The organism is Bradyrhizobium sp. SZCCHNR1043 (assembly GCF_032489675.1).
Taxonomy (GTDB): Bacteria; Pseudomonadota; Alphaproteobacteria; order Rhizobiales; family Xanthobacteraceae; genus Bradyrhizobium.
In genome coordinates this window covers 230687-337522 of record NZ_JAUEYN010000009.1, presented here as the reverse complement: position 1 = coordinate 337522, position 106836 = coordinate 230687, and the positions used below count along the sequence as shown (strand labels likewise).

Below are 106836 nucleotides of genomic sequence, written 5' to 3'. Positions count from 1 at the left end.
CTCCGACACCCAGCGCAATGCGATCCGCTCCTACCTGAAACAGGTTCGCGAGCTCCCGGACAAGGCGGCCGATCCCGTCGAGCGCCATCTATTCGAAGAACTCGATGTCGTCTGGGGCCAAGTACGATGATCAACAGCGAAACACTCTGCGCCCCTGGCGCGCAGTCATCTGCGTGAACCCATGGCCGCACTGTCGCACTTCCTCAATCTCGATCTCGTCCTGAAGTCGAAGTCCGACTTCTCGCCGCTGATCGCGCATCTGCATCAGAACGCGCATGTCCTGCATCATGAGGAGCATGAGCAGGAGTTTCTGCTGGTGCTGGAGATCAACGATACAGGATCCCCGCATCCGACCACATCCACCGAGCAATTCCTTACGCTGATCGAATCGCTGCCCCAGACCCCGAGGGAGCTGTGGGACAGCTGCACGTCGCGCACGTTCTCCTATGGCTTCGAAGGCGGCCGCGACTTCCCCGCGCTCGACACCACCATCCCCGCCGACCTGCTGCTGCGGATCGCAACGCTCGGCGCGGCTATCGGCATCACCGTGTATCCTTTTCGCAACCCACCCGGTCCCGAGCGCAAGGACGAACCAGATGCGCTCCCCTGACGGTCCCGCCGCCGCGGGCTGAGCCGCCACATTCGGCGCCGCCGCCTCCACGGGCCGAGCCGCCTGCACCTCCGCCGGCGCGTCCTGCGCCACCTGTTGCGGCTCCGCCGGTGCATACGCCGCCGCCTCCAGCGCCTCCGCCGGGGCCGCCGCGTGAGCCAGCACGTCCTGCGACTCCGCCTGCGCCCCCGCCGACGGCTGCTCCCGCGCGTCCAACGCCGCCCACGCCGCCCGTAGCCACGCCCGCCCCGCCACCTCCGCCGAGTCCGGCACCGAACCTGCGGCCGGGAACGCCGCCGTCAGCCGTGACACCCCCGCCTTCGTCGCCAGCGGCCTGGAACGCCGCCGCCCCCGGCTGGCGCGACGCCGCCCCATTCGCCGCCGGCCGCAAGCCCGTCGCCGCAGCCTTCCGCCGCGCCGACTCCCGCTCCGGGTGGACCGGCGCCGGGAGGCCGGCCGGGCGCTGGTGGCCCGCCGCCTGGCTCCCCGCAAGGCGGGCCCCCGCCGCGGGGTGCTCCCACCGCGCCGGCCGGGACGGTCGCGCCTGCTCCGGGAACCCCGCCGGCGCCACCCGCGCCTGCGGCCACCCAGACGCCGTCGCAGCAAGGAACGCCGTCCGGCAGCCCGACGCCCGGCGGACGTCCGGGGACGCCTCCAGGCGCTCCGGGTGCGCCGCCTCCAGCGGCAGGTCCCGGTGCTGCTGGACCGGGGCCGGGACCCGCCGGCGCGCCGCAGGCCGGTCCGGGCGCTGTGCCGCCCGCCGGACCCCCGGCCATGTCCAATCGGCCGCCGCCGCAGGTCACTGCGCCCATCCCGGCGCCGCCACCGCCGACGGCACAGCAGCTCACGCCGATCGCGCCGGGCGCGCCGATGGCTGGGCCGCAGCGGCTGGACGATTTCCGCGGCCAGCGCCGCGAGGTCCAGGAGGGCGGTCGCACGCTGATCTACGAGCCGGGACGCGTCATCGTGCGCGATCCGAGCGGCCAGTCCTTCGTGCGTCACGACGAGCTCGAGCGCTTCCGCTACGGCGCGCGTGACATCCGCGTGCAGCGGGAGGATCGCGGCGAGATGCGCACGGTGGTGATCCGCCCCGACGGTAGCCAGATCATCACGGTCACGGCCGCCGACGGCCGGCTGCTGCGCCGCATCCGCCGCGATATCGGCGGCCGCGAGATCATCATCATCGACAACGCCTATCGCGATCCCGCCGCGGTCGGCGGCTTCTATGTCGACCTGCCGCCGCCGGAGATCCGCATCCCCTACAACCGCTACATCGTCGACGCCGAGGAGGCGCCGCCGGATGTCATCTACGACACGCTGATCGCGCCACCGGTGGAGCGCGTCCAGCGCCGCTACTCGCTGGACGAGGTCCGCTACTCCCCGTCGGTGCGCCAGCTGATGCCGTCGATCGATCTCAACACGATCACCTTCGAAACCGGATCGTGGGAGATCGGTCCCGACCAGGTGGCGAAGCTGCAGGTCATCGCCGACGGCCTCAACCAGGCGATCCAGCGCAACCCGCGCGAGGTCTTCCTGATCGAAGGCCACACCGACGCGGTCGGCAACGAGACCGACAATTTGTCGCTCTCGGACCGCCGAGCCGAATCGGTCGCCACGCTGATGACGCAGCAGTTTGGCGTCCCCGCGGAGAATCTGACCTCGCAGGGCTATGGCGAGCAGTATCTGAAGGAGCAGACGCAGGGGCCGAGCCGCATCAACCGGCGCGTCACGGTCCGCCGCATCACGCCGCTGCTCAATGGCGGCCAGGCCGCGCTGCCGCCGCCGCCTCCGGGCGTGGCACCGCCGCGCTGAGGTTGCGCCAGATCTAAAAGTGAAAATGGCCGGGAGCGATCCCGGCCATTTTTGTAAGTGGCAATCCGTTTCGTCCTGTTCGGTGTCGTCCCCGCGAACGCGGGGACCCATACTCACAGGATCCAGTTTTGCGACGGCTGGAGCCGCAGCCGGCTCTCACCATGTCAGTCGGTGGATATGGGTCCCTGCGTTCGCAGGGACGACAGCGGTGGAGACGGCGCGGATTGCGCTCGACAGCTCCAACTCAGCTCTTGTCGTGGCCGAGCTGGAAGATCTCCGCGCCTTCCGATCCCGACAGCAGGCCCGTATCCGAATAGAGCTTCAGCTTGGTGCGGGTGTCGGTGATGTCGAGATTGCGCATCGTCAGCTGGCCGATGCGGTCGGCAGGCGTGAAGGCGGCGTCCTCGACCTTCTCCATGCTCAGCCGCTCCGGCTGGTAGGTCAGGTTGGGGCTCTCGGTGTTGAGGATCGAGTAGTCGTTGCCGCGGCGCAGCTCCAGGGTCACCTCACCGGTGACGGCGCGCGCTACCCAGCGCTGCGCGGTCTCGCGCAGCATCAGGGCCTGCGAATCGAACCAGCGGCCCTGATAGAGCAGGCGACCGAGGCGCATGCCGCTGATGCGGTACTGCTCGATCGTATCCTCGTTGTGGATGCCGGTGACGAGCCGCTCATAGGCGATGTGCAGCAGCGCCATGCCCGGCGCCTCGTAGATGCCGCGGCTCTTGGCCTCGATGATGCGGTTCTCGATCTGGTCGCTCATGCCGAGACCATGACGGCCGCCGATCGCGTTGGCCTCCAGGAACAGCGCCACGGGATCGCTGAAGGTCTGCCCGTTCAACGCGACCGGCTGCCCCTCCTCGAAGCGGACCACGACCGTCTCCGGCTTCACGGCGCAATCCTCGCGCCAGAACGGCACGCCCATGATCGGATTGACGATGCGGATGCCGCTGCTGAGGCTCTCGAGATCCTTGGCCTCGTGGGTGGCGCCGAGCAGATTGCTGTCCGTCGAATACGCCTTCTCGGCGCTCATCTTGTAATTGAAGCCGTTGGCGGTCAGGAACGCCGACATCTCGGCGCGGCCCCCGAGCTCGTCGATAAACTGCTGGTCGAGCCAGGGCTTGTAGATCTTGAGATTGGGATTGGTGAGCAGGCCGTAGCGGTAGAACCGCTCGATATCGTTGCCCTTGTAAGTCGAGCCGTCGCCCCAGATGTTGACGCCGTCCTCCTTCATCGCGGCGACCAGCATGGTGCCGGTGACGGCGCGGCCGAGCGGCGTGGTGTTGAAATAGGTGATGCCGCCGGTCGAGATGTGGAAGGCGCCCGACTGAATCGCGGCGATGCCCTCATGCACCAGCTGAGTGCGGCAATCCACGAGGCGCGCCTTCTCGGCCCCGAAGCCCACCGCCTTGCGCGGGATCTCGTCGTAGTCGGACTCATCGGGCTGCCCGAGATTGGCCGTGTAGGCAAAGCAGCGCGCGCCCTTCTGCTTCATCCAGAGCAGCGCGGCGCTGGTGTCGAGGCCGCCGGAAAAGGCGATGCCGACTTTCTCGCCCTTGGGCAGGCTTTTCAGGATCGTGGTCATGGGAGAGTCCAACCGTGTTTGTGGCTGCGCCGTTCAGAAATTCGGGCGCGAATAACAGATTTTGCGTTGCTGGGCACGCCTTTAATGGCGACTGAGCGTGACCGGCCCGCGCTCAGGCCGCGGGGCTGGTATCCGCCGTACGGCGGCCGAACAGCCGGCGCATCAGGCGGAAGCCCGGCCAGGCGAAGCGGGTCAGGGCGGCGTCGATGCCGGCGTCGGTGAGGCGGGTGGACGGCCAGCGGTAGATGTAGCCGTGCAGCAGCCAGATCACGATGAAGGTGACGAGGCCGGCGGCGGCGATGTCGGTGAGGAAGTGGCCGCCGAAGGCCATCCGCAACACCGAGGTGGCGAGGCCGAACAGGACAGCGGCGCCGTAGGCGACGGGCCGGATCGCCGGCGGCGTCAGCGCGGCCGGCGCCAGGGTCCAGAATGCGGTGGCACCCTCACCAGAGAAGAACGAGCAGTTGCGGCCGCAGCCGCCGCGCGGATCCCACCACGGCACGAACTGCATGTCGCCGCCGAACTCGGCCACGACAACCGGGCGCGGCCGGCCCCAATAGGATTTGAAGGTGAAATTGGTGAGCACGCCGGCCGAGAGCGACAAGGTCAGCAGCAGGAACGCCATGGTGCGGCCCTTCACCAGCAGGGGCCGGTCGGGACGGATGAGCTTCACCACCAGCGCAACGATGGACGGCAGCGCGATGCCCCAGGCGAGCCACATCGCGGCATCGCGCGCGAACGCGGCATAGCCGTCGAGCTTCAAGGGGAAGCTGCGCGTGCGCGGATCGTAGAACAGCGCGGCCAGCTTGAGATCGAGCTCGGGATAGACGCCGAACAGCACGCCGATGACGAGCGCGAGCGACAATGCGATGAAGAGGCCAGTCCGGTTCATGACGCGCGGTTTAGCGAAAGCAGGTGGCGATGGAAAGGCCGGCGGCTCAACGTGGCGATCCCGACGGCAATGGTGGCGGTGGCGGCAGACGCGGCGGCGGCTCGCGCCAGCGGCCGGCGTTGCGCCCGGCAATCAGCCAATAGACTAGTCCGCCGACGATGCCGGCGCCGGTCAGGATCTCGAGATGGCGGCGCACGATGCCTTCGAAGCGGAAGGTCTCGGGATCGAACGGGACGAGACCGAGATAGCAGGCTGCGCCGACCACCCCGCCGCCGATCGCATAAGCAACCACGCTGCGGATCGAGAACGCCTCGGTGATCAGTGAGATCAGCAGCGCCGGGATCAGCGCGAAGCCCGACACGAAGATGAAGCCGAAGCCGATGATGACCTCGAACGCGCCCTGATCGATCGGGCCGTTGCCGAGATCGGCGAACTCCGGAAACAGGATCGCGGTCACGACGATCAGCCCCGCGAGGAAGCACGCGCCGAGAAAGGCGAAAGCGATCACGAAGAGACGGCCAATCAGCGCCATGGCTTTAGACCCGTGTTACCCAAGCGAGGCCCCGCTTTCTTCGCCCGTCATGGCCCGGCTTGAGCCGGCCATCCATCATTCAGTCGATGAATTGATGGGTGGCCGGGTCAAGCCCGGGCATGACGATCTTGTTCGGAGATGCAGCCGCGATCAATCATCAATCCGTCATCGCCATCGCGCGCAGTGCCTGACGCTCCCGCGCGGACAGCTTCTCCGTCTCCGACTTCAACTGGCCGCAGGCGGCGAGGATGTCGCGGCCGCGCGGCGTGCGCACCGGCGAGGAGTAGCCGGCGTTGAAGACGTATTCGGAGAACTTCTCGATCTGCTCCCAGTCCGAGCACTCATAGGCCGAGCCGGGCCAGGGATTGAACGGGATCAAATTGATCTTGGCCGGGATGCCCTTGAGCAGCTTGACCAGCAGCCTGGCGTCATCGAGCGAATCGTTGACGCCCTTGAGCATCACATATTCGAAGGTGATGCGCCGCGCGTTGGAGGCGCCCGGGTAGTCGCGGCAGGCCTGCAGCAGCTCTTGGATCGGATATTTGCGATTCAGCGGCACCAGTTCGTTGCGCAGCTCGTCGCGCACGGCGTGCAGCGAGATCGCCAGCATCACGCCGATCTCCTCGCCGGCGCGCTTGATGTTCGGCACCACGCCCGAGGTCGACAGCGTGATCCGGCGGCGGGAGATGCCGATGCCCTCGTTGTCCGAGACGATCAGCAGCGCGTCGCGCACCGCATCGAAATTGTACAGCGGCTCGCCCATCCCCATCATGACGATGTTGGTGATCAGCCGGTTGCCGAGCGGGGTCTCGCGGTCGGCCCAGTCGTTCAACCGGTCGCGCGCCACCATGACCTGGCCCACGATCTCGCCCGCCGTGAGGTTGCGGACCAGCCGCTGCGTACCGGTATGGCAGAACGCGCAGTTCAGCGTGCAGCCGACCTGCGACGAGACGCACAAGGTGCCGCGATCGGTCTCGGGGATGTAGACGCACTCGACCTCGTGGGCCTTCTGCAGATCGTCGCCGCTCGGCAGCCGCAGCAGCCATTTGCGGGTGCCGTCGTTGGAAATCTGTTCGGCCACGACCTCGGGACGGTCGACCGTGAAACGTTCGGAAAGCGCGGTGCGCGTGTCCTTCGACACGGATGTCATCTCGTCGAACGACCTGGCGCCGCGGAAATAGATCCAGTGCCATAGTTGCTGTACCCGCATCTTCTGCTGCCGCTCGGGCACGCCGATGTCGCCGAGCCTGGCCGCCAGCTCCGCGCGCGACAGGCCGATCAGCGAAGGTTTCGCCGGCGGGACGTAGGTTTCGAGCGGAGTCTTTTCGAGGGGCGCGGAGGAATCGCGCAGCCCGGCAGTCGTTGCCATGTCGATGGGCCCAAAGTGCTGCCCGGCCGCGGCGGCCGAAGGCTTTCAGCGCGCATATATAACGATCCGGCCGGCAAATGCGACCCGCCCGGCGAGCGGTATCGGCGGCTGCCGTCTACCGGCGGCAATCCTGCGCGATGCGGTCGAGCGCCTGGGCCAGGCCCTTCATTGAGAACACGTCGGTGGTTTCCGTGCCCTTGACCGAGACGCCCTTGACCACCGCCTCGGGCGCCTTGCGCATGGCATCGACCATCCGCTCTTCCTCGGCGGCGTTCTTGATCCAGAGCCCGTCGCCCTGGGTATACATGGCGTAGGAGGCGCCGCCGACCTCCACCGCGGCGTCGGATCCGGGCTTCAGCGCATAGCCGATCATGATCGAGACCTCGTTGAAGACCTTCTCGGAGGGCCGCGTCGACACGAAGGCATAGGCAGGATCGCGCGGACGGTTGGGCGGATTGGTCTTGGAAGATGTCGGCTTGGCCAGCGCGAAGCAAACCTTCTTGCCGCCGGGCATCGCGGTATAGGCGCCCCAGCCGCCGAACTGTCCGATCAGCGTCGGTTCCGCCCCCCCGATATTCGGGACGGCTGGCTTCGGTTCCGATTTCGGTGCCGCCTTCGATTGCGGAGCGGCGGCCCTCGGCGCAGCGCTCTGTGCCGCAGCGAGGCTCGGTGCTCCGAACAGCAGCACGCTGCCGACCAGCGTTGTCAACAATCGCCCGAACAACATGATACGTTGAGTTCCCCCGCGACTTCGTTCCACCAATATTGTGACTGGAAAATGGCTCGGAATCGCTGATCCTTGGTCGCGATGGATAGCGGCTAAACGCTTCGCTTGCAAAGGCCGCAGACCTGGATTGTCCGGCGCTCCGCGTCCTCGAACCGGCGCCGCGCACATGCCGCGGCCTCATGATGATTGTGGCGCGGCGGCAAATCCGGCATGACGTTCCCAAAGCCGGACCTCCGATCCGGCACCAACGACCAAGGAGCGCCAATGAAAGCCATTCTCTGCTCGCAATTCTGCCAGCCCGACGATCTCGTCCTCACCGAGGTGCCCGATCCGGTGGCCGGTCCCGGCGAGGCTGTGATTGCGATCAAGGCGGCGGCGCTGAACTTCTTCGACATCCTGATGATCCAGGGCAAGTACCAGATCAAGCCGCCGTTCCCGTTCTCGCCGGGTGCGGAGGTCGCGGGTATCATCGAAAGCGTTGGCGATGGCGTCACCGACCTGAAGGTCGGCGACCGTGTCGTCGCCTCCTGCGGCCATAACGGCGCGCGCGAGAAGATCGCGCTGCCAGCAGCGTCGATCGTCAAGATTCCGGACAATCTCGATTTCGACCGCGCCGCCGGCATCATCATCATCTACGGCACTGCGCTGCATGCGCTGGAGGATCGGGCCAGTCCGAAGCCGGGCGAGACCTTGGCCGTGCTCGGCGCGGCCGGCGGCACCGGCCTTGCGGCGTGCGAGCTGGGCAAGCTGATGGGGTTGAAGGTCATCGCCTGTGCATCTTCGGACGAGAAGCTCGAATTCGCCAGGCAGCACGGCGCGACGCTGACGCTGAACTACGCCAAGGAGGATCTCAAGGAGGGGCTGCGGCGGCTCACCGACGGCAAGGGCGCCGACATCATCTTCGATCCCGTCGGTGGCACCTACGCCGAAGCCGCGCTGCGCTCGATCGCCTGGGAGGGCCGCTTCCTGGTGATCGGCTTCGCCGCCGGCGACATCCCGAAAATGCCGCTGAACCTCGCGCTGCTAAAGGGCTGTGATATCCGCGGCGTGTTCTGGGGCGCCTGGACCCGACTCAACCCCGCCAAGAACCGCGCCAACCTTGAAAAGCTCGTGCGGTGGACCGCAGAGGGCAAGCTGTCGTCGCATGTCGACCGCACCTTCCCGCTGGCGCAGACCGCCGATGCCTTGAAGGTGCTCGCCGGCCGCCAGGCGATGGGCAAGGTGATCCTGCACCCTTGAGGACGTGCGATGAAGGCGCCCGGGGTGCGTATCCCCGGGGTAGCCTCGCCCTGATCCGCGCAACCAAACCGAGCAGAGCCCTGCCTGCTCCGCGGACGGATTGCTCGAGCCGGCCCGAGGTCGCTGTGACGTCCTCGCGCTGCGAGGCGCCGCAAATTTGTTCTGCGGGTTGCCGCGCCGGCGTCACGGATTCGCAACCGGAAGCAGAAAATCCGAAAACGAGCGTTTCTTGGTTAACGCAACCGAGCCACATTGTGGCATGGTAAATTGTAGGGCTTGGCTGTTGTTATTTCGACGTTTCTGGATTTGGTGCGGTGCGATGTCGCACTCGCGTTGCCACAATCAGATCAAAATATTTCCAGAATCATGCCGGCTCTCGTCCACTTTTAGTCGGATTCAATTAGTCAATTAGTTGTCGGCAGTGGGGTGCCTCTGGCAATCGTGACGTGTCTCGAGCTTCTGACGGGCTTGGGACCAAAAGTATGTTGCGTGAAGTTGAGATGGGGATGAAGGCCATGGCTGAGCGGACGACGCGCGGGCGTTTCAACAACAGAACTCCTTCGGAGCCTGACTTCAGGCCTTTCCCCGATGAACTCCCTCAGGAGCGCCCACCGAACTATCGTTTCGGCCGGTCGACCCAGGACAACTATCCAAACGACGAATCGATGCCGATGTTCCTCTCTGAGTATGAGAGCGGCAATCAGATCGACAGCACGCATTTCGAGGACCAGTGGCCGGTGCGGACCCGCCGCGTGTCGGTCTCGTCCCGGATTCTTCTCGCCGTGGTGGCTGCGGCCGGCGTCGCGGTGCTCTTCGCGCTTGTCACCTCGGATGCGACGCGCGACCTGATCGCCAGTGCCAAGGCTTCCATCATCGGCGCCACGCCGGATCCTACGGCCCCGCCGCAGGCCACCAACACGCAGCTCACCGCGCGCGACATGCAGCTGAACGAGCCGGCGCGACTGCCGCCCGAGCCGCCGGCTGCTGCGGCGCCGGTGCAGACGGCAGCCGTGGCCCCGACGCGTGACGACATCGCCAACGCCTACCAGACAGCGCTGCAGAATCGTAGCGTGACGCAGCCCGCGCCGGTTGCAGCACCACCGAGCTTCGCCACGGCACCGTCCGCGCCGGCCCCGAGCGCGATGGAGCCATCCTCGATCAATTCGCCTGGCGCGGGATCGGCAATCGTTGCACCCGGCCTCGGCGCCGTGACCGCTGCTCCGCCGCCCGCGCAGGTCCGCCGGCTCGATCCCGACGAGCTCGCGGGCATCATGAAACGCGCCAAGAGCCTGCTGGCGGCGGGCGACATCCCGCCGGCGCGACTGCTGCTGGAGCGCGCCGCCGAGGCGCAAGAACCGGCCGCGGCGCTGATGCTTGCGCAGACCTACGATCCGCACGTGCTGGGAACGAAGGACATCCGCAACATCAATGCCGATCCGGCTGCGGCGCGCAACTGGTACCGCCGCGCCGCCCAGCTCGGCTCGACCGAAGCGCAGCGCAGGCTCGATCAGTTGCAGAACTGAACGCTCGTGACGGCAGCGATGCCGCCCCGTTTCATTTTTTTGTTTCACGCGTGATTTTCGAGTCCGTTCATGGGCGACGCCAGGTGAGACTTGGTGCTGCCCGCGTTCCGGCTCGTAAACATGTGCCAACCTTACATCGAGGGGGACAGATGCGACGTGTTGTTGGAGCGGCCGTAGCCGCAATGATGATGATAGCGTGCGGCTTTGCTGCCCACGCCGAGGAAGGCGAGTTCGACCCCGCCAAGGTGAGCGACAGCCTCAAGGCGATCTTCCAGTTCGGCTCGGTGCAGACCAAGCAGGCGCTGAACGCCAACACGGTGACGCTCATCACCGGCACCATCGGCGGCACCTATGTGCAGTTCGGCGCCGATCTGGCCTCGCTGCTCGATGACGGCAACAATCTGCGCGTCTTGCCGATCGTCGGCCGCGGCTCGGTCCAGAGCGTGGCCGACATCCTGTTCCTGCAGGGTGTCGATCTCGGCATCGTCCGAGCCGACACGCTCGACTATCTCGAGCGCAAGGGCTTCGCCAAGGACATCAAGCGGCAGTTCACCTACGTCACCAAGCTCTACAACGAGGAGATGCAGGTCATCGCGCCACGCGCGGTGCGCACGCTGCGTGACCTCGAAGGCCGCCGGGTCAGCGTCGACCTGCCGAATGGCGGCACCTTCGTCACGGCGCTGACGGTGTTCGAGCGGTTGGGCCTGCGCGCCAACTTCGCCTATATCGAGCAGCGCATCGCGATGGAGAAGCTGAAGCGCGGCGAGCTCGATGCCGTCATCGTGGTCGGCGGCAAGCCCTACAAGTCGGTCAGCACCTTCGTCAACGACGGGCGCTTCCATCTCGTCAACGTCGATTACGATCGACCGCTGCAGACCGACTACCTGCCGGCGACCCTGACCGCGAAGGACTATCCGAACCTGATCGCCGAGGGCGAGAAGGTCGACACGATCGCGGTGCCGGCCGTGCTCGCCGCCTATAATTGGGCGCCGAACACCGACCGCTATCGCAAGCTCGCGACCTTCGTCGATGCCTTCTTCACCAAATTCCCGGCATTCCAGAATCCGCCGTTCCATCCGAAGTGGAAGGAGGTCTCGCTGTCGGCGCCGCTGGCCGGCTGGCAGCGGCTGCCGTCCGCGAGCAAATGGCTGGAGAGCCATGCCATGGAAGGCGCACAGCGCGACCGCTTCGATGACTTCCTGAAGCAGAGCAGCGCCGGCAGGGCGATGCCGAGCGAGGCCGACCGCGAGGCGCTGTTCAAGCAGTACCAGGCCTGGGAGGCCGAGAAGACCGGCAGCGCCCGCGCCCAGGCGCGCGGCCAGCGCTGAGCTCGTAGCGTTCAACGAGGTCCCATCAGGAGAAAAGCCCCGCGAACGCGGGGCTTTTTGCTGTCGTTTGCCGTTGTGCCCTTCCGAGGCGCTGACTGCGGGAACCCGGCTTGCCGGCCCAAGCCGCCGTCAGCCGATATTCTCGCCGTCCTTCGCGACGTCAGCGTTCTTGTCTGCCGCCAGCCGCGCGAGTACGGCGCGGGCCGCGGCATGATGGTCGGGCGTGATGTTCGAGGCGACCATGCGGATGGCGGTGGCGAGCACCGCCGCGTCGTCGGTGAAGCCGAGGATGGGCAACACGTCAGGCATGAAGTCGAACGGCACGACGAAGTAGGCGATGGCGCCGAGCAGGGCGACCTGGACGTGCCGCGGTGTCTCCTTGTCGAAGGCGCAGTAATACGCCGCAAGCAGCTCCTCGGCGAACGGCAACCGCGCGACAACCGTCTTGAACTTGATCCAGAAACGGCGGCGAAGGGTCTCGCGATCCCGGGCCAGCCGCTCCGCGGGCTCGAAGCCAACGTTGTAGTCGGTCGCATCCGACATGATGTCCGATCTCCGGTTCCAGACGGCGCTGGAGGCGCGGTCCTCGCCCTCGGATGTGGTGATGGCGACGCCGGCCGCAAGGCGCGTGCCGTCGTCGCCAAGGCCTCAGCCGCGCATCGTCGCGGCGATCGCATTCATCGCCTTGGCGAGCTCGATGTCGCGCATGGTCACGCCGCCTGCGTCATGGGTCGTGAGGACCACCTCGACGGTGCGGTAGACGTTGCGCCACTCGGGATGATGGTCGTGCTTCTCGGCGACCAGCGCGACCCGGGTCATGAAGCCGAACGCTTCGTTGAAGTTCTTGAACGTGAAGGTGCGGGCGATGGCCTCGCGGCCCTCCAGCTCGGACCAGTCGGGAAGCTCCCGCAGGGCGGTGGCGCGTGCCTCCGCCGACAATCGTTGCGGCATCTCGATCTCCTCTTGTGGTGCAATCGACCGGACACGTGGCAGCGTCCGGGCGATTGCGGGGCTACCTCCGGCTGGATCGCGCCGGTGTCCGGTTGCCAAGACTAGCCGAAAACGCATCCCGATCAGAGCCTTGTCACAGGCGCCATGCCGGAGGGGCTCGGAACTGCCCCGATCCTGCGGTGGACTGGTGCGGTGGTAACCATGACGCAGATGTCACCCCGGGCGGACAAGAAATTTGCTACAGTTCAGCTCTATCGAAGGACGACGTGGCCAGACGAAGCCGCCGGTGGCGTCGCCCGGCCCTGGGACCACCGGAGGACGGAATCTGGTAGATACTCAGACCACGCCAGCGCAGCGCTCACGGATGCGCCCTGCCGTGTTCATCGTCATCGCCGGGATCCTCGCGGTCGTCGGCGCTTTGACGGGTGCCTACTATTTTGCGATGCGTCCCGTGGTGCTCAAGATCGCGGTCGGTCCGCCCAACAGCGACGACCTCAAGGTCGTCCAGGCCCTGACCCAGGCCTTTTCCCAGTCGCACGCCTCCGTCAGGCTGCGGCCGGTTCCGACCGAGGGCGCCGCCGAGAGCGCGCAGGCGCTGGCCGCCGCCAAGGTGGATCTTGCGATCGTGCGGGGTGACCTCGAGGTCCCAAAGAACGCACAGGCGGTAGCGACGCTGCGCAAGAACGTCGTCGTCCTCTGGGTGCCCTCGTCCGGCAAGGGCAAGAGCCGCAAGGGTGGCGCCAAGATCACGAAGATCTCGCAGCTCGCGGGCCACAAAGTCGGCATCATCGGCCGGACGCCGGCGAACGCGAACCTGCTGAAGGTCATCCTGCGCCAATATGGCGTCGACCCCGGCAAGGTCGAGATCGTCCAATTCCCGATCACCGAGGCCGCCGAAGCGGTCCGAAGCCAGAGGGCCGATGTCTATCTGGCGGCCGGTCCCATCAACAGCAAAATCACGGCGGATGCGATCGCCGCCGCTACCAAGGAGGGCGGCCCCCCCACCTTCCTGGCCATCGATTCCGCCGGAGCCATCGCACAGAACCATCCCGAATACGAGGCCACCGAGATTCCGGCCGGCGCGTTCGGCGGGGCGCCCGATCGCCCTGAAGATGAAGTGAAGACGATCAGCTTCAATCACCACATCGTGGCACGCAAGGGCCTCGCCGAATCGACGGTCTCGACGTTCACGCATCAGCTGTTCTCGGTGCGCCAGCAGCTGATGTCGGAATTTCCGCTTGCCGCCAAGATCGAGACGCCGGACACCGACAAGGACGCCGCGATCCCCGTCCATCCCGGCGCGGCGGCCTTCGTCGACGGCGAGGAGAAGACCTTCCTCGACCGCTACAGCGACTACATCTGGTGGAGCCTGATGGCGCTTTCGGCGATGGGCTCGGCCGGCGCGTGGTTCGCCGGCTATCTCAAGCGCGACGAACGCACCATCAACACCTCGCTGCGCGATCGTCTGCTGGAGATGATCACGATCGCGCGCAAGTGCGATTCGACCGAGGAGCTCGATCAGCTCCAGGCCGAGGCCGACGAGATCCTGCGCAACACGCTGACCTGCTTCGAGGACGGCGCGATCGAGCACGCGGCGTTGACCGCGTTCAACATCGCGCTCGAGCAGTTCCACAACGCGGTGGCCGATCGCAAGCTCATCCTGATGAGCATGCCCGCCAATCTGCAGCGCACCGGCGCGCAGTTGCGTGCCGCCGGCACCTGAGGTCTGCCACGCTCCCCTTGCGGCGGTGTCGCGCACTGCCCAAGACGCCGCGTGTAATTCCAGCGTCATCAATCTTTTCTAGGTCTGCCGGGCCGTGGCTCGCGCCTGCTCCCGCGCGCGATCCGACCAGGAGATCCGCATGACGCTTCGCATTCCTCGACCGCGCACAGCCCTGTCCCGCCGCCGCTTCCTGTCGACAGCCGCCGCAGCCGGCGTCACGACGCTGGCGATGCCCTATCTGAGCCGCGCCGCCGACCGGCCGCAGATCACGCATGGCGTGCAGTCCGGCGACGTTGGCATGGATGGCGGCGTGGTCTGGGCGCGTGCCGACCGGCCGTCGCAGATGCTGGTCGAGGTGGCGACCACCGAGTCGTTCAAGGACGCGCGTACGCTGCCTCCGGTCGCCGCACTTCCGGAAAGCGACTTCACGGCCAAGATGCTGATCGACGGTCTGCCCAGCGGCCAGGACATCTTCTACCGCGTCAAGTTTCGCGACCTTTCGCATGTCGCGGTCGAAAGCGAGGCCGCGCTTGGCCGCTTCCGCACCGCGCCCGGCAACAAGCGCGACGTCTCGTTCGTCTGGGGCGGCGACGTGGCGGGGCAGGGCTGGGGCATCAATCCCGACGATGGCGGCATGTTCACCTTCTCGACGATGAAGAAGCACCGCCCGGACTTCTTCCTGCATTCCGGCGACACCATCTATGCCGATGGCCCGATCAAGTCCGAGGTGAAGCTGCCGGACAACAAGGTGTGGAAGAACCTCACCGTGGAAGAGAAGGCGAAGGTCGCCGAAACGCTCGACGAGTTCCGTGCCGCTCACAAATACAATTTCCTCGACGAGAACGTCCGCGCCTTCAATGCCGAGGTGCCGATCTTCGTGCAGTGGGACGATCATGAGGTCACCAACAACTGGTCGGCCTCCAAGGAGCTGCCGGCCAGCTACAAGGAGCGCAACATCCAGCTGCTCGCGGCCCGCGCGGCGCGCGCCTTCCACGAGATGTATCCGATGCGCGAGAGCATCATCGAGCCGGGCCGAGTCTATCGCACCATCAACTATGGCCCGCATCTCGACGTGTTCGTGCTCGACGAGCGCAGCTACCGCGGCGCCAACGGTCCCAATCTCGAGGACAAATATGGTCCGGCGTCCTACTTCATCGGGCCGGAGCAGATGCGCTGGCTGAAGCAGGCGCTGCTCAATTCGCGCGCGACCTGGAAGGTGATCGCCTCCGACATGCCGCTCAGCATCATCGTCTATGACGACGCGGCCAACAAGAAGGGCTCGGAAGCGGTTGCCCAAGGGGACGGCCCGGCGCGCGGCCGCGAGCTCGAGATTGCCGAGATCCTGCGCTTCATCAAGACGGCGCCGATCCAGAACACGGTGTGGCTGACGGCGGACGTGCACTACGCGGCCGCGCACTATTACGATCCGAACAAGGCGCAGTTTCAGGACTTCGAGCCGTTCTGGGAGTTCGTCTCCGGTCCGCTGCATGCCGGCACGTTCGGTCCGAACGAGCTCGACAACACCTTCGGCCCCGAGGTGCGCTTCATCAAGGCGCCGGGCCTCGATAAGCAGAACCTGCCGCCATCGGCCGGCATGCAGTTCTTCGGCCACGTCAAGATCGAGGGCGCCACGGGCCAGATGACCGTGACCCTGCGCGATCGCGCCGACGTCGCGCTGTGGTCGACCACGCTCGATCCGAAGCTCGGCTGAGGTCTCGTTGTTCGGCGGCAAGACGATCGCGTGCTGCGACGGCAACTAGTCGCGTCGGCGCAGCACCGCCTCCAGCGCGTCGGTCGGGCAAGGCTTCGGCAGCCGTGGCCGGTCGGCGAACGCGGCCGGCACGCGGTCGGCGCCATAGCCGGTGGAGAAGGCGAAGGGAATGCCGAGCGCCGTTAGCCGCTCGGCAATCGCAAAGCTCTTTTCGCGGACCAGGCCGACATCGAGCAATGCGAATTGCGGGGCGCGCTCCGCGATCATGGCGAGCGCGGTCGCGACGTCGGCTGCGATCCTGATGTCGGGAACGCCGAGGTCGGTGATCGTGTCTTCCAATCCGAGCGCAATGATAGGGTCGTCTTCGACGACCAGCACATGTTGATAAAGCTCGGGCACGCTTGATTGCGAGCTGGTCATGGGATCTGCGGGTTCCAGGATGAGGGATGGGCGCCGCAGCCGGCGTCTCCTCTTGAGTGCGCTGGCGGGTTCCTGGAACCAAGGCAGCATATCAGAGTTCCTGTGTCGGTGCACTTGTGAACACAAGGAGCACGAATCACGCACATGCGTTGCGCGCGGGGGATGACGATGCTGAGCCAGGGTGTGACCACGCTGAACCGGGAACGGCCCCACAACAACCTGCTGCTGCGGCTGAGTCCGGCCGACTACGCGCTGATCTCGCCGTATCTGGTGGAGGACGAGGCAACGCCGAACGATCTGCTCTACAATCCCGGGGACGATGTGCAGATCGTGCATTTTCCCTGTGGGCCGGCGCTCACGTCCTATCTCGTCCCCAATGAGGACGGCCGCGACGTCGAGACCATCCTGGTCGGCCGCGAGGGCGCCGTCGGCGGCATCGTCAGCGAGGGCTTCCTGCCGGCCTATACGCGGATCGTCGTCAAGTTCGGCGGCCCGTTTGCACGGCTGCCACTGTCCCGCCTAGCGGCCGCCAAGCTGCAATCCAAGACGCTCCGCAACGTGTTCGCGCGCTACGCCGATTGCATGCTGGCACAGATGTTCCAGTCGACCGCCTGCAACGCGATTCATTCGATCGAGCAGCGGACGGCGAAGTGGATCGTGGCCGCGATGGACCGCACCGACGGCGAGCCGATCGTGCCGCTGACGCATGAGCAGCTGGCGACGCTGCTCGGCGTCGGCCGCAGCTATGTCAGCCGGGTCGTCCAGACCTTCCGAGCCGAGGGCATTCTCGAAACCCGCCGCGGCGCCTTCATGGTGCGCGACTTCGACGCGCTGAAGCGCCGCTCCTGCCTGTGCAACGAAGCCGTGAAGACCCATTTCGAGGAGGTCCTGCGCGGCGTCTATCCGACCGAGCAGGCCGCGACGGGCTGAGCCCGCAGGCGTTTTTTACTTTCCGCGCATAGACGCAGCCGACGGCTGTCAGCGCTGGTCCTCGTGGGATCGCCGGTCGGAGTGGTTGGTCTCGTCTTCTACCGCGCCGCCCGGAAGCGTGCGGTCGCGGAGGCGTTAGCCAGCCGCTCGGAAACCGCTCCTCGTTCCTGAAAGCAGTCATTGTTTTTTGGCATTTTCTGCCTATATTGCGCCGCAACGCGTGAGGTCTGCCCGGTCGATTGGCCGGGCTTCCTATTTGGGGCTGCCGGCCCCTGCCGCCGAACGAGTTTCGCGAGCGCGCGTCGTAAAGCTAACAGCTTGATTCGACTATAACAAAGCGCGCGCCCCGCCGGGGACAGAGCACGGGCTCTTGAGAAAGCTTAGAAGACACCGACCATGAATCTTCGCAACATCGCCATCATCGCCCACGTCGACCACGGCAAAACCACCCTGGTTGACCGTCTCCTGCAGCAGTCGGGTACCTTCCGCGAGAACCAGAAGGTTGCCGAGCGCGCCATGGACTCGAATGACCTGGAGCGCGAGCGCGGCATCACCATCCTGGCCAAGGCCGCCTCGGTGCAGTGGAAGGACACCCGCATCAACATCGTCGACACCCCCGGCCACGCCGATTTCGGCGGCGAGGTCGAGCGCATCCTGAACATGGTGGACGGCGCCCTGGTGCTGGTCGACGCCGCCGAGGGCCCGCTGCCGCAGACCAAGTTCGTGGTCTCCAAGGCGCTCAAGGTCGGCCTCAAGCCGATCGTCGTCATCAACAAGGTCGACCGTCCCGACGCCCGTCCGACCGAGGTCATCAACGAGGTGTTCGACCTGTTCGCCGCACTCGACGCGTCCGAGGAGCAGCTCGACTTCCCGATCCTGTACGGGTCGGCCAAGCAGGGTTGGATGGCCGAGAGCCCGGAAGGTCCGAAGGACGCCGGGATGCAGCCGCTGTTCGACCTGGTGCTGCGCCATGTGCCGGCGCCGTCGGTCGAAGAGGGGCCGTTCCGCATGATCGGCACCATCTTGGAGGCCAACAACTTCCTGGGGCGCATCATCACCGGCCGCATCACCTCGGGCAGCATCAAGCCCAACCAGGCCGTGAAGGTGCTGAACGCCGAGGGCAAGGTCGTCGAGCAGGGCCGTATTTCCAAAATTCTCGCGTTCCGCGGCATCGAGCGCGTGCCGCTCGACGAGGCCGAGGCCGGTGACATCGTCGCCATCGCAGGCCTGACCAAGGGCACCGTCGCCGACACGTTCTGCGATCCCTCGGTCGAGACTCCGCTCCCGGCGCAGCCGATAGACCCGCCAACCGTGTCGATGTCCTTCATCGTCAACAACTCGCCGCTGGCGGGCACCGAAGGCGACAAGGTCACGAGCCGCATGATTCGCGACCGCCTGCTGCGCGAGGCCGAGGGCAATGTCGCGCTGCGCGTGGTCGAATCCGCCGACAAGGACGCCATGGAAGTGTCGGGCCGTGGCGAATTGCAGCTCGCGATCCTGATCGAGACCATGCGCCGCGAAGGCTTCGAGCTGTCGGTGTCGCGTCCGCGCGTGGTGCTGCAGAAGGACGAGGCCACCGGCGCGTGGCTGGAGCCGATCGAGGAGGTCGTGATCGACGTCGACGAGGAGCATTCCGGCGTCGTCGTGCAGAAGATGAGCGAGCGCAAGTCCGAGATGATCGAGATGCGCCCGTCCGGCGGCAACCGCCTGCGGCTGGTGTTCTACGCGCCGACCCGCGGCCTGATCGGCTATCAGGGCGAGCTGCTGACGGACACCCGCGGTACCGCGATCATGAACCGCCTGTTCCACGGTTATGCCCCGTTCAAGGGCGAGATCGCCGGCCGCCGCAACGGCGTCCTGATCTCCAACGACCAGGGCGAGGCGGTGGCCTACGCGATGTTCAAGCTGGAGGACCGCGGCCCGATGATGATCGAGCCGGGCTGGAAGGTCTATCGCGGCATGATCGTCGGCGAGCACACCCGCGACAACGATCTCGAGATCAACGTGCTGAAGGGCAAGCAGCTCACCAACATCCGCACCACGTCGAAGGACGAGGCGGTCCGTTTGACGCCGCCGATCCGGATGACGCTGGAGAAGGCGCTGGCCTATATCGAGGACGACGAGCTGGTCGAGGTTACGCCGAAGTCGATCCGCCTGCGCAAGAAGCATCTCGATCCGAACGAGCGCAAGCGCGCCGAGAAACAGAAGGAAGCGGTGGCGTAATTTCCGCCCTCCATCCTCAAATGCGTCATGGCCGGGCTTGTCCCGGCCATCCACGTTTTGCGGCTTGCGAGGACGACGTGGATGCCCGGCACAAGGCCGGGCATGACGACGGAGTTGGATGAGCCAATGTCTTTCCCATCCTCCATCGACATCGCCATCATCGGCGCGGGTGCCGCGGGCCTCGGCGCCGCACATGCGCTGCAGGACAAGGGCGTCTCGTTCATCGTCCTGGAGGCCCTCGACCGCATCGGCGGCCGTGCTCACACCATCATGGCTTCGCCTGATGTCACCTTCGATCTCGGCTGCGGCTGGCTGCATTCGGCTGATCGCAACTCCTTCGTCGGCATCGCCGAGCGGCTTGCTTTCACGATCGACACCAGCCGGCCGCCCTGGCGCGACCAGGCCTATGACGCGGCATTTCCGCGCCACGAGCGCGAGGAGTTCTTGCGGGCGCTGGAGGCGTTCTTCACGCGCACCGCAGAGGCCGCCAAGAGTGGCCGCGATGCCCCGGCGAGCATCTGCCTGGAGCCCGGCAATCGCTGGAACGGCATGATCGATGCGATCTGCACCTATCTCAACGGCTGCGAGCTCGACCAGATGTCGCTGCTCGACTTCGAAGCCTATGAGGACACCGAGCTGAACTGGCGCGTTCGCCACGGCTATGGCGCGCTGGTCGCCGCCTATGGCGGGGGCCTGCCGATCGCCTTGAACTGCAACGTGACCCTGATCGATCACGGCGACAGGCGCATTCGCTTGACGACCTCGCGGGGCACGGTGACGGCCGACAAGGTCATCGTGACCGTGCCGACCAGTCTCATCGTCGACGAAGCGCTCCGCTTTTCGCCGGCCCTGCCGAGCAAGGTCGAAGCCGCCGCTGGCCTGCCGCTCGGTCTCGACAACAAGGTGACGCTGGCGCTCGACGGCTGGGAGCACCTGCCGAGGGATTCGGGCATGCGCGGCCGAAGCCACACCGCGCGGGTCGGCAGCTTCCAGCTGCGCCCGTTCGGCCAGCCCTGCATCGAAGGTTTTTATGGCGGCAGCTTCGCTCGCGAGATCGAAGTGGCGGGCGAGGGGGCCTTGGCGGCGCAGGCGATCGACGACATCGCGGCCCTGCTCGGCAACGACATCCGCAAGAGCCTCCGTCCGCTCGCCGAGTCCCGCTGGGGCGCCGACCCGTTCGCGCGCGGCGCCTATTCGCATGCACTGCCCGGACATGCCGACAAGCGCGCCGTGCTGGCCGCGCCGGTTGATGATCGGCTGTTCTTCGCCGGCGAGGCGACGCCCGTGGATTTCTTCTCGACCGCCCATGGCGCGCGCGACAGCGGCGAGCGCGCGGCGCGGGAAGCTCTGGCGTCAGTAACCAGGCGCTAGCACATCCACCGTCGTTGCGAGCACAGCGAGGCACTCCAGACTGTCACCGCGGTGGGATTTCTGGATCGCTTTCGCTGCGCTCGGGATGACCTGCCCCAATCAATGCGTCTCCCCCACCATCCGCAGAAACTCCCGTGCGGCCTGCGTCTGATGATGCTCTTTGTGGCGCAGGCTGTAGAAGTGCCGCTTGGGCAGCTCGATGTTGGCGACGGCGAGCAGCCCCGCCTTGACGGCGCGCATTGCCACCAGGCGCGACAGCACCGTGACGCCGGCGCCGGCTTCAACGGCGCCGCGCACGGCCTCGTTGGACGGCAGGTCGAACACCACATCGAGCTCGGCCGGGGTGATTCCGAAGCGGCCCAGCGCTGTTTCGAGCGCGGCGCGCGTGCCGGAGCCCTGCTCGCGCAACACCCAGCGTGCCGTCCTCAGGTCGCTGGTTGTCACCGACCTGCCGCGGCACAGCGGATGATCGATCGGGCCGACCAGCACCATGTCGTCCTCCGCGACCGGCTGGGCCGTGAGCACGGGATCGTCGACATCGCCCTCGACGAAGCCGAGATCGGCAGAGCCCTCGCGGACCTGGGTCGCAACCTGCTCGGTATTGCCGATCGATAGCTGCAGCTTGATCGCTGGATGCGCGGCATTGAAGCGGTGAATGAAGGCCGGCAGCCAATAGCCCGCGATGGTCTGGCTGGCCGCCAGCGCCAGCTGCCCCCGTTTCAGGCCGGCGAGATCGTTCAGCACGGTCTCGGCGGCGGCCGCGCGCGCCAGCACCGCCTTTGCTTCGACGAGAAACGCCTTCCCGGTCGCCGTGAGCACGATGCGGCGTCCGACGCGATCGAACAGCTTGGTCTCGTAGCGGGCTTCGAGCGCGGCCACAGCCGCCGATGTCGCCGACTGGGTCAAATTGAGGTCGCGGGCCGCCTGCGTGACGTGCTCGCGGGTCGCGACCGCCACGAAGATCCTGAGCTGTTCGAGCGTCACGTGCGTCCTATGTGGTCAGCTTCACCAGGGCCAGGCTCAAGCCTGCGATGAACAGGAAGGCGAGCAGGCCCAGCGCCAGCGGCCGCAGGCCCTTTGCCTTGAGCTTGGCGAAATCCGTTTCCAGTCCCATCGCGGCCAGCGCCATCGACAGCAGGAACGTGGTCGCCGTCACGATCACCGTCTTCATCTCGGCGGGTATGCTGATCACGCTGTTGAGGCCGACCAGCGCAATGAAGCCGAATACGAACCAGGGTAGCGGCGGCTGCGCATTGCTCCGGGTCTCGCCGCCATGGCGCGCACGCCGCGTTGCCAGCAGGCCGAGCGTGAGCACGACCGGCGCCAGCAGCATCACGCGGGCCAGCTTGGCGATGGTGCCGAACTCGCCGGCCTGCTGGCCCTGCTGAAACGCGGCCGCGACCACCTGGGCGATCTCGTGAATGGAGGCGCCGCTCCACAGGCCGAAGGCGTGCGCGTCGAGATGCAGCAGCGCCGGAAGCAGCGGATAGATGAACATTGCGATCGAGCCGAACACCGTGACGCAGGCCACCGCATAGGCGACGTCCTCGTCATGGGCGCGCGTGACCGTGTTGGTCGCGATCACGGCCGATGCGCCGCAGATCGAGGTGCCCGCGGCGATCAGCTCCGCCAGCTTGCGATCGATGCCGAGCAGCCGTCCCATCCACACCGTGAACACGAAGGTGCCGGTGAGGCTCAGCGCGATCACGGCGAGACCACGCGCGCCGACCTCGATGATCTGGGCGGCCGTCAGTTGCAGGCCGAGCAGGATGATCGCCAGCCGCAGCGCGCGGCGCATCGAGAAGGCGACGCCGGGCTTGGCTCGCGCCGGCGTGCCGATGACGTTATGCAGTGCCATCCCTGCCACGATCGCGAGGATCATCGGGCTGAACAGGCCGAGGCCCGGCACCAGGCGCAGCCCGAAGGCGCCGGCCGCGAGCGCCGCGGACAGCGCGAGCCCGGGCAGCAGCGTCGGTGCCCCCGGCGTCGCAGGCGCGTGGGCAGGTCGATGATGAATGGCAACGGGCGCATCGGCGATCAGATCATGCGACGGGGCAGCCATGGAAAACTCTCCCAAACAGGGTCTGGAGAGGAGAATTTCATGCTGCTATCAATCGATCCAACAGATTATATCGTATATATCATTCGATCAAATCGATCAATTCCTGGCTCGCTCCCGCGTCTCACCCGCGGATCGGATCACGACTCCAGCACCCGCCTCCGGAGCTCGGCATCGGGCACGAAGCAGGATTCGTATTTGCCGAAGATGCGGTAGCGGTTGCGCGCGACCAGGCTGTAGACCGCATCGCGCAGCGGCTTCGGGATGGCGCGCAGCGCGCGCGTCCAGCCCCAGCCCGGCAGGCTCGACAATACGGTCAGCGCAGCATCGGATTTCAGATGCGCCTTGCCGCCATGCACCACCGCATTGGTGTCGGGCTCCTGGGGATCGATGCCGAAGGCCTGCGCCAACCGGGTGCCGTAAGGCGACTGGATCGGCGTGAAGCGGAAGCGCTTTGCGGTGTCGCGCGCGATCACGAACTGCACCCAGCGGGAGCAGAACACGCAGACGCCGTCGTAGAGGATCACGTCGTCGTCGGGCCAGTGGGTCATCATCGATTGTCCATCATGAGCAGCGCGACCAGCATCAGCACGATCGCTGGTCCCGTCTTCACCAGCGCTCCGAGCGGCTCGAGCCAGAGGTCGGGCGTGAGGATCGCGCAGCCGAGCATGTAGCCGAGCGAGACGAGGATGCCGGCGGCGAGCCCGAATGCTGCGGTTCTGCGGAACGCGATCAATACGCCGACCGAGATGTCCACCATGCTGGTGATCGCCGCAAACGGGACGGCGAACCAGTCGGGCCAGCCGCGCGTGGTCAGGATCGCCGTGGTCGCGGGGAACGAGACCAACAGTGCGATGCTGCCGGACGCGACCCAGAACAACACCAAGCCGGCAATGATCAGCGCCTTGATCAGGAACAGGCGTGCGAACCATTTGTCCTGAATGGTGGCGCCATGCGTGCCCACGGCGTCGTCCAGCGTCGTCGGGGTAATGACGGTTGCCGCGATCCACGGGTCCGGATCGCCACGTACGCCCCTGCGCAATTCGGCGATCGCCGTGGTGCGCATCGGCGGCATCCAGCCGAGCCGGCTGCAGAGGTCACCGGCGAAAGCGCCGAGATTGATCAGCGGCGCGGGCACGGCAACGCGTGGCCAATCCATTGTGCCGAAACTGCGCCGAAACGCACCGAGCACGTCGCCAAGCGTCGCCGCCTCGGGCTGCATCAGGTCCCAGCTCACCGCGCGCGTCGCCTCGTCATCGATCGGCCGCATCGCGAGCCAGGCGATGGTCGCGGCGATGTCCGCGACCGCCACCGGCTGGAACGGTGTCGCCGCAACCTTCGCCGGCAGGTCGACCGGAAGCGCTGCCAGCGCGCGGACCATCGCGCTGCCGCCATAGGCCGATGGCGCGATCACGAAGCCCGGGCGCAGGATGGCGTAGGGAATGTCTGAGGATGCAATCAACTGCTCCGCCTCACGCTTGGTGGTCGCGAAGGCGGTGCGATCCTCATCGGCCGTGCCGGGGATCGAGATGTGGATGAAGCGCATGCGACGGCCGCAGGCCGTGATCGCTGCGAGCACGCGCGCGACGAACTCACGATGCACGGCCGTAGTGTCGCTGCCCGGGCCATCCTGCAGCACGCCGAGGCAGTTGACGACGACATCGATCTCGTGAGCGCGGATCAGACTCGCCAGAGCCGGCGCATCGAGCGCCATGATCGGCAGCTCGATGTCGAACGGTGACACGCGTTGTGATGGCGAGAACGCGCGCGCCACACCGACCGTCGCACAGCCACGCTGGCGCAGATCGTCGGTGATGAAGCGCCCGATCAGGCCGGAAGCGCCAAGCACAAGGATGCGGGGGTTGGTCGACGTGATCATGCGCGTCTCGTCAGAACGGCTTTGCGATCATCAGCCAGAGAATGGCCATGACCGCGCCGAAACCGGGGATGCCACACAGGAACCAGCGGCGGAAGACGATGAAGTAGCGCGGCGGCAGCTCCTCGGCGCCGACGTCCGCGAGGCGCGCCAGGTCGCGCAGCTCGATCTGCATGAAGATCACCGGCACCCAGAACAGCCCGGCGACCGCGTAGAGCGCGAGCGAGGTGAGCAGCCAGCCGTCAGTCACAGCGGTCGACGACAGCCACATCAGCGTGCCGCCCGTGACCGGCTGCAGCAACACCGCGGACAATGTGAAGAGCATGTCGGCGATCACGACCACGCCGGCGGTGCGAGCGATGAACGCGGCCTCGCCACTCAGATGCGCCATCAGCATGAAGAATGCGATCCCCGTGCCGGTGCCGAGAATGACGATGGCGCCGAGCACGTGCAGATATTTGACCAGGAAATACAGCGTCATCGTGTCCTGCTAGTTCGGCGGCACCGGATGCGTCGATCGACGTGTCGTTGTCAGCGCCCTCGACAGCAAATCCGCCGCCAGTGCCACGCCGTCGTCGTGCTCGATCATCCAATGCCCCTCCTCGCCGGAAGGTGGCAACAGGTTGAAGCCCGCCTGGCCTCCAGCCGACGTGAAGGCATCCGCAAGCCGACGCGAAAGCGGTGGTGGAAAGTAGCTGTCATTGGCCGCAACCAGCCACGTGACCGGCGCGCGCGCGCCGCGTCCGAATGCGCGGGCCGTATCAAGCAGGCGCGCCTCTGCACAGACACGCCCGGGCACGTCGTCGGCATGCCCGCCACGGCCGGGCGCGAACACGACGATTGCTGAGACGATCTGCGGCGGCTGATCGGCGAGTGCCAGCGCGCCCCAGCCGCCGGCCGAATGGCCGATGATGACGGCGCCGCCCTTCGCGGCGAACGGCTGCTCGCGCATGTCCGCGAGCGCGCGCAAAATCTGCGCCGCCGTCGCGCGTCCTGCTCTCTCGTAGTCCGCGTCGGCGCAGCCGCCCTGGTCTTCGACGTAGGGACCGCCCGTGCGGCCGTGCCCGAGCCGCTCCGGGACCAGCACGGCATAGCCCCGCCCCACCAGGAGACGCGCCAGCGCCGTGTAGGTGGGCTGCGGCAGCTGTGCCCGCCACAGCGGATTCTGCGTCGAGGCATGCGCGATCACGGCCAGCGGAAACGGCCCGTGGCCGGCAGGCCGATAGAGGATCGCATGCGCGGGAATTTCGGTCTTGATGGACGGTATCAGCCATTGCTGCCGGCGCGCCGGCTCGGCTTCGGGCGACGCGGGACCGAACGGCTGTGCCGTTGCGTCGGCTGCCGACAGGACGAGCAGTGCGAGCAACCATGAGACGCAGCGAAGCAGCACCATTCAGCCGAACGAGAAGATGTTGAGCTTGCGCCACACTAGCCCACGCCGCGGCCGGTCAGATGCAGTTTTTCCCGCGACGTATGAAACAGCGGTGACAGGACACCACCGGCGCCCGACAATGTTGCGAAATTGTCCCTTTTCGGCACAGCTTTCCGCCACGGTGATGCCGAAAGTCCACAGGTTAACCGATCTTTAACGTGGCACCTTGAAGGCGGACCGCCGACTTGCTTTGATCTCGTCATGAGCACAACCCTGATCGAAGTCCGTCCGGCCAAGGCTGCAGATGCGGCTGCGGTGGCGTCAGCCCATGATGAAGCCTGGCGTTCCGCCTACCAGGGGATCATCCCTGGCGCAGAGCTGGAGAAGCTGATCAACCGGCGCGGCCCCCAATGGTGGGACAGCGCGATCCGCAAAGGCAGCCGCGTCAGCGTGCTGGTGTTCAACGACAAGGTCGCAGGCTATGCGAATTACGGCCGCAATCGCGCCCGCAGCCTGCATTTTGACGGAGAAGTCTACGAGCTTTATCTGCGACCGGAATTTCAGGGGCTGGGGTTCGGTCGCCGGCTCTTTCAGTCCGCCAAGCGCGACCTCGCGCAGAGCGGCCTGAAGAGCATGGTGGTGTGGGCGTTGTCCGACAACGATCCCGCCACCGAGTTCTACCGCGCATTGGGCGGCCGCATGGTCGCGCGGTCGTCGGAGCGCTTCGGGCCGAAGTCGCTCGACAAGGTCGCCTTTGCCTGGACCAACTGAGCCTGGACCGGCTGTGCTCTGTGCGCGTTAGGCGTTAACGCGCCCTCGAATTGAACTGAAAGTGTTGGCCTGAGGTAGCTGTTGCGCAGCCGCGATTTTTTTGCGACTGCGAATGCCCGCGCTCATTCCACGGGCGTCCGACCCTGAAACGTTCAAGTTCTACGGAGCATCCATGCGCATCGACGCCATCCCGATCGGGAAAGATCCGCCGCGCGAGGTCAACGTCGTCATCGAAGTGCCGGTCGGCGGCGAGCCGATCAAGTACGAGCTCGACAAGGAAGCCGGCACGCTGTTCGTCGACCGCTTCCTCTATACGGCGATGCGCTACCCCGGCAATTACGGCTTCATCCCGCACACGCTGTCCAACGACGGCGATCCCTGCGACGTGCTGGTGGCCAACACCCGCGCGATCGTGCCCGGCGCGGTCATGAGCGTGCGCCCGGTCGGCGTGCTGCTGATGGAGGACGAGGCTGGCGGCGATGAGAAGATCATCGCGGTGCCGTCCTCGAAGCTGACCCAGCGCTACGACAAGGTCCGCACCTATTCGGACCTGCCGGACATTACGCTGCAGCAGATCCAGCACTTCTACGAGCACTACAAGGATCTCGAGCCCGGCAAGTGGGTGAAGGTGCTACGTTGGGGCAATGCCGACGACGCCCACCAGCTGATCGCCGAGGGCATCGCGCGCGCCAAGGCCGCGAAGAAGTGAAAACAATTGACGTCATTCCGGGGCAGCCGCGCAGCGGCTGAACCCGGAATGACGCAGGTGGTTACACCGCCGGCTTCGGCAGCCCGGCAATGGCGCAGGCGGCGCGCAGTGTGTTGACCAAGAGGCACGCGACCGTCATCTGGCCGACGCCGCCGGGCACCGGCGTGATCGCGCCGGCGACCTCCGCCACTTCTGCATAGGCGACGTCGCCGACCAGCTTCGTCTTGCCGTCAGCTGTTGGGATACGGTTGATGCCGACGTCGATCACGGTCGCGCCGGGCTTGATCCAGTCGCGTTTCACCATCTCCGGGCGCCCGACGGCGGCATAGACCAGATCGGCGCGCGCAGTGAGCGCCGGCAGGTCGCGCGAGCGCGAATGCGCGATCGTCACCGTGGCGTTCTCGTTGAGGAGCAGCTGCACCAGCGGACGGCCGACCAGGTTGGAGCGGCCGATCACGATCGCGTTCATGCCCTCCAGCGAGCCGTGCACGGTCTTGCTGAGGATGATGCAGCCGAGCGGCGTGCACGGCGCCAGCGCCGGCTGGCCGCCGGCGAGACGGCCGGCATTGTGCGGATGCAGACCGTCGACGTCCTTGGCCGGATCGATGGCGTTGATGACGGCCTCGGTCTCCAGCCCCTTCGGCAGCGGCAGTTGCACCAGGATGCCGTGCACGGCGGGATCGCGGTTGAGCTTGCCGATCAAGGCCAGCAGCTCGTCCTGCGAAACGTCGGCCGGCAGCTTGTGCTCGAACGAGGCCATGCCGGCGGCCTGGGTCTGGGTGTGCTTGCTGCGGACATAGACCTCGGACGCCGGATCGTTGCCGACCAGCACGACGGCGAGGCCGGGTGTCAGGCCATGGTCGCGCTTGACCCGCTCGACCTCACGGGCGACCTGCGCGCGCAGGTCGGCTGCAATGATCTTTCCGTCGATGATGCGCGCGGTCATTTTGCTCTATCCTCGGTTCAAAGGCTGTTCATCGAGCAAGATGCTGGCCGCGTGCACCCACCCTCCCCTGGAGGGGGAGGGTCGATCGCACGCGAAGCGGGCGAGCGGGGTGGGGTGAAGCCACGGATGCCGGTGCCGGTGGAGAGATCACCCCACCCCGCCTCACGCTCGCTTCGCTCACCGTGAGGCGACCCTCCCCCTCCAGGGGAGGGTGAAGATCGCCGCTTGCGAAGCCGAAAGGCCTCGGCTCGCGCTTCTTGCGTCTATTCTCGTTGTTTCCGGGTCGGCTTATGGGCTGCGGTGAGGTCGCGCAAGGCCTGATCGAGCGCCGACGGATCGCCGTCGATGGCGACCTGTTTCAGCCGTGACGTCGCGCCAGAGGTGATTCGCACCGAGGCCTTGGTGACGCCGATCGCCTTGGCCAGCAGCTCGGTCACGGCGCGATTCGCCTCGCCGCCATCGGCGATCGCGCGCACCCGGACCTTCAGCACATTGCGGCCGTCGGACAGCGTCTCGACCCCATCGACGGCGTCCCGGCCGCCGCGTGGGGTCACCCGCAATGCGAGGGTGACGCCGCCCTTCGAACATCGCCAAGGGACCATCGATAGGGACCCTCGATCCGAATCAGCAGCAGACCTGAGTTGACGCAAGCAGCACCCTTGAATCCCGCGCGTCTACGTCAGTGCGTGCAGGCGCTAGACAAACAGACCCTGAAGCGCCGGGATGATCACGAACCGGATGAACTGGATGAGGATGAAGAGAACGAGAAACGAAAGGTCCAACGCTCCGGCAGGAGGCACGAAGCGCCGAATCTGTCGGAGCGCGGGCTCTGTCAGAGCATCAAGCGTGTAAAGCACCTGTCGGACCAAGTCGTTCCGGACGTTGATGACGCTGAACGCGACCAGCCAGGACATGATTGCCGCAACGACCAGGATGAACACGTAGAGGCCGAGAAGCCAGTCAACGAAGTCTAAGAGGCGTATCATCCGGGGTTCCTGGAACGAGATATCACCCGGTTAGATATCTGTTCCCTCCCGCGCAAACAAGGGAAGGTGCCCGTCAAGGCTAACAGGCGATGTGACCGTTCTTGACTTGACCAGGGCACCGACTGTAAATGGCGCCCGATCTGCCGGCCGCCTGTTCCCAACATCAAAGCGGTCGTGTTACGGGGCCATAGCTCAGCTGGGAGAGCGCGTCGTTCGCAATGACGAGGTCGGCGGTTCGATCCCGCCTGGCTCCACCACGCTTCGCCTTTCAGGCTACGCGTGGCGCAGCCACGCAATGCCTGAAAGGCGAAGCGTGGTGCCCGGCGTAGCCTCTTGGCGAAGCCGGGCTGAAGTCTGAACATTCCAAGCCAATCGATTGATCAGGACGCCCGTCCTACTCCGCCGCCTCGGCCATCGCCGCCACCGGCTCGCGCGCCAGCCAGCCATCCAGAAAATGTGCCAGCCAGGCCCGCTCGGCGGCATCATGCACGGCGCGACCCTCGAAATGATGGTGGCGCAGACGGGCGCCGGGGGTGTCCAGCCGGGCATGACCGCGGGTGGTCCAGCGGCACATCATCGCGTAGGTCACGTCGGGGTGGAACTGCAGCCCGGTGGCGTTCTGGTATTGATAGGCCTGCACCGGAAAGTCGCCGCCCTCGGCGAGCAGATCGGCGCCATCAGGCAGATCGAAGCCCTCGCGGTGCCAGTGATAGACGTGATCAGGCCAATGCGGGCAAAGCCTGCGCCCGGCCCGGGTCGGGCGGATCGGATAATAGCCGATCTCGGCGCGCCCCTCTGGATGCGGCGTAACCGGCGCGCCGAGCTGGATCGCCAGCATCTGCGCGCCCAGGCAGATCCCGAGAAAGGGACGCTGCTCCCGCAGCGGCACCTCGATCCAGTCGATCTCGCGGCGGACGAAGTCGTCCGGATCGTTCGCGCTCATCGGACCGCCGAAAATAACGGCACCCGCATGCCCATCGAGCGTCTCCGGCAGCGGATCACCGAACCGCGGCCGGCGGAGGTCGAGCGGATAGCCGCGGGCGCGCAGGGCGTTGCCCACGCGGCCAGGGCTCGATGTTTCCTGATGCAGGATGATGAGGACGGGCCGCTGCGGCGCAGCCGCCGGGGCCAGCTTCGAGTAGAGATGCCGAACGTCCGCCTGGGTCCCGTTCGGATGGAGCGAAGGGTCTTGCCTGAGCATCACCTGGCGATCATAGCTAAGCAAAGGTTAACGGCGCGTGAGCGAGCGCACATTGCAAAGCAAGCGCCGGGCCAGCGCGATCAGGTCCGCTTCAGCTGCAGCCGGCCGACCGCGGCGAGGATGAAGCCGCGCGGGAACCAGCGCAGCATGAACGGCACGATCTTGATGCCGAGCCCGGGCAGCACCACGCGCTTGTCGGCCATCAGGCCGCGATAGCCGGCTTCCGCCACGGCCTTGGGCGAGACGTTGAGGATCACCGAATCCACGCCCGGCTTGAAGCCGGCGCGGTCTTGGAATTCCGACGGCACCGGACCGGGACACAGCACCGTGACCCGGACGCCATGCGGCGCCAGCTCCTTGCGCAGCGCCTCGGTGAACGAGATCACATAGGCCTTCGAGGCGTAATAGACCGCCATGCCAGGCCCCGGCAGGAACCCGGCCACCGATCCCAGATTGAGGATGCCGCCCTTGTTGCGGATCAACTGGTCGGAAAAGCGCAGCGACAGCTCGGTCAGGGCGCGGACGTTCACCGAGATCATGTCGAGCTGCTCGGTGCGGTCGAGCTGCACCGCCTTGCCGAACAGGCCGAAGCCGGCGTTGTTGACGAGATATTGCAGCTCCAGGCCGGCAGCCGACAGCGCAGCCTCGATGGTCGCGCCGGCGTCGGGGGAGGTGAGGTCACAGGGGATCACCAGCGGCGCCGGGCCGCCCTTGGCGGCGATCTCCTGCGCCAGCGCCTCGAGCCGGTCTTCGCGCCGGGCCGTCAATACGAGCCGGTGCCCGTTCGCGGCAAACACGCGCGCCAATTCGCTGCCGATTCCGGCAGAGGCACCCGTTACGAGCGTGACACGTTCACCCACGATCCCTGCTCTTCGATCACAATTTGCACATCATCCAATTGCGGCGGACGAGAGCATAGTGGGACGGGAACATGCAAGACACCGCGATGCATGGCCTTGCGCTGGATTGCGGCAATAGCCTCAGATTCACATGGATTTACATGAACGGGGGTGTCCGGAACAAAATTAAAGTTTGTTCATCTCCGCATGAAGTCGGTTCCACCCGGAGCGACGCGGTTCAAGCCGGGGCGCCGGACTTGCGCGCCGCCACCCGGTGCTTGAGGTCGAGGCGGTCATGCGTGGAGACGCCGAGCAGCTCCGAGGCGCGCCAGACCACATTGTCCTCGAATTCGGTCACCTTGCCGTCGGCGTAGACCAGCTCCCACATCATCTCGACGATGCGCAGGCGGCCGGCTTCGTCGACCTCGCGCATGATGACGCTGGTGAAGCGATAGAGATCGACCGCGTCGCCCTCCGCCAGCATGGCTTGCGCGATCAGCCGGTCGGCGCTGCCGGGATCGAGCCCGAAGCGCCGCTCGATCAGGCCGTGCAGCTTGCGACGCTCGATCTGGCTCGGCTCGCCGTCCAGCGAGATGACGTGGATCAGCAGGGCCGTCGCCGCGAGCTGATAGCCATTGTCGTCGAACGCCGGGGTCTGCTGCGGCGAAACGACGTCAGCGATGAATTGGCGCAGTCCTTCGAGCATGGAATCCTTCGCTGTAAGATACGTAGCGGATCGCAAACCGGCCGGCGAATGCTCATTATATGCAAATGCCACGCTGCGCCGACAATCCGCTGCGACCTTTGGACTGCATGACATTTCGGTAAGCCTCAGGGTATTTCGTACACCATCATGCGGTCGGCGATGCCGCGCAGCGCGGCGTGCTTCTGGATGGGCGCGATCTTCGCGCTCCGCAGGATGTCGGCAACGCCGGGGCTCTCGATCACGGGCGCGGTGAGATGGATCTCCTGCGCGGTCGACAGGCTCTGCACGCGCGACGCGATGTTGACGGTCTGGCCGAAATAGTCCTGGCGGTCGTTCAACATCACCGCGAGGCACGGCCCCTCGTGGATGCCGATCTTGACCACGAGATCCTCGGTTCCGCGCTCGGCATTGAGCCGCTGCATCGCCGCGCGCATGCGCAGGCCCGCGGACAGCGCATGCTCGGGCTGGATGAAGGTCGCCATCACGGCATCGCCGATGGTCTTCACCACCGCGCCCTTCTCGGCATTGATGATCTCCAGCAGCGCGCGGAAATGCGCGCGCACCAGGTCGAAGGCCGCGAGATCGCCGACGCGCTCATACAGCGCCGTCGAGCTTTTGAGGTCGGTGAACAGGAAGGTGAGAGAGGTGATCTTCAGCCGCTGGTCGATGTTGAGATTGTCCGCCTTGAACACGTCGCGAAAGGTCTGGTTGGACAATATGCGCTTGGCGGTCAGGAAAGGCCGGCGCTTGCCGAGGAGACGGTGGAGCGCATCGCCGGCAACGAAGACGGTCGGCAGCGTCCGTACGCCGGCCTGATTGTCGAGCGCCAGTCGCAGCGGGCCTGGACGCAACGTGATCGATCCGGTCGGAGGATGCGCCCTGTTGAATAGCAGTCCGAGCTGCTGGCGCTCCCTGGTGGGCTCGCCCTGAACGTCGATGAAATGCGCAGAATGCGTCACCGGTTCGAAGATGATGATGAAATCGGATGGGAGCTGCAGTGAGAGCACGGCCTTCTCACCGGCTGGCAGCTCGAGCGCATCAAGCGTCACTTCTTCGCTGAGCGAGGCAAAAGACTCCCGGTCGAGGTCGATCCCGGAACTCCAGAAGACCTGCTTGTAATACTCCCAGAGCGGCAGCGTGTTCGGATCGTGAGCGGCGATGCTCCTGACCTTGGAGCTCACGGTGAAAGCAACTTCGACCTGCTCGTCGATGGAAGGCTCGTAGCCGCAAGCGCATAGTCCGCAATGGTAATCGTCATGGCGGAGAGATTTCAGCGTGGCGTGCGCATCCAGCACGCCGCTGCAGCCAGGACAGAGCACGTTCCAGGTCAGATCGAACAAGCCGATCCGTGCAGCATGCAGGAACCCGGAAATAACCCGTTCCTCATCGAGACCGGCGCGCGCCGAGAACTCCAGGGCATTGATACGGTTGAGTTCGTGATCTTCACCCGCCTCAATCAACCGTGTGATCGCGTCCGCAACGGCCGGATCGGCGGTCTGCTTCAGAACCGAAAGCTGGGCCTGGATGTCGCTCATGGCGTGTTAAGATGGTGCCTAGCAAACCCACAAGCAAGAGACGAAGCGATGGCCCGGCCGCCGCCGGGATCAGACGCCCGCCCTGGGCGTGAGCTTGAACAGCGGCGAGCGATCCGGCTGGGTCGTGACCACGCCGACCGGCATCACGGGTGCGGCGTCGAGCATTTCGATGTCGAAGGCCGCCACCAGCCGTGCCAGCGCCAGCACCGCCTCGGTCAGGGCGAAATGAGCCCCGATGCAGACCCGCGCGCCCGCTCCGAACGGCAGATAGGCAAAGCGCTCCGGCGGCGGCGCGCCCGGCATGAAGCGATCCGGTATGAAGGCGTTGGGCGTTTGCCACAGCCTCTCGTGCCGGTGCAGCAGCCAGGGCGAGATCAGCACGACGTCGCCGCGCTTCACCTGGAACTCGGCGATACGGTCCGGCCCGCTTGCGGCGCGCGCAATCAGGAAGGCGGGCGGATAAAGCCGCAGCGTTTCGTCGATCACCGCGCGTGTGAATGGCAACTGATCCGGATTGCTCAGATCCGTCGCGGCGCGCGCCTCCTGCGCCAGCCTGTCCTGATTGGCTGGGTCGAGCGCGATGAGATACAGCGCCCAGAACAGCGCCGTCGCGGTCGTCTCGTGCCCGGCGAGGATCATGGTCGCGACCTCGTCGGCGAGCTGCGCATCGGTGAACGCAGCGCCCGTTTCCGGATCGCGTGCCGCGCCCATCAGGTCGAACAGGTCGCGCGGCGGCGCATCCTCCAGCTTGCCGGCCGCGCGCCGCTCGGCCATCAGCATGGCGACGAAGGCGGTCCAGCGCTTGCGGAAGCGTCGGCGCGCGAAGTCGCGCGGCGTCGGCCAGGACAGCGGCAACACGATGTCGAGCAGATGCGGGCTGGCCAGCCGCGCGCCATACTCGTAGACGAAATCGCGCAGGGTGGCGCCGTGCCGGCCCATCTCGAACGAGAACATCGTGCGGCCGGCGATGTCGAGCGTCATGCGCTGCATGATCTCGCGCAGGTCGAGCGGCTGACCGCATTGCTCTCTCAGCCGGACAACGGTCTCGTCGGTCACCGCGACCATGTGCGGAACGAGGCCGGAAACGGCGCGCGGCGTGAAAGCCGGCGCCAAGGTGCGGCGCTGGTGCTTCCACGCCTTGCCTTCGGCGATCAGCAGCCCCTCGCCGAGCACTGGACGCAGCACGCGGATGGCGCCGACGGTGCGGACGTAGTTCTCCCAATTGTCGACCAGCACATGCTTGATGGTATCAGGCGTATTGAGAATGTAGCTGGAGCTGCCGAAGAAGCGGCCGCGGATGATGTCGTCCTCATAGGCGCGCTGGCTCCAGGTCGCGATCGCGTTGTCGCCCATCATCAGCACGCGGCGCAGCGCGCCCATGCTGTCCGGCGCCCGCGGCGGCGTTGGAGGAACCAGTGGCAGGCGTGCCTGCGGCAGGTAGTGGACTTCGGCGGTACTCATTCACTGCCTCTCGACGCTGTCGTGAGCGGGGGACGGCGGACCGGCTGCACGGCGGCATGCCGAGCGCCGGCTGCTGTAGGACGAACCGGCCGGCCGCGGAACGGCGGTTTCCTGCCAGAGGTAATTCGGTCACCTCGCTTGCAACATGCGTGGGAGAGCGCGATTCAGCGCTCTCCGAGGCTGTGATGTACCATCATACTCCAGCAACTAATTAGTCAGCTCGATCATCGCAATCCTGCTCTCCGATGCTGGCCAAAGACGGGCGGCGATGCGTTCCTCGTTGAACAGTCCGATGACGCTGCGCCCGACGTCGCCCGCTGGCAGCCGCAATGTCGTCGCTGCATCGGTCGGTATTCCCTTCTGTACGTCCCCGGGTTCCTTGCCGTCGAGCAGCACGATGTCGCGGGGCAGGCCGAAATAGCCGCGCGGCCTGATCATGATGAGAATCGCTCCGGCGCCGGCATCGGCCTGGCCGAGCGGCCGCGCCGCGCGCAGATGCACGACGTCGGACGAACGCGGGAACGGCGAACGGTAGAAGTGCGTGATCGGCGCGCCCGGCGAGGTCAGCACGATCTCGAGATAGGATGTCGGATCGACCTCCGCGGGACCCCAGCGTCCGTCGGCGCCGGTCTGGCCGCGATAGACAGGCTCGCCGTTGCGTGCGCCGGTCTCGCTCGAGACGCGATAGACCTCCACGCTTGCGCCCGCGACTGGGCGATTGGTCGGCGCGCCGCCCGGCGTTCCCGTCACCAGGCCGCTGATCCGCACCTGCTGCTCGGGCTGGATCGCGATCTGCGTCGGCTCACGGCCGGCGATGAATTTGTAGATCTCGCGGAACGCGCGCGGGTGGAATGCGACCTCGCGATGGTCGAGCGCGCCGATCACGAGATTGGTCGCGCCCTTCAACGCCGGCCCTTCGGCCGTGATCCCGGTCGGCACACCAGGCTTGCCGACCAGGCGGCCATCGGCCTGCGCATATTTGTCGAGGCCGTCGCTGCGCAGCGTGAGGAAGGCGGTGCCCTCGGTCACCTCGCTGTCACCGGCATTCAGTCCGCGCAGGAACGGGCCGCGGCCGTTGAACTCGCTGCCGGGACTGTCCTCCCAGTCGAACACGCCATGATTGGGCGTGCCGCACAGTACGGCATGGCTGATATCGCCGCCGCCGCCGTTCTTCACCACATTGCGGATCGCGTTGCCGCCGCGCGAGCTGCCGACTAGCGCGATCCGTGCTGCACCGGTGCGCTCCTTGAGCGCCTTGATCGCTTCGGCAAGTTCGCGCCGCTGGTCGTCGGTCGACGAGCGACCCGGCTGCGCCACGGCGTCGTCATTGCGCGCCAGCGGGTCGGTGAAGTTGAGCGCGGCAAGGCGCGTTCGCGGCACGCCGTTGGATTCCATCCGCCACAGCGTCGTCAGCCAGAGCGCCGCGTGGTCGCCATTGCCATGCACGAACAGGATCGGGGGAATCTCGCCTGCCGATGTGGTCGCCGCCGCCGTTTGCGTATGTGCAGGTAAGGTCAGACCGCTGGTGAGCAGGGGCAGGGTTCCCATGGTCTGCAGAATGGTGCGGCGCGTCAGCTTCATCGGCGGTCTCCCTTTCGTCTCATTCATTTTGTGTTCGTTGGCCGCGGTCCATGATGCGAGCCTGGATAGCGAGCACTGGACAGCGGCGGACATTCGCAGGCATCACATACGTCCGGGCGGAATCAAGCGATAGTTCAATGCGGACGGACGACGTGGACGGAACAGCATGAATGCGCCGCAGAAACGTGAGCTGTTTGCGGCCGAGGGCATCGCCGCGCCGCTCCGGCACGCGGTGTTCCGCCGCATCTGGCTGGCGAGCCTGCTGTCGAATCTGGGCCTCCTGATCCAGGCCGTGGGCGCCGCCTGGGCGATGACGCAGATGACGTCGTCGGCCGACAAGGTGGCGCTGGTGCAGACCGCCTTGATGCTGCCGGTCATGTTCATCTCGATGCCGGCCGGTGCCATCGCCGACATGTATGATCGGCGCATCGTCGCGCTGGTTGCGCTTGCGGTGGCCCTGGGCGGCGCCGCCACCCTGACCGTGCTGGCCTGGCTCGGCCTCGTGAGACCCCAGAGCGGCTGCTGGCGCTGTGCTTCGTGATCGGCAGCGGCATGGCGCTGATGGGGCCGGCGTGGCAATCCTCGGTCAGCGAGCAGGTGCCGCCAGAGACGCTGCCGGCGGCGGTCGCGCTGAACGGCATCAGCTACAACATCGCCCGCAGCTTCGGCCCGGCCATCGGCGGCGTGGTGGTCGCCGCTGCCGGCGCGGTCGCAGCCTTTGCGGCGAATGCGCTGCTGTATCTGCCGCTGCTGGCCGCGCTGTTCCTGTGGCGGCGCGTGGTCGAACCGAGCCGCCTGCCGCGCGAGCCGCTCAACCGCGCCATCGTCTCTGGCGTCCGCTACATCGTGCATTCGCCGTCGATCCGGATCGTGCTGATCCGCACGCTGGTCACCGGCATCATCGGCGGCTCGATCTCGGCGCTGATGCCGCTGGTGGCGCGCGACCTGCTGCATGGCGGCGCGCAGACCTACGGCATCATGCTCGGCGCCTTCGGCATGGGCGCGGTGGTCGGCGCGCTCAACATCGGAGAGATCAGGAAACGGCTGTCCGGTGAGGCCGCGATCCGCACCTGCGCGCTGACCTTGGGTGCGGCCACCGCCGCCGTCGCACTCAGCACCACGCCGGTGCTGACGGCGGCGGCGCTCGTCATCGCCGGTGCGGTGTGGATGCTGGCGGTGGCGCTGTTCAACATCGGCGTGCAGCTTTCGGCGCCCCGCTGGGTCGCGGGCCGCGCGCTGGCGGCCTTTCAGGCGGCGATCTCCGGCGGCATCGCGATCGGCAGCTGGGGCTGGGGCCGCCTGACCGACGCCGCCGGCGTCGAGGTCGCGCTGCTGGTGTCGGGAGCGCTGATGATGGTGTCGCCGCTGCTCGGCCTGTGGCTGCGGATGCCGCCGATCGGGGCCCGCAACGAGGACGGCGAGACCTTGGCCGATCCGGAGGTGCAGCTCGAGCTGACGCCGCGCTCGGGGCCGCTGGTGGTCGAGATCGAGTACCGCGTCGCCGAGGACAATGCCCGCGCCTTCCACGACCTGATGCAGGACGTGCAGCTCAGCCGCCAGCGCAACGGCGCCTATGGCTGGTCGATCGCCCGCGACATCGCCGATCCCGAATTATGGACAGAGCGCTATCACTGCCCGACCTGGATCGACTATCTGCGTCAGCGCAACCGCTCGACCCGCGCCGAGCGCGAGCTGCACAAGCGCGCGATCGACTTCCACATCGGCACCGACCCGGTGCGCATCCGCCGCATGCTGGAACGCCCGTTCGGCTCGGTCCGGGCCAAGGAGGATATCGACCGCACCGCCGAGCAGGCACCGGCCGTTGCGTCAGCGGCCCGCAGCGGGCCCTAGAACGGCGGGGGCAAGCGTAGCCTTCGCGAGCTATGTCCGCTTCAGGATCGCTGTCAGCTGCAATCAAGAAACCCGCTACTGCACCTTGATCACGACCTTGCCCTTTGCACGGCCGGTCTCGACATAGGCGAGCGCCTCGGGCGTCTGGGTGAAGGGGAATATCTTGTCGACGACGGGGCGAATCGCGCCGCCATCGATCAACCCGGCGATCTGCGCGAGTTGCCGGCCATCGGCGCGCATGAACAGGAAGGAATAGTCAACGCCGAGGCTCTTTGCCCTCTTGCGCACGCTGCGGCTCAACAGCCGGATAACAAGCTTCAGAACGGCGTTCAGCCCGAGAGCCGTGGCAAAGGCCGGATCGGGCGGCCCCGAAATCGAGACGAGGCGGCCGCCCTGCTTCAGGACGTTCAGCGATTTCGCAAGCGTCTTCGGATCCTGGCTGTGCAGCACGACGTCGTAGCCCGAGAGAACTTTTTCGAAGTCCTGGGTCGTGTAGTCGATCACGACATCGGCGCCGAGGCTGTTGACGAGGGCGGCGTTCTTCGCACTCGTCGTCGTCGCGACCGTCGCCCCCAGATGTTTGGCAAGCTGGATCGCGATCGTACCGACGCCGCCGGAGCCAGCCTGGATGAAGACCTTCTCGCCCGGCTTCACCTTCGCGACATCGACCAGAGCCTGCCACGCCGTCAGCGCGACCAGCGGCACGGACGACGCCTCTTCCATCGTCAGTGTGCGGGGCTTGAGTGCGACATCGTCTTGGTGGATGGCGATGAATTCCGCGAAGGTGCCAATGCGGTGATCTCTTGGCCGGGCATAGATCTCGTCGCCGACCCTGAAGCGGCTGACCCCATCGCCGACCTTGACGACGGTCCCGGCGACGTCGTGACCGAGCACGAAGGGCGGACGGTAGGGCAGGAAGATCTTGAACTCGCCGTCCCTGACCTTCGAGTCGATCAGGTTCACGGCCGAGGCATGAACGCGAATGAGGACGTCGGCGCTCTGGACCTGCGGATCGGGCCGCTCGACGAGGCGTAGCGGGCCCTTCTTCTGGTACTTCTCGACGGCGTAGGCTTTCACTGGGACTCTCCTGTCTGTGGTCCTTGCCTGGCAATGTGTCGCTTCCGCCGTGCGATCTGCACAAATTCAGGTGTGGTCGAGGCTGATGGCGCCGCGCGTGACGTCATCCGAACGCACACGACGCGCGCATCGGGGGTTCATTCAGGCTTAGGAAGCTGATGCGCGCGAAGGCCAGCCAAGGTGCGGATCGCGAGTTTTCCGCTCCGCAGGATGCCACTCGACGCCTCTTCGTCGACTGCGCGTGCCAGTTGGAGCGTCCCGATCAGGGTCGCAAAGATCGCGCATGCCACATCTTCCCTCGCTTCGACATGGGCCGGAAGTGCTTCCGCGAGAAGCAGCACAAGGGCGCGAGACTGTTGGGCATACATGCCGCGCGTCTCTTCCGGCTGCCGCGCAAGCTCCGGTAACAGTGCCGCGGAGGCGCAGCCCTGCCCCGGATGGTCCCGGTGTTCGGGGGAAAGATAGATGTCGATCAAGCGATCGAGTCCCCCTTCGTCCAGCACCTCGCGCAGCCATACGGCCTGCCTGCCGAGGGAGTCGGAGATCGTCTCGCGGACGAGATCGGCCTTCGAAGGGAAGTGCGGATAGAAGGCGCCGTTCGTCAGGCCGGCATCCTTCATGATCGTCGCCAGACCTGAGCCCGCAATTCCATCCGTGCGGAAGCGCTCGACAGCGACGTCCATGATCCTGCGGCGCGACGTGTCCTTTCGGCCCTTTTCGTATCGCATGACGCCTTCGTCCGCATCTCTATTGCATTATGATCATAATATCACTAAACGATCATAATGCAACCCGTCTCTGACGCGAAGTCCGAGATTACGTGAGGAAAACACATGGCCGCCGTAAGAACTGCAATCGTGACCGGGGCATCCTCCGGCATCGGCTACGCTGCCGCCGAAGGTCTAGCCCGCGCGGGTTTCACGGTGTTCGGAACAAGCCGGAAGATCGCCAATGACGGCCCCCAGGGCGTCACGATGCTGGCCTGCGACGTCACCGACGAGGCGTCGGTTTCTGCGCTGATCGCAGACGTCGTCTTGAGGGAGGGGAAGATCGACCTCCTCGTCAACAACGCCGGCATCGGCATGTTCGGCGGCGCCGAGGAATCCTCGATCCCGCAATCGCAGGCGCTCTTCGACGTCAATGTCTTCGGCGTGATGCGGATGACGAATGCGGTGCTGCCGGTGATGAAACGCCAGGGCGGCGGCCGCATTCTCAACATCGGCTCCATCCTCGGGGTCATCCCGGCGCCGTACTCGGCGCATTACTCGGCCGCCAAGCATGCGATCGAGGGCTATTCGGAATCGCTCGACCACGAGGTCCGGGCCTTCAATGTCCGCGTTTCCGTCATCGAACCGGCCTATGTCCGCACCGTTTTCGATCAGAACGGCATGGAGCCCGACCAGCAGAAAGCCGAATACGATCAGGCGCGCATGGCTGTCGCGGCGCTGCTGCGGGATGTCATGCCCAAGGCCGACCTGCCGGATGTCGTCGTGAAGGTGATCATCAAGGCGGCGAGCGATCGGGTCCCGCGCCGGCGCTACACCGCAGGCAATGCGGCGCGCATGGTCAGTCTGCTGCGCCGATTCGCAACCGCCGGACTATTCGACAAGACCCTGCGCAAGCAGTTCCGGCTCGCGTAGTCAGACGCTTCCGACCGCCTTCGGGCGGGCCGCACCAGTTCGCGAAAATTGCTGTCCGTGCTGCGGGACGGACCTTACTGCCCGTGCTCGGTCAGCACCTTTTCGCAAGCCTTCGACAGCTTGGCCCGATGCTCCTTGAGACAGGCCAGCACCGCCTGATCGCCGTTGTTCATCACCGCCCGGCAATGCCGCGAGACGTCGCGCGCGCAGGCATCCTGGCCGGGCTGCTGCTGGGCTGAGGCCGCCGCCGCCATCAGAACCAGAGGAATGATCGTTAGGATTTTGTTCATGACTGGCGCCTCGCTCCCGGCATTGAAAGGTTGGCGGCGCTTTTAGTGGTCACAACCGGCCGTCGCAAGCGCCGCGGTCGCAGCCGGGGCGCGCAGGGGAGCCAAGAGCGGTTCCTCAATTGGCGTCGTTGACCTCGGCGACCTTGCCGCTGCGCCGGGAGACCTCCTTGTCGAGCACGGCGCGGCAGCCGGAGCTGAGCGACGAGCGGTTCTTGATCATGCAGGCGGTGATCGCCGGGATGTTCGGGATCTCGCTGCTGCACAGGCGGAAGGCGTCGCCGGTGCACATCTGCTGCGCTTCGGCGCTGAAGGCGAAGCTCGCAGTCGAGGTGAAGGCCGAGACGGCGGCGACGCTGATGGCGGTCAGAACGGCCTTTCGCAGAACATTGGTGGACGTCGTCATGGCTGGCTCCCATTGGCGCCGCATGTTTGCGGAGCCGCGTGTTTCAATGCGCCCATCATGGCCTGATCGCTCTCTAGCAACCGTGATGCGGGTCACGCCAGATCCAAACCTGGTCGGCAGTTCCGGCAGGCCGATGGCCGCGGCGACACGTCGCTCCGGTGAACTGCCGCTTCGGCGCCGGCATCATTCTGGAAATCTTGCCCGATCCTGGTCGTGTTGGCACCGCGTTAAGGAATCGTTGGCACTAATGGAAGCTAATTGAAGGAGGCGGACAGCGTTGCGTCCGCCATCGAGTGTCTCGCGCTTTCGGGAAGAGTAACCATGCGTAATGCGTTAGGCTTGCTGCTGGCCACCGTCGTCGCGGCGTTGGCGATCACCGGTGTCTGGTACTACGTATCGAAGCCCAGCGCCGCCAAGGCCGCCGCGCAGAGCGCAGCGGCGAGGCCGTCCGAGCCGTCGCCGCCGCCTCCGGCGCGAGTCGCCGCCAAGGCCGGCGCCAAGGACGATGTCGAGATGACCGGCACGATTTCCACGCGCATGGCGGCAAGCGCGCCGGCGCCCGTGCAGCCCAAATCGACCTGCGCCAATCCGGACGCGCTCGGCATCTCCCGCACCGTCATGGTCGACACCACCGGCGGCCCCGGTTTCGGCCTCGACCATTTCAAGCAGTTCGACTTCCTCGCCGACCACGAGGTGGTGCTGACCTTCGACGACGGCCCGTGGCCGGTCAACACGCCGGCGGTGCTGAAGGCGCTGGCCGACGAATGCACCACCGGCATCTTCTTCACGATCGGCAAGCATGCGACCTATCATCCGGAGATCCTGCGCCAGGTGCTGGCCGCCGGGCATGTCGTCGGCGTTCATACCTGGTCGCACGCCAATCTGAACGGCAAGAAGATGACCGACGAGACGGCGAAGGAGGAGCTCGAGAAGGGCTTCAGCGCGGTCAAGTTCGCGCTCGGCACCAACCCGGCGCCGTTCTTCCGCTTCCCGCAACTGCAGCACCGGCCCTCTGCCGTGGCCTATCTCGGAAGCCGCAATGTCGCGATGTTCTCCTGCGACGTCGACAGCTTCGACTTCCGCTCCAAGGATGCCGACCAGGTCGTCAACACCGTGATGACCGGGCTCGACAAGAAGGGCAAGGGCATCATCCTGATGCACGACTTCCAGAAGAACACTGCGCTGGCGCTGCCGACCCTGCTGCGGCGGCTCAAGGCCGGCGGCTACAAGGTGGTTGCGATGAAGCCGAAGGGCACGCTCGACACGCTGCCGGAATATGACGCGATGATCGGCCAGGATCCGAAGCTGCCGACGACAATGACCAATGCGCGGCCGATCTCGAGCGTGATCCAGACCATCTCGCAGTGATGCTCCGCTGCAGGGTCTCCTCGCGCGAAAGGCCGGGCATTCGCCCGGCCTTCTTCGTTTGTCGCCTGTCGCCGGCCGCTCACCAATAGATGCCGTGGCGATGCAGCTCGCGGACGATCCGGGCTTCAGTCCAGCTCTCGCGGCGCGTCCGGTCGGAGCGCGCCGATTTCGACCGCCGCGATGATTTCTGCACCGAGCGGGTCGGCTCGGGCGCCGGCGTCGCAGCGGCGACGGCGGGCTGTGGTGGAGTTGTTGCGGCGACCGGAGCCGCGGGAGCCGCAGGCGCAACCGGTTGCGCAATCGGCTGGACCTGGACCGCGGCTGCTGGCACCGGCGCCGGCGTGACGGTGACCTCGCCGGCCTGCTGGACATAGCTCGGGCGCGGTGCCGGAGCGGCGGCATCGCTCGACGTCATCGACAGGCTGCGCGTTCCCTCGGCCTGTGCGGCCGCGGCGGACGCGAGCATCATGGCTCCGATCAGGATTATCTTGCGCATCGTGAAGGCTCCCCTCGTTGACTGAGAGGAGGTTTAGACGCCGGCGCGACCGTCCGATGTGACCGCGGTCACGCTCGGCCCTGCAAGCGCGAATGGAGCCGGGATCTCGGCACATGTCATTGCGGACCGGCGCACCATTTTTCTCGAACCCTTTTCGCCGCCGCGGCGACTTCCGTTCAGGACGCGGGAACTCGGGACGAGCCCAGCCGGACAAGCGACCGACTGCAGCATTTGCGCGGTGGCGCCCGCGGCAGTCCTGCTTACCTGACTTTTGCTACCAAATGACCGTCACGACGCGGTGCTTCATGGGGGCCAGGGCGATCTCAAGATTGAGGTATGATTGTATGTATATGTCCTGTTCATTGGTGCTGGTTCAGAAGATTCGCCGAATCCGATAGTCAGGGCGATCGATTCGGAGGAAGGATGCGCGCATGGGCCGGGTGATCGTTGCGATGTTCATGGCGGCCGTGACGTTGCTGGCCGCCAGCGGGCAGGGCCGGGCGCAGTCCGGCGACAACAGCGTCGAGGAGATCTATATCGCGCGGAGCGTGCGCCAGGGCCGCGTCGTGCCGTCGGATTTCTGCGCGCCGACCAAGACCGGCTTCGCGCCGGCGCTGGAGGATCAGCTCTCGATCCGTTCCGTCGGGGTCCGGCCGGCTGACGGCCGCATGACCGACACCGGCGACAAGAGCATCGGCGAGATGCGGGTCTGCATCGGTCAGGCGATGGATCCGACCCTGCTCGGCACCTACGCCGAGGGCCAGCTCAACGGCATCGCATTCACCGGCATCGGCGATTGCCGGCTGGTGCGCGGCAATCTGCCGGAGGACGGCCTGCTCACGCACCGCTGCTTCCTGGCGCTGTCGGGCCTGCCTGAGCCCTATGTCGGCGGCTTCCTGGTCTCGAGCTCGCTGTATTCGAAGACGCCGTTCGGACCTGAGAGTTCGCCGCCGGGCTATGCCCAGGCCGGCATCCTGGTCATCCGACTCTGGAAGAAGCGGCTGCCCTGAGGCCGCCGTTCGCGCGCTCAGGCCGGCGAGAAGGTCTGCACGAAGGCGCGCACCGCCGCGGACACCTTGTCCTCCGAGACGTGCCAGGCGGCGCCGTCGTCGGCGGCGAAGAAGCTGGAGGCGTTGGAGCCGGCCCAGCGGAACACCTCGAACGACGGCCAGTACCAGATGTCCTCGAGGTTCGAGTTGTTGACGACCTCGTGCGCGACCAGCCGCATCGTGCTCTTCGACAGGCAGTCGGCCTGCACCACCGATTCATATTCGAACGAGGTCAGCAGCGGCACCGGCGACACGGTGACGATCACCTTGATGCCTGGCCGGATGCTGCGGATGAACTCGATCAGATAGAGCACGTTGTCGACGTTCTCCTGCACGCTGGCGGTGCGGAACTTGTACTTCTCCGCCAGCGCCCGCGAGTTCAGCGCGGTCGGCCGCGGCAGCACGAAGGCGCCGGTCTCGCGGTCGAAGAACGCCGCGGCGACGCCGAGCGTCAGGATGAAGACATCGGCCTGCTTGATGACGGCCAGCGTGTTCTCCTTGCTCGATCCCGGCGGCAGCAGCTCGACGATGCGCTCGCGGATCTCCGGATCGATCTCGGCGTCGCGCAGCCAGTCGACGAACACGCGGTTGGCGAAGGTCGTGTTGATGTACTCCGAGATCTCCATGTGGTGGCTGGAATAGCCGCTGTCGGTGAGGCTCTTGGAGAGGTTGCGCGCGAAGCACGAGCCCATGGTGAAGAAGCGCGTGCTCTTGTCGAGGAATTTCGGCGCGGCGGCGAGGTTCACCGCGATGTGGTTGGTGATCAGCGTCTGCAGGTCGCCGAGGAAGTCCTTGGTCTCCGGGTAGCGTCCGACCTTGGCGCGGCCCTTGGCCTCCTTGGCCTTGCCCTTCTTGGCGTTCGACCGCGCGAGCTCCAGCGTCTCGCGGTTGATCGGGTTGTCATAGGCCGGGTTGAGCTTGATCGCCTTCTCCAGCGCGGCGACCGCTTCCTCGAATTCGTTGCCCTGGGTCAGGATCTCGCTGAGCGAGAAATAATCGGCCGCCTGGTTGGAGGCGTGGGCGAGCTTGCGGAACAGCTCCATCGAGCGGGTGAACGGCCCGACATGGCTGCAGCGCACGGCCGCGCTGCGGATCAGGTGCAGGTTGCCCTCGCTCGGCTCGTCGAAGATCTCCGGATGCTCGTCGAGGATCGCCAGCATCATGTCGCGCGCCTCGGCGCGCTTCTTGTGCGAGCCGTCGTCGATCAGCTGCGCATAGATGAAGCGCGCGTTGATGTCCTTGGGGTCGAGCTCGAGCAGCTTCTGGAACGCGAGCTGGGCGCTGACGAAGTCCTTGTCCTCGATGTATTTGTAGGCGAGCGTCCGGATCTGGCCGACGATGGATTGAAACTGGGTGTGGTTGTCGAGGGCAGTCGTGCTCATGTCGCGGGTTCGCCTTTGTCTCGCGTTGCGTCTTCGGCCGTCGGTCCGGCGCTGCTGCCAGCGGCCGGTGCATCGCCAGCGGCGGCCGACTGATCACGCGCACGGGCGCTGCGGCCCCGCGAGAGACGTCCCGACCATGACCTCTGGATACTGATCGCCACCGGCCCTGCCGCTGGCGTACGCCCGAGCGCAACCGACACCTGCGGGATTCGAACGCGACGACGCGCTCGTCCGGATCGCCGCCAGCCGCCAGTGCGGGCATTCATCCCGCCGCTCGCACCGGACGATGGCGCGATTTGGGTTAAGCAATTCTTAACCGGCCAATGGTGCGCGGCGAGCGGACGCGACGAGAGAGACAGGAAGGCGGAGCAACGGAGAGAGGCTGGTGCACTAGAGGGCACCTCACTATAGTCGCACTTTATTGACTTACCTTGCGAATTTCTGCGCGACTTCGGCGAAGGCCAACGAAAAGGCCAACATTTTTCGCGGCCTTGGGCGAACGATCCCGAACGCCGCGAAGACTTTCCAGACACTACGCGCGACTACGCGCGCGCGCGTGGCGGGACCGAAAGCGACATCGCTCGTTCTCAGTGGGCGGCGAGCACCGTCTAGACCAGCGCGTCCCTCGCCGCCCCCGCCAATAAGATAGTGTCTTAGTTGAGACCCCCGGACCTTGCTCATGCCACGCGTTCGGCTGCGGCGCCCCGTCCGCCGGTGTCCGCACGCCCTGCATTTTGTCGTTCGCGGTCGCCGGATATTGTACGGAGACGGCTAAAGTCTCTGCTCCTAGACCAAGTAAGCGATTGCGACAGCCGCCAGTAGCTTGAATGTGGTGATGATAAGAACGAATCCTTGTGCCCGCTCATCTGCCTCCAGGCGCGCCGTCGCGACCGAGACGGCAGCGCTTTTTAACTTTGCATCTATGCCGCGCCGTTGCACCTCATCAAGAGCAAGAGCGTAATTAGCGTCCCCAACGTCTTGCAGTGGCCGCGAGAATCTGTCTGGGTCGCGCATAGAGCCATAGTACGCCGTAGCCAACGCCAAGGTGTCGTCCGGCAGTCTTGAGATTTCCTCGTTGTGCCGCGCCGCGGTGAAATCACCGACCGCGGCGAGCACGTCAGCCATCTCACCCCACAGAACTATTTTGCTGAATGAGGCTCTGTATCGGAACCTCATTGCGGCGAACCACGCGAACGCGGCAAAGCCCGCTAACCAAACAGCCGCGTAGGCGATGAGCCCGTGCCAGCCAGCGAAGTAGTAGCAGGCCGCAACGCAGATGATATCGAGCGCGAAATAAGTTGCCTTCTTCACGTCTCAGTCTCCTTTCCTATCCTCTTGAGCCCTGAGCGAGGCGGTCCGCACCGGTTAGCCGAAAGAAAGAGCCGGCGCACCTCTCAGCGCGACGGCTCTCAAAACTCCCGGCGTGCATCCATTCGGCAGTCCAACTTATCACTCCGGCAAAGCCGCAAGCATGTCATGGAGCTCGGTCGCGGCCGGGTCTATGCCGCGCCAATCGCCCCCGGGCTGGAAAAGCATTATCGCTGTTTGCATCGGATAGCGGTCGCGCCAGCCAGCCAGCGCGCGAGCCCGCGCCCCGGGTCCCAACGCACCGATATGCAGTGCTGCCGGCATCTCGCTTACCGGCCCGCTCGGGTTTGGCAGGCCGCGGGCTTCAAGCTCTGCCGCGCGGTGATCAACCGCCTCTTCCAAAAGAAGTTCGATTGCTTCCGTGATAGAAGCCGCCTCAGGCGTGATCTCGCGCACGCGCCGCAGCAACTCACTGCTAAGGCGAGCGCTTGTTGCTTTCTTTCTCATATTATCTCCGTGTAGTTGAGCTGAGGGGCGTAAACGGCTGTGTGTGCCCTCACCGAACCTTTACCGCGTCCGAAATTCGGCTATTAGCGACTTATTCGCGCGAGCTATTTTTGTCGGGTTTTCGGACGGCCGGGTGGACGCTCCAGTCCGAGTTTTTTCCGGCGCCGCTGATCCGCCCTCTCGTCAGCTGCCTGATAATGACTCCCCCTCTTATCCGCGGGCCCGATTTCTTTATCGATATCGTCCCACATGCTGCGTTTGGGACGTCCGGCTTTCTGGGGCTCTTCGTTCCCCAGCGGACGGAGGGCGTCGAACATGCCGAGCAGCTTTAGCGCCGCTTCCTCGACCGGCAGAATTCGAAGCTGCTCAACGATGGCGCAGGCGGCTGCAATGCGTTCGTGTCTTTCCCAGACCGCATGCTCCAGCGGGTCGAAGCTGTCATCGCAACGCCCGTGCAGACGGTCGATGACTTCGGGGTTTTTATCGAGGAAGTTCGTGTGAGCTTTCTCGCGTTCTTCCCATTGTGCCTTCATCTTCTGGACGTCCTCCGGGCTCGCGGGTGTCCACGTCTTGTTCTTCGCCACCTTCCTCCGCTTTGCGCTTGACATGCTTCAATTCCACGATTGCGGCGCCACCGGAATGCTACCACAGACCAGCAACCTGATCGCCGGGGTTACGGTGCGCTGCACGTTTCTCGTCGTCCTGCTCGCGAGCCGGATCGGCCTCGGCATCGAGTTTGATGGCGGCCAACACGGGACGATTGACGGTGTGCGCAGCACTGGAGCAGTGCAGGGCGATAATTCCGAATACCAGAAATACTGTTGACGCCGACCCCAAATCAGTGGTTTGATCCGGCCATCCCGCCCGCACTGAGAGGGGCGCATCGCGATCGTCACGGGACGTTGCGGCGGGGAGCGGTGGCCGCGGGGCGACGCAGCATCTCCTTGGAGGTGCGGACGAACGTCGCCGCGCGGACGGTCAAGCCGTGTGGTCCCGACACCCCGACGCTGGTGTCTTGGTCGACGACGATGTCGATGACGGGGGCAAGCAAGCCCGGTCCCCTGGGAGAGCACGGAGCAGCCGTTCAAACCATTGCGCAGGGAAGGCCGGGTTGTTTCCGGCTGAGCCTGTGGTTCCTTCCCCGTGCACTTCTTTCGCACGGGGGCCGCGGGTGCCAGTCGGCACTCGGCCTTCCCTGCGCCCTCTCATTCAAGAGGACGCCAGATTGCAGCAGAGCTCGGGCCGAACCGGCCGCGAGGTTGCGGTGGCATGGCGCGAGCAAGGCTGCGACGAGCGGTGGGCTGTTTGACAGGGTTGATCGGATCATAACGCGGGGCTTTAGCCGGAGCACCGGGGGGCTCAAACGCCCGGCTTCGCCAAGAAGCTACGCCGGGCACGCCTCGCCCTTCGGGCACCTGCGCGGCTGCGCCACGCATAGCCCGAAGGGCGAAGCGTGGTGCGCAAGAGGGCGCCTCGCTATAGGCGCATCCTACTGACTTAGCTTATGTATTTTTGTGCGATTTCAACGAAAGCCAACGAAAAGGCCAACATTTTTCGCGGCCACGGCCGAACGATCCCGACCGCCGCGCAGATTTGTCGCTGCGCGTGCGTGTGGCGGATTGAACACCGATGCCGGGTGCGCTCCGAAGGCGAAGGCCAGACGTTCGAATCGTGTCGCGTGCGCCACTTCGGTACCAAACTGGGCCGTCTTTGCGCCCGAGGCACCGACCAGCGTGCGCAGGAGCGCGCTTTCGATCCCATGATGCGAAGCTCTTTCGCGTCCACTTCCACGCGTTGGGCGAGCGCGCGGAGGTAGTCGCGCCGGTAGCTCTTCGAGTCAGTCCTCATGCGTTTGCGGGCCTGGCTGGCGAGGTTTTGATTGCCTGGGGTGTGATGCTCGGCCCAGCCCGATCCAGCGCACCCTCAGCCTGCTCTGCGCCAGCGCGGGCTCTTGTTGCGCTGCGCCTTCAGCGCCGCCCGCACATGCTGGGTCTCCAGGCAGATCGCCGGCAGGCGAAGCTTGAGCAACTCGGGATGCAGCCACGGCAACAGCGCCCCGGCCTCGTGGCCGACCCGCCTTAAGCGGCCGAGATATGGCGCCAGTGCTCCCCTGACCGCATTCGGGTCGGTCATCACCGCGACCTCCAGCAGCACTTCGCCCTTGTCGTCGACCACGCAAATCGTGGTTCGATCCATGCCGACATCCAGCCCGCAGAAGAACTCCATTGCGCGCCTCCTGTGTGGTCGAGAGCGCTCATTCTGCATGGCCGCCGCTGTCGCGTCAGCTGACGGACGGTCAGGCCGATAACGGACGGCAGTCCTAATCGGTCGAGATCCACACCTACTCGGTCGGTAAGGTTGGGTATTGTCGATAGCGGACCAGGAGGCGGACATGGCAATGCCGACGCGAATGACCCTAAGCTGACCTCGCCGGCGGGACCACGGCCTTACGCCCAAGGAGCACAACCATCGCAGCCAAAAGCTGGATGCAAGCGACAATCCCGAACGCCGTTCCATAACCCGAAGTCGCATCGCGGAGAGCACCAACAATGGCTGGCGCGAACGCAAATACTGCCTGATTGATGGCAACGATCAGCGCAACCACCGCCACCACATCCTTACGATCGAACTCCTTCTGCGCGATCAATGGCGGCAAAGTCGTAAGATTCCCGATGCCAAATCCGAAGATGACGCAGCCAAATGTCAGTACGATCCATCCGTTGCCGAAGATGAGCAGCAGAACTCCTACGGTCTGAACCGCGAAGTTAATGGCTGCGGCGATCCGCCGGTCGTGATCTCCGATCCACCATCCCGTCAGAGTCCGTCCGATTACTGCACATGCCGTCGCTAGGCTGAGAAGCAGGCCCGCAGTTGTCGCACCAACATCGGGAGTGAGGCGGGAGACCAAGTGTGACAGAAGGCCGATCTGCGCAAACAAGCCAAGCGCAAACGCCGCCGAAAGCGTAAGGAATCCCGGCATACGAATAATGCTAGAGCGAGATAGTCTCGTTGTCGGTTTCGCGACAACCGTAGGCACTCCGTTGCCATCGGGAGAGAGACCAAGGCTGGTGGGGGACAGCCTGAAGTATCGAATAGAAATCCAACCCATAACGCCGAGGGCAACAATGGACACGGCCAGCGCCGCGGTTTGAAAGCCGAGCCAATCGATCAAGAAGAGCCACAAAGGCACGAACAGAACCCCCCCGACACTTGCGCCATTGAACGCCAGACTCATCGCCTTCGGGCGATCGCGCTCGAACCATCTGGCGACAATGGCGTTTAGGGCAGCACCACTTGTAGCGGCCCAACCTCCCGCACTCGGAATGGCCGCTAAGAAGAGTTGCCACGGCTCCCACGATCTGGACCATCCGATCAACCCGATGGCCATCAGAAGAGCACCGCCCAGTGTCGTCCCGGCAATCCCAATTCTGCGATGAATGTCGGGCAAATACGCGACCAGGAGCGCACTCAGCACGAAATGAAAGGTAATGGCAGCCGAGATTTCCGAGATGGACCATCCGCGCGAGGAGTGCAGAGTCGGAAGAAAGACCGAAGGACCATAGAAGCCGATGCCCCAGGCGAGCACCGCCAAGGTAAAGGCAGCCCATGCCACCGACCAACCAACGAAATGCTGCTCGTCACCCATTGTCTCGCTCACTCATGCTGATAGGTTGATGGCGTCGTAGCAATTGGAGCGTGTTGTGGCTCGCCGGAATCGGACTCCGTCGTCGGCTTTAACGGACATCGGGAGGCTTGATCCCGTTGTATGCGAACGTGCCCGAGTGAGTCGCGACAAGAGCTATGACGGCCTGTTCTTCTCAGGCGTCCGAACCACGAGGATCTATTGCAGGCCGGTGTGCCCGGTGCGCCCCGCCAAGGCCGAAAACGTGACGTTTTATCTTTCGGCAGCTGCAGCTGAGCAGGAGGGATTTCGACCATGCCTCAGATGCCGCCCCGAAACGGCACCGTTCTCTCCAGCTTGGAAGGGCTCACGGACGACAGTTGAGCGCGCCCTACGTCTGATTCGCAGTGGTGCACTAGACGATGCGAACATCGAAACACTCGCAGAACGTCTCGGCATCGGACCGCGGCATCTATCACGCCTATTCAAAAAATATGTCGGCGCAAGTCCCGCCCAAGTCGCGCGAACGGGGCGTGTTCAACGAGCAAAGCGTCTCTTGGACGAGACGAAGCTTCCGATGACCGAGGTCGCACTTAGATCAGGATTCTGCAGCCTACGGCGTTTCAACAGTGTGTTTGCTGAGGTATACAAGCGTCCACCGACTTCGATCCGGCGGGCGAAGGCTTGATCCGCTAATACGAACCCGCCCGACGTCTGATGTTGTCCCATCTGGGACCTTCGGGCCGGCGCCTGGAACGCCTACTGCTGGATACAACCGGACGTAAGTTACTGGCCGACCGGAAGGTGGCTTTTGACCGATTCCGTTGAAAAAGTCGGCAGTAGTTTCGTCGTGAACGCCATCTGTTTCGAGGACGAATTGGCGCGTTGTGGTTCACGCGGGCGTCAGCGCGGGCATCGGGATCAGCTTGGCCATCTTACGAAGGTTCTGAGCGGCTGCAGCGAGGGTGAACTCGTCGCGTGCGCCGTTCGGCCCTCTTAGTCGCAGCCGATCTAGCTTGAGGATGCGCTTGAGATGCGCGAACAACATCTCAATCTTCTTGCGGAGCCGGCGTGAAGTGCGGCCTTCCCATGAGCTTGCGATCTCGCGTGCCATGTCGCGAGCGCCCTCGTAGATCGAGCGCGGCACTTTTCGGGCCGGGGTGTTGGGGCAACACCTGCTTCTTAGAGAGCATGCTTGACAATCGCGCTTGCTCGCACGGTAGAGGACCGTCGTGTCGTTGTTCACCAGCGTCCCTGTAGTGGTGAGGGGGTTGCCAGCGGGGCAGCGATAGACGTCCCTGGTATGGTCGTAGGTGAAGGCCTCACGCGAGAAGGTCCCGTCGGTGCGGGCCGACTTGTCGAAGACGGTCACGTGCGGCTCGATCCCGTGCTCGTAGACCAGCCACCCGAGCATCTCAGCGGAGCCATAGGCGCTGTCGCCGAGAAGCCGGCTTGGATAAAGATCGAACCTTTCGATTGAACGCTCAATCATGCGCTTGGCGGCCAATACTTCTGCCTGGCGGATCGCCGTGGTCGCTTCGACATCGACGATGATCGCATTCTCGACGTCGACCAGATAGTTCGTCGAGTAGGCGAAGAAGGCTTGGCCGCCGTGCGCTCCCGTCCAGCGCGCCGCCGGGTCGGAGGGCGATACAAACTTGGGCGTGACCTCCGTCGCGGCACCGAACGCGGCATCATCAAGAACGGCAAGATACTCGTCGATCGCTCGACCCGCAGCCTCCGGCGGAAGCCTCTTATCGCCTTCGATTCCCTTCTGCCGATTGGCATCCGCCTTGATCAGGCTCGCGTCGACTGCGAACCCTTCGCCGCCGATCAGGCGCTCCCGGATGCAGCGGCGCAAGACGGTCTCGAACACGCGACGGAAGAGATCGCTCTCACGGAAGCGGCCGTGCCTGTTCTTCGAGAACGTCGAGTGATCGGGGACAGCTCCATCCAGACCCAGCCGGCAAAACCAGCGGTATGCCAGATTGAGATAGACTTCATCGCAGAGGCGCCGTTCCGATCGGATGCCGAAGCAATAGCCGATCAAGAGCATCCTGATCATCAGCTCCGGATCGATCGAGGGCCGCCCGATGTTGCTGTAGAACGGCGCCAGCTCCCGCCGTAAGTCCTCAAGGTCGACGAACCTATCGATCGACCGCACGAGGTGGTCGGCTGGGATGTGCCTTTCCAGCGAGAACTCATAGAACAACGCAGCCTGTTCGACTTGCCGATGCCCCATCATGACCTTCAGTCCTGCCCACTAGACAGACTGAATCACCGATATCTCTGCGTCGCAACTGCTGACTTTTTCAACAGAATCGACCCTGAGCAGACATCCCGGTCAGATGCGGACTGATAGCACTCAATGGACCTTTGCATCAGCCTCAATATGCTCGACGGATCGCATCGTATTTTTGAGGTGTTCGGCGCGTTCGCGGACCAGCCAATAGATCAAGCCTCCGATCGCGCCAGAAATCAGAACTGGGAGTCCGTTTGCCTCTAGGGCCAGCGCGAAGCCTTCCGTGAAGCTTGGATGGCCGCGCGCGGGGAATAGGCCTCCCAAGCAACCCCAAGCGAGGATCGCTGCGAGAGCCGAACCGCTGGCGCTGTAGACTGGTCCTCCAAAAGGCAACCATCGCGACATCCCCGTGATCAAGCACCAAGGCAAGAACATCAGCAAAAGCGCCAACGCAAAGACATAGGGCCAAACCTGCAAGGTCTCGCTCCCAACTTCAATGAGGTTCAGCCCTTTTCCTGCCGGATCGCGGGAGTCGCGACAGGCCATCCAAACGGTGAAGACCGCTGATGACGTTGCGCTCGCGGCAAAATAGGCCGCCAAGCGGGCCACTATCCTCATGCCATCGTTCCCCTCTGATGCCCGGATCATCTGGATGATTGCACGGCTCCCTTTGAAGGCCCAGGTCGGCTTGTGGCCCGTTCCGGACCTTCCCGAGGGCGCCGATGATGTCCCCTCTCGGGGTAGGGCCGGAAATCTGCATCCGAGGACCGATAGGCTGCTTGTGACCCTGGCTGTGTGAAAACGCTGCGCGGCTGTTATGATTCTCCAGTGATTCTTTTGGGGGAATCGATGAGGCGCTTCGTTGAAGAGGCGGATCGTGGGCAATGGACGCTGTTGCCTGAATGCCTCGATGATTTCATTGACGAGAGCAACCCCGTTCGCGTGATCGACGCATTTGTCGAAGCGCTCGATTTGTCTGAGATGGGTTTTGAAGGGGTGGAGCCGGCAGCCACCGGTCGGCCGTCGTACCACCCCTCGGTTCTCCTGAAGCTTTACATCTACGGCTATCTGAACCGGGTGCAGTCGAGCCGGCGGCTCGAACGGGAGGCCGGCCGCAATCTCGAGGTGATGTGGCTGCTGGGTCGGCTCGCGCCTGATCACAAGACCATCGCCGACTTCCGTAAAGACAACGGCCTGGCGCTTCGCATGGTCTGTGCGCGCTTTGTCGAACTCTGCCGTGGGATGGGCCTTCTGGCGACGGCGAGCGTCGCCATCGATGGCAGCAAGTTCAAAGCCGTGAACAACCGAGACAAGAACTTCACACGGGCAAAGGTCCAACGGCGGCGTGCTCAGCTGGAGGAGAGCGTCGCGCGTTATCTGAGCCAACTTGACACGGCCGACCGCCAGGAGCCGACAGAGGCGCTGGCTGCGAAGGTGACGAGACTTGCCGAGAAGCTCACGAAGCTGAAGGAGGAAATGGGCAAGCTTGCCGCGTATGAGAAGCAGATGCTTGCGTCGTCCGATCAGCAAATCTCTCTGACCGATCCCGACAGCCGCTCGATGGCAACGAGCGGCCGCGGCTCCGGCGTTGTCGGCTACAATGTACAGGTCGCCGTGGACACCGAGCACCATCTGATTGTGACGCACGAGGTCACGAACAGCGGTTCAGATCGCGCCCAACTTGCTAACATGGCCAAACAGGCAAAGGCCGTTCTCAAGAGCGAGACGCTCGACGCTGTAGCCGATCGCGGCTACTTCAATAGCCCAGAGATCCTCGCGTGCCACGAGGCCGGAATCACGGTGACGCTGCCCAAGCCGCAGACGTCAAATGCTAAGTCGGAGGGACGCTTCGGTAAGCAGGACTTTGTCTATTTGCCAGAACAGGATGCCTATCGCTGCCCAGCTGGAGAGCGATTACCGTATCGCTATACAAACGAAGAAGACGGCAAGGTGTTGCGGCGCTACTGGACCACAGCCTGTCAAACCTGTTCGCTCAAATCCCAGTGCACGCCGGGGCCGGAGCGGCGGATTACACGGTGGGAGCACGAGCATCTGCTTGAGGCAGTGCAGCAGCGCCTTGACGCAAACCCGGAAGCGATGCGCCAGCGGCGCGAGACGGTCGAACATCCGTTCGGCACGATGAAGGCCCGTATGGGAGCGACGCACTTCCTCACTAAATCGCTCCCAAAAGTAGCCGCCGAGATGGCCCTATCGGTTCTGGCGTACAACCTCACACGGGTCATGAACATCGTCGGGGTCAAGCCGTTGATCGCGGCAATCACAGCCTGAGAAACGCCCGCGTCCTCGTGGTCAGGACGGACGTCCGCAAGGCCGTTTTTACACGACCAAGACCCGAAGCCGACTTAATCAGAATTGAGCCGAACGCTTAATCGGGCAGCAACTTTAGCACACTAATCAGTGTCCGTATGACCCTGGTAACCGCACATGCCTCATGAATTGCTGAGCGGCATTCTCGGAAGCCTCGCAGCAGAGGTCGCTTCTAAGATTGCTCCTGCGCGACAGGGTGGCGAATTTGCCGAAGTTCCGGCTGAAACACTCCAGCGGCAGAACCGCCGGCTTTATCGTTACCTGTTGGCTAGTGGCTGCTTGGGGTTTGCCACTCCCTTGTTGGCTCTTGCCATAGGGAGTGAGGACGCGCCGTGGCGCAACGCCTGGTTAACCGGGGTTATTTTCGGCCTGCCATTTCTGATCATGTTGATCTTCTTGGCGCTCGTCTGGGCGACACGAGGCAGCAAAAGGGCAACGGAGCTTTTGTTCTACTTCGAGAGACAACAGCGGACTCACATCTACGTTTTCTACCTGTACGCCGTGCCGCTAGCGGTGCTGGGACTCACATCCTCGGTGCTGGTGTGGCTCTAAGCACCGCTAACGAGATTACATTGAAGCAGAAGCATCTCGTTGCTGAAGTACTTTGCTGGCGTAGAATGTGACCACTTTCCCGGGTCAAATGTCCGTCTAGCCAAAAAGGTCGGCAATCGGCATGTCGCCTATTGGCCCCTCGCGGACCTTTCCAGTCGGGACGGTGACGTCTGCTCCCGGAGGTCGACCGGAAGCAAGCCGTCCAGGGGGCAAAAGGACCGGCTTTGACCTAAACCGGACCTTCGTTCGCACCGCTGTCATTTTGGGGTTGCAAAGCTTCAGTCAACGTATGCTGGTACGTTGAGGGAGAGTACCGAGGCATCGTGGCCTCCTGGAGTACAAGCAATTTGGCACTTTGCGGCGACCAGTGAGTCAAACGACGGCCGATCTGCCCGACATCTCGTATCCCGTGCTTTGTTGGCGAGAGGGCTACATCTATCTGGCTGCGACGCCACTCGAACTCTGTGCACATCCCCGCTCGATGTTTGAGGAGACGGCCCAACGCGCCCGCGCTGGCGAATGGCACTTAGTAGACGCCGACGGCCGGTCGTTCGATGTTCTAGACTTTATTCGTGTTCGCCCGTTCGGCGGCATCAGAGCCATCGGACCATGGTTGCTGCGTTCGATTTTTGCGATTCCGGTGCTGGCCAATGAAGCGAGGCTGCCGCTGTCCGAGTTTAAGAAAACGCTGATCGGCGCGATCAGGATTCGCTATCAATATGACTCCGATAAGGCACCGGCGGCACGGGCCATCAGGCTTCTGCAATCTGCTGATTCGTATGCAGCGGCTATCGACGCGCTGCCAAAGAGGTGACGGCGACAAGTAGCCCTTCGCTTTTGTCGCGTTTACTTCCGCTGCTGGCCCGTCCCGGACCTTCGGTCCCGCCGGTGATGTCGGCTTCCGGGCCTCGACCGGAATAAGGGAGCCGGGCACCGACCGCCGGCTTTTTGACCCGAAGCGGAAGTGGGCTGTTGGACGGGCAGACGCCGCTCAGGTTATGTTCCCTAACCGCCAAAAGGGGGCAAACGATGGAGCAGCGTTTCACATTCGATCAGGTCGCGAACGTATACAGGGCCTCACGACCCGATTACCCTGAGGCTCTGATTGACGATGTCATGTCATTTGCAAACCTAGAGCCAACCGATGCCGTTCTTGAAATTGGCTGTGGAACGGGTCAAGCAACAAAAAGCTTTGCGAAGCGGGGTTTGCAGATCGTCGCCATTGATCCCGGATCGGAAATGATCCGCTACGCGCGCGAGACTTTGGCGAGTTTTGCCAACGTGAAACTAGCCGAGGCTACTTTCGAGGCGTGGCCAGTTGGAAATTCAGTGTTCGCTCTAATCTTTGCGGCACAGGCGTGGCACTGGGTATCCCCGGAAGTGCGGTTCGTAAAAGCCGCCCAACTGCTTTCGACTAACGGAACACTGGCCGTCTTCGGGCACGTGCCTGTCGGACTACCCTCACATTTACTGGAACGGTTTAAGCAAATTTGGCTACGTCACACGGGCTCGTGGGGGGCGCCGCCCGAAGCTTGGTACCTACCGAACGGCCCGTTTAAGGACTGGTTTGACCAGTCGCAGTTGTTCGGGCCCGTTGAACACAAGTGCTATCTGTGGAAATGGCAGCACACGGCGTCCAGCTACACCGAGTTTCTGAGCACGCGGTCGGACGTTCGGTTACTCGCGGCAGAGACGCGTGAAGACCTGCTCGATGAAATTGCAAAAGCAATCGACGATCAAGGAGGCGGCCTCGACATCGATTATGAAACGCATCTTTACATTGCTCACCGTATTGATGGCGACAAATAGCCCTTCGCGTTAGCCCATTTGTCGCGTTCACTTCCGGTTCTGGCCCCCTACGGACGATCCAGAGCGGCATTGAGAATGTCCGCTTTCGCGGTTTAACCGGAAGCGAGCCGTCAGACGATCAGAAGGCAGCTTTTCGAATCGGACATCGTTAGTTTTTAGTAACGGCCGCACAAAAGATGCTCTCCTTCGATTTCCGCTTCCTTGTCCAAGAGCGGTATTGAGTGCGGCGTGGGCAATGTCGGCAAGCGACCAGGAAGATGAGAACAAAGCTCGCAATTGCAATGCTTCTGAGCTTCGGTGTGATCGTTCTAGGCCACGCGTACCTTCGCGGCTACGCACCCTTCACCGCTCAATTTGTGCAGACATGTGATAGAGCAATCAAGGAGCGGTTGGTTGCTCCGTCCACCTATGAGCGGATCAGCGTAGACGAGTCTCGGAAGACAATCACGTTCGACGAGTTCTTCAAAGACCCGATACGGCGAGTGTCCGAGGCAGCCAAGAAAGCCATTGCCCAAGTCGAGCGAGCTTCGCCGGTTCAGTATATCGCGCTCATCGATTACCAAGCTCAGGATCGTATCGGTGCCATCATTCGCGAAAGCGCAACATGCACTTTCAACTCACTTGATGGGAGTGACATGCCTGAACGTACAGGTTTTGTGCAGGTCGACGGCGAACATAATATTACGTGGGCTGCGAGGCAGCCGAACGCGGCCGCGCTCCTATCGCGCCTGGGACGGTGACTGGTGGTCGGCTATTGGCCCATCACGTCGATCCTGCGATTGATCGAAATGGCCGCTATCGAGGGGTAACCGGACCACCAGCGGAATCGGGAAGACAGTCGCCCATGAGGCGTAGCGGAAGATCGTAGTCCGTCGCTGGTTATCCGGCCGGATCGCTTTGGCGGCCGCTGCATCATAGAGGTATAGCGAAGCAGTAGTGCCCATCTTCATCGGCCGTGGTGCGCCATTTCGATTGGGTACACCGTAGTTGCGGAGCAATTCAGAGGTCTGCGTTCTGCGCATCGTGTTCAAGCCGAGGGGCAGTTTGCCGTAACCAATGTTTCTCGAGAAAGCCAATTGACTAAAGTCCGGATAGCTCGATCACCGGTGAGTTCTGGACGCCAACGTGCCACATGGACTTTGCTCGAAGACACGTGAGGCGTCGCCAACAACGCCGGTACGAGGCGGCCATCGGCGACTGCGTCGGCGATCAGAAGCGAGCGTCCAAGCGCGACCCCGCCGCCTTCGACGGCAGAGGTGAGGCAAAGCCCGATATCACGCAGAACCGGCCCGCGGGAGACGGCCTGGTTCACGCCAAGTGTCTTGAACCAGAATTCCCAACTCCACTCACCGGCGGGATCGCTCCCCTTGCGAATCAGCGGAAGCTCAATCAGACCGGCCGGATTCGCCAGCGGCTTGCCTTCAGGCAGCACACGTGGCGCGCACACCGGAACCACCCGTTCCTGAAACAATGGCGCTTGAGTCGAACTGGGCCGTGCTTCGGCAAGCGACGTCCAGACGATACGAAGATCGACTGAACTCGTCGCGTCCTGCTCCGCTTGGATTGGCTCGAACTCGACATCGATGTCGGGATGCTCCGACTGAAACGATGGAAGTCGCCTGACGAGCCACCACGCGGCGAACGCCGGGCCTGAACCCAATCTGACGGTTTGGCGGCTGGCGCGGCGGCGCAGACGAGGCTCCAGTCCGGCCATGGTGTCGAGTAACATCGCAAGTTCGGCTCGCAGCAAACTTCCTTCGGCGCTCAGCTCGACCCCGGGATTGAGTCTGCGGAGCAGAGTCGTCCCGTAAAATGTCTCGAGCTGCCGAATTCGATGACTGACCGCGCTCTGGGTCACACCAAGTTCTTCAGCCGCGCGAGTGAATGAGCGGTGGCGCGCGACGGCGTCGAACGCGACCAATGGAGCAAAAGGTGGAAGGCGACGGACCATCGGAGCAAGAAGTGATCAATGAGAACCACATGATACAGTTTCATGAGATTTTGAGAATGCTTCATTCGCTGCCAAGCCGTTTTTCCGCCAGCCTAAGGCGATGGCAGAACATCTCGAAATTGCGCTGGTTGAGGATCCGACAATCGCGGATAACGGTTCTTCTTCACGATTGCCGCGGTTTGCGCTTCTTGCGGCGAGTGTCAGCGGATTCCTGTTCCAGGTCGATCTCACGGGCCTGGCCGCAGCGCTACCGGACATCGCCAGCAGCTTAGGGGTCCCGGTGCAAGACCAGGCCTGGATTATCGACATCTACAGCCTCGCTCTCATCTTCGCGCTTCCGGTTGCCGGTCCGTTTGCAGACCGACACGGGCGGCGAAGAGTGTTCATTGGCGGCGGCGTCTTGTTTGCTCTCTCCTCGGCACTGTCTGCGGCGTCGACCACGTTCGAGAGCCTGCTGGCGTGGCGCGTGCTGCAAGGCGTCGCAGGCGCTGCGATCACGTCGGCGGCTGCGGCGCTACTCGCGGCCGCTTATCCGGGTAAGCGACGCGCCTGGGCCTTCGGCATCTGGGGTACGGTCATCGGTGGCTCAATGGTCGTCGGACCACCGCTCGGAGCAATCATTGCCTCCTATGCTGGCTGGCCGTGGATCTTCTGGATCAATCTTCCGCTCTGTATGGCGCTCGTGGTCTTCGCCTCGCCGCTGGCGGAATCGGAACGTGTCGGCTCTCAACCGCCAATGGATTGGCTCGGGCCGAACCTGCTAGCGCTAGTCGTCGGTTCCTCAGCGTACGCGCTCCTCTCATCAGGCGGATTTCGTGGGATAGCATTGGCTACAACCGTGCTCGCTTCTTGTGCGTTCTGGGTCGTAGAGCGCAGGCACCCGCGGCCGGCCTTTGATTTCGGACTGTTTGCGTCGGTTCCGTTCCTTGCCCTTTGTATCACCGCTATTGCAAGTTCGATCGGTTACTGGTCCTTGCTCGTCCATCTGCCGCAGATGATGCGCGGGCCGATGGGGCTCGATGCAAGTCGCTCCGGATTGCTGCTAACCGCGCTCACCATACCAATGCTCCTGCTGCCTAGTCTGGGCGCGCGCTTGTCGCAGTGTATGCCGGCACGGTTCTACTTCGGCGGAGGACTGACGGTGGTTGGCGTCGCGGCATTGTTCCTGGGAGCCATTTCAAGGGATCTATCCAGCTCGGCAGCGACGTGGGCCGTGGGCGCGATGCTGCTCCTGGGCGGAGCGGGGTGCGCACTGTTCAACGCTCAGATCACGGCCTTCTCGGTTTCCTCGGTTCCAGCCGATCGAGCGGCGACGGCTGCCGCCATGTGTGTCACAATGCGTCAGGTGGGCTTTGCTTTCGGCATCGCGCTGATAGGAGCCGTCCTGAATCTGGGCGGTAGCGGCCTGTATCCACCCGCTTTTCTTCTCGTCGGTGCGATCACGCTTGTGCTTGGTGCAATTGTGTTTGCCTTGCTCTCAATTCCTGTCGCAAGGGAGCTGCAGTAAAGCGGCAAACCAACTTTGCAGTTGATATTAGGATCGTGCAATTCACCAAGCGGGCTGCTGCGGAAGCGTTAGTCGGCCAACGTGCGATTGTCGCGCATTCTACGAACTGTGCGCGTTTCCATTGCAGGGTCCGTTTCGAACGCTTGTTTTCCCTTCGCGGCCCAAAGCTCACGTGCCCGTTCGCCCTCACCGCTTTTAAGCTTGTCAGCCATCCAAAGCAGCGCGCCCAAGATCGTGGAACGGTCGTCACCGGTCAGGTCCACGATGCCGGCTTTGACCACGAGGCCGCCGAGTTCGATGAGGTGCCGGGTGCGCTTGCGGCGTTCGACCTGCCACGCGCGCATGTCATGTCGCGCTTTTGCGGCTTGATGCCGGTTGCGCGCCGTCCGGTTGCCCAGGAGCGCCGTCCGTGTTGCGGTCAGTTGCTGGCGCATTTCAGCGCGTCCGTCCTTGAAAAAACGCGGCGCCGCGCTTGGCCCATGCCTCCCTCTTCCCGGCCTCCTTCGTCTCGGCCAGCACGATCAGCGCGCCTGCCAGTTCTTCAGCCGTCAGTGTGTCAGCTCCGGTCGCGATGACCAATTCGCCGAGCTGGCGCACCTTTCGAGTTTTCAGCCCGCGCGCTTTGTCTTCGAGTGCCTTCAGATCCGCATCAAAGTCTCGTGGCTTGCGCATCATCGTCTCCATGAGCTCGATGGAGAAATAATGGGCGAGCACACCGCAGAATGCTGTAAGGTCATCAGGACGAGCTGAGACGGGGTAGTCCCTCCCGAGATTTTTTCGAGGAGGGCGCGCTTATACGTCGTTCCGACGTGCGCTTCGCTGTGCCAGTGATCTGGTCGCGATGGCGATCTATCATCTTCACGTCAAGGTCATTGGCCGAAAGGCCGGGAGCAGCGCGGTAGCATCGGCGGCCTACCGCTCCGGCTCGCGGCTGCGTGACGAGCGGCTCGGCCGCGATCAGGATTTCTCCGCCAAGCGCGGCGTCGTTCATTCCGAGGTCATGCTGCCGGAGAACGTGCCGGAAGCATGGAGCGACCGCGAGCGGCTTTGGAATGACGTCGAAGCGCACGAAATCCGGAAAGATGCCCAGCTGGCCCGCGAGGTGGAGTTTGCGCTTCCGCGCGAGATGAGTGAGGCGCAGGGCATCGAGCTAGCCCGCGATTTCGTTCGGAGCGAGTTCGTGGGTCTCGGTATGATCGCCGATCTCAATGTGCATTGGGACAGGGCGGAGGACGGACTGCCGAAACCTCATGCCCATGTCATGGTGACCATGCGCTCGGTCGACGAGAGCGGCTTTGGCAATAAGGTACGGGACTGGAACCGTACGGAGATGGTCGAGCGCTGGCGCAGACGCTGGGCCGAGCTTGTCAACGAGCGGCTGGCCCAGCTCGACATCGACGCGCGGATCGACCATCGCAGCCTGGAAGCCCAGGGCATTGCGCTGGAGCCGCAAAGCCAGATCGGCGCGCCCGCCAAACGGATTGAGATCCGAGGCATTGCGGGCGACGAGTCTGAGGCCGACCGGGCCGAGATGCACCGCGAGATCGCGCGCAACAATGGCGCGCGGATCATCGCTGATCCCTCCCTTGGACTGGACGCGATCACCCAGCAGCAATCGACCTTCACGCGCCGCGACCTGGCAAAATTCGCGCACCGGCACAGTGACGGGCTCGACCAGTTCGATGCGGTCATGGGCGCGATACAGGGAACGCCCGATCTGATCGAACTCGGTAAGGACGCCCGCGGCGAGGATCGGTTCACAACCCGCGGAATGATCGAGACGGAACAGCGCCTGCACCGTGCCGCTGAATTGTTGGCGGGAGGGGAGCGCCTCGAGGTGCGAGATGCGGAGCGCAGGGCGGCTTTGGCGCGTGCGGAAGCGCGCGGCCTGGTGCTGTCATCCGAGCAGGTTGACGCCTTGGCGCACGTCACGGGTGGACGCGATCTCAGCGTCGTGGTCGGCCATGCCGGGACGGGAAAGAGCGCGATGCTGGGGGTGGCACGGGAGGCGTGGGAAGCGGCTGGCTTCGAGGTCCGGGGCGTGGCGCTGTCCGGCATTGCCGCGGAAAACCTTCAAAGCGGATCGGGCATTGCGTCGCGCACGATTGCCAGCCTGGAGCACGGCTGGGGACAGAGCCGTGATCTGCTCAAATCGAGCAATGTGCTTGTCATCGACGAGGCGGGGATGGTCGGCACGCGGCAGCTCGAGCGCGTGCTGTCCCATGCCGCCGAGGCTGGCGCAAAGGTGGTGCTCGTCGGCGATCCGCAACAGCTGCAGGCGATCGAAGCGGGAGCGGCCTTCCGGTCGATTTATGAGCGTCACGGCGGCGCCGAGATCGGCGAAGTGCGCCGTCAGCGGGAGGACTGGCAGCGCGGTGCCACGCGCGATCTAGCGACCGGCAAGGTGGATCATGCGCTCGGAGCTTACCGCGCCCATGGCTTGGTGCACGAGGCCCAGACCCGCGAGCAGGCTCGAGGGGATCTGATCGAGCGTTGGGACCGCGACCGGCTGGCCTCGCCGGATCGGAGCCGGATCATCCTCACCCATACCAACGAAGAGGTCCATGCGCTGAACGAGACGGCGCGCGAGCGGATGCGGGCAGCGGGCAATCTCGGCGACGAGGTGGAGGTGACGGTCGAGCGCGGCACGAGAGACTTTGCGGGCGGCGATCGGGTCATGTTCCTGCAGAACGAGCGCGGGCTCGGCGTCAAGAACGGCACGCTCGGAACCATCGAGCAGGTCAGCGCAAAATCCATGACCGTGCAGACCGACGATGGCCGATCCGTGCGCTTCGACCTCAAAGATTACAATCGGCTCGACCATGGCTATGCGGCGACGATCCACAAGGCGCAGGGCATGACGGTGGACCGCGTCCATGTGCTGGCGACGCCCGGCATGGACGCCCACAGCAGCTATGTCTCCCTGTCGCGGCATCGCGACAGCGTCGACCTGCATTATGGCCGTGACGACTTTGCCAATGAGGTTCGGCTGGTCCGCGCCCTGTCGCGCGATCGCGCCAAGGACATGGCTTCCGACTACGACCGTGCCGATCCGATCCAAAGCTACGCCGAGCGGCGTGGGATCACGTTTCGCGAGCGCGTGGCCGAGATCGTACGCAAGGTCATGCCGGAGAAGCTGCGCGACATGTTCGACGGCCTTCGCGTTCCTGGGGAGGTGTCCGACCGATATGGCGGACAACGGCCCGAGCCCGGGTCGCCGGAAAGGGAAAGGAGTGGTACGGCAACCGACCGGCGTGAACCCGAAGTGCCGGCAAGGAACGTGGCGCAAGATCCCGAGGTGGAAGCACGTCGCGTCCGGACCCGGGCGCTCGTGCGCCATGCCCGCGCCGTGGATGCGATCTTCGCGGAGCGGAAGATAGGCAGGCAGGCAAGTCCGGAGCAGGTGAAAGAACTACAGACGGCCCGCCATGCCTTCGAGGCGGTGCGGCCTTATGGCTCGCATGACGCCGAAGCCGCCTACCGAAACAACCCGGAGCTCGCCCGTAAGGCGGCGGCCGGTCAGGTCAGCCCCGCCATCCGTGCGCTCCAGATCGAGACCGAACTTCGCACCGATCCAAGCCGGCGCGCCGATCGCTTTGTGGAGCGCTGGCACAAGCTTGGCCACACCAGTCAGCGCCTATACCAAGCTGGCGACATGTCCGGCTACAAGGCTGCGCGCTCGGCAATGGGCGACATGGCCAAAAGCCTCGAACGCGATCCGCAATTGGAATCCATCCTCGCCGGCCGCAAGAACGACCTCGGCATCGCGTTCGAATCCGGCCGCCGGCTCGGCCAGGAGCTAGCCCTTGCCCACGGTATCGGCCTTGGAAAAGACCGAGGCCTCGAACGCTGACTAGGCCTATCTGCCGCCGCTTGGGCGCCACGCCCCGACAAGTCGAAAACCCAATTGCACGCCCGCCAGGCGGTGGCCTCTCTTCTCTCAGCAGCCGTCAGAACCAGCCAGCAGGAGGCAGCCCGGCCATGCGCGAAGCGGACCGCATCATCCGTTTGAAAACCGTTCTCGCGAGGACCGGGCTGTCGCGGTCCACGATCTACCGCAAGATCGCCGAGGGCACATTCCCGGTTCAGATCAAGATCAGCACCAATGGCAGCGGTTGGCATGAATCCGAAATCAACCGGTGGATCGCAGATCCTGTCTCGTGGCGACCGAGGGGCGCGCTCGGTGAAGTCCGGTGACGAGAAGATGAACGTCAATCGTCGTTGTCCTCGAAACGCATGATCAACAACGCGCGCGTCCGCCGTGGCGGCAGCTTGCCCTATTCCTTAGAGAGGCGCGTCTTCGGCCCGTTGCTGATTGGACCGTCAATCGGTCCTAGTTCTGCGCTGATAGCAACAGGCTTGTCCTGCGCTGACAGAGGGGCTTCTCCACGCAGCCAACTCCGCGTTTTCTGATCCGTTCTTGGTGAAATGCCGGCGTCCCATTGTTCACCAAAAGGGCCGCCGCCATAAGCTCACTCGTGTCGTACCCCAATCGATGTGTACCCGGAGGTGCTGACCGGATTATCGGATAGCCTTCCTATCCCCGCACACGATCTTAACGTACTAGGCCCACCACTGCTCACGCTGACGCTTCCTTGAATTGCAATATGCGCGCACCCTGGCGCAGCGCATCGAGATAGTCGGCCCACCACGTCATGAGTTTCACACGCTCATCCCAATAGTCGCCGCGGGCGTAGGCCCGGCGCACAGCATTCGGCTCAACATGCGCCAGCGCAGCCTCGATGGCGTTGATGCTCCACTTTCCGCTTTCGTTGGCCAGGGTCGAAAAGGTCGAGCGGAAACCGTGAGCGACCATCTCGTCGTTCGAATAGCCGAGACGGCGCAGCGCCGCACACAGCGTGTTTTCGCTGATCGGCCGCGTCACCGAACGCAGGCCCGGGAAGACAAGCCCGGCCACGCCTCGCCCTGTGATCGGATGCAGATCCCGCAAAATGGCGGTAGCCTGCGCTGGAAGCGGGACGCGGTGAGGTCTGCGCATCTTCGTCCGCTCGGCGGGGATGTTCCACACGGCAGCGTCCAGATCAAACTCAGCCCATGTCGCGTGGCGCAGCTCGCCCGGCCGCGGCGCTAGCAGGGCGATCAGTTGCAGCGCGGCCTTCGTCGTTGGCTGGCCCTGAAAGCCGTCAATCGCCCGCAGCAAGCCGCCGAACGCGACAGGCTCGATAATCGCCGCCCGGTGCTTCGGTTTTGGAGCTGCGATTGCGCCGCGCAGCGCTTGGGTCGGGTCCGCATTGGCACGGGCGGTCGTGACAGCATATCGAAATACGGCACCAATGACCGCCCGCAGGCGCTTTGCCGTTTCGAGCTTGCCGGCCGCTTCCAGTGGTTGCAGCACCCGCAAGACTTCGCCAGCGGAGACGTCGCCGATCGGCAGCGGTCCCAGATCGGCCTTGGCCAGGCCGAGCAGCCATTCCAGCTTGCCAGCGGTCGCAGTCGCAACGCCCTCCCGCTTCTTCTTGGCAAGCAGCTCATCGGCCAGAACACTGAACGTGTTGGCCTGAGCCTCGGCGCGCGCCGCCTTCACCTGGCGCTTCCGGATGGCGGGATCGATGCCGTCCCGCAAGAGGCCCGCAGCTTCGTCCCTTAGCCTTCTGGCAGCTTCCAGTGGCACACCGGCCGGGGCCTTGCCGTATTCGCCAAGGGCGAGCTTCTTCTGCTTGCTGCCGAACCGATACGCGAAATTCCAGAGTTTGCCACCGCTTGGCGTAAGCCACAGTTGCAGGCCGCCCCCGTCCGAGAGCTTCACTAGCCGCCCACTAGCCTTGGCGTTCCTAACGGCAGCGTCCGTAAGTTTTCCACTCGCCATGCCACGCACCAACTGTTGGCCTTTTCAAAGCTACATCGCCCGAAAGGCCAACAAGGAGGCCAACAATTTCATCGGCTGTCAACGAACGAGAACAAACCGTGACGGCCACGAATGACCGAAAATGTTTTGTTTTCAGTACCTTGTCGGCGAGAAACGAACGAGGGAGGACGGCTGCGGAAGGGGGGTGGTGCCGCAAGAGGGACTCGAACCCCCGACCCCGTCATTACGAATGACGTGCTCTACCAGCTGAGCTATTGCGGCGAACCATAGCGGCGAGCGCCCGGCACGGGGACGGACGACGCGATCGCGCTCCTGATATCGGGCGAACGGCCCGTTGGCAAGGACAACGCGCGCCGCCGCGGCGCGGAAACGAACCGGTGTGACCCGGAACGGCGGGGCTGGTTGCCCTCAGCCGCCGAACCGTGACCAGAACCCGCGCCAGCCGCCGGCCTGGGCCTTGGGTGCGAGCTGCTCGGCGAACTCGTCGCGGGGCTGGTCGTCGTCATCGACACCGGGATCGTCCGGCGGCCGCATGATCGGGACGATCGCCTGGATCGGCGTCTCCGCCGGCCGGGCGAGGTCGTTGCGGGTGCGGAACAGCGGCGTGGGGGCGGCTGCCGCCGTCTCGGCCGGCTTGGCGGCCACGGCATCCGGCTCGGCCTCGGTCTCCGGCTCCGATTCGGCCTCGGCGGGGCCTGCGGCCTGCAACGGCGGCGCCGGCTCGGCGGCGATGGCGGTAGCCTCGATCAGCCTGCCGTCCTCAGCCGTGTCCACAGGGATATCCACCGGCTTGTCGATAGGCTTGTCCACGGCCTCGACCAGCTTTTCGGCCTGCTCGGGCTCGGCGGCCGCCGCCGGCCGCGGCGGCTCGTTGTCCTGCACGGCCGGCGTGATCACCACGGGCTCGGGTGCGGGCTCGCGCGGCGGCGCGACTGCGGCTTCGGCCACGGCGGGCCGGGCCGGCGGGGCCAGCACGGCTTCGGCGAAGGCCGAGCTTTCGATCACGCTGCTGCGCTCCGAGGGCAGGCTCGCCACCGGCGTCTGCCATTGGAAGGCGTCGAGCCGGCCGGTGACCGGCGAGATTGGCTGCCAGCGGTCGCTGACATAGCCGTCCGCGGTCCAGGCCGGGTCGTGGCGGGCGCGCACCGCGCGCAGCGCCCATTCCCGCGCCTTGCCGGCGTCGCCATGCTCGGTGCGCTCCAGCTCGGCCATCAGCATCGCCACGCGCTGGGTCGGATCCTCCGTGAACGGCGCCAGCGCCTCGCGGGCGCGGCCGAATTCGGCGGCGTCGATCGCCGCGCGCGCCACCGCCAGCGCGCCCTCGACCTGGCCGGGCGTCCGCGCGGCCAGGTTCTCCACCCGCGCGAGCCGCTGCGTGGCCGAATCGCCGAGCCGCACATGGGCGTAGGCGTCGGCGAGATCCGGATGCGGACACGCCGCCCAGGCCGCCTCGATGATCTTCATCGCGCGCCGCACCTGGTGCGCCTCGCTCTCGAACTTCGCCGCGAGCACCGCGGCCGGCACCAGGGTCGGCGCCAGCTTCACCGCGTCCATCGCGCTCGAGCGCGACTGGTCGCGGTCGCCGGTCTCCAGCGCCAGCGCGCGCGCCGTCAGCAGCACGCCGCGCTGACGGCGGTAGGTCGGCTTGTCGATCATGCCGGCGGTGTAGTTGCCGTCGAGGATCGAAAGCGCACCGTCCCAGTCGGCCTCGGCGCAGCGGAAGCCGAGCACCGCATGCGAGGCCCAGGTGGCGTTGGGCGCCAGCCTGAGCGCCTCGTCGGCAATCATCACCGCGGCATAGGCGTCGTCGGCGCGCTGCGCCTCGATGAACAGGCCGCGCAGGCCGAGCAGGCGGGTGTCCTGGCGCTCGGCCATGGCGCGGAAGGCACGCCGGGCGCCGTCGCGGTCGCCTTCGAGCTGCGCCGCCTGGGCGTGCAGGAGCAGCGTCAGCGGATCGTCGCCGGCCAGCCGCCTGGCGGTGTCGGCGTGCTGCCGCGCCGCAGTCGAATCGCCGTGGCCAATCGCCAGCAGGCCGTGGGTGATGGCGTGGCGGCCGCGCTGATGCCGGCGGGCGCGGTGCGCCTTGCGGATACGGCCGGGTGCCCGCAGCAGCGCGCTGATCAGGTTCCACAGCGCGACGCAGGCGGCGATGGTGAGGCCGAGCGCCAGCACGAACACCGGCAAGGTCATGGCGATCCGCCACGGGCCCCAATTCAAGACGACGTCGCCCGTCTGCTCGGCGACCCAGGCCGAGCCCGCAGCGGCGAGCCCGACCAGGATGAGGAAAATGACGATCCGGAACATGGGCGTCCTATTGCGCGGGTTTGGCGAGCGCGTTCATCGCGTCGTCGGCGAATTTGCGGGCGGTCGACAGCGCGGCGTCGCGGGCATCGGCGCGGGCGAGCCAGTCATTGGCGGGGGCGCGATCACCAGGCGAGAGACCCCTCAGCTCGCGGCGGGCCTCGGCGAAATCGTTCCGCAGCGCCGCCGCGGTGATCCGTGCCACGACCGCGCCGCGATCGGTGCCGGCGCCGTCGGTGCGCTCGACCTTGACCAGGCTCGAGGCGCCGGCCGAGAGCTTGCTGAGGATCGAGGTCCCCGTGGTGCTCTCGGGCGCCGGCGGCGAGAGCTTCGGCACGATGGTGAGCAGCTCGCGGCTCAGTGCCGCGGGGCTCGGCACGCCGGTCGTGGCGAACGCCTCCAGCGGCTTCAGCGCGGCCGCGTCGGGCGCCAGAGATTTGGCGGTGGTCAGCGCCGCTCCATAGGGATCGCCGTGACGGACGGCGACGTCGAGCAGGGTCGCGGCGACCACGCGGCGCAACGGCGCGTCGTCGGCCGGCTTGGCCGCCTCGGAGATCCTGGCGCGCTCCTGTGCCAGCGCCGCGCTCTGGCTCTTGCTCGCCCGCTCCAGCGCGTCGATGCGTGCGGTCAGGCCGGAGAGATCGACCGGCTCGGGTGCGGGCGCCGGCGCGGAGCCGTCGCGCGGCTGCGCCCGGACGTCGTTGAGGGCGGCCACGGTCTTGTCGGCCTGCGCGCGCAGGCCGGCGATGTCGTTACGCAGCGCTGCCATCGCCTTGTCGGCGGCATCGAGCCGGCCGGTCACGGCGCCATCCGGCTTGCCGATGCGCTGCTCCAGCCCGGCGACGCGGGAGGTGAGCTCGTCGACCGCCGTGGCCTGCGGCGAGATCGCCGAGGGCGGTGAGACCTGCGGCCAGCCCAGCATCCAGCCGACGCCGATGACCAGCGCGGCCGCGGCCGCGCCGGAGAACGGCGCGATGATCCAGGGCGAGATCGGGCGGGGTGGCGGCGTCATGCGCGGCGGCTCGGCCGCAGCAATGGTCTCCTCGGCCCTGTCATCGGCGGCAGCAGCCGCTTCGGCGTCCGGCGCCATATGCGGGTGCGATTCGGCGGCGGTCTCCGACGATCCTTCGGCCATCGCCGCCGCCGGAGCGGACCATGGCGAGGCGGTCGGCCGCTCGGCCGCGCTCTCGCTGGCCGACGGGCGCTCCTCGCGTGAGGTCGGCTCCAGGTCGATGGTCGGCGGTGGCCGTTTCGGCCGCCCGGTGTCGGAGGCCGGTGCAGCGGTGTCGGGTTCATCGACCATGGTGGAAGTTCCCTGGCTGAGGCAAGATTGAGCAGGCCCTCTTACGCCATTCACGACCGTAGCGCACGGGTCAGGCCCTCCAGCATGTCGTTTTCATCCGGATGCGCCGCGATTGTGACCTGGGTGGCGCCGGCCTCGCGCAGCACCTCGGCGACATTGGCCGACAGGCAGCCATGGGGCACCGCCAGCGCCGAGATTTCGACGCCATCGGCCCGGATGGCGGCCACGAATGCCGCGGCACTCCGCCGCGAATAATGCAGCACCGCCTCGATCCGGTTGGCTGCGAAGGCCGCGCAGACGTCGCGCGGCAGCGCCGCGACCGGCGCCATCCGATAGACGGTCTGGGTGACCACATCGAAGCCGCGCTCGGCGAGCTCGGAAGCGAGGTCGCGCGAGATGTCGGCGCCGGCGAGATAGAGCAGGGTGGCCTTGGCGTCGATGACGCCGCTGTCTGCGATCAGGTCGCGCAACGCCGTCGCATCGGCCGCGGCCGAGATCACCTGCATGAAGCCGGCCTCGCGTGCGGCTGCGGCGGTCCGGTCGCCGACCGCGAACAGCGGCAGGCGAAGCAATGCGGACCCTCTGAGCTGCGGCGCCGCCGCGCGCAGCGCGTTCGATGACGTCACGATGACGCCGGCGGCGTCGCGGCCCGCGTCCGGCGGCAGCGCGACCGGCTCGAAGCGCAGCATCGGCGCCAGCAGCACCTCGAAGCCGCGCGCGCGCAGGGCGCTCGCGGTGCGTTCATTGTCCGGGGCGGGACGGGTCACCAGCACGGCCATGTGCTATGCTCCCGTCGAACACGGATCGGCCGGGCTGCAACGGACGGACGATTGCACCTGGCGACCTCGTGGTGTTAGGCGGTTCTGCGCACTCATAATGACCAAAAGGGTTGAGATTGGGTAACGAATCGCAAACGCTCGTGCTCGGCATCGAGACCACCTGCGACGAGACCGCCGCGGCCGTGGTGGCGCGTGATTCGGACGGCAAGGGGCAGATCCTCTCCAACGTGGTGCGCTCGCAGACCGACGAGCACGCCATCTATGGCGGTGTGGTTCCAGAGATCGCGGCGCGCGCCCATGTCGACATGCTCGATCATCTCATCGACGCGGCGATGCGCGAAGCCGGCATCGACTATGCTGCGCTCGGCGGCGTCGCCGCGGCGGCCGGGCCGGGCCTGATCGGCGGCGTCATCGTCGGCCTCACCACCGCCAAGGCGATCGCGATGGTGCACGACACGCCGCTGATCGCGGTCAACCATCTCGAGGCGCATGCGCTGACGCCGCGCCTCACCGATGCAATCGACTTCCCCTATTGCCTGTTCCTGGCCTCCGGCGGCCATACCCAGATCGTCGCGGTCGCCGGCGTCGGCGACTACGTCCGGCTCGGCACCACCGTCGACGACGCGATGGGCGAGGCGTTCGACAAGGTCGCGAAGATGCTGGGCCTGCCCTATCCGGGCGGACCGCAGGTCGAGCAGGCCGCGCGCAATGGCGACCCCGCGCGCTTTGCCTTCCCGCGCCCGATGCTGGGCCGCAGCGATGCCAATTTCTCGCTGTCCGGGCTGAAGACGGCCGTGCGCAACGAGATCGGCCGGTTCGACAAGGTGAGCGAGCAGGACATCGCCGACCTCTGCGCCAGCTTCCAGGCGGCGGTGCTGGACTCGACGGCCGATCGCCTGCGCGTCGGCCTCGACCTGTTCAAGCAGCGTTTTGGCGCGCCGACCGCGCTGGTGGCCGCCGGCGGCGTTGCCGCCAACCAGGCCATTCGTGGCGCGCTCGACGACGTCGCGCAGCAGGCCGGCACCCGGCTGATCATGCCGCCGCCCGAGCTCTGCACCGACAATGGCGCCATGATCGCCTGGGCCGGACTGGAGCGGCTCGCGCTCGGCCTCGTCGATGGCATGGACGCCGCCCCGCGGGCGCGCTGGCTGCTGGATGCGAATGCCAGCGTGCCCGGCAAGTTCGCGAATACGCGCGCGGGGTTTTGAAGGTGATGGAATTGCTTTTTCATTCCGCACGAAGCGGCTGGATCGCCCTTGGCTGTGATGTGGCAAGCTCCTGCACCACACGCGGTGCGCTCCCCTCCCCCTTGCGGGGAGGGGTCGGGGGTGGGGGTGGCTCCATAAAAATTCTCGCTCGTGGCACCCCCCTCCCCAACCCTCCCCCGCAAGGTGGGAGGGAGCGCAGCCGAATCCGCGGCGAATGACTCGCTTCCAAACGATCTCCGTCATCGGCGCCGGTGCTTGGGGCACCGCGCTCGCCGCTGTCGCGGCGCGCGCCGGGCGTGACGTCACGCTCTATGCCCGCGATGCCGACCACGCCGCGCGCATCTCTGCTGCCCGCGAGAACCCGCGCCTTCCCGGCATTCCCCTCGCGTCGCGCATCGCCGTCACCGCCGATCTCGCCGAGGCCGCGCGTGCCGATGCCATCCTCATCGTCGTCCCCGCGCAGCATCTGCGCGGCGCCGTCATGCATCTCGCCCCGCTGCTTGCACCCGCCACGCCGCTGGTCGCCTGCGCCAAGGGCATCGAGCACGGCACCCATAAATTCATGACGGAAGTGATCGCCGAAGCCGCGCCCAACGGCATCCCCGCGATCCTCTCGGGTCCGAGCTTCGCCGACGACGTCGCGCGCGGCCTGCCGACCGCGGTGACGCTCGCCGCGCCCGACGAGGCGCTTGCGGCCGATCTCGTCCATGCGCTGGGCTCGCCGACCTTCCGGCCCTATCACTCCACCGACGTGCGTGGCGTCGAAATCGGCGGCGCCGCCAAGAATGTGCTGGCGATCGCTGCCGGCATCGTTTCCGGCCGCAAGCTCGGCGCCTCGGCGCTGGCGGCGCTGACCACGCGCGGCTTCGCCGAGCTGGTGCGGCTCGGCCGCGCCTATGGCGCCCGCAGCGAAACGCTCACCGGCCTGTCCGGCCTCGGCGACCTCATCCTGACCTGCGCCGGCCCGCAATCGCGCAACTTCGCCGCCGGCCTCGCGCTCGGCCGCGGCGAGCCGCTGCCCGCGGGCAAGCTTGCCGAGGGGCAATACACCGCGCCGGTCCTGGTCGAGCTCGCAGCCTCCCGCGGCGTCGAGATGCCGGTGGCGCAGGCCGTTGCCGCGATCCTCGCGGGCGCGGTGACGATCGACGCCGCGATCGAGGCGCTGATGATGCGCCCGTTCAAGGCGGAGGAGTGAGCGTTCTGGCTGCGCACCACATTCACCCCTCACCCTGAGGAGCCCGCCGCAGGCGGGCGTCTCGAAGGGGGAGGCCCTGATCCGGCCTCATGGTTCTCGGGGCGATGCGAGAGCATCGCCTGAACGCGCCTGCGGCGCTCCTCAGCATGAGGGTTGAGCGCAGAGACCGGCGCCGCGTCATCGCTGGGCAAAAGCGCAGCGCCCCGGCTCTAAGGTGTTGACCCGGCCGTTGTCGTCTTCTTTGATCCGGCCGCCGAGCGAGGCCGTATTCCGCTCGAGACTGGCGCGACGTGATCTGAGGATCTTGCACATATGAACTACTGGCTGGTGAAATCCGAACCCTCGGTGTGGTCGTGGGACCAGCAGGTGGCGAAGGGGGCCAAGGGCGAAGCCTGGACCGGCGTGCGCAACTTCACGGCGCGGCAGAATCTGGTGGCGATGAAGAAGGGCGACCTCGCCTTCTACTACCATTCCAACGAGGGCAAGGAGATCATCGGCATCGCCGAGATCATCAAGGAAGCCTATCCCGATCCGACCGACAAGACCGGCAAGTTCGTCTGCGTCGACATCAAGGCGCACAAGGCGTTCAAGACCCCGGTGACGCTCGCCGCGATCAAGGCCGACAAGACGCTGAGCGAGATGGCGCTGGTGAAGCAGTCCCGGCTGTCGGTGCAGCCGGTCACGCCTGCGGAATGGAAGCACATCTGCAAGCTGGGCGGCGTGTAGGGCGCAAGGGCTTGTGAGACGCGCAAGGCGTTAGCGCCATTCGTGGTAGCTTCGGACCTGCGGCTGCCATGGGCAGGCTGCGTCCTTTCAGGCGCCGCGCTGTGATGCTACGTTCAGTTGTAGCAGGGAGCACCTGCTTCCTGCTCCATACCGAACAGGAGACCGACATGTCTGACAGCGTCTACAAAGTCATCGAGCTGATCGGTACCAGCAGCGAATCTTGGGAAAGGGCAGCCACCAACGCCGTCGAGCAGGCGGCGAAAACACTCCGGGACCTGCGCGTTGCAGAAGTCGTCAAGCTCGACATGCAACTCGATGCGAAGGGGAAAGTCGAAGCCTATCGGGCCAAGCTCAACGTGTCGTTCAAGTTCGAAGGCGCATGAGCTGACCATCGACCCGCGTTGTCGTTCGCCGGCCTATCGGCCGCGGCAAGGTTTGAGCCTGCAATCCGGTGTCGTGCCCGCCATCGGGGGCATGACCGTGGACGTCTCGGTTCGGCTTCCCGGTGATGGCGAGGCGGGACGGACCACAAGCCTGTCATACGGAAATTGCCCGTCGCGCCGGTTATGTCGCAGGGCGCGCCGCTGCATGACGACCGGGAGTTGGGATCAGAGATCGAGACCTCTCTTCCTCAGTTCATCGACCATCTGCTTCCTGATCTCTTCGCCGAGAGCTTGACCAAATTTCTGCCCGGCAATGCTCGACTCCTGGGTGACGGACGGCAGCTTCTGCAGGACTCTTTGACCTGTCGGGGTCCTGTAGAACTCAGCCATGGTCCTGAGGTCGTCCGCCGAGAAGTTCCTGGCATAGATGACCGCGATCGCATCCGAGAATTCGGAAACCCTGCCCTGAAAGGCCTGGGTGAACTTCGGGATCAACGCATCATATTGCAGAGCGACCTCGGCGCGCCCCTGGACGATCGTCGGTCTCAGGTTCTTCAGAACGATCGGCAACAGGGCTGTCGCCTGGTCATTCATATGCATCACGGAGACCAGCTCTTTCGCGGCCGCCAAGGACTCCTGTGATGTCGCTTGGGCTCTTGCCGATGGCGGCGCTGCGGCGGTGAGCCAAATGGCGGAGGCGACGACGACGTACCGACAGCGATGCTTCATCCTGATCCCCCATGTGCCGGCTGCAGCGGCGATCGCTGTTACGGCCGGGCTCCAATTCTTAAAATCAGCCGGAGCCAGCGAACAGTATTGCTAAGCTGTGTTTTCTGCCGCTGCAACCGGATTGGCATCCCCCGCGCTATTGTGCGGATCAAAGCCTGCTCGGTTGCCCGTCGGGCAGTTTCCGCATTCCCGACATGCGCCAATTGCCCGTCGAGTTAGTTTGCCGCAGCCGCGCCGGCTTGTGTCGTCGGGCAAATCACCTTCACATTTCCGCGCATCCTGTTGCCGCATGAGGGGCGTTTCGCGACCGTCACGGACCGTTGGCAGTGGGAGGCGATGGGCGTGTGTTGCCGCAGCGTAGTTCAGTCTGCGCGGACGAACGGCGATGCACGCACGGTCAAGTCGCGCGGTCCTGATATCCCGATGCTGATATCAAGCGGGTGCTGATGCTAGCGTGTCGCGCTCGTGATGGTGGCCAACAAGCCCGGCGCGCCAAGGAGAACGCGAAGCAGCCGTTCAAACCGTTGCGCAGGGAGGGCCGGGGGCGGGCTCAAGCGGTGGTCGCAACACCCAGTGTTTTCATTCGTGACAGCAGCTCGTCAAGCGCCTCTGCTGGAGTTTTCCATCCTAGCGTCTTTCTCGGTCGGGAATTGAGCGCTGCGGCCACGGCGGCGATCTCGTCAGCATCGTAGACGCTCAGATCGGTACCTTTCGGGAAGTACTGCCGCAGCAGGCCATTCGTGTTCTCGTTCGTGCCACGTTGCCAGGGGCTTCTTGGATCGCAGAAGTAGATCTGAAGGTCTGTATCGATCTTGAGGTCACTGTGTTGAGCCATTTCGGTCCCCTGATCCCAGGTTAGCGAGCGGCGGAGTTCTTTGGGCAAGGTGACGATGGTGCGCGTGATCGCATCGCGTACCGCTTCAGCTCCGTGTCCGGAGAGCGCAGGCCCATCCTTCGTACGTGGGCCGTCGTCAAACCCCGGCAACCGTGGAAGGTGCAGGAGCATTGTAAACCGCGTGCTGCGTTCGACCAGCGTGCCGATTGCCGAGCTGGCGGAGCCGACGATCAGATCTCCTTCCCAATGTCCCGGCACAGCTCGATCCGCGACTTCGGCCGGACGCTCACTGATCATGATCTCCGGCGATATGAAGCCTTTGCTGCGCTTCCGCGTACGCGCTCGGGGCACGCGCAGCGCACGTCCCGTTCGCAAACAGGACGACAACTCGCGTTTCAGCGCTCCTCGGCCCTGAACAAAAAGCGCCTGGTAAATGGCTTCGTGGCTGATGCGCATCGCCTCGTCATCCGGGAAGTCGATCGGCAAGCGCCGGGCAATCTGCTCGGGACTCCACGCTTTCGTCCACCCCTGATCCTGGCTAGAGCCCGCACGACCGGCCTTCCGCCGAACGCCGCCTGGAGGCGCGACAAACCCTGCAAGCCGCTCTTCAACATAAGCGCGCAAGGCGGCGTTGCTTGCAAGCTTGCTCGGCTTAGGACGCCGGGCCGATCGATCTGCATGCCACTGGGCGGCCGTCGCCCGATAGGCCATCTTGCCGCCGTGCGTGGCTGCATTGCGATCGAGTTCACGGGAGATGGTCGAGGGAGACCGATTGAGGCGCCGTGCTATCTCTCGTACAGAATGGCGCTGCGCATTCAGCAGCGCAATCTCTTCGCGCTCAGAAAAGGAGAGGTGCCGTCCGGAGAGCGGCTTCGCTGAAGGTCGGAACATTGCCGGTGCCACGCCGCCCGCTTTTCGAAATAATCGGGGGCCGACAGCATCCGATAATCCAGCAGCCAGCGCAGCATTCTCGCTGTTCAATCCAGCGGCAATCCCACGCCAAAATTTCTGCTGTTCCGCACGCCCCGCAACTGGTGGGCGCCCCAATGATCCCAGCTTGCCCCGCGTTGACCGTTTCTTTCGAATGCCCATCGCAACCTCCTCATCGAGTGTTGCGACGACCAATTGAATCCACCGGGTGTGTTCGGCCAGACCTGTGGTACCTGCCGCCAGCATTTTCTTTCGCTGGCGGGCCACGGGCGCGGCCAGCGCCCGGCCTTCCCTGCGCCCTCATGATTCGAGGGCGGTGAGTTTCAGCACAGCTCGGGCGCATCGTGTCGCGAGAACGAGATCGTTCGCCTTCGAGCTGCTTCTCGGAGGCAACGCCGGGCGCGCCAACCACAGCTGTCGTCCCGGGCAAGCGCGAAGCGCGCCGACCCGGGATCCATAACCACAGGGTTCAGTTGTCTTGCACGGGACTCGCAGCCTGCCTCTTACAAACATCGCGCGGTATGGGTCCCTGCGTTCGCAGGGACGACACCGGTTATTTGGCGCGCGCTCGGCCCTCACGATCCAAACAAAAAGAAAGGGGCCCCAGCTTGCGCTGGAGCCCCTCAACGGTCAGGGCATTGCCGGGTATTTGCCCGAACCGAAGTTGCGGACCCGGTCGCGTACGACCAAGTCCCGGGAGAACTCAGTAGTTGTAGGCGCGCTCGCCGTGGTCGGTGATGTCGAGACCCTCGCGCTCCTGCTCCACGGTCGGGCGCAGGCCGATGACCACGTCGACGACCTTGTAGAGGATCGCCGAGCCGACACCCGACCACACCAGCGTGGCGACGACAGCCTTGAGCTGCGCCAGCATCTGCGTGGCGAAGTCGTAGGTGCCGGCGTTGTTGCCGGTGATGTTGGTGTAGTCGGTGATGCCGACGCCGCCCAGCGCCGGGTTGACCAGGATGCCGGTGGCCAGAGCGCCGATGATGCCGCCGATGCAGTGCACGCCGAACACGTCGAGCGCGTCGTCATAGCCGAGCGCGTTCTTCACGGTGGAGACGAAGAACAGGCAGACCGGCGAGACGATCAGGCCGAGCACCAGCGCGCCGATCGGGCCGGCATAGCCGGAGGCCGGGGTGACGGCGACGAGGCCTGCGACCGCACCCGAGCAGATGCCGAGCAGCGAGGGCTTGCCCTTGACCGCCCATTCGCAGAGCAGCCAGGACAGCGCCGCACCGGCGGTGGCGACCATGGTGTTGACGAAGGCCAGCGCGGTGACGCCGTTCGACTCCAGGTTCGAGCCGGCATTGAAGCCGAACCAGCCGACCCACAGCAGCGCGGCGCCGATCATGGTCATGGTCAGCGAGTGCGGAGCCATCAGCTCCTTGCCGTAGCCGGTGCGCTTGCCGATCAGAACCGCGCCCACCAGACCGGCAATGCCGGCGTTGATGTGAACGACGGTGCCGCCTGCGAAGTCGAGGGCGCCAGCGCCGGCGAGCCAGCCGACAGCGCCGGTGACTTCGTCGAGCTTGGCCTGGGCAGCGGTCTTGGCGGCAGCGTCGCCAGCGGCAGCGAGAGCCTTGGCAGCAGCAGCGATGTCATCGGGAGCTGCGATGAACCAGACCCAGTGCGCGATCGGGAAGTAGATGAAGGTCACCCAGAGCAGGATGAACAGCATCACCGCCGAGAACTTGATGCGTTCGGCGAAGGCGCCGACGATCAGGGCCGGGGTGATCATCGCGAAGGTCATCTGGAACACGAAGTAGGCCAGCTCCGGGATCACCACGCCGTTCGAGAAGGTCGGAACGGTCGAGTTGGCGTCGACGCCGTGCAGGAAGGCCTTGGAGAAGCCGCCGACCCACGAGGTCATGCTGCCGCCGTCGGTGAAGGCGAGCGAGTAGCCGTAGAGCGTCCAGATCACGCCGACCATCGCAACGATGGCGAACACCTGCGTGAGGACCGAGGCCATGTTCTTGGTGCGGACGAGGCCGCCATAGAACAGCGCGAGGCCGGGGATGGACATCATCAGGACGAGGGCGCTGGACACGAGCATCCAGGCGACGTCGCCCTTGTTGGGAACGGGGGCGGCTGCGGCAGCGGCGGCAGGCGCGTCCTCGGCGAACGCCACATCGACGAGGCCTGCGACGCAGAGCCCTGCAATTGCGAGCGTAACCCATCCCGCGCTGGTTGGACGCTTGAACGTCATTTTATTGTACTCCGTAAGTGTTCTGGTTTGAGCGCGAAATCAAAGGGCCGCAGCGTCCGCTTCGCCGGTGCGGATGCGCACGGCGTGGTCGAGGCTGATGACGAAGATCTTGCCGTCGCCGATCTGACCGGTCTTGGCGGCCGAGCTGATCGCATCGATGGTCTTGTCGACCTGGTCGGAGGGGATCGCGACCTCGATCTTGATCTTGGGCAGGAAGCTCACCGCATATTCGGCGCCGCGGTAGATTTCCGTATGACCTTTCTGACGGCCGTACCCCTTCACTTCCGTCACCGTGAGACCATGAACGCCGATGGCGGTCAGGGCGTCCCGGACTTCTTCGAGCTTGAATGGCTTAATGATCGCCATAACAATTTTCATGGGTCCTATCCCCGCTTGGGCCCGGCACGGACGTTACCGAGCGCTTCCTGTCGACTGAGGTTCACCACGCGGAGAGAGCTTCACGACGCGGGCACAGCCGGGAGCGATAGAATCAAATGCCGTGCCAGACGGCTGGTCAGGGCTAACGAGCGGTGAATCCTGACCTTTTCACCCCTCACCGGGGGCATCAAAGGCTGCGCTATTCCGTCGCGCTCAAGGAATGGGCAGGCATGCGCAAAAGTTACGCATGTCAGGCTCAAGACACAATGCTGCTCACCGCGCGGGCAGAATCCCGCGACGCCGAACAGGTCAATTGGCGCCAATTGCTGCAGCTATTGCAGCGCCTCGCCATGCTGGGAGATGTCGAGTCCTTCCAGCTCGTGCTCGCGCGACACCCGCAGCGGCACGAAGGCGCTGACCAACTTCAGGAGCCCCCAGGTGACGCCGCCCGACCACACCAGGGTGACGGCGACGCCGTAGAGCTGGGCCGCAAGCTGCTTCGGGTTGCCCTCGATCAGCCCGGCTGTGCCGCCGATCGCGGCGGTCGCGAACACGCCGGCCAGCAGCGTGCCGGTGAGGCCGCCGACGCCGTGGACGCCGAACACGTCGAGCGAATCGTCATAGTTGAAGCGGTGCTTCAGCGAGGTGCAGGCCCAGTAGCAGATGATACCGGCGAGCGCGCCGATCACCAGGCCATGCCAGGGGGCGACGAAGCCGGACGCGGGCGTGATGGTGCCGAGGCCGGCCACCGCGCCGGAGATCATGCCGAGCACCGACGGCTTGCGCCGCGTCGACCATTCCAGCGCGCCCCAGGTGACGGCGCCGGCGCAAGCGGCCAGATGCGTCGTCAGGATCGCCATCACCGCATGCGCATTCGCCCCGAGCGCCGAGCCGCCATTGAAGCCGAACCAGCCGACCCAGAGCAGGCCGGTGCCGACCACCGCGAGCGACAGATCGAACGGCGAGAGGTTCTCGCTGCCATAGCCCTGGCGGCGTCCCATCACCAGCGCCGCGACCAATCCCGCGGTGCCCGCGGAGAGATGCACGACGAGACCGCCGGCGAAGTCGACCACGCCGGCCTGCGCGAGAAAGCCGCCGCCCCAGATCCAATGCGCCAGCGGCACATAGACGAAGATGAACCATGCGATGCTGAACAGGAGGTAGGCCGAGAAGCGCATGCGGTCGGCGACCGAGCCCGCCACCAGCGCCACCGTGATGATCGCGAACGTCATCTGGTACAGCATGAACAGCGACTCGGGGATCGTCCTGGCGCCGGGATGGACGCTGTCCATGCCCATGCCGGCGAGGAAGGCGCGGTCGAGCGAGCCGATCCAGGTGCCGTCGCCGACGAAGGCCAGCGAGTAGCCGAATGCGACCCACAGGATCGAGATCAGCATCACGGCTGCGAGGCTCTGCGCCATCGTCGCCAGCACGTTCTTCTTGCGCACCATGCCCGAGTAGAACAGCGCCAGACCCGGAATGGTCATCATCAGCACCAAAGCGGTGGCGACGATCATCCAGGCGGTGTCGGCCGGTTCGATCGTGGACGGCGCTGCCGCTGCTGCGGGCGTGGTGAAGGCAATCGCGCCCGCTGCAGCCAATGCTGCAGACGCGCGCAGGCAACGAGACGCGCAGGTCTCCATGACAGTCCCCCCGGCATGTCAGATGTTAGGATCTTGCAGTCCGCCGCGCCGTTGCGGCGGGCGCGCAGCCGTTGCGGCTGCTTGACGGGCTTAGAGTGCGTCGGTGTCGGTCTCGCCGGTGCGGATGCGGCGGGCATGATCGATTGGCGTCACGAAGATCTTGCCGTCGCCGATCTGGCCGGTGCGTGCGTGCGTCGTGATCACCTCGACCGCCTTCTCGGCGATGTCGGAGTTGACCGCGATCTCGATGCGCAGCTTGGGCAGGAAGTTCACGATATACTCGGCGCCCCGGTAGATCTCGGTATGGCCCTTCTGGCGGCCGTAGCCCTTGACCTCGGTGACGGTCATGCCGTGGACGCCGATCGCGGTGAGGGCCTGGCGCACCTCGTCGAGCTTGAAGGGTTTGATGATCGCGACGACGAGCTTCATGGGCTGGCCTTGGTTTCCTCGGGTCTGGGCAGCCTGCTTCTGAGGCAGGCGTCGAACGGCTGTTGTGGCCTGTTCCTAGGCAAATGGCACAAAAAGAGCGCAGCGTTAAGCGATATTTGATCGCCTATTGCTTGGATATCGTTCGGACAGCTAGTCTGAGCGCGACTCATTGCAGCGACCCCGCGCTCAGATTGAACGACGCTTTGCGGCTCATGTGCCACGAAAAACATTATTTTGGAGAGAAACCGTGGGCAATATTCCCGAGATCAATCCCCTTCCTTCCAGCACAAGTCCCGTTTCCGCAGTGCCACTGGATGCCCCGCCCCATCCGCTGGATGCGGAGTGGCACGTCCATATCAATGGACAGACCTACGGCCCTTACACCGGCCACCGCCTGGGTGAGTTCGTCAAGGAAGGCCGCATCGACAAGTCGACCCAAGTTCTCGCGGTTGGTAGCGAGGCTTGGTCCTTGGCTGGGCAAGACCTTCGTCTCGCCTCGCTGTTCAACCGGGCTCCGCCGCAAGCTCCGCCGATCTCCGCTGCAGCCGGCTCCACCGTTGTCCAGATAACCAACCAGATGGCGCCGACAGCCGTTCTTCTCGACGACACCGGAGCCTTCGGCGCGAAATCGCCGGGCGTCGCTCTGTTCCTTTCATTTCTCCTCTGCGGTGCGGGTCAAATGTACTGCGGCAGAGTCGGGAAAGGAATCCTGATGCTGATTGGGTGTATAGCTCTGTGGTTCATCTTTTTGGGATGGACAGTCTGGATTTGGTCGATGATCGATGCCTACGCGACGGCGAAGGACATGAACCTGCGATACCTGCGTCGCCTGCAGTCGGGCCAGCCAGTATGACGAAAGCTGCGCCCAATATTTCCTTTCAGAGCTGCCCGTCCTGCGGCTCCGCTTTGAGCGAAGGCGCGCTGACATGTGGCTATTGCGGCAGCGTCACTGCCGTCGAAAATATTTCGAGCCGCGTGAGATCTGAGTTCCGGTATTGGGTTGGACGGGCCGGGGCCTATCTGCAGGACCCCGCGGTTCTGATCTGGGTGCTTGCGACCGTTCCCGTACTGATCTTGCCACCATTACTGGCATTGATGATGTGTTTCAGAGGGAGCTGGAATAGCAAACGCGGCGATGCCGCTAGACAAGCTTACTTCTCTGTCTTCTCTGTTTCAGTCGTCGCCATCGTCAATATCGCGCTGAGCTTGATCTTTTGGCGCTGGCTGAGCGAGATATCGATGTCAGCAGGGCTGTCCTTTGGACTCTTTCTCAAGTCGCTGGGAATTGTTTCTCCAAGGGCGTCACTGCAGGCTATCTAACGTGTTTATTTAGAACGGGCGCAGCTTACCGGCGCTCGCGGATCGAGCCCTCCTGCGCGACGGAGGCGACCAGCGTGCCGTCGGGCTTGAAGATCGAGCCGCGGGTCAGCCCGCGGCCGCCCTGCGCGCTCGGCGAATCCTGCGCATAAAGCAGCCATTCGTCGGCGCGGAACGGCCGGTGAAACCACATCGCGTGATCCAGCGAGGCCGGCATCATGCGCTTGTCGAACAAGGTGCGGCCATAGCGCGCCATGACCGCGTCGAGCAGCGAGAAGTCCGACGCATAGGCCAGCGCGCACATGTGCAGCGCCGGATCATCGGGCAGCTTGGCCGCCGTCTTGATCCAGACGTTGATGCGGCCATCCTCGATCTTCTGGCCGAAGTACCGGTTCAGTTCGACGGGGCGCAGCTCGATCGGCCGGTCGGATTCGTAGTAGCGGCGGATGAAGTCCGGCATCCTTTGGAAGACCTCCTGAAACATCGGCTGCTTGGAGATCTCCTCCGCCGTCAGCTTCTCCGGCGGCGGCACGTCCGGCATCTTGTCCTGGTGGTTGAATGCGCTGTCCTCGTCGCTGTGGAAGGACACCATGATCGAGAAGATCGCATTGCCGTGCTGGATCGCGGTGACGCGCCGGGTCGCATAGCTCTTGCCGTCGCGCAGGCGCTCCACCTGGTAGATGATCGGCACCTGCGGATCGCCGGGCAGGATGAAATAGCAGTGCAGCGAATGCGGCAGCCGGCCCTCGACGGTGCGGCACGCCGCCATCATCGCCTGGCCGATCACCTGGCCGCCGAACACGCGCTGCCAGCTCGTCTTCGGGCTGTTGCCGCGGAACAGGTTCACCTCGATCGGCTCGAGATCGAGGATCGAGATCAGGTCGATCAGTCCCTTGGACATGGCGTGGTGCTTTCGCTGGCTCGGCCGTCAGCTCCGGCCCCGTTCCAGCGGGATCAGGCATCCGGAAATGACGGTTTCGGAGGGCAGACCTTGTTTCACGCCCCTGTTTCGCCCAGCTATACTCCACTCGCAAGAGTAACCGTGAGCAGGGCGGCATGACGACACAGCGAAGCATTGTCATTTGTGGCGGGGCGTTTGCCGGCCTGGCGCTGGCGTTGGCGCTCCGTCAGGGGCTTGGGCCCGAGGTGCCGGTGATCGTGGCCGATCCGGCGCTGGCGAACCGGCCGAGCCGCGATCCGCGCGCCAGTGCCATCGTCGCGGCCTGCCGCAAGCTGTTTGACGCGATCGGGGTCTGGGCCGATGTCGCGCCCGAGGCGCAGCCGATCCTCGACATGGTCATCACCGACTCCAAGCCCGAGGATGCGATCCGCCCGGCGTTCCTGACCTTTGCGGGCCAGGTCGAGGCCGGCGAGCCGTTCGCGCACATGGTCGAGAACCGGCTCTTGATCGACGCGCTGGTCCGGCATGCGGAGGCCGCAGGCGTCGAGCTCAAGGCGATGCCGGTGACCGGCTTTGCGACGCGGGCCGACGGCATTGCGGTGACTCTGGGCGACGGCAGCCAGCTCGAGGCGAGCCTGCTGGTTGCCGCTGACGGCGCGCGCTCGAAGCTGCGCGAGCGCGCGGGCATCCAGACCCATGGCTGGGACTATGACCAGTCCGGCATCGTCGTGACCATCGGTCACGAGCGCGACCATGGCGGCCGCGCCGAGGAGCATTTCCTTCCGCCCGGACCATTCGCGATCCTGCCGCTGACCGGCAAGCGCTCCTCGCTGGTGTGGACCGAGCGGCGCGCCGAGGCGAAGCGCCTCGTCGCGCTCAGCGCGGATGAATTCCAGGCCGAGCTGGAGAAGCGCGCCGGCCTGCATCTCGGCGAGTTGAAGGTGCTCGACCAGCCGCGCGCGTTTCCGCTGTCCTACTTCGTCGCCCGCTCGTTCACCGCGCCGCGGCTGGCGCTGGTTGGCGACGCCGCCCATGTGATCCACCCCATCGCGGGGCAGGGGCTCAACATGGGGCTGAAGGACGTCGCCGCACTGGCCGAGGTCGTGGTCGATGCGGCAAGAATGGGAATCGACCCGGGGCAGGTCGATGTCCTCGAGCGCTATCAGCGCTGGCGCCGCTTCGACACGATGGCGATGGGCGTCGCCACCAACTCGCTGAACTTCCTGTTCTCCAATAAATCGACGCTGTTGCGGGCCGTGCGCGACATCGGCCTTGGGATCGTCGATCGCGCGCCGCCGTTGAAGGAGCTGTTCATCAAGCAGGCCGCGGGGCTCACCGGCGAGATGCCGCGGCTGCTGAAGGGCGAGGCGCTTTGAGGTTCAGCGCGGGCCTGCGGCGGCGATGAAACCGGCGACGGCGTCGATCATGTCGGGGTCGAGCGGGCGGTCCGGATCGTTGTAGGAGGCGAGGTTCTCGTCCTCGTTGGCGACGTCGACCAGAACGTGGTTCATCTCCGGCAGCCACAGCGACTTGGCGGCCGGAGCGGCGGCGGCGAGCGCGACCATGTCGAGGCGTGCGATCTGGTGGTCGCGGGCGCCGCCGACGATCAGGATCGGGATCGTGAGCTGCTTGAGCGGATCGATCGGATCCTCGGCGAAGGCGGAGCCGATGCCGGGCTGCATGCTTGGGGCGATCGGCAACTCGGGCGGGGCGGGATCGACGACCTGCCCGGCCATGATGGCATCGATCGCCTTGGCGACCGGCTCCATCTTCGCGGCCGGCAGCTTCTTCTCGAGCTGCGCCTTCAACAGGTCGCCCTGCCGCCGCGCCGACGACGCAAGCAGGACGAGGCGGTCGACCGGGGTGCGACGGGCGGTGAGGATGGCGACCAGGCCGCCCTCGCTGTGGCCGACCAGGACGATCCGGGCGAACTTGCCGCGCAGGAAGTCGACCAGCGCGGCGGCGTCCCCGACATAATCCTTGAAGCGGAAGTCTTCCGGGCGGCCGAACTCCGCCTTCCAGCCGCGCGCGCCGCGCTTGTCGTAACGCAGGCTGGCGATGCCGCGGGCGGCGAGCTGCTCGGCGAGCTTCTTCAAGGTCGCCGGCTTGAGCTGCGGCCCATTGCCGTCCCGGTCCGTCGACCCGGAGCCGGCGATCAGCAGCGCCACCGGAGGGCGCTCGACGCCCGTTGGCGTGGTCAAGACGGCGTCGAGTGCGCCAATGCGGACGGCGCTCTCCTCGGCCGAGACCACCGAGGTGAGGGCCATCAGCGCCACGGCGAGTGCGCAGCGGATCACGACGGGCCGCATCGGTCAGTCGATCTTCCGCGCTTCCTCCGGCAGCATGATCGGGATGCCGTCGCGGATCGGGTAGGCGAGCTTCGCCGACCGCGAGACCAGCTCCTGCTTCGCCGCGTCGTATTCCAGCGGGCCCTTGGTCATCGGGCAGACCAGGATCTCGAGCAGCTTGGGATCGACGGAATTGGCGGGGCGTTCGAGCGGGGCGTTCATGGCAAGGGTCTCCGGCGGGCGCCTCTGTAGCATATCGTCCGCCTGGTTGTCGTCCTTCAAGGCTTGTGCAGGGCGATCCGGATCAGCTCCTCGATGACCGTGTCCAGTTGCTGGGCCGGCAACGGCCGATCCGACAGCGCGTGGCCGAGGAAGGCCCAGTACAGCACCTGGGCGCGTGCGTGCGCGATCGCCGGCATCAGTCCTTCGGCTGAAAGCAGGCTCTCGACATAGCCCAGCCGGCGTCTGTCGATGGCCTGGACGGCCTGGCGCGCGGCGGGGTCGGATCCGGCCCAGCTGCGCACGGCGCGCTCCAGGGTGAGTCTGACGGTGAACGCGCGCCGGAGGAGCACGGCAATCGCCGGCTGGTCGCCGGCGCTCGCCTCCACCCCGGTGATGATCTGCTCGGCCGCAATCTCCCGCCACTTTTTGAGGAGGGCGGCGTGAAACGCGGCCACATCGGCGAAATGCCAGTAGAAGCTGCCGCGCGACACGCCCATGGCTTTCGCCAGCGGCTCCGCCTTCAGCGCGGTGAAGCCCCGGGTGGCCAGCACCTTCAATCCCTGTGTCAGCCAATCGTCGGCGGAGAGCTGATCGGTCATGTCGTCACCATCAGGACGACCATACATAACTGTATTGACGGCCGCCAGGGCTTCGTGCATCTTCCATACATAAATGTATGGAGGCGTGGCATGCGCGATGCGCTGCTCGTAACCGCGGGGCTCATGGCGATCACCGTCGCCGTGATCCATGGCGTGCTCGGCGAGACGATGGTGTTCGCGCGTGCCACCATCTCGCCGGAGCGGTTGCGAACCCTGCTGCGGCTGGTCTGGCAAACGGGCACGGTGGCGTGGATCGGCTGTGGCGTGCTGCTCACGGCCGCCCCGCGAATGGCGTCGGAGTCGGCGCGGCATTGGACGGTGGTCACGGTCATCGTCGTGTTCACCTTCGCTGCAGGCGCCAATGCGCTGGCGACGCGCGCGCGGCATTTCGGCTGGATCATGCTCGCCGGCGTGGTCCTCCTCGCCATCGCCGGCTACTGACGCTGCGAATCCGGTCGACATAGCCGCGGCACAAACTCGGCGAGATGACGGCATTGCGACGCTTTGCAACCGCTGCATCGCCTTAACTGCCGTTCGGCCGCACTCCGTTCACCGCGAGGCCACTGCCACGACACATTCGCCAAGAATGGTTCTAACTTAGAAGGAGTCTCTTTGCAGACACGGCGGCGAGCCGCTTAGTTGTTCGTCGTCGCGAACGGGTGCCCGGCGTCGACATCGATCCGGGCGCGCAACCGTTCTCCGATTTGCTTGTCGGGATAGGAGAGGGGACGGATCGATGTTGGTCGACGTGGTGCGGAAGTTGGTCGTCGTAGGTGGAAGCGTCGGCATGCTGCTGATGGCAGCGCAGGCGCACGCTGGGGAATCGAACGAGATCTGCCTCACCTATGCCAATGGTCAATTCGAGCCCAAGGAGCCGACCGTTCCTGCCGACGCGCCGCTGACGATCCGCGTCAAGAACATGGAGAGCAAGGCCATCGAGTTCGAGAGCGAGACCCTGAAGGTCGAGAAGGTGATCGCGGCCAACAGCGAGGCGGTGCTCAACGTTCGCGCCATGAAGTCCGGGCGGTACGAGTTCTATAACGACTTCAACGAAAAGGCCCGCGGCTTCGTCAACGTCCAATAGGTCCAGATCCCATGCTCGCCGCCCTGATCATCGTCTTCCGCGAAGTGTTCGAAGCCGGCCTGATCGTCGGCATCGTGCTCGCCGTCACCAGCGCGGTCCCGCATCGCCTGCGCTGGATCGGCGCGGGGCTGTTTGCCGGCCTGGTCGGCGCATGCATCGTCGCGGCGTTCGCGGGCACGCTGACTCAGCTATTCGAAGGCATGGGACAGGAATTGTTCAATGCAGGGGTCCTGTCGGCTGCCGTGATCATGCTGACCTGGCACAATGTCTGGATGGCCCGGCACGGCCGCGAGATGAGCAACGAGTTGCGGACGATGGGCCAAGCGGTGGCCGAAGGCGCCAAGCCGCTGGTCGCGCTGGCGACCGTGATCGCCATCGCCGTGTTGCGCGAGGGCAGCGAGGTCGCGCTGTTTCTCTATGGCGTGGCGGCGTCCGGTGACGGCGGCGGGCGGGCGCTGCTCGGTGGCGGCGTCCTCGGCCTGCTGCTCGGCGTCGCCGTCTGTCTCGCGACCTATCTGGGTCTGATGCGCATCCCGCCGCGCGCGCTGTTCAAGACCACCACCGTGCTGATCACCCTGTTGTCGGCGGGAATGGCCGCGCAGGCGGTGTTCTTTCTCGCCCGCGCCAACTGGCTGACATCGTTCGACCAGGTGGTGTGGGATTCGAGCGCGGTTCTGCCCGAGCGTGGCGTCGCCGGACGGACCCTCAAGGCCCTGATCGGCTATACGGATCAGCCCACCGCGATGCAGCTCGCAGTTTACATCGGGGTGATCCTCGCCACCATCGCGCTGATGCGTCTCACGGCGGCGCCGCCAGCGCCGCGTGCGGCCGCCGCCGAATGATCATTGCAGCGGCGGATCACCCGAGGTCCGCTTCTTGGCGAGATCCATCTCGGTCACGGCGATGAGGATTTCGGCGCGGGTCTTGAGGTCCGGCGCCTCGAGCATCGCCTGCTTCTCCGCCGGACCGTAGGGCGACATCATCGCCAGCGCGTTCACGAGCGCTTCGTTCGGCGCGGCTTCGATGCCGGCCCAGTCGACCTTGAGATTGTTGGCCTTGAGGAAGTCGGTGAGCACCGCGAGCAGCGCCTCGCGGTCGACCGCGTCCTCACCCTTGCGCGCCGTGAAATCATCGACGAACGGGAAATAATCGACCTTGCACTGCCGATAGGGCGTGAGCACCGTCATTTCCTCGACCACCTTGAAGCGGGACACGCCCGTGAGCTCGAGGATGTAGCGGCCATCGCCGGACTCGGCGAGCTGCGTGATCCGGCCGACGCAGCCGACCTTGAACAGCACCGGCCGCTCCTCGCTGGAGGAATGCGTGACGTCGGGCTGGATCATGCCAATGAGCCGATGGCCGTCGCGAAGCGCATCGTCGACCATCGCGAGATAGCGCGGCTCGAAAATGTTGAGCGGCATTTGGCCGCGCGGCAGCAGCAAGGCTCCCGCCAATGGAAACACCGGAACGATCTCCGGCAGCTCGGCGGGACCGCGATATTCGGCATTGATCGGCATGCGATACCTCGTGTCCGCTGGAACGAGCGCGCGTCCCGTCCAGCCGGGTTACGAAAACAGGATCGTCGACAGCCGCTTGCGGCCCTCGATGGTGGCCTCGTCTGCGCCGCCCCAGGCTTCGAAGAACTGCACGAGCTGCTTGCGCGCGCCGTCGTCGTTCCATTTGCGGTCGCGCTTCACGATCTCGAGCAGCTGGTCGGTGGCTTCCTTCCGCTTGCCCGCGGCGTTCAGCGCCGTCGCCAGGTCAAAACGCGCCTGGTGGTCGAGCGGATTGGCGGCGACCTTCTGTTCGAGCTCGCCGACCGGCCCGAGCGACTGGGCTTGCTCGGCCAGATCGATCGCGGCCTGCACGGCGGAGACCGCCGAATCGCTACGCTTGGCGTCCGGGACCATCGCAAGCGTCTGCTTGGCCTCGTCGATCGCGCCGAGCTCGACCTGGCACTTCGCAAGCCCGGCGATCGCCGGGATGTTGGCGGCATCGACCGCGAGCACCTCGGCATAGATCTCGGCCGCGCCAGCCGCATCGCCCTCGGCGAGTGCGGCTTCGGCTTCCTTGAGGATTTCGGCGATGTCGGGCTCGCCGACGCCCGGAACGCCCTTGGTGATCTTTTCGATGAAGGCGGCGACCTGGCTCTCGGGCACGGCACCCATGAAGCCATCGGCGGGCCGTCCGCCGACGAACGCGATCACGGCCGGAATCGACTGGATCCCCATCTGGCCGGGAATGGCCGGATGCTCGTCGATGTTCATCTTGACCAGCTTGACCTTGCCGTTGGCGGCCTTGACGGCCTTTTCCAGGATGGGCGTCAGCTGCTTGCACGGTCCGCACCACGGCGCCCAGAAGTCGATGAGGACCGGCTGCCGCTTCGATTCCTCGATGACGTCCTTCACGAAGCTCTGCGTCGTGGTGTCCTTGATCAGATCCGGCACCTGCGGCGCCGCTCCGCCGCCCTGCTCAACAATGGTCACGGGGTCCCTCGTCCGAAAAATTCCGATGGACGGCGACCGGGAACCGGCCGCCGCCGCGCCTCAATACACGTTTTCTCTCACTTTAAGTGGCGGTCCAGCTGGAAATTTCAATCAGCGCCCATCGCGGCCCGGTGATGGGCAGGTTTGGGCCCGGTTCGGCCGGCCCCGACCGCAAAAATTTGAACGTCGTCGGCGTACGAAACCTGTCGCAGACCTGTTGCATTCGTCCGCGGCATTTGGCATAGGTCTGCCCGTCGCTGGCGGCCACGCCGCCAAGGCGTCACGGATGCGGGTGTAGCTCAGTGGTAGAGCACGACCTTGCCAAGGTCGGGGTCGAGGGTTCGAACCCCTTCGCCCGCTCCAAAAATTCCGCTCCGTTCCCCTCTCGCCTTATGCCTCATCATTTCGTCGGCGGGGATTTGTCCCAGGCCGCGAGTGCGTCGGCGAATACCCGATCTCCACTGGGACCTTTGCCGATGGCGAGGATGCCCCGGCGCTGGTTCGCATAGACGACCGGGATGTCGAACCATTCGCGCCGTGCGAGGAGTTCCTCGTTGCGCGCGCGATCGGCCTCGACGTTGGACAAGCCCACCAGGAATGAACCTTCGGTGATCTTGACGGAAAGCCCGGCAAGCGGCGTCCCGCGCGACTTCTCATCCGTCTTCATCAGCATTCCCGGGACGCTGCTGATGCCGCCACCGACGAAGTCGGCAGCGGGCCTGAATGTGAGCTCGGCGACATGGCTGGCCGGCAGGCTGGGATCGTCGTTGCGGCGCAGCTGCAGGCTGACCTTCAGCTTGCGCTCGGGAATGTCGATCTCGCCACGGATCACCGGCATGAGCCGTCCTGATTGTGCGTTCTTGACCGTCTCGGTCCGCCAGGTGATCGAGCCGGAATAGCGCCTACCCTTGGGGTCAGAGAGATCCTCATCATACAGCACGGCAAGTCCGGGCGTCCGCGCATCTGCCGCGTCGGACGAGGCGGTCGGGCTCGAAACGGGAGCGCTGCTCCGGGCGGCGTCAGGGCCGGCCGGCTGCGTCGGCTTCGCGGCGGCGGCGCTCAGTTGAGCGCCGCTGTCTATCGACGTGAACATCACGAGCGGCCGCTGCGCTCCGCTGGTGGCGCGCTCCACCGCGGCGTCGGTCTGGTTGAGGATCTCGATCAGACGTTGGCCAGGCTGCTGGAGCGCCTCTGCAAGGGCTGCGGCGAACACGCCGTGGCCGTCCGGGCCGCGCTGTCCCGCCGTCCCGGCCTGTGCGGCAAAGGAGATCACGGTCCGTGCGGAAACGTCGACCGGGACTAGGCCGGCGGCAAGTCCGGCGATGCCGCGCCCGGCGAACGGATTGGAGCGGAAGGCGTCGAGAATGATCACGTTCTGCCGGGGGTTCGATCCGCCCAGCTCGCGCAGAATCGCAGTCAGGTCGCGCAGCTCGGTGTTGAGATCCGCAGCTGTCGCCGGTGCCGCGTCGACCGGGACGAGATAATCGGCGCCGCCCAGGTTGAGCCCATAGCCGGCATAATAGATCAGCGCGACGTCGGCGTCGGCGATCCTGCCCTTGAACTCGGCAAGCGCGCGATCGAAGCCTCGCCTGTCGAGGTCGATCTGCGCGGCACCGCCGCTCAGGGTGAAGCCAAGCCGCGACAGCCTGTCGGCGATCAGCCGGGCATCCGCCGCCGGCTCGTCCAGCAGCGGCGCGCGCTCGTGAATGGAGTTGCCGATCACCAGCGCCACGCGCTTGTCGGCGGCAGCGGGCCCGGTCGAGATCAGGATCGCGCCGACGACAAGAATGGTTGCAGATAGTAGCTGTCCAACTCGGCCGATCACCCGACGCATGCCAACGATCTCCTGTCACCCGATCTGTGCGCTTGTACGACGATTTTACCGCATTTCGAACAAAGCAGGAACAAGAAACGTGGCAGGAAAGAGAAATCGCCGTGGGCTGTCGGCGGCCTAGACGACGACCGGCGTGCGCACCCGGCCGGCATCGCCGAACACGCGGAGATAACGGGCGATCTCGGCGGGATCGCCGGTCGCCTTCTCCGGGTTGTCGGACAGCTTCACGGCGGGATGCCCGTCTGCCGACGTCACCTTGCAGACCAGCGAGATCGGATCGAGGTCGACCGAGCCGTCCGGCGAGCAGCCGACGAAATCGTTGGTCAGGTTGGTGCCCCAGCCGAACGACAGCCGCACCTGATCGGAGAATCGATGATGGAGCTGCTCGATCGATTCGACGTCCATCGCGTCGGAGAACACGAGCAGCTTCTGCTTGGGATCGCGCCCCTTCGATTTCCACCAGGCGATGATCTCCTCGCCGGCCTGGATCGGCGGCGCGCTGTCGGGACGGAAGCCGGTCCAGTCGGCGACCCAGTCGGGTGCGTCGCGCAGGAAGGCCTTGGTCCCGAACGCGTCGGGCAGCGCGATCAGCAGGTTGCCTGCGTAGGTCTGCCGCCACTGGTCGAGAATGCGATACGGCGCGAAGCGCAGCTCGTCATCGTCCTTGGCAAGTGCCGCCGCAACCATCGGCAGCTCATGCGCGTTGGTGCCGATGGCCTCGAGGTCGTTGTCCATCGCCAGCAGCACGTTGGAGGTGCCGGTGAACGACGAGCCGAGACCTTCCTTGACGGCCTCGACGCACCAGCGCTGCCACAGGAAGCCGTGGCGGCGGCGGGTGCCGAAATCCGACAGCCGCAGCCCCTCGAGCTTGCGCAGCCGCTCCACTTTGGCCCACAGCTTGGCCTTGGCGCGGGCGAACAGCACGTCGAGTGCGAACCGGCCCTGGCCCTTCATGGCCTGGCGCGAGCGCAGCTCGTTGACGATCGCGAGCGCCGGGATCTCCCACATCGTGGTGTGGGTCCAGGGTCCGTGGAAATGCAGCTCGTACTGGCCGTCGGACTTGCGCAGCTCGTATTCGGGCAGGCGGAAATTGGCGAGCCAGGCGATGAACTCCGGCGAGAACATGTGGGTCTTGCCGTAGAAGGTGTTGCCGGCCAGCCAGATCAGCTCCTTCTTGGCGAAGCGGATGGTGCGGGCGTGATCGAGCTGGGCGCGCAATTCGCCTTCGTCGATGACGTCGCCGAGCCGCACCCGCCGGGTCCGGTTGATGACCGAGAAGGTCACCTGCTGACTCGGGTAGAACTCCCGAATCATCTGCAGCATCAACAACTTGTAAAAATCGGTGTCGAGCAGGCTGCGCACGATCGGATCGAGGCGCCAACCGTGATTATAGGTTCTGCTCGCGATGTCTGTGACTGTCATGTGATCGTTTTACAGCGCTGGCCGCAAACCCGCCACTGGGCTTGTCGCAGGAGGCCATCGTGGCGCAGCGGTATCCTTGCTCGGGGTTCGTGGCGGCTATTTGCGCGCCAGGAGCGGCACGCCGGGGTCGAACGCCAGCACCGCTTCGGCCCATTTCGCGACGCGGAGCACATGGAGGTCGTTGCGATAGGGGCCGGCGATCTGTACGCCCAGCGGCAGGCCGTTGTTGCCGAACCCGGCCGGCAAGGAGACTGCCGGCGCTCCGACGAAGGTCCAGGGCGCGCAATATTCGGCGTCCCCCGTCCAATCCAAGCCGCGCGGCGCTTCGCCGAACGCCGGCAAGGTGAGCACTGCGTCGAAGCCGTCGAGCTCAGCGGCGAGCGCCTTCTGCCTGAGGGCCTGGGCCGCCTTCGCGGCGAGATATTCCATGGCCGTCTTGCTTCGCCCGCTCTCGACGTGGCCCTTCATGACCTCGCTGACCCGGTCGGGATGGCGCGCGATCAGATCGGAGAAGATCGTGGTCGCCTCGCTGAGCATGATCGTGGTGATCGCATGCCCGTTCACCGCGTCGAGCTCTCTCAGTTCGATCTCGGTGATCGTCGCGCCGGCGCTGCGCAGCTTGTCGATGACGGACTCGAATACGGTCTTCTGCTCCGCCTCGGCGCGCTCCCATTTGGCGAAGCGCACCACCGCGAGCCGTGGCGTGCGGTGCGGCGTGAGGCCCTGGTCGATGCCGACGGTGAAGCCCGGCAGCGGCCGGCCGTGGCGATCATCTGCGCTGGTGCCTGCCAGCAACGAGAGGGCGAAGGCCACGTCGTCGACGCGGCGGGCGAAGAAGCCGACATGGTCGAGCGACGGGCTAAGCGGATGCACGCCGCCGCGTGGAATCGCGCCGAAGCTCGGCTTGAAGCCGACGACGCCGTTGAAGGCCGCCGGTCGGATCACCGAGCCGAGTGTCTGTGTTCCCAGCGCCAGCGGCACCAGGCCGGCCGCAACCGCGGCGGCTGATCCGGACGATGAGCCGCCCGGTGTGTGCTCGGGGTTCCATGGATTGACGGTGGGACCTGGATGGCGCCAGGCGAATTCAGTGGAGACCGTCTTGCCGAAGATGGTTGCGCCGAGATTGCGCAGCCGTTCGACCACCCAGGCGTCCGCATCCGGCACGTGATCGCGATAGATTTGCGAGCCGTTGGTGGTCGGCATGTCCGAGGTGGCGATGATGTCCTTGATGGCGACGGGAATTCCACCGAGCGGGCCGGTCTTTGGAACGACATCCCGCGGCAGATATTCGAATGCTTTCAGCTGCGGTTCGATCGCCTGCGTCTTCTTCAGGCATTCTTCACCATAGGTGATGGCCGCTGCGGGGTCGGCTGCGAACCGCCGCAGCAGGTCGAGGACGCCGGCACCGGCCTTCGGTGTGGACACAGGGAAACGCTCGGACATTCATCGATCCTGTCGACTTGATCTCGTTGCCGGGCGGTGAACGGCCGCAGCGTGTTGTTCCGATCCTATCGGCTGTTCAAGCACACGCCAATCGTCCGGCCGATCGGCGCATATGAATACAGCGCATGGCGGCAGGCCCGTGCCGCGTGGCGGACAATCGCCGATGCGGCGCAGGCACGCGCACGGACACGCGCATCTGGCATGGCATGAGTGGAGCGGCATCATTTGAGCCTCGCGCGAACCTGGCAGCAATCCGCTTCTCACCCGCTCAGGATGTGCTACCATTTTCGAGCAGGACCACTGATGTGGTCGGCCAAAGGACGTCTTCAGATACGTTCCGATAAGTAGACGCAGCCACATGAGCTGCCTCATGGGAGTGAAGCGATGACATCGGCTTTTCACCGAAGCATTCTTGCGCTTGCAACAATAGGTCTCCTCGCCGGCACCAGCATCGCCGGCGCGCAGCAGCAATCCGATCAGGGGAAGGGCCTGAAGAAATACGAATCCGGCACCAAGGAGTTCTGGACGCATCCGCCGGACGACTGGTTCCTCGGCGACGAGACCGAGGCGCAGAAGGGGCTGGCGCCGCCGTCGGGCCCGCCGACCGGCGCGTCCGATGCCGAGCTCGCGAAGATCGTCAAGCAGGTGAAGCTGCCGGACGGCTTCAAGATGGAGGTCTGGGCCTCGGGCGTGCTCGCCGCGCGGCAGATGGCCTGGGGCGACAAGGGCACGCTGTTCGTCGGCTCGTTCGGGCTTGGCAACGTCTATGCCATCACCGACAAGGGCGGCAAACGCGAGGTCAAGACGGTCCTCAAGGGCCTGAACATGCCGACCGGCCTCGCCTTCCAGGACGGCAATCTCTACGTGATCGCGGTCGACAAGCTGATCAAATACGAGAATGCCGAAGCCAGTCTCGACAATCTCGGCCAGGGCAAGGTCGTCTACGACGACATGCCGTCCTATGCGGCGCATGGCTGGAAATACATCGCGGTCGACAAGGAAGGCTGGTTCTATATCCCGTTTGGACCGCCCTTCAACATCGGCATCCCGCCGACGTCAGTCGCGCAGATCCGCCGAGTCGATCCGCGCACCGGCAATGCCGAGATCTATGCGCTCGGCGTCCGTAACAGCGTCGGCGGCGACGTCGACCCGCGCACCGGCAAATACTGGTTCACCGAGAATGCGCGCGACTGGGTCAGCGACGATCTGCCGAGCGACAAGCTCAACATGATCTCGAAGATCGGCGAGCATTTCGGCTATCCCTATTGCCACCAGGGTGACCTGCCGGATCCGAAATTCGCGATGGGTCACAAGTGCTCGGAGTTCACACCGCCAGTGCTGAACCTCGGTCCGCACGTGGCGCCGCTCGGCATGAAGTTCTACACCGGCGACCAGTTCCCGGCGGAGTACAAGAACAACATCCTGATCGCCGAGCACGGCTCCTGGAACCGGCACAAGTACCAGGGCGCACGGATCATGCGCGTCATCGTCGGCCCCGACGGCAAGGACGCCAAGCAGGAGGTGTTCGCCTCCGGCTGGCTCGAGGGCGACCAGGGCTATCTCGGCCGCCCCGACGACATCATCCTCGCCAAGGACGGCTCGATCCTGGTGGCGGACGACTGGGCCGGCGCGATCTATCGCATCAGCTACGAGAAGAAATGAGCTCGTCGTGAAAGCGGGGCTGCGCGCTGCCTTACGGCGGCCGCAGCCCCAACTATTTTGAATGTCGCGCGTTGATCAAGGACGACGTGCCGCACCCGGTCGCGGGTTTCGGGCATCGTCCGCGCGCCAAAGCAATGATGGGAGCGAGAACGCCTGCGATGAATCCAGGGACCTCCAGAATGCACCTGGTGATGGCCGCCGCGCTGATGCTCATGCTTGCGGCGCCTCCGGCCGACGCCGCCGATATCGAAGCGGGCAAGGCCAAGGCCGAGCTCTGCGCCGGCTGCCACGGCGAGAACGGCATCTCGCAGACCGAGAACATTCCTTCGCTCGCCGGCCAGCAGGATCAGTTCATCCAGTGGCAGCTCGTGTTCTTCCGCGCCGGCACGCGCAAGAACGAGGCGATGAAGCCGATCGTCGATCAGCTCACCAACGAGGACATCCGCAACCTCGGCGCCTATTTCGCCTCGCTGCAGCCGGCCAAGGCGCCGCCGGACAACGATCCGGATCTGTCGGCCAAAGGCGCGCAAGCCGCCGCCGGCCGGCGCTGTGCCTCATGCCATCTCGACAGCTATGCCGGCACCAAGGGCGTGGCGCGGCTCGCCGGCCAGCGCGAGGAATATCTCGTCAAGGCGCTCCACGACTACAAGTCCGGCCAGCGCGTCGGCGGCAGCCAGGCCGCGATGACCGATGTTGCCTATCCGCTAAGCGACGAGGAGATCACGGCGCTGGCGCATTATCTGGCGCATCTGTAGTTGGGACGTCGCCCAGATCACAACTGTCGTCCCGGCCTTGCGCCGGGACCCATACCGCGGAAGCTATCGAGGGACGTCGGTGAGAGTGGCCTGCTTCACTACGGACGGTGGCTATGGGTCCCGGCGCAAGGCCGGGACGACATCGGAGTCTGTGGCGCCGTCGTGCCTGACCAACGGTTCGGCGAACACCGAGGCGATACCAAGAGCTACTTGCCCCGCTGAGCCTCGTACACCTTCAGCTGCGTGTAGGATATGCGCAGGCGCGGCACCGGGACCTTGGCGGCATCGGCGCGGGCGACGAGATCGCCGATGACGTGATCGGCCTCGACCGGAAGGCCGGCGCTGAGATCGCGGAACATCGAGGCGGTCATCGGTGATCCCTCCGCGGTGAGCATGCCGGAGACGCGCTGGAAGAACGCGCCGGCTGGGGGGTAGCCTGCGGCCGCAGCGGTGGCGCTGCATTCGTCGAGCATGCCGAGCAGGAAATCCTTGCCGCCCGGCGCGGTCAGGATCACGCCGACCGGCGCACGCATCAATGTGGTCGATGCAGCGAGCGAGGACAGGAACACCCACTTCTCCCACATGTCCTGCATGACGTGGTCGCTGGCCGACGCATTGAAATTCCCGCGCCGGAAAATCTCGAAGATCGCGCGGACGCGGTCCGACGATCCGCCGTCGCGCTCGCCGAAGCTCAGCGATTGCATCGGCTGCAACTGCACGACCTCGCGCTGCTCGTTCAGGGTCGCGGCGATGGCGCAGAGCCCGCCAAGCACGCGCGCGCGCCCGAACCTGGCGTCGAGCACGTCGAGATGCTTCATGCCGTTGAGCAGCGGGATGATCGCGGTGTTCGGACCCACGGCCGGCGCGAACGAGGTGATCGCATCGTCGAGGTCGTAGGCCTTGCAGCTCAGCAGCACGACGTCGAAGTGCTGCTTCAGAGTGTCCGCCTGTACGGTCGGCGGATTGGGGAGGGTGACGTCACCGGTCGGACTGCGGATCACGAGGCCGGCACTGGCGAGTTCAGCCGCGCGGCGCGGGCGGACCAGGAAGGTGACATCGGCGCCGGACTGCAGCAGCCGGCCGCCGAAATAGCCGCCGATGGCGCCGGCGCCGACGACGAGAATACGCATGGGTAGGTCCTCTCTCTCAGCGAGGTCTCATCATGCAGGAGCGAATAGCGAATGGCGAGTAGCGAATGGGGATGGCCACCATGCCCTACTCGCTACTCCCTGTTCGCCATCGCTTCTCACCATTTCTCGCCAAACGGACGGATCTCCATCTCGAAGGTCCAGGCGCTCTTCGGCTGCTGGTAGAGCTGCCAATAGGCACCCGCGACCGAGGCCGGCGGCATCAGCAGGTCGGGATTGTCCAGCGCCTCCTTGCCCCAGAGTTGGGCGCGGCGCTCGCGCACCCAGGCGGTATCGACGCCGGAATCGATGATCAGGTGGGCGACATGGATGTTCTGCGGCATCAGTTCGCGCGCCATCGCCTGCGCCACCGCGCGCAGGCCGAACTTGGCCGAAGCGAAGGCGGCATAGCCGGAGCCGCCGCGCAGCGAGGCGGTCGCGCCGGTGAAGAAGATCTTGCCGCCGCCGCGGGGCAGCATCAGCCGGGCGGCCTCGCGCCCGGTGACGAAGCCGGCCCAGCACGCCATCTCCCAGACCTTGCGGAACACGCGGTCCGTCGTCTCGAGGATCGGGAAATTGACGTTGGCGCCGACATTGAAGATCACGACCTCGAGCGGCGCATGCCTGTCGGCGTCGTTGAGGAAGGCGGTGGTCTCGTCCTCCTTGCGGGCATCGAGCGAGCGCGCCACGATCCGCCCGCCAGCGGCCTCGACCTCCGCGACCAGCGGCGCGAGCTTCTCGCCATTGCGCCGGCCGGCGAACACCGTGAAGCCTTCGGACGCGAATTTCTTGACGATCTCGGCGCCGATGTAGTCGCCGGCCCCGACGATCGCGACGGTAGCGTTGCGCTGTTGCATGCTTGCTCTCCCGATCTCACTTCAGCGTCATTGCGAGGAGCGAAGCGACGAAGCAATCCAGCCTTGCTTTGCGGCGGGATCGCGTCGCTGCGCTCGCGATGACGACAATCACTTGCCCAGGATGTATTCCTCGACGTCGCGCAGCTGTTCCTTGCCGAAGAACATCTCATTGCCGACGAAGAACGTCGGCGAGCCGAACGCGCCGCGCTCGACCGCGCGCTGGGTGTTCTCCACGAGCTTCGCCTTCACCTCGGGCTCCTGCGCCCGGGCGAACAGCTTGGCCCCGTCGAGCCCCGACGACGTGATCGCAGCCACCGCGACATCGGGATCGTCCATCTTCTTTGGCTCGCGCCACATGTGGTGGAACGCCGCGTCGACATAGGCCTCGAACACGCCCTCGAGCTGGGCCGCGATCGCCGCGCGCATCAGGTTCAACGTATTCACCGGGAAGTACGGGTTCCAGACCCAGGGCTGCACCTGGTAGCGCTTGAGGAAGCGCTGGGTCTCGACCTCGTGGAATTCACGCTTGTTCCTGATGCCGGCGAGTGACTCGGCCGGTGACTTGTTGTTGGTCGCCTTGAAGATGCCGCCGAGCAGCACCGGGACATAGTAGAACTGGACGCCGATCCGCTTCACGATCGCTGGGATCGCCTCATGGCTCAGATAGGCGTTGGGACTGCCGAAGTCGAACATGAATTCTGGCGCAGGACGGCTCATGGGCGGTCTCCTCGGTTTTTCACATTGTGGTCCAGCGCAGCAGCTCCGTCCAGGGTTTTATGACGGTCATCATATTCCAGCGGCCGGAAGACGCCGGTGGTGCGTCAGATCATCCGGCGCACCGTCCGCTTGCGCCACACCAGGAGATAATAGCTCATCTGCAGCAGCATCATCGCGGCGAACGTGATGGGATAGGCGAGCCAGACGCCGTCGAGCCCGATGCTGCGGCTGAGCCAGGTGGCGGCGGGCACCTCGATCGCGGCGATTGCAAACGCCGAGATCGCCAGCGGCATCCACACCGTCCCGGAGGCGCGCATCGCCGACGAGAACGTGATGGACATGCCGAACAGCACGGAGCTCCACAGCACGATGTGCAGCGAATGCTGCGCCACCTCGATGACGGCAGGGTCGGTGATGAAGAGTCCCATCAGCACCCGTGAGAACAGATAGCCGATCGCGACCAGGCCGCCGGTCAGCACCACGTTCATCTCGATGCCCGTCCGCACGATGTCGCCGATCTGCTCGGCCTGGCCGCGGCCGATCGCCTGGGCGCCGAAGATCGAGACCGAGATCGCGATCGACAGCGCCGGAAACTGCACATAGCCGAGCACCTGGTTGACCGCGCCATAGGCCGCCGTCGCGTCCGAGCCGAAGCCGTTGACGAGGCCGATCAGCACCATCTCGGCCAGCGACATCACGATCATGCCGATCGCGGCGGGGATGCCGAGCCGCAACACCGCCCGCAACAGTCTCGGATCAGGCAGCATGCCCCGCAGGAATGCCGCATCGATCGCCAGCGGGTGCTTGCGACGACGCAGATGGACATGGAGCCAGGCCAGCGTCGTCAACGTCGAGATCGCCGAGGCCCAGGCGGCGCTGGCGACGCCGAGGACGGGCGCGCCGAGCCAGCCGCGGATGAAGACCGGGGTGAGCACCAGCCCGAGCGTGGTCGATGCGGCGAGCGAGGCCAGCGGCGTCACGGTGTCGCCGACGCCGCGCATCTGCGACGACAGCAGGATGTAGGCGAAGGTCAGCGGCATCGTGATCATCATGATGCGGGCATAGCCCGCGGTTGCATCAAGGATGTTGGCGGGCGTGGCGAGCGCGGTCAGCAATTGGCGGCTGAACACGCCGCCCAATACCGCGATCAGGCCGCCGAGCAGCAGCGCAATGGTCAGCGTCGTGCCGGCGACCTGCTTCACCTTCGCGGGCTCACCGGCGCCCCAGGCCTGGCCGATCAGAACGCCGGCACCTGAGCCGAGGCCCATGACGAAGGAGACGAAGAAGAACATCGCCGGGAAGAACACCGAGACCGCGGCGAGCGCATCGACGCCGATCATCTGGCCGAGATAGACGTTGTTGATGGTGCCGAACAGCGACTGCAGGATGTTGCTCAGCATCATCGGAACGACGAACGTCAGGAACGGCTTGCGCAGCGAGGCGGTTGGCGGCGACACGGCATGTTTCTCCGTCGACCGCTCTTCATTCGGAGTACGGTCGCGTTGCGAGGAATTGGAACGAGAGCCGCCGCGAACGGCCGCTCTCATTGACTGTTGAAATCAGCCGATCTCACTCGGCGCGGTGGCGGTGCGCGAGTGCGACGGCGTGGTCGCGGATGTCGGCCGGCCAGTCCGCGATCAAGGCGGCGAAGCGGCCGAGATCGCCGGCGAACAGCGCCCGCGATGCCTCCTCGAACTGCGGCAGGTTGCTGCCGATCCCGGACATGAAATGATAGGCCGCATCGCGTGCCTCACGGGCGCGGTCGGTGTCGCCGCTGGCACGGCGGGCGTCGTGGACCAGCTTGCGCAGTGCGACCGAGGCGCCGCCCGGCTGCGCGTTCAGCCAGTCCCAGTGCTGCGGCAGCAAGGTCACCTCGCGGGCCACGACCCCGAGCTTCGGCCGGCCGCGGCCACGCGGCTCGCTCGGCCCTTGGTTCGCGGCCGCGCCGGCTTCGACCGGCAGGCGCGCCAGGATCTCCCGGTCGTTGCCGCGCAGATCGAGGTCGATCGGCTGTCCGGTGCGGTCGCTGAAAATCATGATCGGCTCGGTGCCCGGCGCGGCGTGTTTCAGCACCAGTGCCACCTTGGGCAGCGGCCCGGCGGCGACCCGGGTTTGGCCGGCAAATGCGGTGAAGGTGTCCATATCGGCAGTCCCATGTGATCACCCCAATAAGACCCGGGTGAAATTAAAGTCAATATTACCCGGGTAATTATTTCATGCCGGGGTGAGGATCCCGGCGCCTCGCCGAACCCGTCCTGTCCTGCTACGGAACGGCGCCCGCCACCCGATCCGTCCCTGGAAACCCCATGCTGACCGTTCACCACCTCAACAATTCCCGCTCGCAACGCGTGCTCTGGTTGCTCGAGGAGCTCGGCGTGCCCTATGAGATCATTCGCTACGAGCGCGAGCCCGACATGCGGGCGCCGAAGGAGCTGCGCGCCATCCACCCGCTCGGCAAGTCGCCTGTCATCACCGACAACGGCAACACCGTCGCGGAGTCCGGTGCGATCGTCGAATATCTGATTGAGACCTACGGCAATGGCCGCCTGATCCCGCCGCCGAAGACACCGGAGCGGCTGCGCTATTCCTATTGGCTGCATTACGCCGAGGGCTCGGCGATGCCGCTGCTGCTGCTGAAGCTGCTGTTCAACATCATGCCGAAGCGAGCGCCGGCGCTGCTGCGTCCGATCGTGCGCAAGGTGTCGAACCAGGCCTTGAGCACACTGGTCAATCCGCAGCTGAAGCAGCACATGGCGTTCTGGGAAAGCGAGCTGCAGAAAAGCGAGTGGTTCGCCGGCGATTCGTTCACCGCGGCCGACATCCAGATGAGCTTCCCGCTGCAGGCGGCGGCATCGCGCGGCGGCCTGGAGCAGGGCCATCCGCGGGCGATGGATTTCCTCGCGCGCATCGAGGCGCGGCCTGCCTACAAGATCGCGCTGGAGAAGGGCGGGCCCTACGAGGTCGGCCGCTGAGCGCTATTTGGCGGCCGTCGCCGGCGCCGCGGTCGCCGCAATCACCTCGCGCACCAGCCGGGCGACGCCCTTGATGTCGCCGTTCGGATCCACGGAATCGCCGAGCCGGACCACGACCATGCGCTGGCTCGGCATGATCACCAACCGCTGGCCGAGCAGGCCGAAGGCGAAGAACGCGTCCGGTGGAATTCCCGCGCGGGCACGTCCCTGCGCGTGAAAATGCTGGCTGCGGTTGGTCCACAGCCCGGCGCCGTAGTCGGTGTCCAGCGTCGCAGTTGCCGACATCGCGACCCAGCCTTCCGGGAGAATGCGCCGGTCGCCGACGACGCCGTCGCCGAGATAGAGCAGTCCGAGCTTCGCCCAGTCGCGCGCGCTCGCCAGCATGTTGCCGTAGCCCTGAACGGTCCCGCTCCCATCGTATTGCAGCGTCGCGCTGCGCATGCCGAGCGGGTTGAACAGCTCGCGCCAGGCCAGCTCGATGGTCTGCTCCGGTCCCCCGGCGGCGTCGCGGATGATGCGCGCCAGGATCTGGGTGCTCGCGCTCGAATAGGCCCAGCGCTGGCCGGGCGGCGCGATCAACGGCGCATGCACCGCGAACGCCGCCATGTCGCGGTGGATGTCCATCTGGCTCGACGGATCGAAGCCGGAATTGGTCTCGTCCAGCGCCAGGCCTGATGTCATGCGCATCAACTGCTCGATCGTGATGTCGTGGCGCGGATCTCTGGCCTCGCGCCACTCCGCGACCGGCGCCGGGATCGACGGGCTCAGCTTGCCCTGCCGGGTGAGGATGCCCAGCAGCGCATTGGTGACCGTCTTGGTCATCGAGAAGCCCACAAGTGGCGTATCGACGCCGATGCTCGGCGCATAGCGCTCTGCGATCAGGTGACCATCCTTGACGACGACGACCGCCTTGGTGCGGCGGAACGGCGGGTTGGCCGGCTCCTCGAAGGCGTGATCCAGCGCCGCCTTCAGCGCGGGATCGCTGGGCTCCACCGCCGTGTTTTGCGCGAAGTCGGGCAGGGCGGGAGCAGGCCCCGCAGCACGCAGCGCAGCGACGTCGGTGTGCGGCAGGTAAGGCGGCTTCTGGCCCTGGAGCGTCACGCAACCGAGGCCGTCGTGAAACGAGGCGCGGGTGGCGTGCAGGCCGAGCAGCGACGCCTCCACCAGGCGCATGTCGGGCTCCACCCGGTAGCGCATCACGGCCCGCAACCGGCGCAGACCGGGCCGTTCCATGGTCTCCGCAAACACCGTTTGCGGATCGAGGCCGGAGACGTAGGTCTTGGCGCAGATCATCTCGGCGACCGCGCTGGTCGCGACGCGCAGCGCCCGGTCAGGCCGATAGGTGAGCCATCCCGCCACCAGCAGGGCCGCAAATACCAGCAGACCGACCACGAATCTTCGCAAATGCACCAGAACGTCCGACACCGTCTCGCGGGCGAGCCTCGCTGCGCCCTGGTATACTTCTAACGCGCCTCGGTCACCACGCCAACGGAGGGAAGCGGGTGAAGGGCCCCGCTGGGCGGCGGCAAATCGTCATCCGGGGCCACGATGTCCGACATCGCCTGGGAACCGGCGCCTCAGCGCCCGGCTGCGGTGGCGCCCTTGCTGCGCGGATCCGGCGCGCCGACGAATCCATCGGACGTCACCAGGATGGAGTTGGCCGAGGTCCGTCCCATCGGCTCCTCGATCTTGTGACCTCGGGCGCGCAGACCGGCGAGCACGTCATCGGCAAAACCCTTCTCGATTCGGACCTCGTCGGGCATCCATTGGTGATGCAGGCGAGGCGCGGTGACGGCCTGTCGGACGTCCATCCGATAGTCGAGCACGTTGATGGTCACCTGCAGCACGGTCGAGATGATGCGGCTGCCGCCCGGGGAGCCCGTGACGAGCACGGGCTTGCCGTCCTTCAGC

Annotated in this window: 101 protein-coding genes, 3 tRNA genes and 3 pseudogenes (1 of these 107 running past the window's edge); 41 read left to right on the top strand and 66 right to left on the bottom strand. The window is 65.2% G+C overall.

Translation table 11 applies throughout. The features are described from left to right. Nucleotides 1-181 precede the first annotated feature (181 nt). Together QX039_RS18125 and QX039_RS18120 are read left to right on the top strand one after the other, a co-directional pair. Complete coding sequence (locus tag QX039_RS18125) at nt 182-610, top strand: hypothetical protein (RefSeq protein WP_315750476.1); 429 nt, start codon at nt 182-184, stop codon at nt 608-610. 774 nt (nt 611-1384) lie between these two features. Further along, nucleotides 1385-2422 (top strand): OmpA family protein, encoded by a 1038-nt coding sequence (locus QX039_RS18120; protein ID WP_316219517.1) that lies wholly within the window; start codon nt 1385-1387, stop codon nt 2420-2422. A gap of 244 nt (nt 2423-2666) precedes the next feature. On the opposite strand, the gene argG is transcribed toward QX039_RS18120, so the two are convergent. From argG to QX039_RS18095, 5 genes are all read right to left on the bottom strand, one after another. Continuing rightward, nucleotides 2667-4004 (bottom strand): argininosuccinate synthase, encoded by a 1338-nt coding sequence (gene argG, locus QX039_RS18115; RefSeq protein ID WP_315740452.1) that lies wholly within the window; start codon nt 4002-4004, stop codon nt 2667-2669. A gap of 112 nt (nt 4005-4116) precedes the next feature. After that, nucleotides 4117-4896: a phosphatase PAP2 family protein gene (locus QX039_RS18110; RefSeq protein WP_315740453.1), complete on the bottom strand. Its 780-nt coding sequence runs from the start codon at nt 4894-4896 to the stop codon at nt 4117-4119. Between the two features lie 46 nt (nt 4897-4942). Further along, on the bottom strand, nt 4943-5428 hold the full coding sequence (locus QX039_RS18105; protein ID WP_315740454.1) for a hypothetical protein: 486 nt from the start codon (nt 5426-5428) through the stop codon (nt 4943-4945). A 157-nt stretch (nt 5429-5585) separates the two neighbouring features. After that, nucleotides 5586-6797, bottom strand: a complete 1212-nt coding sequence (gene rlmN / locus QX039_RS18100) for a 23S rRNA (adenine(2503)-C(2))-methyltransferase RlmN (RefSeq protein WP_315740455.1) — start codon at nt 6795-6797, stop codon at nt 5586-5588. 115 nt (nt 6798-6912) lie between these two features. Then, complete coding sequence (locus tag QX039_RS18095; protein ID WP_315740456.1) at nt 6913-7524, bottom strand: invasion associated locus B family protein; 612 nt, start codon at nt 7522-7524, stop codon at nt 6913-6915. 264 nt (nt 7525-7788) lie between these two features. Here QX039_RS18095 and QX039_RS18090 point away from each other — a divergent pair, with 264 nt between their 5' ends. From QX039_RS18090 to QX039_RS18080, 3 genes are all read left to right on the top strand, one after another. Beyond that, nucleotides 7789-8763 carry an NADPH:quinone oxidoreductase family protein gene (locus QX039_RS18090; RefSeq protein ID WP_315740457.1) on the top strand — a complete coding sequence of 325 codons (975 nt, stop codon included), beginning with the start codon at nt 7789-7791 and terminating at the stop codon, nt 8761-8763. A gap of 515 nt (nt 8764-9278) precedes the next feature. Further along, complete coding sequence (locus QX039_RS18085) at nt 9279-10286, top strand: hypothetical protein (RefSeq protein WP_315740458.1); 1008 nt, start codon at nt 9279-9281, stop codon at nt 10284-10286. Nucleotides 10287-10435: 149 nt separating this feature from the next. After that, nucleotides 10436-11614, top strand: a complete 1179-nt coding sequence (locus QX039_RS18080; protein WP_315740459.1) for a TAXI family TRAP transporter solute-binding subunit — start codon at nt 10436-10438, stop codon at nt 11612-11614. 129 nt (nt 11615-11743) lie between these two features. Here the strand turns inward: QX039_RS18080 and QX039_RS18075 are convergent, their stop codons facing one another. Then, nucleotides 11744-12157 carry a YkvA family protein gene (locus QX039_RS18075; RefSeq protein ID WP_315740460.1) on the bottom strand — a complete coding sequence of 138 codons (414 nt, stop codon included), beginning with the start codon at nt 12155-12157 and terminating at the stop codon, nt 11744-11746. A 105-nt stretch (nt 12158-12262) separates the two neighbouring features. Beyond that, nucleotides 12263-12682 carry a 4a-hydroxytetrahydrobiopterin dehydratase gene (locus QX039_RS18070; protein ID WP_315740461.1) on the bottom strand — a complete coding sequence of 140 codons (420 nt, stop codon included), beginning with the start codon at nt 12680-12682 and terminating at the stop codon, nt 12263-12265. Nucleotides 12683-12941: 259 nt separating this feature from the next. Between QX039_RS18070 and QX039_RS18065 the strand changes: the two genes are divergently transcribed. After that, nucleotides 12942-14288: a TAXI family TRAP transporter solute-binding subunit gene (locus QX039_RS18065; RefSeq protein ID WP_315740462.1), complete on the top strand. Its 1347-nt coding sequence runs from the start codon at nt 12942-12944 to the stop codon at nt 14286-14288. A 139-nt stretch (nt 14289-14427) separates the two neighbouring features. Next, on the top strand, nt 14428-15999 hold the full coding sequence (locus QX039_RS18060) for an alkaline phosphatase D family protein (RefSeq protein WP_315740463.1): 1572 nt from the start codon (nt 14428-14430) through the stop codon (nt 15997-15999). Between the two features lie 45 nt (nt 16000-16044). On the opposite strand, the gene QX039_RS18055 is transcribed toward QX039_RS18060, so the two are convergent. Further along, the gene (locus QX039_RS18055) at nt 16045-16419 is read right to left on the bottom strand and encodes a response regulator (RefSeq protein WP_315740464.1); all 375 of its coding nucleotides are present in this window, start codon (nt 16417-16419) and stop codon (nt 16045-16047) included. 168 nt (nt 16420-16587) lie between these two features. Between QX039_RS18055 and QX039_RS18050 the strand changes: the two genes are divergently transcribed. From QX039_RS18050 to QX039_RS18040, 3 genes are all read left to right on the top strand, one after another. Then, nucleotides 16588-17349 (top strand): Crp/Fnr family transcriptional regulator, encoded by a 762-nt coding sequence (locus QX039_RS18050; RefSeq protein WP_315740465.1) that lies wholly within the window; start codon nt 16588-16590, stop codon nt 17347-17349. 396 nt (nt 17350-17745) lie between these two features. Further along, entirely contained in the window at nt 17746-19572 is a 1827-nt protein-coding gene (gene typA / locus QX039_RS18045) for a translational GTPase TypA (protein WP_315740466.1), read from the top strand. A 126-nt stretch (nt 19573-19698) separates the two neighbouring features. Then, entirely contained in the window at nt 19699-20943 is a 1245-nt protein-coding gene (locus QX039_RS18040; RefSeq protein WP_315740467.1) for an NAD(P)/FAD-dependent oxidoreductase, read from the top strand. Nucleotides 20944-21042: 99 nt separating this feature from the next. On the opposite strand, the gene QX039_RS18035 is transcribed toward QX039_RS18040, so the two are convergent. From QX039_RS18035 to QX039_RS18010, 6 genes are all read right to left on the bottom strand, one after another. Beyond that, the gene (locus tag QX039_RS18035; RefSeq protein WP_315770616.1) at nt 21043-21927 is read right to left on the bottom strand and encodes a LysR family transcriptional regulator; all 885 of its coding nucleotides are present in this window, start codon (nt 21925-21927) and stop codon (nt 21043-21045) included. Between the two features lie 7 nt (nt 21928-21934). Next, the gene (locus tag QX039_RS18030; protein ID WP_409998829.1) at nt 21935-23005 is read right to left on the bottom strand and encodes a YeiH family protein; all 1071 of its coding nucleotides are present in this window, start codon (nt 23003-23005) and stop codon (nt 21935-21937) included. Nucleotides 23006-23142: 137 nt separating this feature from the next. Continuing rightward, entirely contained in the window at nt 23143-23553 is a 411-nt protein-coding gene (locus QX039_RS18025) for a thiol-disulfide oxidoreductase DCC family protein (protein ID WP_315740469.1), read from the bottom strand. Then, entirely contained in the window at nt 23553-24881 is a 1329-nt protein-coding gene (locus QX039_RS18020) for an SDR family oxidoreductase (protein WP_315740470.1), read from the bottom strand. The genes QX039_RS18025 and QX039_RS18020 overlap by 1 nt, the downstream gene beginning before the upstream one ends. 10 nt (nt 24882-24891) lie before the next feature. Next, on the bottom strand, nt 24892-25359 hold the full coding sequence (locus QX039_RS18015; RefSeq protein WP_315740471.1) for a DUF2269 domain-containing protein: 468 nt from the start codon (nt 25357-25359) through the stop codon (nt 24892-24894). A gap of 9 nt (nt 25360-25368) precedes the next feature. Further along, nucleotides 25369-26271, bottom strand: coding sequence for an alpha/beta hydrolase family protein (locus tag QX039_RS18010; RefSeq protein WP_315740472.1), 903 nt, complete (start codon nt 26269-26271; stop codon nt 25369-25371). Nucleotides 26272-26511: 240 nt separating this feature from the next. On the opposite strand from QX039_RS18010, the gene QX039_RS18005 reads away from it, so the two are divergent. Further along, nucleotides 26512-27021 (top strand): GNAT family N-acetyltransferase, encoded by a 510-nt coding sequence (locus QX039_RS18005; RefSeq protein ID WP_006611902.1) that lies wholly within the window; start codon nt 26512-26514, stop codon nt 27019-27021. Nucleotides 27022-27193: 172 nt separating this feature from the next. Next, nucleotides 27194-27730, top strand: coding sequence for an inorganic diphosphatase (gene ppa / locus QX039_RS18000; RefSeq protein WP_011923519.1), 537 nt, complete (start codon nt 27194-27196; stop codon nt 27728-27730). Between the two features lie 61 nt (nt 27731-27791). Here the strand turns inward: ppa and folD are convergent, their stop codons facing one another. The 3 genes from folD to QX039_RS17985 form a co-directional block, all read right to left on the bottom strand. After that, nucleotides 27792-28676, bottom strand: a complete 885-nt coding sequence (folD, locus tag QX039_RS17995) for a bifunctional methylenetetrahydrofolate dehydrogenase/methenyltetrahydrofolate cyclohydrolase FolD (RefSeq protein WP_315740473.1) — start codon at nt 28674-28676, stop codon at nt 27792-27794. Between the two features lie 263 nt (nt 28677-28939). After that, nucleotides 28940-29278, bottom strand: a complete 339-nt coding sequence (locus QX039_RS17990) for a DUF167 domain-containing protein (protein ID WP_315740474.1) — start codon at nt 29276-29278, stop codon at nt 28940-28942. A 93-nt stretch (nt 29279-29371) separates the two neighbouring features. Further along, nucleotides 29372-29662, bottom strand: coding sequence for a YggT family protein (locus tag QX039_RS17985; protein WP_315740475.1), 291 nt, complete (start codon nt 29660-29662; stop codon nt 29372-29374). A gap of 181 nt (nt 29663-29843) precedes the next feature. On the opposite strand from QX039_RS17985, the gene QX039_RS17980 reads away from it, so the two are divergent. Continuing rightward, nucleotides 29844-29919: transfer RNA gene (locus tag QX039_RS17980), tRNA-Ala, on the top strand. A 137-nt stretch (nt 29920-30056) separates the two neighbouring features. Here the strand turns inward: QX039_RS17980 and QX039_RS17975 are convergent. The 6 genes from QX039_RS17975 to QX039_RS17950 all read right to left on the bottom strand — a co-directional run bounded on the left by QX039_RS17975 (nt 30057) and on the right by QX039_RS17950 (nt 36985). After that, nucleotides 30057-30863 (bottom strand): glutamine amidotransferase, encoded by an 807-nt coding sequence (locus QX039_RS17975; RefSeq protein ID WP_315740476.1) that lies wholly within the window; start codon nt 30861-30863, stop codon nt 30057-30059. Nucleotides 30864-30943: 80 nt separating this feature from the next. Next, complete coding sequence (locus QX039_RS17970) at nt 30944-31723, bottom strand: SDR family oxidoreductase (protein ID WP_315740477.1); 780 nt, start codon at nt 31721-31723, stop codon at nt 30944-30946. A gap of 217 nt (nt 31724-31940) precedes the next feature. Next, entirely contained in the window at nt 31941-32408 is a 468-nt protein-coding gene (locus QX039_RS17965; protein WP_315740478.1) for a TerB family tellurite resistance protein, read from the bottom strand. 125 nt (nt 32409-32533) lie between these two features. Further along, complete coding sequence (locus QX039_RS17960) at nt 32534-33943, bottom strand: adenylate/guanylate cyclase domain-containing protein (protein WP_315740479.1); 1410 nt, start codon at nt 33941-33943, stop codon at nt 32534-32536. Between the two features lie 69 nt (nt 33944-34012). Next, nucleotides 34013-35404: a cytochrome P450 gene (locus tag QX039_RS17955; protein WP_315740480.1), complete on the bottom strand. Its 1392-nt coding sequence runs from the start codon at nt 35402-35404 to the stop codon at nt 34013-34015. Nucleotides 35405-35611: 207 nt separating this feature from the next. Then, nucleotides 35612-36985, bottom strand: a complete 1374-nt coding sequence (locus QX039_RS17950) for a hydrolase (RefSeq protein WP_315740481.1) — start codon at nt 36983-36985, stop codon at nt 35612-35614. 166 nt (nt 36986-37151) lie between these two features. Between QX039_RS17950 and QX039_RS17945 the strand changes: the two are divergent. After that, nucleotides 37152-38836 (top strand): annotated as a pseudogene (locus tag QX039_RS17945) (MFS transporter). Between the two features lie 75 nt (nt 38837-38911). On the opposite strand, the gene QX039_RS17940 reads toward QX039_RS17945, so the two are convergent. Then, nucleotides 38912-39913, bottom strand: a complete 1002-nt coding sequence (locus QX039_RS17940; protein WP_315740482.1) for an NADP-dependent oxidoreductase — start codon at nt 39911-39913, stop codon at nt 38912-38914. Nucleotides 39914-40050: 137 nt separating this feature from the next. Then, nucleotides 40051-40641, bottom strand: coding sequence for a TetR/AcrR family transcriptional regulator (locus tag QX039_RS17935; RefSeq protein WP_315740483.1), 591 nt, complete (start codon nt 40639-40641; stop codon nt 40051-40053). Between the two features lie 105 nt (nt 40642-40746). Between QX039_RS17935 and QX039_RS17930 the strand changes: the two genes are divergently transcribed. Beyond that, on the top strand, nt 40747-41553 hold the full coding sequence (locus QX039_RS17930; RefSeq protein WP_315740484.1) for an oxidoreductase: 807 nt from the start codon (nt 40747-40749) through the stop codon (nt 41551-41553). Nucleotides 41554-41627: 74 nt separating this feature from the next. On the opposite strand, the gene QX039_RS17925 is transcribed toward QX039_RS17930, so the two are convergent. Further along, nucleotides 41628-41843 carry a hypothetical protein gene (locus tag QX039_RS17925; protein WP_315740485.1) on the bottom strand — a complete coding sequence of 72 codons (216 nt, stop codon included), beginning with the start codon at nt 41841-41843 and terminating at the stop codon, nt 41628-41630. Nucleotides 41844-41958: 115 nt separating this feature from the next. After that, entirely contained in the window at nt 41959-42246 is a 288-nt protein-coding gene (locus QX039_RS17920; protein ID WP_315740486.1) for a hypothetical protein, read from the bottom strand. A 321-nt stretch (nt 42247-42567) separates the two neighbouring features. On the opposite strand from QX039_RS17920, the gene QX039_RS17915 reads away from it, so the two are divergent. Further along, on the top strand, nt 42568-43614 hold the full coding sequence (locus tag QX039_RS17915) for a polysaccharide deacetylase family protein (protein WP_315740487.1): 1047 nt from the start codon (nt 42568-42570) through the stop codon (nt 43612-43614). A gap of 79 nt (nt 43615-43693) precedes the next feature. On the opposite strand, the gene QX039_RS17910 is transcribed toward QX039_RS17915, so the two are convergent. Further along, nucleotides 43694-44110 carry a hypothetical protein gene (locus QX039_RS17910; RefSeq protein ID WP_315740488.1) on the bottom strand — a complete coding sequence of 139 codons (417 nt, stop codon included), beginning with the start codon at nt 44108-44110 and terminating at the stop codon, nt 43694-43696. A 431-nt stretch (nt 44111-44541) separates the two neighbouring features. On the opposite strand from QX039_RS17910, the gene QX039_RS17905 reads away from it, so the two are divergent. Continuing rightward, a complete protein-coding gene (locus QX039_RS17905; protein WP_315740489.1) occupies nt 44542-45120 on the top strand; it encodes a hypothetical protein in 579 nt (192 codons plus the stop codon). Nucleotides 45121-45137: 17 nt separating this feature from the next. On the opposite strand, the gene QX039_RS17900 is transcribed toward QX039_RS17905, so the two are convergent. From QX039_RS17900 to QX039_RS17885, 4 genes are all read right to left on the bottom strand, one after another. Beyond that, the gene (locus tag QX039_RS17900) at nt 45138-46541 is read right to left on the bottom strand and encodes a GSCFA domain-containing protein (RefSeq protein WP_315740490.1); all 1404 of its coding nucleotides are present in this window, start codon (nt 46539-46541) and stop codon (nt 45138-45140) included. Between the two features lie 786 nt (nt 46542-47327). Continuing rightward, nucleotides 47328-47852: a hypothetical protein gene (locus tag QX039_RS17895; protein WP_315740491.1), complete on the bottom strand. Its 525-nt coding sequence runs from the start codon at nt 47850-47852 to the stop codon at nt 47328-47330. A gap of 138 nt (nt 47853-47990) precedes the next feature. After that, the gene (locus tag QX039_RS17890) at nt 47991-48356 is read right to left on the bottom strand and encodes a hypothetical protein (RefSeq protein ID WP_315740492.1); all 366 of its coding nucleotides are present in this window, start codon (nt 48354-48356) and stop codon (nt 47991-47993) included. 104 nt (nt 48357-48460) lie between these two features. Then, a complete protein-coding gene (locus QX039_RS17885; RefSeq protein WP_315740493.1) occupies nt 48461-48940 on the bottom strand; it encodes a hypothetical protein in 480 nt (159 codons plus the stop codon). On the opposite strand from QX039_RS17885, the gene QX039_RS17880 reads away from it, so the two are divergent. Further along, on the top strand, nt 48927-49181 hold the full coding sequence (locus QX039_RS17880; RefSeq protein WP_315740494.1) for a hypothetical protein: 255 nt from the start codon (nt 48927-48929) through the stop codon (nt 49179-49181). The two genes, QX039_RS17885 and QX039_RS17880, sit on opposite strands and share 14 nt — an antisense overlap. Before the next feature lie 1116 nt (nt 49182-50297). Here the strand turns inward: QX039_RS17880 and QX039_RS17875 are convergent. Next, nucleotides 50298-50582: pseudogene (locus QX039_RS17875) on the bottom strand (IS110 family transposase); the annotation flags it as partial. Nucleotides 50583-50772: 190 nt separating this feature from the next. Continuing rightward, nucleotides 50773-52002, bottom strand: coding sequence for an MFS transporter (locus QX039_RS17870; RefSeq protein ID WP_315718668.1), 1230 nt, complete (start codon nt 52000-52002; stop codon nt 50773-50775). Between the two features lie 55 nt (nt 52003-52057). On the opposite strand from QX039_RS17870, the gene QX039_RS17865 reads away from it, so the two are divergent. Next, nucleotides 52058-52666, top strand: a complete 609-nt coding sequence (locus QX039_RS17865; RefSeq protein ID WP_315770615.1) for a bifunctional transcriptional activator/DNA repair enzyme AdaA — start codon at nt 52058-52060, stop codon at nt 52664-52666. Between the two features lie 204 nt (nt 52667-52870). On the opposite strand, the gene QX039_RS17860 is transcribed toward QX039_RS17865, so the two are convergent. Together QX039_RS17860 and QX039_RS17855 are read right to left on the bottom strand one after the other, a co-directional pair. Next, nucleotides 52871-54223, bottom strand: coding sequence for an IS1182 family transposase (locus tag QX039_RS17860; protein ID WP_315723445.1), 1353 nt, complete (start codon nt 54221-54223; stop codon nt 52871-52873). A gap of 120 nt (nt 54224-54343) precedes the next feature. Next, on the bottom strand, nt 54344-54820 hold the full coding sequence (locus tag QX039_RS17855) for a hypothetical protein (RefSeq protein WP_315723447.1): 477 nt from the start codon (nt 54818-54820) through the stop codon (nt 54344-54346). Nucleotides 54821-55069: 249 nt separating this feature from the next. Here QX039_RS17855 and QX039_RS17850 point away from each other — a divergent pair, with 249 nt between their 5' ends. The 5 genes from QX039_RS17850 (at nt 55070) to QX039_RS17830 (ending at nt 59649) form a co-directional block, all read left to right on the top strand. Continuing rightward, nucleotides 55070-56509, top strand: a complete 1440-nt coding sequence (locus QX039_RS17850; protein ID WP_315716201.1) for an IS1182 family transposase — start codon at nt 55070-55072, stop codon at nt 56507-56509. 156 nt (nt 56510-56665) lie between these two features. Beyond that, nucleotides 56666-57100 carry a hypothetical protein gene (locus tag QX039_RS17845; RefSeq protein ID WP_315715829.1) on the top strand — a complete coding sequence of 145 codons (435 nt, stop codon included), beginning with the start codon at nt 56666-56668 and terminating at the stop codon, nt 57098-57100. A gap of 367 nt (nt 57101-57467) precedes the next feature. Then, a complete protein-coding gene (locus QX039_RS17840; protein WP_315715830.1) occupies nt 57468-57914 on the top strand; it encodes a hypothetical protein in 447 nt (148 codons plus the stop codon). Between the two features lie 215 nt (nt 57915-58129). Continuing rightward, nucleotides 58130-58909: a class I SAM-dependent methyltransferase gene (locus QX039_RS17835; RefSeq protein ID WP_315715831.1), complete on the top strand. Its 780-nt coding sequence runs from the start codon at nt 58130-58132 to the stop codon at nt 58907-58909. Nucleotides 58910-59166: 257 nt separating this feature from the next. Beyond that, on the top strand, nt 59167-59649 hold the full coding sequence (locus QX039_RS17830; RefSeq protein ID WP_315715832.1) for a hypothetical protein: 483 nt from the start codon (nt 59167-59169) through the stop codon (nt 59647-59649). Between the two features lie 287 nt (nt 59650-59936). On the opposite strand, the gene QX039_RS17825 is transcribed toward QX039_RS17830, so the two are convergent. Continuing rightward, on the bottom strand, nt 59937-60860 hold the full coding sequence (locus QX039_RS17825) for a LysR substrate-binding domain-containing protein (RefSeq protein ID WP_315715833.1): 924 nt from the start codon (nt 60858-60860) through the stop codon (nt 59937-59939). A 100-nt stretch (nt 60861-60960) separates the two neighbouring features. Between QX039_RS17825 and QX039_RS17820 the strand changes: the two genes are divergently transcribed. Continuing rightward, entirely contained in the window at nt 60961-62367 is a 1407-nt protein-coding gene (locus tag QX039_RS17820; RefSeq protein ID WP_315715834.1) for an MFS transporter, read from the top strand. 68 nt (nt 62368-62435) lie between these two features. Here the strand turns inward: QX039_RS17820 and QX039_RS17815 are convergent, their stop codons facing one another. Both QX039_RS17815 and QX039_RS17810 read right to left on the bottom strand, forming a co-directional pair. After that, a complete protein-coding gene (locus QX039_RS17815; protein WP_315715835.1) occupies nt 62436-62711 on the bottom strand; it encodes a conjugal transfer protein TraD in 276 nt (91 codons plus the stop codon). A 1-nt stretch (nt 62712) separates the two neighbouring features. Beyond that, nucleotides 62713-63039, bottom strand: a pseudogene (locus QX039_RS17810) (conjugal transfer protein TraD). 169 nt (nt 63040-63208) lie between these two features. Here QX039_RS17810 and traA point away from each other — a divergent pair. Both traA and QX039_RS17800 read left to right on the top strand, forming a co-directional pair. Then, a complete protein-coding gene (gene traA / locus QX039_RS17805; RefSeq protein WP_315715836.1) occupies nt 63209-66220 on the top strand; it encodes a Ti-type conjugative transfer relaxase TraA in 3012 nt (1003 codons plus the stop codon). Between the two features lie 128 nt (nt 66221-66348). After that, entirely contained in the window at nt 66349-66564 is a 216-nt protein-coding gene (locus QX039_RS17800; protein ID WP_315715837.1) for an AlpA family transcriptional regulator, read from the top strand. Nucleotides 66565-66946: 382 nt separating this feature from the next. Here QX039_RS17800 and QX039_RS17795 read toward each other — a convergent pair whose 3' ends face one another. The 5 genes from QX039_RS17795 to QX039_RS17775 all read right to left on the bottom strand — a co-directional run bounded on the left by QX039_RS17795 (nt 66947) and on the right by QX039_RS17775 (nt 72577). Continuing rightward, nucleotides 66947-68194 (bottom strand): tyrosine-type recombinase/integrase, encoded by a 1248-nt coding sequence (locus QX039_RS17795; protein WP_315715838.1) that lies wholly within the window; start codon nt 68192-68194, stop codon nt 66947-66949. 185 nt (nt 68195-68379) lie between these two features. Then, a tRNA-Thr gene (locus tag QX039_RS17790) sits at nt 68380-68455 on the bottom strand. Nucleotides 68456-68602: 147 nt separating this feature from the next. Further along, a complete protein-coding gene (locus QX039_RS17785; protein WP_315740495.1) occupies nt 68603-70498 on the bottom strand; it encodes a heme biosynthesis protein HemY in 1896 nt (631 codons plus the stop codon). Between the two features lie 7 nt (nt 70499-70505). Further along, nucleotides 70506-71798, bottom strand: a complete 1293-nt coding sequence (locus QX039_RS17780; protein ID WP_315740496.1) for a hypothetical protein — start codon at nt 71796-71798, stop codon at nt 70506-70508. A gap of 50 nt (nt 71799-71848) precedes the next feature. Next, nucleotides 71849-72577, bottom strand: a complete 729-nt coding sequence (locus tag QX039_RS17775) for a uroporphyrinogen-III synthase (protein ID WP_315740497.1) — start codon at nt 72575-72577, stop codon at nt 71849-71851. A 140-nt stretch (nt 72578-72717) separates the two neighbouring features. Between QX039_RS17775 and tsaD the strand changes: the two genes are divergently transcribed. From tsaD to QX039_RS17755, 4 genes are all read left to right on the top strand, one after another. Beyond that, entirely contained in the window at nt 72718-73785 is a 1068-nt protein-coding gene (gene tsaD, locus QX039_RS17770) for a tRNA (adenosine(37)-N6)-threonylcarbamoyltransferase complex transferase subunit TsaD (RefSeq protein ID WP_315740510.1), read from the top strand. A gap of 214 nt (nt 73786-73999) precedes the next feature. Continuing rightward, the gene (locus QX039_RS17765; protein ID WP_315740498.1) at nt 74000-74980 is read left to right on the top strand and encodes an NAD(P)H-dependent glycerol-3-phosphate dehydrogenase; all 981 of its coding nucleotides are present in this window, start codon (nt 74000-74002) and stop codon (nt 74978-74980) included. 312 nt (nt 74981-75292) lie between these two features. Beyond that, entirely contained in the window at nt 75293-75706 is a 414-nt protein-coding gene (locus tag QX039_RS17760) for an EVE domain-containing protein (RefSeq protein ID WP_315740499.1), read from the top strand. Nucleotides 75707-75873: 167 nt separating this feature from the next. Next, nucleotides 75874-76089, top strand: a complete 216-nt coding sequence (locus QX039_RS17755) for a dodecin family protein (protein WP_315740500.1) — start codon at nt 75874-75876, stop codon at nt 76087-76089. Nucleotides 76090-76314: 225 nt separating this feature from the next. On the opposite strand, the gene QX039_RS17750 is transcribed toward QX039_RS17755, so the two are convergent. The 6 genes from QX039_RS17750 to QX039_RS17725 all read right to left on the bottom strand — a co-directional run bounded on the left by QX039_RS17750 (nt 76315) and on the right by QX039_RS17725 (nt 83239). Then, entirely contained in the window at nt 76315-76818 is a 504-nt protein-coding gene (locus QX039_RS17750) for a DUF2059 domain-containing protein (protein ID WP_315740501.1), read from the bottom strand. A 550-nt stretch (nt 76819-77368) separates the two neighbouring features. Beyond that, complete coding sequence (locus tag QX039_RS17745) at nt 77369-78745, bottom strand: IS30 family transposase (protein WP_315715219.1); 1377 nt, start codon at nt 78743-78745, stop codon at nt 77369-77371. Nucleotides 78746-79286: 541 nt separating this feature from the next. After that, on the bottom strand, nt 79287-80789 hold the full coding sequence (locus QX039_RS17740; protein ID WP_315740632.1) for an ammonium transporter: 1503 nt from the start codon (nt 80787-80789) through the stop codon (nt 79287-79289). A gap of 39 nt (nt 80790-80828) precedes the next feature. After that, nucleotides 80829-81167, bottom strand: coding sequence for a P-II family nitrogen regulator (locus QX039_RS17735; RefSeq protein WP_006611147.1), 339 nt, complete (start codon nt 81165-81167; stop codon nt 80829-80831). Nucleotides 81168-81499: 332 nt separating this feature from the next. Further along, nucleotides 81500-82810 carry an ammonium transporter gene (locus tag QX039_RS17730; RefSeq protein WP_315740633.1) on the bottom strand — a complete coding sequence of 437 codons (1311 nt, stop codon included), beginning with the start codon at nt 82808-82810 and terminating at the stop codon, nt 81500-81502. Nucleotides 82811-82900: 90 nt separating this feature from the next. After that, nucleotides 82901-83239 carry a P-II family nitrogen regulator gene (locus QX039_RS17725; protein ID WP_172112996.1) on the bottom strand — a complete coding sequence of 113 codons (339 nt, stop codon included), beginning with the start codon at nt 83237-83239 and terminating at the stop codon, nt 82901-82903. Nucleotides 83240-83486: 247 nt separating this feature from the next. Between QX039_RS17725 and QX039_RS17720 the strand changes: the two genes are divergently transcribed. Together QX039_RS17720 and QX039_RS17715 are read left to right on the top strand one after the other, a co-directional pair. Beyond that, nucleotides 83487-84092, top strand: coding sequence for a GYF domain-containing protein (locus QX039_RS17720; RefSeq protein WP_315770613.1), 606 nt, complete (start codon nt 83487-83489; stop codon nt 84090-84092). Beyond that, the gene (locus QX039_RS17715) at nt 84089-84559 is read left to right on the top strand and encodes a zinc ribbon domain-containing protein (protein WP_315770611.1); all 471 of its coding nucleotides are present in this window, start codon (nt 84089-84091) and stop codon (nt 84557-84559) included. The genes QX039_RS17720 and QX039_RS17715 overlap by 4 nt, the downstream gene beginning before the upstream one ends. A gap of 25 nt (nt 84560-84584) precedes the next feature. Here QX039_RS17715 and tesB read toward each other — a convergent pair whose 3' ends face one another. After that, nucleotides 84585-85457, bottom strand: coding sequence for an acyl-CoA thioesterase II (gene tesB, locus QX039_RS17710; RefSeq protein WP_315770610.1), 873 nt, complete (start codon nt 85455-85457; stop codon nt 84585-84587). Nucleotides 85458-85612: 155 nt separating this feature from the next. Between tesB and QX039_RS17705 the strand changes: the two genes are divergently transcribed. Next, nucleotides 85613-86833: a ubiquinone biosynthesis hydroxylase gene (locus tag QX039_RS17705; RefSeq protein WP_315770607.1), complete on the top strand. Its 1221-nt coding sequence runs from the start codon at nt 85613-85615 to the stop codon at nt 86831-86833. A 3-nt stretch (nt 86834-86836) separates the two neighbouring features. Here the strand turns inward: QX039_RS17705 and QX039_RS17700 are convergent, their stop codons facing one another. The 3 genes from QX039_RS17700 to QX039_RS17690 are packed head-to-tail and all read right to left on the bottom strand — an operon-like array spanning nt 86837 to nt 88566. Next, a complete protein-coding gene (locus QX039_RS17700) occupies nt 86837-87766 on the bottom strand; it encodes an alpha/beta hydrolase (RefSeq protein ID WP_315770605.1) in 930 nt (309 codons plus the stop codon). 3 nt (nt 87767-87769) lie between these two features. Then, complete coding sequence (locus tag QX039_RS17695; RefSeq protein WP_006613415.1) at nt 87770-87967, bottom strand: Trm112 family protein; 198 nt, start codon at nt 87965-87967, stop codon at nt 87770-87772. A gap of 56 nt (nt 87968-88023) precedes the next feature. Beyond that, the gene (locus tag QX039_RS17690) at nt 88024-88566 is read right to left on the bottom strand and encodes a TetR/AcrR family transcriptional regulator (protein ID WP_315770603.1); all 543 of its coding nucleotides are present in this window, start codon (nt 88564-88566) and stop codon (nt 88024-88026) included. Between the two features lie 90 nt (nt 88567-88656). Here QX039_RS17690 and QX039_RS17685 point away from each other — a divergent pair, with 90 nt between their 5' ends. From QX039_RS17685 to QX039_RS17675, 3 genes are all read left to right on the top strand, one after another. Continuing rightward, nucleotides 88657-89007, top strand: coding sequence for a hypothetical protein (locus QX039_RS17685; protein WP_315740639.1), 351 nt, complete (start codon nt 88657-88659; stop codon nt 89005-89007). Nucleotides 89008-89353: 346 nt separating this feature from the next. Then, nucleotides 89354-89650 carry a cupredoxin domain-containing protein gene (locus QX039_RS17680; protein WP_315740640.1) on the top strand — a complete coding sequence of 99 codons (297 nt, stop codon included), beginning with the start codon at nt 89354-89356 and terminating at the stop codon, nt 89648-89650. Nucleotides 89651-89661: 11 nt separating this feature from the next. Further along, nucleotides 89662-90492 (top strand): FTR1 family protein, encoded by an 831-nt coding sequence (locus QX039_RS17675; protein ID WP_315758703.1) that lies wholly within the window; start codon nt 89662-89664, stop codon nt 90490-90492. Here the strand turns inward: QX039_RS17675 and QX039_RS17670 are convergent, their stop codons facing one another. Both QX039_RS17670 and trxA read right to left on the bottom strand, forming a co-directional pair. Then, complete coding sequence (locus QX039_RS17670; RefSeq protein ID WP_315715855.1) at nt 90493-91167, bottom strand: LON peptidase substrate-binding domain-containing protein; 675 nt, start codon at nt 91165-91167, stop codon at nt 90493-90495. A gap of 48 nt (nt 91168-91215) precedes the next feature. Then, nucleotides 91216-92136, bottom strand: a complete 921-nt coding sequence (gene trxA, locus QX039_RS17665; protein ID WP_315740642.1) for a thioredoxin — start codon at nt 92134-92136, stop codon at nt 91216-91218. 288 nt (nt 92137-92424) lie between these two features. Here trxA and QX039_RS17660 point away from each other — a divergent pair. After that, nucleotides 92425-92499: transfer RNA gene (locus QX039_RS17660), tRNA-Gly, on the top strand. Nucleotides 92500-92536: 37 nt separating this feature from the next. Here QX039_RS17660 and QX039_RS17655 read toward each other — a convergent pair. The 3 genes from QX039_RS17655 to QX039_RS17645 all read right to left on the bottom strand — a co-directional run bounded on the left by QX039_RS17655 (nt 92537) and on the right by QX039_RS17645 (nt 96835). Next, complete coding sequence (locus tag QX039_RS17655; protein ID WP_315740643.1) at nt 92537-93970, bottom strand: caspase domain-containing protein; 1434 nt, start codon at nt 93968-93970, stop codon at nt 92537-92539. Nucleotides 93971-94087: 117 nt separating this feature from the next. Next, nucleotides 94088-95392, bottom strand: coding sequence for a nicotinate phosphoribosyltransferase (gene pncB / locus QX039_RS17650; RefSeq protein WP_315740644.1), 1305 nt, complete (start codon nt 95390-95392; stop codon nt 94088-94090). A 96-nt stretch (nt 95393-95488) separates the two neighbouring features. Further along, on the bottom strand, nt 95489-96835 hold the full coding sequence (locus tag QX039_RS17645; RefSeq protein WP_315740645.1) for an amidase: 1347 nt from the start codon (nt 96833-96835) through the stop codon (nt 95489-95491). A 384-nt stretch (nt 96836-97219) separates the two neighbouring features. Between QX039_RS17645 and QX039_RS17640 the strand changes: the two genes are divergently transcribed. Continuing rightward, entirely contained in the window at nt 97220-98497 is a 1278-nt protein-coding gene (locus QX039_RS17640) for a PQQ-dependent sugar dehydrogenase (protein WP_315740646.1), read from the top strand. A 179-nt stretch (nt 98498-98676) separates the two neighbouring features. After that, a complete protein-coding gene (locus QX039_RS17635; protein ID WP_315740647.1) occupies nt 98677-99252 on the top strand; it encodes a c-type cytochrome in 576 nt (191 codons plus the stop codon). 206 nt (nt 99253-99458) lie between these two features. Here the strand turns inward: QX039_RS17635 and panE are convergent, their stop codons facing one another. From panE to QX039_RS17610, 5 genes are all read right to left on the bottom strand, one after another. Beyond that, nucleotides 99459-100382: a 2-dehydropantoate 2-reductase gene (panE, locus tag QX039_RS17630; protein ID WP_315740648.1), complete on the bottom strand. Its 924-nt coding sequence runs from the start codon at nt 100380-100382 to the stop codon at nt 99459-99461. A 116-nt stretch (nt 100383-100498) separates the two neighbouring features. Next, nucleotides 100499-101236, bottom strand: a complete 738-nt coding sequence (locus QX039_RS17625) for an SDR family oxidoreductase (protein ID WP_315740649.1) — start codon at nt 101234-101236, stop codon at nt 100499-100501. Nucleotides 101237-101344: 108 nt separating this feature from the next. After that, nucleotides 101345-101953, bottom strand: coding sequence for a 2-hydroxychromene-2-carboxylate isomerase (locus tag QX039_RS17620; RefSeq protein WP_315740650.1), 609 nt, complete (start codon nt 101951-101953; stop codon nt 101345-101347). 104 nt (nt 101954-102057) lie between these two features. Further along, nucleotides 102058-103356: an MATE family efflux transporter gene (locus QX039_RS17615; protein WP_315740736.1), complete on the bottom strand. Its 1299-nt coding sequence runs from the start codon at nt 103354-103356 to the stop codon at nt 102058-102060. A gap of 166 nt (nt 103357-103522) precedes the next feature. Beyond that, nucleotides 103523-104095, bottom strand: coding sequence for a DUF2239 family protein (locus QX039_RS17610; protein ID WP_315770601.1), 573 nt, complete (start codon nt 104093-104095; stop codon nt 103523-103525). A gap of 164 nt (nt 104096-104259) precedes the next feature. Between QX039_RS17610 and QX039_RS17605 the strand changes: the two genes are divergently transcribed. Then, complete coding sequence (locus QX039_RS17605) at nt 104260-104925, top strand: glutathione S-transferase (RefSeq protein WP_315770599.1); 666 nt, start codon at nt 104260-104262, stop codon at nt 104923-104925. A gap of 3 nt (nt 104926-104928) precedes the next feature. Here QX039_RS17605 and QX039_RS17600 read toward each other — a convergent pair whose 3' ends face one another. Both QX039_RS17600 and ggt read right to left on the bottom strand, forming a co-directional pair. After that, complete coding sequence (locus tag QX039_RS17600) at nt 104929-106335, bottom strand: serine hydrolase (protein ID WP_315770597.1); 1407 nt, start codon at nt 106333-106335, stop codon at nt 104929-104931. A 167-nt stretch (nt 106336-106502) separates the two neighbouring features. Further along, on the bottom strand, nt 106503-106836 hold the 3' portion of the coding sequence (gene ggt, locus QX039_RS17595) for a gamma-glutamyltransferase (protein ID WP_315770684.1). 1373 nt of this gene lie beyond the right edge of the window; only the last 334 of its 1707 coding nucleotides appear in the window; its start codon lies beyond the right edge, outside the window; it ends in the stop codon at nt 106503-106505.

What these genes read in the sequence shown, in the direction of transcription:
- QX039_RS17930 (WP_315740484.1), top strand. Translation starts at nt 40,747, where the DNA reads ATGGCCGCCGTAAGAACTGCAATCGTGACCGGGGCATCCTCCGGCATC.
- QX039_RS18050 (WP_315740465.1), top strand. Translation starts at nt 16,588, where the DNA reads ATGCTGAGCCAGGGTGTGACCACGCTGAACCGGGAACGGCCCCACAAC.
- QX039_RS18020 (WP_315740470.1), bottom strand. Translation starts at nt 24,881, where the DNA reads ATGATCACGTCGACCAACCCCCGCATCCTTGTGCTTGGCGCTTCCGGC.
- QX039_RS17640 (WP_315740646.1), top strand. Translation starts at nt 97,220, where the DNA reads ATGACATCGGCTTTTCACCGAAGCATTCTTGCGCTTGCAACAATAGGT.
- tesB (WP_315770610.1), bottom strand. Translation starts at nt 85,457, where the DNA reads ATGTCCAAGGGACTGATCGACCTGATCTCGATCCTCGATCTCGAGCCG.
- QX039_RS18015 (WP_315740471.1), bottom strand. Translation starts at nt 25,359, where the DNA reads ATGACGCTGTATTTCCTGGTCAAATATCTGCACGTGCTCGGCGCCATC.
- QX039_RS17910 (WP_315740488.1), bottom strand. Translation starts at nt 44,110, where the DNA reads ATGCGCAAGATAATCCTGATCGGAGCCATGATGCTCGCGTCCGCCGCG.
- QX039_RS17860 (WP_315723445.1), bottom strand. Translation starts at nt 54,223, where the DNA reads ATGATGGGGCATCGGCAAGTCGAACAGGCTGCGTTGTTCTATGAGTTC.
- QX039_RS17835 (WP_315715831.1), top strand. Translation starts at nt 58,130, where the DNA reads ATGGAGCAGCGTTTCACATTCGATCAGGTCGCGAACGTATACAGGGCC.
- QX039_RS17975 (WP_315740476.1), bottom strand. Translation starts at nt 30,863, where the DNA reads ATGCTCAGGCAAGACCCTTCGCTCCATCCGAACGGGACCCAGGCGGAC.
- QX039_RS17765 (WP_315740498.1), top strand. Translation starts at nt 74,000, where the DNA reads ATGACTCGCTTCCAAACGATCTCCGTCATCGGCGCCGGTGCTTGGGGC.
- panE (WP_315740648.1), bottom strand. Translation starts at nt 100,382, where the DNA reads ATGCGTATTCTCGTCGTCGGCGCCGGCGCCATCGGCGGCTATTTCGGC.
- QX039_RS17755 (WP_315740500.1), top strand. Translation starts at nt 75,874, where the DNA reads ATGTCTGACAGCGTCTACAAAGTCATCGAGCTGATCGGTACCAGCAGC.
- QX039_RS17825 (WP_315715833.1), bottom strand. Translation starts at nt 60,860, where the DNA reads ATGGTCCGTCGCCTTCCACCTTTTGCTCCATTGGTCGCGTTCGACGCC.
- QX039_RS17615 (WP_315740736.1), bottom strand. Translation starts at nt 103,356, where the DNA reads ATGATGCTGAGCAACATCCTGCAGTCGCTGTTCGGCACCATCAACAAC.
- QX039_RS17695 (WP_006613415.1), bottom strand. Translation starts at nt 87,967, where the DNA reads ATGAACGCCCCGCTCGAACGCCCCGCCAATTCCGTCGATCCCAAGCTG.
- QX039_RS17815 (WP_315715835.1), bottom strand. Translation starts at nt 62,711, where the DNA reads ATGCGCGCGTGGCAGGTCGAACGCCGCAAGCGCACCCGGCACCTCATC.
- QX039_RS18010 (WP_315740472.1), bottom strand. Translation starts at nt 26,271, where the DNA reads ATGGTGCTGCTTCGCTGCGTCTCATGGTTGCTCGCACTGCTCGTCCTG.
- QX039_RS17670 (WP_315715855.1), bottom strand. Translation starts at nt 91,167, where the DNA reads ATGCCGATCAATGCCGAATATCGCGGTCCCGCCGAGCTGCCGGAGATC.
- ppa (WP_011923519.1), top strand. Translation starts at nt 27,194, where the DNA reads ATGCGCATCGACGCCATCCCGATCGGGAAAGATCCGCCGCGCGAGGTC.
- QX039_RS18040 (WP_315740467.1), top strand. Translation starts at nt 19,699, where the DNA reads ATGTCTTTCCCATCCTCCATCGACATCGCCATCATCGGCGCGGGTGCC.
- QX039_RS17740 (WP_315740632.1), bottom strand. Translation starts at nt 80,789, where the DNA reads ATGACGTTCAAGCGTCCAACCAGCGCGGGATGGGTTACGCTCGCAATT.
- QX039_RS18030 (WP_409998829.1), bottom strand. Translation starts at nt 23,005, where the DNA reads ATGGCTGCCCCGTCGCATGATCTGATCGCCGATGCGCCCGTTGCCATT.
- QX039_RS17785 (WP_315740495.1), bottom strand. Translation starts at nt 70,498, where the DNA reads ATGTTCCGGATCGTCATTTTCCTCATCCTGGTCGGGCTCGCCGCTGCG.
- QX039_RS17775 (WP_315740497.1), bottom strand. Translation starts at nt 72,577, where the DNA reads ATGGCCGTGCTGGTGACCCGTCCCGCCCCGGACAATGAACGCACCGCG.
- QX039_RS17965 (WP_315740478.1), bottom strand. Translation starts at nt 32,408, where the DNA reads ATGCTCGAAGGACTGCGCCAATTCATCGCTGACGTCGTTTCGCCGCAG.
- pncB (WP_315740644.1), bottom strand. Translation starts at nt 95,392, where the DNA reads ATGACAGTCACAGACATCGCGAGCAGAACCTATAATCACGGTTGGCGC.
- QX039_RS18075 (WP_315740460.1), bottom strand. Translation starts at nt 12,157, where the DNA reads ATGTCGGATGCGACCGACTACAACGTTGGCTTCGAGCCCGCGGAGCGG.
- QX039_RS17900 (WP_315740490.1), bottom strand. Translation starts at nt 46,541, where the DNA reads ATGAGCACGACTGCCCTCGACAACCACACCCAGTTTCAATCCATCGTC.
- QX039_RS18070 (WP_315740461.1), bottom strand. Translation starts at nt 12,682, where the DNA reads ATGCGTTTTCGGCTAGTCTTGGCAACCGGACACCGGCGCGATCCAGCC.
- QX039_RS17680 (WP_315740640.1), top strand. Translation starts at nt 89,354, where the DNA reads ATGCTGCTGATGGCAGCGCAGGCGCACGCTGGGGAATCGAACGAGATC.
- QX039_RS17605 (WP_315770599.1), top strand. Translation starts at nt 104,260, where the DNA reads ATGCTGACCGTTCACCACCTCAACAATTCCCGCTCGCAACGCGTGCTC.
- QX039_RS17625 (WP_315740649.1), bottom strand. Translation starts at nt 101,236, where the DNA reads ATGCAACAGCGCAACGCTACCGTCGCGATCGTCGGGGCCGGCGACTAC.
- QX039_RS18055 (WP_315740464.1), bottom strand. Translation starts at nt 16,419, where the DNA reads ATGACCAGCTCGCAATCAAGCGTGCCCGAGCTTTATCAACATGTGCTG.
- QX039_RS18080 (WP_315740459.1), top strand. Translation starts at nt 10,436, where the DNA reads ATGCGACGTGTTGTTGGAGCGGCCGTAGCCGCAATGATGATGATAGCG.
- QX039_RS17760 (WP_315740499.1), top strand. Translation starts at nt 75,293, where the DNA reads ATGAACTACTGGCTGGTGAAATCCGAACCCTCGGTGTGGTCGTGGGAC.
- QX039_RS17715 (WP_315770611.1), top strand. Translation starts at nt 84,089, where the DNA reads ATGACGAAAGCTGCGCCCAATATTTCCTTTCAGAGCTGCCCGTCCTGC.
- QX039_RS18025 (WP_315740469.1), bottom strand. Translation starts at nt 23,553, where the DNA reads ATGACCCACTGGCCCGACGACGACGTGATCCTCTACGACGGCGTCTGC.
- traA (WP_315715836.1), top strand. Translation starts at nt 63,209, where the DNA reads ATGGCGATCTATCATCTTCACGTCAAGGTCATTGGCCGAAAGGCCGGG.
- QX039_RS17635 (WP_315740647.1), top strand. Translation starts at nt 98,677, where the DNA reads ATGCACCTGGTGATGGCCGCCGCGCTGATGCTCATGCTTGCGGCGCCT.
- QX039_RS17960 (WP_315740479.1), bottom strand. Translation starts at nt 33,943, where the DNA reads ATGAGCGACATCCAGGCCCAGCTTTCGGTTCTGAAGCAGACCGCCGAT.
- QX039_RS17890 (WP_315740492.1), bottom strand. Translation starts at nt 48,356, where the DNA reads ATGAGAAAGAAAGCAACAAGCGCTCGCCTTAGCAGTGAGTTGCTGCGG.
- QX039_RS17610 (WP_315770601.1), bottom strand. Translation starts at nt 104,095, where the DNA reads ATGGACACCTTCACCGCATTTGCCGGCCAAACCCGGGTCGCCGCCGGG.
- QX039_RS18110 (WP_315740453.1), bottom strand. Translation starts at nt 4,896, where the DNA reads ATGAACCGGACTGGCCTCTTCATCGCATTGTCGCTCGCGCTCGTCATC.
- QX039_RS18090 (WP_315740457.1), top strand. Translation starts at nt 7,789, where the DNA reads ATGAAAGCCATTCTCTGCTCGCAATTCTGCCAGCCCGACGATCTCGTC.
- QX039_RS17685 (WP_315740639.1), top strand. Translation starts at nt 88,657, where the DNA reads ATGCGCGATGCGCTGCTCGTAACCGCGGGGCTCATGGCGATCACCGTC.
- QX039_RS17700 (WP_315770605.1), bottom strand. Translation starts at nt 87,766, where the DNA reads ATGCGGCCCGTCGTGATCCGCTGCGCACTCGCCGTGGCGCTGATGGCC.
- QX039_RS17690 (WP_315770603.1), bottom strand. Translation starts at nt 88,566, where the DNA reads ATGACCGATCAGCTCTCCGCCGACGATTGGCTGACACAGGGATTGAAG.
- QX039_RS17735 (WP_006611147.1), bottom strand. Translation starts at nt 81,167, where the DNA reads ATGAAAATTGTTATGGCGATCATTAAGCCATTCAAGCTCGAAGAAGTC.
- rlmN (WP_315740455.1), bottom strand. Translation starts at nt 6,797, where the DNA reads ATGGCAACGACTGCCGGGCTGCGCGATTCCTCCGCGCCCCTCGAAAAG.
- QX039_RS17915 (WP_315740487.1), top strand. Translation starts at nt 42,568, where the DNA reads ATGCGTAATGCGTTAGGCTTGCTGCTGGCCACCGTCGTCGCGGCGTTG.
- QX039_RS17925 (WP_315740485.1), bottom strand. Translation starts at nt 41,843, where the DNA reads ATGAACAAAATCCTAACGATCATTCCTCTGGTTCTGATGGCGGCGGCG.
- QX039_RS17800 (WP_315715837.1), top strand. Translation starts at nt 66,349, where the DNA reads ATGCGCGAAGCGGACCGCATCATCCGTTTGAAAACCGTTCTCGCGAGG.
- QX039_RS18005 (WP_006611902.1), top strand. Translation starts at nt 26,512, where the DNA reads ATGAGCACAACCCTGATCGAAGTCCGTCCGGCCAAGGCTGCAGATGCG.
- typA (WP_315740466.1), top strand. Translation starts at nt 17,746, where the DNA reads ATGAATCTTCGCAACATCGCCATCATCGCCCACGTCGACCACGGCAAA.
- QX039_RS18125 (WP_315750476.1), top strand. Translation starts at nt 182, where the DNA reads ATGGCCGCACTGTCGCACTTCCTCAATCTCGATCTCGTCCTGAAGTCG.
- QX039_RS17955 (WP_315740480.1), bottom strand. Translation starts at nt 35,404, where the DNA reads ATGAGTACCGCCGAAGTCCACTACCTGCCGCAGGCACGCCTGCCACTG.
- QX039_RS17990 (WP_315740474.1), bottom strand. Translation starts at nt 29,278, where the DNA reads ATGGTCCCTTGGCGATGTTCGAAGGGCGGCGTCACCCTCGCATTGCGG.
- QX039_RS17950 (WP_315740481.1), bottom strand. Translation starts at nt 36,985, where the DNA reads ATGAAGCTGACGCGCCGCACCATTCTGCAGACCATGGGAACCCTGCCC.
- QX039_RS17870 (WP_315718668.1), bottom strand. Translation starts at nt 52,002, where the DNA reads ATGGGTGACGAGCAGCATTTCGTTGGTTGGTCGGTGGCATGGGCTGCC.
- QX039_RS17705 (WP_315770607.1), top strand. Translation starts at nt 85,613, where the DNA reads ATGACGACACAGCGAAGCATTGTCATTTGTGGCGGGGCGTTTGCCGGC.
- folD (WP_315740473.1), bottom strand. Translation starts at nt 28,676, where the DNA reads ATGACCGCGCGCATCATCGACGGAAAGATCATTGCAGCCGACCTGCGC.
- QX039_RS17935 (WP_315740483.1), bottom strand. Translation starts at nt 40,641, where the DNA reads ATGCGATACGAAAAGGGCCGAAAGGACACGTCGCGCCGCAGGATCATG.
- QX039_RS17845 (WP_315715829.1), top strand. Translation starts at nt 56,666, where the DNA reads ATGCCTCATGAATTGCTGAGCGGCATTCTCGGAAGCCTCGCAGCAGAG.
- QX039_RS17620 (WP_315740650.1), bottom strand. Translation starts at nt 101,953, where the DNA reads ATGAGCCGTCCTGCGCCAGAATTCATGTTCGACTTCGGCAGTCCCAAC.
- QX039_RS17985 (WP_315740475.1), bottom strand. Translation starts at nt 29,662, where the DNA reads ATGATACGCCTCTTAGACTTCGTTGACTGGCTTCTCGGCCTCTACGTG.
- QX039_RS17780 (WP_315740496.1), bottom strand. Translation starts at nt 71,798, where the DNA reads ATGGTCGATGAACCCGACACCGCTGCACCGGCCTCCGACACCGGGCGG.
- QX039_RS17830 (WP_315715832.1), top strand. Translation starts at nt 59,167, where the DNA reads ATGAGAACAAAGCTCGCAATTGCAATGCTTCTGAGCTTCGGTGTGATC.
- QX039_RS17645 (WP_315740645.1), bottom strand. Translation starts at nt 96,835, where the DNA reads ATGTCCGAGCGTTTCCCTGTGTCCACACCGAAGGCCGGTGCCGGCGTC.
- QX039_RS17655 (WP_315740643.1), bottom strand. Translation starts at nt 93,970, where the DNA reads ATGCGTCGGGTGATCGGCCGAGTTGGACAGCTACTATCTGCAACCATT.
- QX039_RS18060 (WP_315740463.1), top strand. Translation starts at nt 14,428, where the DNA reads ATGACGCTTCGCATTCCTCGACCGCGCACAGCCCTGTCCCGCCGCCGC.
- QX039_RS17750 (WP_315740501.1), bottom strand. Translation starts at nt 76,818, where the DNA reads ATGAAGCATCGCTGTCGGTACGTCGTCGTCGCCTCCGCCATTTGGCTC.
- QX039_RS17795 (WP_315715838.1), bottom strand. Translation starts at nt 68,194, where the DNA reads ATGGCGAGTGGAAAACTTACGGACGCTGCCGTTAGGAACGCCAAGGCT.
- QX039_RS17725 (WP_172112996.1), bottom strand. Translation starts at nt 83,239, where the DNA reads ATGAAGCTCGTCGTCGCGATCATCAAACCCTTCAAGCTCGACGAGGTG.
- QX039_RS17675 (WP_315758703.1), top strand. Translation starts at nt 89,662, where the DNA reads ATGCTCGCCGCCCTGATCATCGTCTTCCGCGAAGTGTTCGAAGCCGGC.
- QX039_RS17745 (WP_315715219.1), bottom strand. Translation starts at nt 78,745, where the DNA reads ATGGGCATTCGAAAGAAACGGTCAACGCGGGGCAAGCTGGGATCATTG.
- QX039_RS18095 (WP_315740456.1), bottom strand. Translation starts at nt 7,524, where the DNA reads ATGTTGTTCGGGCGATTGTTGACAACGCTGGTCGGCAGCGTGCTGCTG.
- QX039_RS18105 (WP_315740454.1), bottom strand. Translation starts at nt 5,428, where the DNA reads ATGGCGCTGATTGGCCGTCTCTTCGTGATCGCTTTCGCCTTTCTCGGC.
- QX039_RS18085 (WP_315740458.1), top strand. Translation starts at nt 9,279, where the DNA reads ATGGCTGAGCGGACGACGCGCGGGCGTTTCAACAACAGAACTCCTTCG.
- QX039_RS17730 (WP_315740633.1), bottom strand. Translation starts at nt 82,810, where the DNA reads ATGGAGACCTGCGCGTCTCGTTGCCTGCGCGCGTCTGCAGCATTGGCT.
- QX039_RS17905 (WP_315740489.1), top strand. Translation starts at nt 44,542, where the DNA reads ATGGGCCGGGTGATCGTTGCGATGTTCATGGCGGCCGTGACGTTGCTG.
- argG (WP_315740452.1), bottom strand. Translation starts at nt 4,004, where the DNA reads ATGACCACGATCCTGAAAAGCCTGCCCAAGGGCGAGAAAGTCGGCATC.
- QX039_RS17820 (WP_315715834.1), top strand. Translation starts at nt 60,961, where the DNA reads ATGGCAGAACATCTCGAAATTGCGCTGGTTGAGGATCCGACAATCGCG.
- QX039_RS17850 (WP_315716201.1), top strand. Translation starts at nt 55,070, where the DNA reads ATGAGGCGCTTCGTTGAAGAGGCGGATCGTGGGCAATGGACGCTGTTG.
- QX039_RS18120 (WP_316219517.1), top strand. Translation starts at nt 1,385, where the DNA reads ATGTCCAATCGGCCGCCGCCGCAGGTCACTGCGCCCATCCCGGCGCCG.
- QX039_RS17920 (WP_315740486.1), bottom strand. Translation starts at nt 42,246, where the DNA reads ATGACGACGTCCACCAATGTTCTGCGAAAGGCCGTTCTGACCGCCATC.